This window comes from Azospirillum sp. B21, assembly GCF_008364825.1.
Lineage (GTDB): Bacteria > Pseudomonadota > Alphaproteobacteria > Azospirillales > Azospirillaceae > Azospirillum.
This window is the reverse complement of the sequence record NZ_VTTO01000001.1, coordinates 1-110,326: the sequence shown is the minus strand read 5'-3', so window position 1 is coordinate 110,326 and position 110,326 is coordinate 1. Positions and strand designations below refer to the sequence as shown.

At 67.0% G+C, this 110,326-nt stretch carries 115 protein-coding genes, 1 tRNA gene and 1 riboswitch (1 of these 117 cut by a window edge); of the genes, 70 read left to right on the top strand and 46 right to left on the bottom strand.

The features are described from left to right. From FZ983_RS00565 to FZ983_RS00540, 6 genes are all read left to right on the top strand, one after another. Positions 1-1,429: the 3' portion of a glycosyltransferase gene (locus FZ983_RS00565; protein ID WP_149221711.1), read on the top strand. Its footprint begins 1,217 nt before the window's first position; 1,429 of the gene's 2,646 nt are visible here — the last part of the coding sequence; the start codon falls outside the window, past its left edge; the stop codon is at positions 1,427-1,429. Between the two features lie 197 nt (positions 1,430-1,626). After that, complete coding sequence (locus FZ983_RS00560; RefSeq protein WP_149221710.1) at positions 1,627-2,709, top strand: phosphotransferase family protein; 1,083 nt, start codon at positions 1,627-1,629, stop codon at positions 2,707-2,709. Beyond that, positions 2,709-3,101, top strand: a complete 393-nt coding sequence (locus FZ983_RS00555) for a DUF6285 domain-containing protein (RefSeq protein WP_149221709.1) — start codon at positions 2,709-2,711, stop codon at positions 3,099-3,101. The genes FZ983_RS00560 and FZ983_RS00555 overlap by 1 nt, the downstream gene beginning before the upstream one ends. 138 nt (positions 3,102-3,239) lie before the next feature. After that, positions 3,240-5,381, top strand: coding sequence for an excinuclease ABC subunit UvrB (uvrB, locus tag FZ983_RS00550; protein WP_149221708.1), 2,142 nt, complete (start codon positions 3,240-3,242; stop codon positions 5,379-5,381). 120 nt (positions 5,382-5,501) lie between these two features. Beyond that, positions 5,502-6,401: a lytic transglycosylase domain-containing protein gene (locus FZ983_RS00545; RefSeq protein ID WP_149221707.1), complete on the top strand. Its 900-nt coding sequence runs from the start codon at positions 5,502-5,504 to the stop codon at positions 6,399-6,401. Between the two features lie 33 nt (positions 6,402-6,434). After that, positions 6,435-7,298 (top strand): alpha/beta hydrolase, encoded by an 864-nt coding sequence (locus FZ983_RS00540; RefSeq protein ID WP_149221706.1) that lies wholly within the window; start codon positions 6,435-6,437, stop codon positions 7,296-7,298. A gap of 27 nt (positions 7,299-7,325) precedes the next feature. On the opposite strand, the gene FZ983_RS00535 is transcribed toward FZ983_RS00540, so the two are convergent. After that, positions 7,326-8,498 carry an alpha/beta hydrolase gene (locus FZ983_RS00535; RefSeq protein ID WP_149221705.1) on the bottom strand — a complete coding sequence of 391 codons (1,173 nt, stop codon included), beginning with the start codon at positions 8,496-8,498 and terminating at the stop codon, positions 7,326-7,328. Positions 8,499-8,686: 188 nt separating this feature from the next. On the opposite strand from FZ983_RS00535, the gene FZ983_RS00530 reads away from it, so the two are divergent. Beyond that, positions 8,687-9,175, top strand: coding sequence for a hypothetical protein (locus tag FZ983_RS00530; protein WP_149221704.1), 489 nt, complete (start codon positions 8,687-8,689; stop codon positions 9,173-9,175). A gap of 11 nt (positions 9,176-9,186) precedes the next feature. On the opposite strand, the gene FZ983_RS00525 is transcribed toward FZ983_RS00530, so the two are convergent. Beyond that, a complete protein-coding gene (locus FZ983_RS00525; protein ID WP_149221703.1) occupies positions 9,187-9,813 on the bottom strand; it encodes a GNAT family N-acetyltransferase in 627 nt (208 codons plus the stop codon). A gap of 395 nt (positions 9,814-10,208) precedes the next feature. Between FZ983_RS00525 and FZ983_RS33925 the strand changes: the two genes are divergently transcribed. Next, entirely contained in the window at positions 10,209-10,379 is a 171-nt protein-coding gene (locus FZ983_RS33925) for a hypothetical protein (RefSeq protein WP_188092216.1), read from the top strand. A 113-nt stretch (positions 10,380-10,492) separates the two neighbouring features. Here the strand turns inward: FZ983_RS33925 and FZ983_RS00520 are convergent, their stop codons facing one another. The 4 genes from FZ983_RS00520 to FZ983_RS00505 form a co-directional block, all read right to left on the bottom strand. Beyond that, a complete protein-coding gene (locus tag FZ983_RS00520) occupies positions 10,493-11,839 on the bottom strand; it encodes a globin-coupled sensor protein (protein WP_149221702.1) in 1,347 nt (448 codons plus the stop codon). Between the two features lie 364 nt (positions 11,840-12,203). After that, positions 12,204-13,094: an RNA polymerase sigma factor RpoH gene (rpoH, locus tag FZ983_RS00515; RefSeq protein ID WP_149221701.1), complete on the bottom strand. Its 891-nt coding sequence runs from the start codon at positions 13,092-13,094 to the stop codon at positions 12,204-12,206. A gap of 740 nt (positions 13,095-13,834) precedes the next feature. Beyond that, a complete protein-coding gene (locus FZ983_RS00510) occupies positions 13,835-14,245 on the bottom strand; it encodes a MucR family transcriptional regulator (RefSeq protein WP_149221700.1) in 411 nt (136 codons plus the stop codon). 35 nt (positions 14,246-14,280) lie between these two features. After that, positions 14,281-14,556, bottom strand: coding sequence for an HU family DNA-binding protein (locus FZ983_RS00505; RefSeq protein WP_012974184.1), 276 nt, complete (start codon positions 14,554-14,556; stop codon positions 14,281-14,283). Between the two features lie 468 nt (positions 14,557-15,024). Between FZ983_RS00505 and FZ983_RS00500 the strand changes: the two genes are divergently transcribed. Continuing rightward, positions 15,025-16,017, top strand: coding sequence for a TerC family protein (locus tag FZ983_RS00500; RefSeq protein WP_149222422.1), 993 nt, complete (start codon positions 15,025-15,027; stop codon positions 16,015-16,017). A 51-nt stretch (positions 16,018-16,068) separates the two neighbouring features. Here FZ983_RS00500 and FZ983_RS00495 read toward each other — a convergent pair whose 3' ends face one another. From FZ983_RS00495 to FZ983_RS00465, 7 genes are all read right to left on the bottom strand, one after another. Continuing rightward, complete coding sequence (locus FZ983_RS00495) at positions 16,069-16,539, bottom strand: hypothetical protein (protein WP_149221699.1); 471 nt, start codon at positions 16,537-16,539, stop codon at positions 16,069-16,071. Beyond that, a complete protein-coding gene (locus FZ983_RS00490) occupies positions 16,529-18,481 on the bottom strand; it encodes an acetoacetate--CoA ligase (RefSeq protein WP_149221698.1) in 1,953 nt (650 codons plus the stop codon). Before FZ983_RS00490 ends, FZ983_RS00495 begins: the two co-directional genes overlap by 11 nt. A gap of 250 nt (positions 18,482-18,731) precedes the next feature. Then, positions 18,732-20,741, bottom strand: coding sequence for a HAMP domain-containing methyl-accepting chemotaxis protein (locus FZ983_RS00485; RefSeq protein WP_282186985.1), 2,010 nt, complete (start codon positions 20,739-20,741; stop codon positions 18,732-18,734). Between the two features lie 527 nt (positions 20,742-21,268). Further along, positions 21,269-21,904: a glycerol-3-phosphate 1-O-acyltransferase PlsY gene (plsY, locus tag FZ983_RS00480; protein ID WP_211102861.1), complete on the bottom strand. Its 636-nt coding sequence runs from the start codon at positions 21,902-21,904 to the stop codon at positions 21,269-21,271. Then, the gene (gene pyrC / locus FZ983_RS00475) at positions 21,873-23,180 is read right to left on the bottom strand and encodes a dihydroorotase (RefSeq protein WP_149221696.1); all 1,308 of its coding nucleotides are present in this window, start codon (positions 23,178-23,180) and stop codon (positions 21,873-21,875) included. Before pyrC ends, plsY begins: the two co-directional genes overlap by 32 nt. Beyond that, positions 23,177-24,154: an aspartate carbamoyltransferase catalytic subunit gene (locus tag FZ983_RS00470; RefSeq protein WP_149221695.1), complete on the bottom strand. Its 978-nt coding sequence runs from the start codon at positions 24,152-24,154 to the stop codon at positions 23,177-23,179. The genes pyrC and FZ983_RS00470 overlap by 4 nt, the downstream gene beginning before the upstream one ends. A gap of 81 nt (positions 24,155-24,235) precedes the next feature. Beyond that, positions 24,236-25,123 carry a transcriptional regulator GcvA gene (locus FZ983_RS00465; RefSeq protein ID WP_149221694.1) on the bottom strand — a complete coding sequence of 296 codons (888 nt, stop codon included), beginning with the start codon at positions 25,121-25,123 and terminating at the stop codon, positions 24,236-24,238. Between the two features lie 171 nt (positions 25,124-25,294). Here FZ983_RS00465 and FZ983_RS00460 point away from each other — a divergent pair, with 171 nt between their 5' ends. The 6 genes from FZ983_RS00460 (at position 25,295) to FZ983_RS00435 (ending at position 29,752) form a co-directional block, all read left to right on the top strand. Then, positions 25,295-25,534 carry a DUF1127 domain-containing protein gene (locus tag FZ983_RS00460; protein ID WP_149221693.1) on the top strand — a complete coding sequence of 80 codons (240 nt, stop codon included), beginning with the start codon at positions 25,295-25,297 and terminating at the stop codon, positions 25,532-25,534. A 4-nt stretch (positions 25,535-25,538) separates the two neighbouring features. After that, positions 25,539-26,009, top strand: a complete 471-nt coding sequence (locus tag FZ983_RS00455; RefSeq protein ID WP_149221692.1) for a GFA family protein — start codon at positions 25,539-25,541, stop codon at positions 26,007-26,009. Continuing rightward, positions 26,006-26,452 carry a GFA family protein gene (locus FZ983_RS00450; RefSeq protein ID WP_149221691.1) on the top strand — a complete coding sequence of 149 codons (447 nt, stop codon included), beginning with the start codon at positions 26,006-26,008 and terminating at the stop codon, positions 26,450-26,452. Before FZ983_RS00455 ends, FZ983_RS00450 begins: the two co-directional genes overlap by 4 nt. A 175-nt stretch (positions 26,453-26,627) precedes the next feature. After that, on the top strand, positions 26,628-26,975 hold the full coding sequence (locus FZ983_RS00445) for a cupredoxin domain-containing protein (RefSeq protein WP_149221690.1): 348 nt from the start codon (positions 26,628-26,630) through the stop codon (positions 26,973-26,975). Positions 26,976-27,011: 36 nt separating this feature from the next. Next, complete coding sequence (locus tag FZ983_RS00440) at positions 27,012-27,842, top strand: FTR1 family protein (RefSeq protein WP_149221689.1); 831 nt, start codon at positions 27,012-27,014, stop codon at positions 27,840-27,842. 101 nt (positions 27,843-27,943) lie between these two features. Then, a complete protein-coding gene (locus FZ983_RS00435; RefSeq protein ID WP_149221688.1) occupies positions 27,944-29,752 on the top strand; it encodes a monovalent cation:proton antiporter-2 (CPA2) family protein in 1,809 nt (602 codons plus the stop codon). On the opposite strand, the gene FZ983_RS00430 is transcribed toward FZ983_RS00435, so the two are convergent. The 3 genes from FZ983_RS00430 to FZ983_RS00420 all read right to left on the bottom strand — a co-directional run bounded on the left by FZ983_RS00430 (position 29,749) and on the right by FZ983_RS00420 (position 32,585). Further along, complete coding sequence (locus tag FZ983_RS00430) at positions 29,749-30,546, bottom strand: ABC transporter ATP-binding protein (RefSeq protein WP_149221687.1); 798 nt, start codon at positions 30,544-30,546, stop codon at positions 29,749-29,751. The two genes, FZ983_RS00435 and FZ983_RS00430, sit on opposite strands and share 4 nt — an antisense overlap. Beyond that, the gene (locus FZ983_RS00425; protein WP_149221686.1) at positions 30,543-31,451 is read right to left on the bottom strand and encodes an ABC transporter permease; all 909 of its coding nucleotides are present in this window, start codon (positions 31,449-31,451) and stop codon (positions 30,543-30,545) included. Before FZ983_RS00425 ends, FZ983_RS00430 begins: the two co-directional genes overlap by 4 nt. 153 nt (positions 31,452-31,604) lie before the next feature. Then, on the bottom strand, positions 31,605-32,585 hold the full coding sequence (locus FZ983_RS00420) for an ABC transporter substrate-binding protein (protein WP_149221685.1): 981 nt from the start codon (positions 32,583-32,585) through the stop codon (positions 31,605-31,607). A gap of 345 nt (positions 32,586-32,930) precedes the next feature. Here FZ983_RS00420 and FZ983_RS00415 point away from each other — a divergent pair, with 345 nt between their 5' ends. Continuing rightward, on the top strand, positions 32,931-33,311 hold the full coding sequence (locus tag FZ983_RS00415; protein ID WP_149221684.1) for a DUF983 domain-containing protein: 381 nt from the start codon (positions 32,931-32,933) through the stop codon (positions 33,309-33,311). A 130-nt stretch (positions 33,312-33,441) separates the two neighbouring features. On the opposite strand, the gene FZ983_RS33920 is transcribed toward FZ983_RS00415, so the two are convergent. From FZ983_RS33920 to FZ983_RS00405, 3 genes are all read right to left on the bottom strand, one after another. Then, positions 33,442-33,615 (bottom strand): hypothetical protein, encoded by a 174-nt coding sequence (locus FZ983_RS33920; RefSeq protein ID WP_188092214.1) that lies wholly within the window; start codon positions 33,613-33,615, stop codon positions 33,442-33,444. A gap of 216 nt (positions 33,616-33,831) precedes the next feature. Next, on the bottom strand, positions 33,832-34,251 hold the full coding sequence (locus FZ983_RS00410; protein WP_149221683.1) for a hypothetical protein: 420 nt from the start codon (positions 34,249-34,251) through the stop codon (positions 33,832-33,834). Positions 34,252-34,290: 39 nt separating this feature from the next. Then, positions 34,291-35,106 carry a hypothetical protein gene (locus FZ983_RS00405; RefSeq protein WP_149221682.1) on the bottom strand — a complete coding sequence of 272 codons (816 nt, stop codon included), beginning with the start codon at positions 35,104-35,106 and terminating at the stop codon, positions 34,291-34,293. A gap of 55 nt (positions 35,107-35,161) precedes the next feature. Here FZ983_RS00405 and FZ983_RS00400 point away from each other — a divergent pair, with 55 nt between their 5' ends. The 10 genes from FZ983_RS00400 to moaE all read left to right on the top strand — a co-directional run bounded on the left by FZ983_RS00400 (position 35,162) and on the right by moaE (position 42,920). Then, positions 35,162-35,932, top strand: coding sequence for an SDR family oxidoreductase (locus FZ983_RS00400; protein WP_149221681.1), 771 nt, complete (start codon positions 35,162-35,164; stop codon positions 35,930-35,932). A 473-nt stretch (positions 35,933-36,405) separates the two neighbouring features. Next, a complete protein-coding gene (gene uvrC / locus FZ983_RS00395; protein WP_149222421.1) occupies positions 36,406-38,316 on the top strand; it encodes an excinuclease ABC subunit UvrC in 1,911 nt (636 codons plus the stop codon). A 78-nt stretch (positions 38,317-38,394) separates the two neighbouring features. Then, a complete protein-coding gene (pgsA, locus tag FZ983_RS00390) occupies positions 38,395-38,997 on the top strand; it encodes a CDP-diacylglycerol--glycerol-3-phosphate 3-phosphatidyltransferase (RefSeq protein ID WP_014247629.1) in 603 nt (200 codons plus the stop codon). A gap of 11 nt (positions 38,998-39,008) precedes the next feature. After that, positions 39,009-39,509, top strand: a complete 501-nt coding sequence (gene mobB, locus FZ983_RS00385) for a molybdopterin-guanine dinucleotide biosynthesis protein B (protein WP_149221680.1) — start codon at positions 39,009-39,011, stop codon at positions 39,507-39,509. Between the two features lie 179 nt (positions 39,510-39,688). Continuing rightward, on the top strand, positions 39,689-39,859 hold the full coding sequence (locus tag FZ983_RS33915) for a hypothetical protein (RefSeq protein ID WP_188092213.1): 171 nt from the start codon (positions 39,689-39,691) through the stop codon (positions 39,857-39,859). A gap of 5 nt (positions 39,860-39,864) precedes the next feature. Further along, positions 39,865-40,194, top strand: coding sequence for a hypothetical protein (locus FZ983_RS00380; protein ID WP_149221679.1), 330 nt, complete (start codon positions 39,865-39,867; stop codon positions 40,192-40,194). A 53-nt stretch (positions 40,195-40,247) separates the two neighbouring features. Then, positions 40,248-40,877, top strand: a complete 630-nt coding sequence (locus FZ983_RS00375) for an HAD hydrolase-like protein (RefSeq protein WP_149221678.1) — start codon at positions 40,248-40,250, stop codon at positions 40,875-40,877. Positions 40,878-40,947: 70 nt separating this feature from the next. Next, positions 40,948-42,201: a gephyrin-like molybdotransferase Glp gene (gene glp / locus FZ983_RS00370; protein WP_149221677.1), complete on the top strand. Its 1,254-nt coding sequence runs from the start codon at positions 40,948-40,950 to the stop codon at positions 42,199-42,201. Between the two features lie 10 nt (positions 42,202-42,211). Further along, positions 42,212-42,463, top strand: a complete 252-nt coding sequence (gene moaD / locus FZ983_RS00365; RefSeq protein ID WP_149221676.1) for a molybdopterin converting factor subunit 1 — start codon at positions 42,212-42,214, stop codon at positions 42,461-42,463. A 4-nt stretch (positions 42,464-42,467) separates the two neighbouring features. Then, positions 42,468-42,920, top strand: a complete 453-nt coding sequence (gene moaE, locus FZ983_RS00360; RefSeq protein ID WP_149221675.1) for a molybdopterin synthase catalytic subunit MoaE — start codon at positions 42,468-42,470, stop codon at positions 42,918-42,920. 22 nt (positions 42,921-42,942) lie between these two features. On the opposite strand, the gene FZ983_RS00355 is transcribed toward moaE, so the two are convergent. Then, positions 42,943-43,533 carry a YqgE/AlgH family protein gene (locus tag FZ983_RS00355; protein WP_149221674.1) on the bottom strand — a complete coding sequence of 197 codons (591 nt, stop codon included), beginning with the start codon at positions 43,531-43,533 and terminating at the stop codon, positions 42,943-42,945. A gap of 194 nt (positions 43,534-43,727) precedes the next feature. On the opposite strand from FZ983_RS00355, the gene FZ983_RS00350 reads away from it, so the two are divergent. From FZ983_RS00350 to FZ983_RS00340, 3 genes are all read left to right on the top strand, one after another. Continuing rightward, the gene (locus FZ983_RS00350; protein WP_149221673.1) at positions 43,728-45,803 is read left to right on the top strand and encodes a protein-disulfide reductase DsbD domain-containing protein; all 2,076 of its coding nucleotides are present in this window, start codon (positions 43,728-43,730) and stop codon (positions 45,801-45,803) included. Positions 45,804-45,893: 90 nt separating this feature from the next. Continuing rightward, the gene (locus FZ983_RS00345; protein WP_149222420.1) at positions 45,894-46,247 is read left to right on the top strand and encodes a zinc ribbon domain-containing protein YjdM; all 354 of its coding nucleotides are present in this window, start codon (positions 45,894-45,896) and stop codon (positions 46,245-46,247) included. A gap of 137 nt (positions 46,248-46,384) precedes the next feature. Next, positions 46,385-46,867, top strand: a complete 483-nt coding sequence (locus tag FZ983_RS00340; RefSeq protein ID WP_149221672.1) for a peroxiredoxin — start codon at positions 46,385-46,387, stop codon at positions 46,865-46,867. 60 nt (positions 46,868-46,927) lie between these two features. On the opposite strand, the gene FZ983_RS00335 is transcribed toward FZ983_RS00340, so the two are convergent. The 5 genes from FZ983_RS00335 to cysQ all read right to left on the bottom strand — a co-directional run bounded on the left by FZ983_RS00335 (position 46,928) and on the right by cysQ (position 50,323). After that, a complete protein-coding gene (locus tag FZ983_RS00335; RefSeq protein ID WP_149221671.1) occupies positions 46,928-47,164 on the bottom strand; it encodes a hypothetical protein in 237 nt (78 codons plus the stop codon). 82 nt (positions 47,165-47,246) lie between these two features. Continuing rightward, positions 47,247-47,723 (bottom strand): ribonuclease HI, encoded by a 477-nt coding sequence (gene rnhA, locus FZ983_RS00330; protein ID WP_149221670.1) that lies wholly within the window; start codon positions 47,721-47,723, stop codon positions 47,247-47,249. Beyond that, complete coding sequence (locus FZ983_RS00325; RefSeq protein ID WP_149221669.1) at positions 47,720-48,703, bottom strand: homoserine kinase; 984 nt, start codon at positions 48,701-48,703, stop codon at positions 47,720-47,722. Before FZ983_RS00325 ends, rnhA begins: the two co-directional genes overlap by 4 nt. A gap of 13 nt (positions 48,704-48,716) precedes the next feature. Further along, on the bottom strand, positions 48,717-49,550 hold the full coding sequence (locus FZ983_RS00320; protein WP_149221668.1) for a ferritin-like domain-containing protein: 834 nt from the start codon (positions 49,548-49,550) through the stop codon (positions 48,717-48,719). After that, positions 49,547-50,323: a 3'(2'),5'-bisphosphate nucleotidase CysQ gene (gene cysQ, locus FZ983_RS00315; protein ID WP_149221667.1), complete on the bottom strand. Its 777-nt coding sequence runs from the start codon at positions 50,321-50,323 to the stop codon at positions 49,547-49,549. The genes FZ983_RS00320 and cysQ overlap by 4 nt, the downstream gene beginning before the upstream one ends. Before the next feature lie 90 nt (positions 50,324-50,413). Here cysQ and FZ983_RS00310 point away from each other — a divergent pair, with 90 nt between their 5' ends. Next, positions 50,414-50,968 (top strand): GNAT family N-acetyltransferase, encoded by a 555-nt coding sequence (locus FZ983_RS00310; RefSeq protein WP_149221666.1) that lies wholly within the window; start codon positions 50,414-50,416, stop codon positions 50,966-50,968. Here FZ983_RS00310 and FZ983_RS00305 read toward each other — a convergent pair. Both FZ983_RS00305 and FZ983_RS00300 read right to left on the bottom strand, forming a co-directional pair. After that, positions 50,965-51,663, bottom strand: a complete 699-nt coding sequence (locus tag FZ983_RS00305; RefSeq protein ID WP_211102860.1) for an EAL domain-containing protein — start codon at positions 51,661-51,663, stop codon at positions 50,965-50,967. The two genes, FZ983_RS00310 and FZ983_RS00305, sit on opposite strands and share 4 nt — an antisense overlap. A 199-nt stretch (positions 51,664-51,862) precedes the next feature. Further along, positions 51,863-54,196 carry a xanthine dehydrogenase family protein molybdopterin-binding subunit gene (locus FZ983_RS00300; protein ID WP_149221664.1) on the bottom strand — a complete coding sequence of 778 codons (2,334 nt, stop codon included), beginning with the start codon at positions 54,194-54,196 and terminating at the stop codon, positions 51,863-51,865. Between the two features lie 160 nt (positions 54,197-54,356). Between FZ983_RS00300 and FZ983_RS00295 the strand changes: the two genes are divergently transcribed. From FZ983_RS00295 to FZ983_RS00285, 3 genes are all read left to right on the top strand, one after another. After that, entirely contained in the window at positions 54,357-55,115 is a 759-nt protein-coding gene (locus tag FZ983_RS00295; protein WP_149221663.1) for an SOS response-associated peptidase, read from the top strand. Positions 55,116-55,119: 4 nt separating this feature from the next. Further along, a complete protein-coding gene (locus tag FZ983_RS00290; RefSeq protein ID WP_247883507.1) occupies positions 55,120-55,665 on the top strand; it encodes a thermonuclease family protein in 546 nt (181 codons plus the stop codon). Positions 55,666-55,908: 243 nt separating this feature from the next. Beyond that, positions 55,909-56,712, top strand: coding sequence for a response regulator (locus FZ983_RS00285; protein ID WP_149221661.1), 804 nt, complete (start codon positions 55,909-55,911; stop codon positions 56,710-56,712). A 105-nt stretch (positions 56,713-56,817) separates the two neighbouring features. On the opposite strand, the gene FZ983_RS00280 is transcribed toward FZ983_RS00285, so the two are convergent. Beyond that, complete coding sequence (locus FZ983_RS00280) at positions 56,818-57,075, bottom strand: GlsB/YeaQ/YmgE family stress response membrane protein (RefSeq protein WP_063634475.1); 258 nt, start codon at positions 57,073-57,075, stop codon at positions 56,818-56,820. Between the two features lie 246 nt (positions 57,076-57,321). Between FZ983_RS00280 and FZ983_RS00275 the strand changes: the two genes are divergently transcribed. Then, positions 57,322-58,143 (top strand): DUF4142 domain-containing protein, encoded by an 822-nt coding sequence (locus tag FZ983_RS00275; protein ID WP_149221660.1) that lies wholly within the window; start codon positions 57,322-57,324, stop codon positions 58,141-58,143. 90 nt (positions 58,144-58,233) lie between these two features. Here the strand turns inward: FZ983_RS00275 and rpe are convergent, their stop codons facing one another. Continuing rightward, the gene (gene rpe, locus FZ983_RS00270) at positions 58,234-58,887 is read right to left on the bottom strand and encodes a ribulose-phosphate 3-epimerase (RefSeq protein ID WP_149221659.1); all 654 of its coding nucleotides are present in this window, start codon (positions 58,885-58,887) and stop codon (positions 58,234-58,236) included. A gap of 228 nt (positions 58,888-59,115) precedes the next feature. Here rpe and modA point away from each other — a divergent pair, with 228 nt between their 5' ends. Genes modA through modC form a run of 3 tightly spaced genes read left to right on the top strand, consistent with a single transcriptional unit; the run spans position 59,116 to position 61,752 of the window. After that, entirely contained in the window at positions 59,116-59,925 is an 810-nt protein-coding gene (gene modA / locus FZ983_RS00265) for a molybdate ABC transporter substrate-binding protein (protein ID WP_149221658.1), read from the top strand. A gap of 10 nt (positions 59,926-59,935) precedes the next feature. Next, positions 59,936-60,631, top strand: coding sequence for a molybdate ABC transporter permease subunit (modB, locus tag FZ983_RS00260; protein WP_149221657.1), 696 nt, complete (start codon positions 59,936-59,938; stop codon positions 60,629-60,631). 2 nt (positions 60,632-60,633) lie between these two features. Continuing rightward, positions 60,634-61,752: a molybdenum ABC transporter ATP-binding protein gene (modC, locus tag FZ983_RS00255; RefSeq protein WP_149221656.1), complete on the top strand. Its 1,119-nt coding sequence runs from the start codon at positions 60,634-60,636 to the stop codon at positions 61,750-61,752. A 67-nt stretch (positions 61,753-61,819) separates the two neighbouring features. On the opposite strand, the gene FZ983_RS00250 is transcribed toward modC, so the two are convergent. Next, positions 61,820-62,131 (bottom strand): hypothetical protein, encoded by a 312-nt coding sequence (locus tag FZ983_RS00250; protein ID WP_149221655.1) that lies wholly within the window; start codon positions 62,129-62,131, stop codon positions 61,820-61,822. Between the two features lie 375 nt (positions 62,132-62,506). On the opposite strand from FZ983_RS00250, the gene FZ983_RS00245 reads away from it, so the two are divergent. The 9 genes from FZ983_RS00245 (at position 62,507) to FZ983_RS00205 (ending at position 70,743) form a co-directional block, all read left to right on the top strand. After that, entirely contained in the window at positions 62,507-62,878 is a 372-nt protein-coding gene (locus FZ983_RS00245) for a septum formation initiator family protein (protein ID WP_188092212.1), read from the top strand. A gap of 192 nt (positions 62,879-63,070) precedes the next feature. Then, complete coding sequence (gene pdhA / locus FZ983_RS00240) at positions 63,071-64,090, top strand: pyruvate dehydrogenase (acetyl-transferring) E1 component subunit alpha (RefSeq protein ID WP_149221654.1); 1,020 nt, start codon at positions 63,071-63,073, stop codon at positions 64,088-64,090. 120 nt (positions 64,091-64,210) lie between these two features. After that, positions 64,211-65,620 (top strand): pyruvate dehydrogenase complex E1 component subunit beta, encoded by a 1,410-nt coding sequence (locus FZ983_RS00235; RefSeq protein WP_149221653.1) that lies wholly within the window; start codon positions 64,211-64,213, stop codon positions 65,618-65,620. 16 nt (positions 65,621-65,636) lie between these two features. Beyond that, positions 65,637-66,968: a pyruvate dehydrogenase complex dihydrolipoamide acetyltransferase gene (locus tag FZ983_RS00230; RefSeq protein WP_149221652.1), complete on the top strand. Its 1,332-nt coding sequence runs from the start codon at positions 65,637-65,639 to the stop codon at positions 66,966-66,968. A 19-nt stretch (positions 66,969-66,987) separates the two neighbouring features. Then, the gene (locus tag FZ983_RS00225; protein ID WP_014247661.1) at positions 66,988-67,290 is read left to right on the top strand and encodes a chorismate mutase; all 303 of its coding nucleotides are present in this window, start codon (positions 66,988-66,990) and stop codon (positions 67,288-67,290) included. 15 nt (positions 67,291-67,305) lie between these two features. Then, positions 67,306-68,703 carry a dihydrolipoyl dehydrogenase gene (gene lpdA, locus FZ983_RS00220; RefSeq protein WP_149221651.1) on the top strand — a complete coding sequence of 466 codons (1,398 nt, stop codon included), beginning with the start codon at positions 67,306-67,308 and terminating at the stop codon, positions 68,701-68,703. Positions 68,704-68,746: 43 nt separating this feature from the next. Continuing rightward, on the top strand, positions 68,747-69,232 hold the full coding sequence (locus tag FZ983_RS00215; RefSeq protein WP_149221650.1) for a DUF29 domain-containing protein: 486 nt from the start codon (positions 68,747-68,749) through the stop codon (positions 69,230-69,232). A gap of 62 nt (positions 69,233-69,294) precedes the next feature. Further along, the gene (gene lipA / locus FZ983_RS00210) at positions 69,295-70,251 is read left to right on the top strand and encodes a lipoyl synthase (protein ID WP_149221649.1); all 957 of its coding nucleotides are present in this window, start codon (positions 69,295-69,297) and stop codon (positions 70,249-70,251) included. 36 nt (positions 70,252-70,287) lie between these two features. Further along, positions 70,288-70,743, top strand: a complete 456-nt coding sequence (locus FZ983_RS00205; protein WP_149221648.1) for a type II toxin-antitoxin system RatA family toxin — start codon at positions 70,288-70,290, stop codon at positions 70,741-70,743. A gap of 30 nt (positions 70,744-70,773) precedes the next feature. On the opposite strand, the gene FZ983_RS00200 is transcribed toward FZ983_RS00205, so the two are convergent. The 3 genes from FZ983_RS00200 to FZ983_RS00190 are packed head-to-tail and all read right to left on the bottom strand — an operon-like array spanning position 70,774 to position 72,713. Continuing rightward, entirely contained in the window at positions 70,774-70,962 is a 189-nt protein-coding gene (locus FZ983_RS00200) for a 4-oxalocrotonate tautomerase (protein WP_014247666.1), read from the bottom strand. Between the two features lie 42 nt (positions 70,963-71,004). Further along, on the bottom strand, positions 71,005-71,508 hold the full coding sequence (locus FZ983_RS00195) for a CinA family protein (protein WP_149221647.1): 504 nt from the start codon (positions 71,506-71,508) through the stop codon (positions 71,005-71,007). 35 nt (positions 71,509-71,543) lie between these two features. Continuing rightward, positions 71,544-72,713 carry a bifunctional 2-C-methyl-D-erythritol 4-phosphate cytidylyltransferase/2-C-methyl-D-erythritol 2,4-cyclodiphosphate synthase gene (locus FZ983_RS00190; RefSeq protein WP_149221646.1) on the bottom strand — a complete coding sequence of 390 codons (1,170 nt, stop codon included), beginning with the start codon at positions 72,711-72,713 and terminating at the stop codon, positions 71,544-71,546. A gap of 179 nt (positions 72,714-72,892) precedes the next feature. Between FZ983_RS00190 and ccsA the strand changes: the two genes are divergently transcribed. The 14 genes from ccsA to FZ983_RS00120 all read left to right on the top strand — a co-directional run bounded on the left by ccsA (position 72,893) and on the right by FZ983_RS00120 (position 86,602). Then, positions 72,893-73,720: a cytochrome c biogenesis protein CcsA gene (gene ccsA, locus FZ983_RS00185; RefSeq protein WP_149221645.1), complete on the top strand. Its 828-nt coding sequence runs from the start codon at positions 72,893-72,895 to the stop codon at positions 73,718-73,720. A 113-nt stretch (positions 73,721-73,833) separates the two neighbouring features. Continuing rightward, a complete protein-coding gene (gene dusB / locus FZ983_RS00180) occupies positions 73,834-74,820 on the top strand; it encodes a tRNA dihydrouridine synthase DusB (protein ID WP_149221644.1) in 987 nt (328 codons plus the stop codon). Continuing rightward, on the top strand, positions 74,820-76,046 hold the full coding sequence (locus tag FZ983_RS00175) for an ATP-binding protein (protein ID WP_211102859.1): 1,227 nt from the start codon (positions 74,820-74,822) through the stop codon (positions 76,044-76,046). Before dusB ends, FZ983_RS00175 begins: the two co-directional genes overlap by 1 nt. Continuing rightward, the gene (ntrC, locus tag FZ983_RS00170; protein WP_149221643.1) at positions 76,046-77,491 is read left to right on the top strand and encodes a nitrogen regulation protein NR(I); all 1,446 of its coding nucleotides are present in this window, start codon (positions 76,046-76,048) and stop codon (positions 77,489-77,491) included. Before FZ983_RS00175 ends, ntrC begins: the two co-directional genes overlap by 1 nt. A 204-nt stretch (positions 77,492-77,695) precedes the next feature. Continuing rightward, positions 77,696-80,014: a PAS domain-containing sensor histidine kinase gene (locus FZ983_RS00165; protein ID WP_149221642.1), complete on the top strand. Its 2,319-nt coding sequence runs from the start codon at positions 77,696-77,698 to the stop codon at positions 80,012-80,014. Beyond that, on the top strand, positions 80,004-81,404 hold the full coding sequence (locus FZ983_RS00160) for a sigma-54 dependent transcriptional regulator (protein ID WP_149221641.1): 1,401 nt from the start codon (positions 80,004-80,006) through the stop codon (positions 81,402-81,404). Before FZ983_RS00165 ends, FZ983_RS00160 begins: the two co-directional genes overlap by 11 nt. A gap of 64 nt (positions 81,405-81,468) precedes the next feature. Then, positions 81,469-81,738 (top strand): type II toxin-antitoxin system Phd/YefM family antitoxin, encoded by a 270-nt coding sequence (locus tag FZ983_RS00155; RefSeq protein WP_149221640.1) that lies wholly within the window; start codon positions 81,469-81,471, stop codon positions 81,736-81,738. Positions 81,739-81,745: 7 nt separating this feature from the next. Beyond that, positions 81,746-82,153 (top strand): type II toxin-antitoxin system VapC family toxin, encoded by a 408-nt coding sequence (locus FZ983_RS00150; RefSeq protein ID WP_149221639.1) that lies wholly within the window; start codon positions 81,746-81,748, stop codon positions 82,151-82,153. 38 nt (positions 82,154-82,191) lie between these two features. Continuing rightward, positions 82,192-82,920: an HAD family hydrolase gene (locus tag FZ983_RS00145; RefSeq protein ID WP_149221638.1), complete on the top strand. Its 729-nt coding sequence runs from the start codon at positions 82,192-82,194 to the stop codon at positions 82,918-82,920. A gap of 63 nt (positions 82,921-82,983) precedes the next feature. Further along, positions 82,984-83,232, top strand: coding sequence for an RNA chaperone Hfq (gene hfq / locus FZ983_RS00140; protein ID WP_012974114.1), 249 nt, complete (start codon positions 82,984-82,986; stop codon positions 83,230-83,232). 52 nt (positions 83,233-83,284) lie between these two features. Further along, positions 83,285-84,553, top strand: coding sequence for a GTPase HflX (gene hflX / locus FZ983_RS00135; RefSeq protein WP_149222417.1), 1,269 nt, complete (start codon positions 83,285-83,287; stop codon positions 84,551-84,553). Between the two features lie 197 nt (positions 84,554-84,750). Further along, the gene (locus tag FZ983_RS00130) at positions 84,751-85,056 is read left to right on the top strand and encodes a hypothetical protein (protein WP_149221637.1); all 306 of its coding nucleotides are present in this window, start codon (positions 84,751-84,753) and stop codon (positions 85,054-85,056) included. A gap of 84 nt (positions 85,057-85,140) precedes the next feature. Then, the gene (locus FZ983_RS00125) at positions 85,141-85,752 is read left to right on the top strand and encodes a hypothetical protein (RefSeq protein WP_149221636.1); all 612 of its coding nucleotides are present in this window, start codon (positions 85,141-85,143) and stop codon (positions 85,750-85,752) included. 37 nt (positions 85,753-85,789) lie between these two features. Further along, positions 85,790-86,602, top strand: a complete 813-nt coding sequence (locus FZ983_RS00120; RefSeq protein ID WP_149221635.1) for an inositol monophosphatase family protein — start codon at positions 85,790-85,792, stop codon at positions 86,600-86,602. A gap of 163 nt (positions 86,603-86,765) precedes the next feature. Here FZ983_RS00120 and FZ983_RS00115 read toward each other — a convergent pair whose 3' ends face one another. The 4 genes from FZ983_RS00115 to FZ983_RS00100 all read right to left on the bottom strand — a co-directional run bounded on the left by FZ983_RS00115 (position 86,766) and on the right by FZ983_RS00100 (position 90,164). After that, positions 86,766-87,593 (bottom strand): universal stress protein, encoded by an 828-nt coding sequence (locus FZ983_RS00115; protein ID WP_149221634.1) that lies wholly within the window; start codon positions 87,591-87,593, stop codon positions 86,766-86,768. A 108-nt stretch (positions 87,594-87,701) separates the two neighbouring features. After that, on the bottom strand, positions 87,702-88,643 hold the full coding sequence (locus FZ983_RS00110; RefSeq protein WP_149221633.1) for an ABC transporter substrate-binding protein: 942 nt from the start codon (positions 88,641-88,643) through the stop codon (positions 87,702-87,704). A 16-nt stretch (positions 88,644-88,659) separates the two neighbouring features. Then, complete coding sequence (locus tag FZ983_RS00105) at positions 88,660-89,427, bottom strand: ABC transporter permease (RefSeq protein ID WP_149221632.1); 768 nt, start codon at positions 89,425-89,427, stop codon at positions 88,660-88,662. Further along, positions 89,424-90,164, bottom strand: coding sequence for an ABC transporter ATP-binding protein (locus FZ983_RS00100; protein WP_247883506.1), 741 nt, complete (start codon positions 90,162-90,164; stop codon positions 89,424-89,426). The genes FZ983_RS00105 and FZ983_RS00100 overlap by 4 nt, the downstream gene beginning before the upstream one ends. 50 nt (positions 90,165-90,214) lie before the next feature. Then, positions 90,215-90,321: riboswitch (TPP riboswitch) on the bottom strand. 80 nt (positions 90,322-90,401) lie between these two features. Between FZ983_RS00100 and FZ983_RS00095 the strand changes: the two genes are divergently transcribed. From FZ983_RS00095 to FZ983_RS00085, 3 genes are all read left to right on the top strand, one after another. Beyond that, positions 90,402-91,574: an acetoin utilization protein AcuC gene (locus FZ983_RS00095; protein ID WP_149221630.1), complete on the top strand. Its 1,173-nt coding sequence runs from the start codon at positions 90,402-90,404 to the stop codon at positions 91,572-91,574. A gap of 149 nt (positions 91,575-91,723) precedes the next feature. Then, on the top strand, positions 91,724-92,338 hold the full coding sequence (locus FZ983_RS00090) for a hypothetical protein (RefSeq protein ID WP_149221629.1): 615 nt from the start codon (positions 91,724-91,726) through the stop codon (positions 92,336-92,338). Continuing rightward, positions 92,335-92,892: a hypothetical protein gene (locus FZ983_RS00085; RefSeq protein ID WP_149221628.1), complete on the top strand. Its 558-nt coding sequence runs from the start codon at positions 92,335-92,337 to the stop codon at positions 92,890-92,892. The genes FZ983_RS00090 and FZ983_RS00085 overlap by 4 nt, the downstream gene beginning before the upstream one ends. Positions 92,893-92,964: 72 nt before the next feature. Here the strand turns inward: FZ983_RS00085 and FZ983_RS00080 are convergent, their stop codons facing one another. After that, a complete protein-coding gene (locus tag FZ983_RS00080) occupies positions 92,965-94,587 on the bottom strand; it encodes a hypothetical protein (RefSeq protein ID WP_149221627.1) in 1,623 nt (540 codons plus the stop codon). Positions 94,588-94,918: 331 nt separating this feature from the next. Here FZ983_RS00080 and FZ983_RS00075 point away from each other — a divergent pair, with 331 nt between their 5' ends. The 3 genes from FZ983_RS00075 to FZ983_RS00065 all read left to right on the top strand — a co-directional run bounded on the left by FZ983_RS00075 (position 94,919) and on the right by FZ983_RS00065 (position 97,155). After that, a complete protein-coding gene (locus FZ983_RS00075) occupies positions 94,919-95,719 on the top strand; it encodes a hypothetical protein (RefSeq protein WP_247883505.1) in 801 nt (266 codons plus the stop codon). 205 nt (positions 95,720-95,924) lie between these two features. Continuing rightward, positions 95,925-96,353: a response regulator gene (locus FZ983_RS00070; protein WP_149221626.1), complete on the top strand. Its 429-nt coding sequence runs from the start codon at positions 95,925-95,927 to the stop codon at positions 96,351-96,353. 304 nt (positions 96,354-96,657) lie between these two features. Further along, positions 96,658-97,155 carry a single-stranded DNA-binding protein gene (locus FZ983_RS00065; RefSeq protein ID WP_149221625.1) on the top strand — a complete coding sequence of 166 codons (498 nt, stop codon included), beginning with the start codon at positions 96,658-96,660 and terminating at the stop codon, positions 97,153-97,155. An 87-nt stretch (positions 97,156-97,242) separates the two neighbouring features. Here the strand turns inward: FZ983_RS00065 and FZ983_RS00060 are convergent, their stop codons facing one another. After that, positions 97,243-98,145 carry a LysR substrate-binding domain-containing protein gene (locus tag FZ983_RS00060; protein ID WP_149221624.1) on the bottom strand — a complete coding sequence of 301 codons (903 nt, stop codon included), beginning with the start codon at positions 98,143-98,145 and terminating at the stop codon, positions 97,243-97,245. Between the two features lie 129 nt (positions 98,146-98,274). Here FZ983_RS00060 and FZ983_RS00055 point away from each other — a divergent pair, with 129 nt between their 5' ends. After that, entirely contained in the window at positions 98,275-99,450 is a 1,176-nt protein-coding gene (locus FZ983_RS00055; protein WP_149221623.1) for an MFS transporter, read from the top strand. Between the two features lie 79 nt (positions 99,451-99,529). Here FZ983_RS00055 and FZ983_RS00050 read toward each other — a convergent pair whose 3' ends face one another. The 7 genes from FZ983_RS00050 to FZ983_RS00020 all read right to left on the bottom strand — a co-directional run bounded on the left by FZ983_RS00050 (position 99,530) and on the right by FZ983_RS00020 (position 107,363). Further along, positions 99,530-99,697: a hypothetical protein gene (locus FZ983_RS00050; RefSeq protein ID WP_188092211.1), complete on the bottom strand. Its 168-nt coding sequence runs from the start codon at positions 99,695-99,697 to the stop codon at positions 99,530-99,532. Positions 99,698-99,812: 115 nt separating this feature from the next. Next, positions 99,813-100,217, bottom strand: coding sequence for a hypothetical protein (locus tag FZ983_RS00045; protein ID WP_149221622.1), 405 nt, complete (start codon positions 100,215-100,217; stop codon positions 99,813-99,815). A gap of 133 nt (positions 100,218-100,350) precedes the next feature. Continuing rightward, positions 100,351-100,425: transfer RNA gene (locus tag FZ983_RS00040), tRNA-Gln, on the bottom strand. Positions 100,426-100,542: 117 nt separating this feature from the next. Next, positions 100,543-102,648: a hypothetical protein gene (locus FZ983_RS00035; protein ID WP_149221621.1), complete on the bottom strand. Its 2,106-nt coding sequence runs from the start codon at positions 102,646-102,648 to the stop codon at positions 100,543-100,545. Continuing rightward, a complete protein-coding gene (locus tag FZ983_RS00030; protein ID WP_149221620.1) occupies positions 102,648-105,371 on the bottom strand; it encodes a DUF4159 domain-containing protein in 2,724 nt (907 codons plus the stop codon). The genes FZ983_RS00035 and FZ983_RS00030 overlap by 1 nt, the downstream gene beginning before the upstream one ends. Positions 105,372-105,466: 95 nt before the next feature. Next, positions 105,467-106,378, bottom strand: coding sequence for a DUF58 domain-containing protein (locus tag FZ983_RS00025; RefSeq protein ID WP_149221619.1), 912 nt, complete (start codon positions 106,376-106,378; stop codon positions 105,467-105,469). 19 nt (positions 106,379-106,397) lie between these two features. Beyond that, complete coding sequence (locus FZ983_RS00020; RefSeq protein WP_149222415.1) at positions 106,398-107,363, bottom strand: MoxR family ATPase; 966 nt, start codon at positions 107,361-107,363, stop codon at positions 106,398-106,400. A 367-nt stretch (positions 107,364-107,730) separates the two neighbouring features. On the opposite strand from FZ983_RS00020, the gene FZ983_RS00015 reads away from it, so the two are divergent. The 3 genes from FZ983_RS00015 to FZ983_RS00005 are packed head-to-tail and all read left to right on the top strand — an operon-like array spanning position 107,731 to position 110,230. Then, on the top strand, positions 107,731-108,249 hold the full coding sequence (locus FZ983_RS00015; protein ID WP_247883504.1) for a DUF1285 domain-containing protein: 519 nt from the start codon (positions 107,731-107,733) through the stop codon (positions 108,247-108,249). A 32-nt stretch (positions 108,250-108,281) separates the two neighbouring features. Beyond that, positions 108,282-108,935 (top strand): CoA pyrophosphatase, encoded by a 654-nt coding sequence (locus FZ983_RS00010; RefSeq protein ID WP_149221617.1) that lies wholly within the window; start codon positions 108,282-108,284, stop codon positions 108,933-108,935. A gap of 44 nt (positions 108,936-108,979) precedes the next feature. Continuing rightward, positions 108,980-110,230, top strand: coding sequence for a CCA tRNA nucleotidyltransferase (locus FZ983_RS00005; RefSeq protein WP_149221616.1), 1,251 nt, complete (start codon positions 108,980-108,982; stop codon positions 110,228-110,230). Positions 110,231-110,326: the final 96 nt, after the last annotated feature.

Here is a 110,326-nt window from a genome sequence, read left to right as displayed (position 1 = left end):
GCTGACCGGCCGCGCCCCGGCCCTGCTGCCGCACACGGTTCCCGCCGTCGAGCACAAGCCGATGGTCTCCATCCACGTCGCCGCCTGCCGCGAGCAGCCGGACGTGCTGAACGCCACGCTGGCCTCGCTGTCGCGGCTGGACTATCCGAACTATGAGGTCGTCGTCCTCATCAACAACACCGAGGAGGAGCATCTCGTCCGCCCGGTGGAGGAGATGTGCCGGGCGCTCGGTCCGAAGTTCAAGTTCCACTGGTACAAGAAGATCTCCGGCTTCAAGGCCGGCGCCCTGAACGCCGCGCTGCGCCACACCGATAAGGATGCCGAGATCGTCGCCGTGCTGGATGCCGACTACACCGTGTCGCCCGACTGGCTGTCCAAGCTGGCCCCGACCTTCGCCGATCCGTCGGTCGGCATCGTTCAGGCCCCGCAGGAGCACCGCGACGGCCACGAGACTGCTCTGAAGGCCGCCATGACCGCCGAGTACCGCCCCTTCTTCGACGTCGGCATGCAGGAGGGCGTGTCGTCCCAGGCCTTCATCTGCCACGGCACGATGATCATGCTGCGCCGGTCGGCGATGGATCAGGTCGGCGGCTGGTCGGAAGCCGGCATCTGCGAGGACACCGAGCTGGGCCTGCGCATCCTGTCGGCCGGCTACCGCGCCGCCTACACCGACGAACGGCTGGGCGCCGGTCTGGCCCCGGACAACTTCATGCAGTTCCGCAAGCAGCGTGACCGCTGGGTGTTCGGCTCCACGCAGATCGTCCGGGCCCACTGGAAGAAGTTCCTGCCGGGTTCGGCCGAGCTGAGCGCGCGGCAGAAGCTGGGCTACGTCACCAACTGGATCCGCTGGTGGTCCGACGCCGTCGGTCTGTTCGCCGCCGCAGCCGCCGTGGTCTGGACCTTCGCCTCGCTGGTTCTGCCGCTGCACCTGCCGCCGGTGGCCGCCACCGCCGCCGTGCTGGGTGCCCTGGTCCTGCGTGCCGGCTCCAGCCTGCTGGCCTCGCGCTACGCCTCCGGCAACAGCTGGAAGGAGAGCCTGGGCGCCTGCGCCGTCGGCATGGCGCTGTCCACCACCGTCGCCCTGGCCGTCGTCCGTGGCCTGTTCCGCAAGCACGACGCCTTCCGGGTGACCGCCAAGGGAGGCAAGCGCACCGCCGGCCGCTTCTGCGCCAAGCCGGAAGCTTGGCTGTCCGCCGCCCTGGTTGCCGCGTCCGCCACCGCCGCGCTGGCCAACCCGCTGGGCACCCTGTCGCTGGAACTGTGGTCGATGCTGCTCGCCGCCATGGCGGTGCCGAACCTGATGGCCGTCGCCTTCGGCATCGGTGACATGTTGCCGGTCCGCGAGACCAAGCCGGCGCCGGTCCCCGCCACCCAGCAGGCAAAGCCGGCCGGCCAGGAGCAGGGGGCGAACCAGCCGATCGCGGCGTAATCTCTCTCCTCCTTATGCAACAACGGCCCCTTTCCCGTCCGCCCGGCGGGAGAGGGGCCGACTTTTTTGGGGGTGGAAGCGCTTTTCTCACCAAGGTGAAACTTGTCGGCAACACCGCTTCGTGCCTACCATCGGCCGCTGAATTCGACAAAGACGCGCGAGCGAGCGCGCCAAGCACTCTTCGCAGGGAGAACGCCATGCACGTCGTGAAAGCGTCCGACCAGTCCGCGGCCTCGCTTTTGTCCGATGACAACCGTGCCCGTCTGGAAAGCTGGCTGGCTGCGCAGGCCGGCGCATCCCGCGTCGCGGTGACGGAAGATGGACGGCTCGGTGGCGGTGCGATTTCCCTGAACCTCGCCGTGACGCTGGACGTCGACGGCGGGCCGCTGGCCGGGCGCCATGCCTGCGTGCTGCGGGCCGAAGGCGGCGGGCGCATCTCCGCCAGCATCGGCAAGCTGCGGGAGTATGTGGTGCTGCGCGCCGCCTTCGCGGCGGGAGTGCTGGCGCCGGAACCGCTGTTCGCCTGCGACGATCCCGCCATCTTGGGCCACGATTTCTACATCATGCGCCGGGCCGAAGGGCTGGGCGCCGGCCATGCGGTGACGCGGTCGGAGGCGGCGCAGCCTGAATTGGCGCGTGAGCTTGGCCGGCAGCTTGGACTTCTGCACCGGATCACGCCGGAAACCGAAGGGCTGGAGCGGTTGGGCGAGGCGCCGGACTGCCCGGCGCAGGAAACACTTGCCCAGTACCGCCGATGGTTCGGCGACCTGGGGCGCCGCGATCCGGTGATCGCCTGGGGGCTGCGCTGGATGGAGGTCAACGCGCCGCTGCCGGGGGCCGTGGTGCTGTGCCATCGCGATTTCCGCACCGGAAACTATCTGGTCAAGGATGGCGCATTGACCGCGATCCTGGATTGGGAGTTCGCCGGATTCAGCGACCCGATGGAGGATCTGGGCTGGTTCTGCGCCCGGTCCTGGCGCTTCCGCCGGCCGGACCGTGAGGCGGGCGGCATCGCCGACCGGGCGGATTTCTATGCCGGCTATGAGGAAACCTCCGGCCGCCGTGTCGATCCGGCGCGCGTCGCTTATTGGGAGACGGCGGCCTACCTTCGCTGGGCCGCCATCGCGGTGGAGCAGGGGCTTCGCCACAGTTCCGGCGACGAACCCTCGCTGGAATTGGCGTTGACCGGACGGATGCTGCCGGAAATCGAGATGGACATGCTGCGCCATCTCCGCTCCATCGGCGGCATGGCCTCCGGCGCTGTGGAGAAGGTGGCCTGATGCGCGCCAATCCCGACGCCCGCGGCCTGCTTCAGATCGCCGCCTCCACCTTTCGGGCGGACGTGCTTCCCCATGTCGCCCCCGAAGCTCGCTTTGCCGCGCTGATGGTCGCCAACGCGCTGGAGATCGCCGAACGGGAGTTGAAGGGGCTGGATACCGCGGGCCATTCGATGTTAGGGGCGCTCGCCTTGCTCTATGGCGAGGACGCCGACGACGCTCTGTCCGGCGAGGACCTGCGCAAGCGGGTGGAGGCGCTGCAGCATCGCCTGTGCATCGAGATCGCCGCCGGCGACTTCGATCATGACGGCCAGGAGGTGCTGATGGACTCGCTGGAAGCCATCGTCCAAGCGCGGCTCGGAATTTCCAACCCGAAGGCGCTGGGACAACAGTAAGGCGGGGCCTGAGCGGCACTGCGTTCCGCTCTGCGCGGGGCGCAGTGCCGCTCAGCCTGCGCTCGACAGACGGGGGCGTTGCGGCCATATAATCGGTTCCCGTTCCGTACCCCCCTCCCTGATCCGGATCGCCGCCCCATGGCAAGTCCCGTCCTGTCCGCCATTCCCGCCAAGCCACTGGCGAAGCTGGAAGCCGGAAAGCAGTTCGTCATCGTATCGGACTACACGCCTGCGGGCGACCAGCCGAACGCCATCGAGGAGTTGACCGGCGGCCTGCGCCAAGGCGAGAAGGATCAGGTTCTTCTCGGCGTCACCGGGTCGGGCAAGACCTTCACCATCGCGCATGTCATCCAGACTGTGCAGCGCCCGACGTTAATTCTGGCGCCCAACAAGACGCTGGCAGCGCAGCTGTATGGCGAGATGAAGTCCTTCTTCCCGAACAATGCGGTGGAATACTTCGTCTCCTACTACGACTATTACCAGCCGGAAGCCTACGTTCCCCGCACCGACACCTATATCGAGAAGGAATCCTCGATCAACGAGCAGATCGACCGCATGCGCCACTCGGCGACGCGGGCCCTGCTGGAACGGGACGACGTCATCATCGTCGCGTCGGTGTCCTGCATCTACGGTATCGGCTCGGTCGAAACCTATTCTGAGATGACGGTCGACCTGCGCAAGGGCGAGGTGATCGCCCAGCCGGAGCTGCTGCGTAAGCTGACCGAGCTGCAATACAAGCGCAACGACGCCGCCTTCGGCCGCGGTCTGTTCCGTGTGCGCGGCGACACGGTTGAACTGTTCCCCGCCCATATGGAAGACCGGGCGTGGCGCATCTCGCTGTTCGGCGACGAAATCGAGGGCATCCACGAGATCGACCCGCTGACCGGCGAGAAGCTGGCGGCGCTGGAGGCCGTGCGTGTCTACCCGAACAGCCACTATGTGACGCCGAAGCCGACGCTGAATCAGGCGATCAACCAGATCAAGAAGGATCTGAAGGACCGGCTGGAGGAGTTCGCCGCCGAAGGCAAGCTGCTGGAAGCGCAGCGGCTGGAACAGCGCACGACCTTCGACATCGAGATGATGGCGGCCACCGGATCCTGCGCCGGCATCGAGAATTACTCCCGCTATCTGACCGGCCGCGCGCCGGGCGAGCCGCCGCCGACGCTGTTCGAATACCTGCCGGGCGACGCCCTGCTGATCGTCGACGAAAGCCACGTCATGGTGCCGCAGATCGGCGGCATGTACCGCGGCGACCTGGTGCGCAAGTCGACGCTGTCCGATTACGGTTTCCGCCTGCCCAGCGCCAAGGACAACCGGCCGCTGAAGTTCGAGGAATGGGAGGGAATGCGGCCGCAGACGGTCTTCGTCTCCGCCACCCCCGGCCCGTGGGAGTTGGAGCGCACCGGCGGTGTCTTCACCGAACAGCTGGTCCGCCCGACCGGCCTGATCGACCCGCCGGTGATCGTCCGCCCGACCGAGACCCAGGTCGACGACTTGATCGGCGAGTGTAAGGAGGTGGTCGCCAAGGGCTATCGCGTGCTGGTCACCACCCTGACCAAGAAGATGGCGGAGGCGCTGACCGAATACATGCACGAGGCGGGCCTGCGCGTCCGCTACATCCACTCCGACGTGGAAACGCTGGAGCGCATCGAGATCATCCGCGATTTGCGGCTCGGCGCCTACGACGTGCTGGTCGGCATCAACCTGCTGCGCGAGGGGTTGGACATTCCGGAATGCGCACTGGTGGCGATCCTGGACGCCGACAAGGAGGGCTATCTGCGCTCCAAGACGTCGCTGATCCAGACCATCGGCCGCGCGGCCCGCAACGTCGATGGGCGGGCGATCCTCTACGCGGACAAGATCACCGACAGCATGAAATACGCCATCGACGAGACGGCTCGCCGCCGCGAAAAGCAGATGGCCTACAACCTTGAACACGGCATCACGCCGGAATCGGTCAAGAAGGCCATCGGCGACATCCTGGAAAGCGTGTTCGAGCGCGGCGACCATGTGACGGTGAAGACCGGCCTGAACTCCAACGAGCTGGTCGGGCACAACCTCAAGAGCGTCATCGCCGATCTGGAAAAGCGCATGCGGGCCGCCGCCGCCGACCTGGAGTTCGAGGAGGCCGCCCGCCTGCGCGACGAACTGCGCCGGCTGGAGGCGATGGATCTTGGCCTGGAAACTCCCGGCAGCATCGGCATCAGCAGCGCCCGCCAGGGCCGCGGGATTCCCGAAGGCGCACCGAAGAAGCAGGGGCGGCGCCGTCGCGGGCCGTGACCGAACACTCCCTCTCCCGGGGCGGGAGAGGGCTTTTTATTGCCGCCCTTGTCCCAAACAGGTTGCATCACCATACTCCCGCTTCCCGTATGATGACGCGGGTTCGCAGGAGGATTGGGTTTGCCGTTTCGTCGTGTCGTGATGGTGCCGCTGATGGCACTGGCGCTGTCGGGCGCCGGGTTGGCATCGGTACCCATGGCCGCTGCGGCGGATGCCAAATCCTCGGGCAAGCCGGCGTCGGTCGCCGAACTGCCTCCGCCGTCGCCCAAGACTAAATCCGGCGATTGCGAACTGGCGGAGCAGGGCGACGCCGATGCCGCCTTCCGGCTGGCCCGCCGTTATCTGTTCGGCAAGGGCGTGCGCAAGGACCGGCGGCTCGGCACCGCTTGGCTGCGCGCGGCAGCCTCGCGCGGGCATCCGGAAGCGCGCCAGCTGGTCAACTATGTTCCCGGCCGCATGGGACGCATCCGCCCCTGGTGCCGCCCGGGTGCCGGCCCCGTGCGCGAGGTCGGACCGCCCCCGGCCGAGGTCGTGTCGCTGGTCAACTCCATCGCACCGAAATACGGCGTCGACCCGGCGCTGGTGTTGGCGGTCGTCCAGGCGGAGAGCGCCTTCCGGACCGACGCGGTATCGCCGAAGGACGCCGCCGGACTGATGCAGCTGATCCCGGACACCGCCGACCGGTTCGGCGTCGGCAACGTCTTCGATCCCAAGGAGAACATCACCGGCGGCGTGAAGTATCTGCGCTGGCTGCTGGCCTATTTCCAGGGCGACGTGACGCTGGCGCTGGCCGGCTACAATGCCGGCGAAGGTGCGGTGGACCGCTACAAGGGCGTCCCGCCCTATGAGGAAACCCGCAATTACGTCCGCATCATCCGACGGAACTACGACGCGGTCCGCCATCCCTTCGACAATTCGGTGGCGGCGCCGTCGTCCGCACTCCCCGCCATCCGCGATGCGGCCGTGCGTGATGTCGAGGCGGAGTTGCCACGCAGCGTCAAATCGCCGAAAAAGGGATAAGCCCCCCTCACCGCTGAACAGGAGTGCCCGCCCGTGCCGATGTCCGAACGCAGTGTCCTCGGCCTCAGCGCCGCCGGCTTCCACAAGGTCGCCTATACGCAGTGGGGGCGTGACGATGCCGCGCGGACCGCGATCTGCGTCCATGGGCTGACGCGCAATGGCCGCGATTTCGACAGGCTGGCACTGGCATTGGCGGACAGGTGGCGGGTCGCCTGCCCGGATGTGGTCGGACGCGGGCGCAGCGACTGGCTGCCGGTGCCGGCGCTCTACGGCTATCCGCAATATTGCTCCGACATGGTGGCGCTCATCGCCCGCATGGGGGCGGAGACGGTCGACTGGGTCGGCACCTCGATGGGCGGGCTGATCGGCATGACGCTGGCGGCCCAGGCCAACAGCCCGATCCGCCGCATGGTCATCAACGATGTCGGCCCCTTCATCGCCCAAGCCGGCCTGCAGCGGATCGCCGACTATGTCGGCAAGGACCCGGTGTTCGAGGATCTGCAGGCACTCGAATCCTACCTGCGCTTCGTCCTGATGGGGTTCGGCACGATCGGCGACGAATGCTGGCGCCATATGGCGGAGCACAGCGCCCGCCCCCTGCCTGACGGCAGGTTCCGCCTCGCCTACGATCCCGGTATCGGCGAAGCCTTCAAGACCGCGCCGGTCGGCGATGTCGATCTGTGGGCGCTGTGGGACCGTGTGCGCTGTCCGGTGCTGGTCCTGCGCGGTGCGGACTCCGACCTGTTGAGCGCCGAGACGGCGGAGCGGATGGCGGAGCGTGGCCCGGGGGCGGCCGGACTGGTGAGGGTGGTGGAAATACCCAACACCGGCCATGCCCCGTCCCTGATGACGGATGACCAGATCGCGATCGTCCGCAATTTCCTGGCCCAGGACTGAGCATTCAAGACAGCAAGGGCGACGGCCTCAGTTCACCCGGCGAAGCACCGTGTCCAGCCGGCCGCGGCCGTCCTTGTCCAACCAGGTGGCGGAGACCCGGCCGTCCGGCCGCAGGCGATAGCGGAGCATGTTGCGGCCCTTCTCGTCGAAGACCAGTTCGCCATTCTCGATCCGTCCCTTGCGGCGCACCCGCTCGAAAGGCTGGTCGGCCTCCATGCCTGCACCCAGCAGATAGTCGGCATAGACGGCGTCGCCTTCGGTCTTCTCGACCGACAACGCGACCTCGCGGCCATTGATATAGCTTCCGTACCACATGCCCATGAAGGGGCGCAGGGCGGCGGTGGTATCGACATCGCTCTTGGCAGAGCCGGAGGCGTTGGCGGGCAAGGCGGCCTGCAGGAGTTCGGCGCTCGGGCTGCGGCCCCAGGACTCGTCGCAGGGCGGATCGTTCGGGGCCGGCGGCGCCTCGGCGAAGCGGACGATGCAGGCGCCAAAGCGGCGGACGAACAAACCGGTGTTGGCGGCTCCATGGCCGGGCAGCAGCGACGGCTGGTCGACGATCAGGCTGCTTAGACCACGCTGCGCCAGTATGTTGCGCGCCGGCTCCGCGCGTCCGCCCGGATCGAAATCGTCGCCGTGGAAGAAGAACATCATCACCTGAGCCCGACGGACCTCTCGCAGGATCGGCCAGAGTTGGGCGGCGTTCTCGCGGTAACTGTCATAGGCTTCGGTGAAGTTGCCGAAAGCGGCCGGCGCGGTGGCGATGACGGAGTCGATGGCGTTGGTCTGGCCCGCCGCGATCAGCGAGATGAAGGCGCCGAAAGATTGCCCGGTCAGCGCGACGCGGCGATAGCCCTTGGTCTTCAGCATGTCCGAATAGCCCGCCAGCGCGCGGGCGCTGTTGGGCAGAGTGTCGCTGACGCGCATGCGGTCGAGCCGGAAGACGTCCCACCCGGCATCGCGCAGCGTCTTCATATAGAGCGGGGTAGGGGCCTCGGAGTCCTCCGAATCCACCGAACGACCATGGCTCCACACCACCGCGCCGCGTGCTCTGGCCGGCCCGGACAGTGACGCCTCGCCATAGGCGGGCTTCAGAACGATCTGGGCCGCCGCCGGGCGGACCTCCGTCACGCCCCCCGCAATGCCCAATCCGACCATCGCGATCAGTCCGAGAACAGCCCCCCGAAACGTCCGCATCATCCCCACCGATCCCTCTTACTGCGAGTCGGTCTAGGATTGGCTCCGGTGGTTAACGCGTCCTTTCCGGCATTCCGTATGCCCACCGGTAGCCACATTTTGTCACAGCCCAGTTCTGCAACTAAGAATGACTCGCAGTTTGCCGCGTGTGGCGCTAGGATGCGCACGCAACCGAACGAAGGAGCATCGGCATGTGCGGGACGGTGGAAGAAGGGCGGCCGTCGCCCTGGACGGTGACGGACCTGACGACGGCCGAACGGGCGCTGTTGACCGGCGTACGGCAGTGGTTCCGTGCCGGAACCGCAGGTGCGATGGCGTCGATGCGCATCGGTCTGAATGTCGCCGGCGTGCCGAACACTGCGCTGCTGCCGCTGTTCGCGCTGCTCGGCACCTTCGCCGTGTCGGGGGCCCGCAAGCCCGAGATCCGCTGCCCGGCCTGCAGCCGCATCAGTGCGGACGAGGCGGCCTTGCTCGACTCCCTGGCCGCGGTGCAGAACGGCGACGCGGAGGTCGCGGCGCAGTATCTCGACCGGTGGCTTCCACTGGTCGCGCTGTGCATGGCAACCGACGCCATGCGCGAGTTGGGCGCCATCCTGGACGGCGCCCGCATCTATCTGCCGCGACGGCGGTCGGCCCGATTGGTGCCGCTTTCGCCCGTCGCGGCGCTGGCGGCGGAATAACGCCGGGTTTGCTAGTCGGTGGCCAGGCGCAGGCCGCGGCCACCTTGCGGCTTGGCGGCTTCCGCCATCCGTTTCTGCAAAAGCCACTGGTCGATGGCAACGCGGACCAACCGGCCTTCCGGCGTGTGGTAGAGGAACTGTCCGCGTTCCCTGCCGCAATGTTCATATCCCAGCCGCTCGTAGAAGGGCAGCACCCCCGCATTGTCGCGGTCGACGCCCAGTTCCGCGAAGGGCACGCCGCGCTGGACCACCAGCCGTTCGGCCGCCCGCACCAGCCGGACGCCGAGCCCTAGCCGCCGGAAAGGCTGGAACACACGCAACGCCCATAGCGTGGCCCGGCCGCTCGGCCGCTTGCGCAGGAAATCGATGCAGATCTGCCCTACTGGAAACCCGTTGACGTCCGCCAGCAGCATCGCGCCGTCACCCCGCTCCTGAAGGCGGAATGCCCCGGCGATGATCTCGCGGTGGGGCGAGTGCAGGCCATACCATTCCAGGGTCGGCAGGTCGTCCTGCCTTGCCGGCCGGATGGTCACGGGTAGGGCAAGCGTCGCATGGCCGTCCTGCTCTCCCGCTTCCGTCCCGAACTGCCCGTTGGCGCCTGTGCCGCTCGTTTCGGTGCGGCGGTGTGCTGTTGCCATGTGCCGATGCCTCGCAGGTGCTTTCCCGCCTTCGGGCGCCGCTTGGATCGCGGCTCTCGGTGACAACCTACACGGCGTGCCGTCGTTCCGACGCTGTTCGGTCGGGATAAGGCTTTTGGCCATGCCGGTGACGCGGCTCCCGAAGGGCAACAGACGAAAATAAACATAAAATTTATCACAAAAAGCAATGCAGATGTAATGCGAGGCTTTGGAATGGAGTGGTACTTTCAGGCGAAGGATGGCCTATGAAGCCGGAGCTAGGTTGAGTGACTGAAGTCTTATTGACGCAACACGATACGCTTTGATAACTGTTGAAGACCACAGGGATCTCCGTTCAAAAAATGAACTGGGTGGATTTTCTCTAAAATTACGGTGATTGGGCGGGAGATAAGATCATGATGAGAATTGTGAATCTTGGACGGACCGGCATTTTCGTCGCGATGCGCGGCGGGGTTCTCACCAGCCTCGGTGGGCGCAGCCACTGGCGCAGTGCCGAAGAGGTTCGGCACGCCGCCCAGGCGGAAAACATCGCGGTAAGCGATTTCGTGGTCCGTACGCTGCCCTGATCAGTGGTTTCACAGCATCGCCGCCTTGCGCGACGGCGAGCAGATATGGGAAAGGGCGCGTTCGGCGGAACGCGCCCTTCTTCTTTTGGTCACCCAGGCGGTTTTGGTATCAGTCAGCCCGCGCGGACGCGGGCGAGGAAGCGATCGACCTCCGTCCGCAAGGTGGTGGACTGACGCGACAATTCGTTTGTCGCCTCCAAAACCTGCCTGGCTTCTTCGCCGGCATTGTTGGCGGAGGCATTGACGGCGACGATCGTCTCGCTGACCTCGCGGGTGCCGATGGAAGCCTGCTGGACGTTGCGGGCGATTTCCGTCGTGGCCGCGCCCTGTTCCTCCATTGCGGTGGCGATGGAGGTGGAGATTTCGTTGATGCGCGCGATGGTGCCGGAGATGGACCTGATGGCGCCAACCGCCTCCTGCGTGGCGCCCTGGACGGCGCCGATCTGGGAATTGATCTCTTCGGTCGCCTTGGCGGTCTGGTTGGCGAGGCTCTTGACCTCGCTCGCCACCACGGCGAAGCCTTTGCCTGCCTCGCCGGCGCGCGCCGCCTCGATCGTGGCGTTCAGAGCGAGCAGGTTCGTCTGGCTGGCGATGTCGTGAATCAGCTTCACCACCTGACCGATGCGGCTGGCCGCGTCGGCAAGCCCCTGCACCGTGGCGTTGGTCCGCTCGGCCTCGGTCATCGCAGCGTTGGCGATGGCGGCGGACTGCGTCACCTGATGGCTGATCTCGCCGATTGAGGCGGTCAATTCCTCGGCCGCGGCCGCAACGGTCTGGATGTTGACGGACGCCTCTTCCGCGGCGGCGGCCACCTGGGTCGATTGCTCGCTGGTGGTTTCAGCGGTGCGGCTCATCGTCTGGGCGGTGCCCTGAAGCTGCTGGGCTGCACTCGCCACCGCCTGGACGACGCCCTTCACCTCCCGTTCGAAGCTGTCGGCGGTGCTGCCCAGCTCCCGCGCGATGATTGCAGCGGTGTTCAGGTCGATATAGACCGAGGTGGCGAGGTCCATGTCCAGGAACACCGCCTTGTTGATGGCCTGGAGCAGCTGCGACAGCTTCTCCGGCTTCTTGCGGTGGATCTGAGCAGCCAGTTCGATCAGCTTGTTCAGCGTGAAGCAATAGGCGCCGGTATACCAGCGCGGCTCCAGCCCGATGCGCTGATGCGTCTGGCCGATCTTCAGGACCTGATTGACGTAGGCCTCGTCGAAGGTGCCGGTGAAGACATTGCGCAGCCAGTGCTGCTTCTGCAGGTCCCGCGCGCGGCCGGTGACCGCCGGGTTCACCAGCATGGGGGCGACCTGCGGGACCGTGTGGAGATAGCCGTAGAACTCCTCCAGAATCTGGTCGATCCGTTGCGCCAGATAGGGCTGGAATTCGCGAAGCGTTGCCTTCGTCGCCTCGTCGATGCGCAGGAAGGTGATGCGGTCAATGATCGACTGAGTCTGGGCAGCGTGCGACATGGAGCCCCTCTCCCATTTGAAATATGACGAGCGTACTAAGAATTGCCAAAATTGCAAACTTTCCCGCGAGCGGCACATCATGCGCAGGCACTCGCATCTTTGAACCGGTCACTTTGTCGCAGAACCTCTACCGCGGGTAATCAAGCGTCGTGACGGCCCCCACGGGGGTCGGCTTATTGCTCGATATCGGAAAGAAAAAAGCCGGCGGAGCCCGAGGGCGCCGCCGGCTTGCAGGTTTACAGGTCTGGAGGCAACAGGCGGGCCGCAGCCCGCGGGAGCGATGCGGCGGAATCCGTCCGGATGGCCGGTGCCGCATGAGGCCCGTCCGGAGCGGAGCCCGCGCCGGACGGGAAACGCGGTGGGATCAGGCCACCATCGGGGTGGCCGGCCGGCGCAGGGCCTGGGCGGCACTGAGCACGGCCTTCTGAAGCTTCTCGAAAGCCCGCACTTCGATTTGGCGAACGCGTTCACGCGACACCGAAAATTGCTGGCTCAGCGCTTCGAGGGTCGACGGATCGTCCTTCAGGCGGCGCTCGAAGAGGATGCGGCGTTCACGTGCGTCCAGCCGGTCCAGGGCCTGACCGACAAGCCGGCGGCGCAGCGCCAGTTCGTCGGCTTCCGCCAGCATGGTGTCCTGCGTGGGGCGGTCGTCCGCCAGCAGTTCAAGCCAATTGGTCTCGCCATCGGTCGACAGGGTGGCGTCGAGCGAGCTGTCGTTCGCGGCAAGGCGGCGGTTCATCTCCACCACCTCGGTTTCCGGCACGTCCAGTTCGGCGGCGATGGTCGCCACCGTCTCCGGCGACAGGTCGCCCTGCTCCAGTTCGGCCATCTGGCTCTTCAGCCGGCGGAGGTTGAAGAACAGCTTCTTCTGTGCAGCGGTGGTGCCCATCTTCACCAGCGACCAGCTGTGCAGGATGTATTCCTGGATAGCGGCACGGATCCACCAGGTGGCATAGGTGGCGAAGCGGAAGCCGCGCTGCGGATCGAACTTCTGGGCGGCCTGCATCAGGCCGACATTTCCCTCGGCCACCAGATCGACCAGCGGCAGGCCGTAGCCACCGAAGCCGCGGGCGATCTTGATCACCAAGCGGAGATGGCTGCCCACGAGCTGCTCCAGCGCCTGGGGACTGCCGCGTTCACGCCAAGCGATGGCGAGGTCGCGCTCCACGTCCGGCGCCAGGATGGGGAAGCGCTTGGATTCCTCGATGTAGCGGGTCAGGCTGGCGCTTTCACCGGTCAGCAGTTTCTTCAGCACGCGAATGCCTCCTCTCCAACGCTTCACGGGGCAGCCCCCAGTCGGGGCCGGCCCCTGTCGGGACCCATGGCAGGGATCGCCTTCGAGGCGATGAACCAACGGCGGACTGTGGCGCGAACGTAGGAATAACGTCCGTCGATCCGACCTTAGCTGTTGTGGGGTTTGTATTTTGCCCGGCGTCTCAAGGAACTGCGTCCTTTTGACAATGTTAATGTGGCCGCGGATTTGCGGCGGATCAAGCCAGGAAAGGGCATGTTCCGGGTGTTTTTCGGCGTATACCCAGGCTCTTCTTCCACCCGCACCGGCAGTCTGGGAGAGGAGCCAATCCTATGACCCCTGACGTTCAGCCGGGTGACGTTCGGGCGGTAGCTCCTCTTCCGATCGTCCGGCAAATGTCCGGGCGGACTGCCGTCGATATGCCGCACCCGCGAAATGGATCGGCTGCAGGTCAGCCGGCGGTGCGCGAGGCAACTATGCCTCTGCGGTGAGGATGGTGATAGGACCGCCCGTGGTCCCTCAATCATACCGGAACCCTAGATGGGAAGGCCGATCCGCTTCGCCACCCGAACATTGGTCATAGGCCGTCGGAACCGACTGGAGGTAAGCCGGGGGAGGGCGTGCCGACGGTTGAAAGCTTGCGGTTCACTTGCACCCCCGCCATTGGTCCTGGAGGGTACATACGAAAAAAGGCGCGCCCGGTTGAGCGCGCCTTTTTCAAAGCTCATGCGGATGAAGACCGCTTACTCGGCCGCCGCACGCTTGCGGCCGAGGCCGAGCTTGGTCGCCATTTCCGAACGGGCCTTGGCATAGTTCGGCGCGACCATGGGATATTCGGCCGGCAGTCCCCACTTGGCGCGGTACTCGTCCGGCGTCATGTCATAGACGGTCTTCAGATGCCGCTTCAGCATCTTCAGCTTCTTCCCGTCTTCCAGGCAGACGATGTATTCCGGCGTGACCGATTTCTTGATCGCGACCGCCGGGACCAACTCGGCCTTCGCCTGGGTCGGCTTGTCCTCGCCCAGATTGCGGAAAGCCACTTGGACGCTGTTGATCAGCGTGGGCAGGTCGTGGACCGGCACCGAGTTGTTGCCGACATAGGCGGCAACGACCTTGGCGGTCAGCGATTGCAGTTCGGTTTGATCGATGGTCATGGCTGCGCTCCCCCTGGGACGCGGTTGCGTGCGTATCAGCCGTTCACCAGATCGCGCAGCTGCTTGGCCGGCTTGAACTTCGGAGCCTTGGAAGCGGCGATCGCTACGACTTCGCCGGTACGGGGGTTGCGGCCTTCACGGGCGGCGCGCTCGGCCACCTCGAAAATGCCGAAACCGGCCAGACGCACATCCTCGCCGCGGCCCAGCGCGCCGGAGATGCCCTCGAACACCGCCTGAACGACCTTGGCCGCGTCGGCCTTCTTGATGCCGGCGTTGGTGGCGACGGTTTCGATCAGCTCGGCCTGGTTCATGCAAAACTCCATTTGGTCGGTTTGGTTTCGGTTTTTCGGAGTTATTGGCAGAACGGCACCATCCGCACAAGAGCGAACACAGATTGGGCAACCATCGGTGTTTTTCTTGCGCGACATTCGTTCCCGATCTGTGGCGGCATTGCATCAAGCGCCGAGTCCCGGAGCCGCCAAAGCCTCTACAGCCGCAGTTTTCCGCGTCCGCACGCCTGTGCGACGCCCCTAGGCACACCATGGACGCCGCGACTCGCCGAAGGTCCGCATCCGTTGAAATTCAGTCACGACGAAGAATGCCCGGTCAGCTTTGCTCAATATGCAAAAACTCGGTCTTAGACCATCTTGACCGCGGCAACGGCGACACCATCTGCCAGAAAGTTCGGGTCCGGGTCCCTCTGGCGACCGAGGCGTCGGTCGTGATGTCGGAACCGCTTGATTTCACCGCTGACGCAGCGTCATCAAGTGGGTCTTGCTATGGATGGTATGCTTGCGACGGTTTTCCTTGAATTTTTGGGAAAACCAATTTGGATTTGGCTTGTTTTCATCGGCGTGGTGCTGACGCTTCTGGTTCTGGATCTGGGTGTTCTGAACCGCCGCGATCATGTCATCGGCGTAGGCGAAAGCCTGAAGCTGTCGGCTTTCTACATTGCGGTCGCCATGCTGTTCGGCGGCTGGGTCTGGTACTCGATGGGCTCGGAGGCAGGCCTTCAGTACTACACGGGCTTCTTCGTCGAGAAGAGCCTGTCACTGGACAACGTCTTCGTCATATCGCTGATCTTCAGCTACTTCGCAGTACCGCGCGAACTGCAACATCGTGTGCTGTTCTGGGGTATCCTGGGCGTCATCGTGTTGCGCGGCCTGATGATCGGCGCCGGCGCGGCGCTGGTTTCGGAGTTCCACTGGGTCCTCTATCTCTTCGGCGCCTTCCTGGTGCTGACCGGGATCAAGATGCTGTTCACGAAGGACGAGGAGACCAATCTCGGCGAAAATGCCGCCCTTCGCTTCCTGAAGAGCCATATCCGGGTGACCGACCGCTTCCATGGCCATCACTTCATCGTGAAGGAGCCGAGCGGTCCGGGCGGTGCGATGCGTTGGGCCGCCACCCCGCTTCTGCTGGCGCTGATCATGGTGGAACTGGCCGACCTCGTCTTCGCGGTCGACAGCGTGCCGGCGATCTTCGCCATCACCACCGATCCGTATCTGGTCTATACAAGCAACATCTTCGCCATCCTCGGCCTGCGTGCCTTGTATTTCGCTCTGGCTGCGATGGTCCATCGCTTCCGCTACCTGAAATACGCGCTGGCTCTGGTGCTGGTGTTCATCGGCGGCAAGATCTTCTACACGCAGTTTTTCGGCAAGCCCGACCCGCTGATCGCGCTGGGCGTCACTTTCGCTCTGATCGGCGGCGGTGTGCTGGTGTCGCTGTGGAAGACCAGCCGGGAGACCAAGACCGCGGCGGCCGAGTAAACTATCGGGTGGGAACGGGGGCGGCACACGGGTGCCGCCCCTTTTCTTCGTTCAGAACCCCAGCTTGATCAGGTCCGCGATGCTGTCCGCCGCATTGCGGTGGAGGATGAAGCGGCCACCGGCCGCCTCCCAAGGGTCGCGGGCCTTCTCGCGGTCATCGACGAGGACGGCGCCGGGGTTGGCATAGCGGGCCTTGTCGCGGGCCATGCAGGTGATGACCGGCACGTCGGCCCCGAGCATGCGGGCGACCCAGCGCTTTTTCTGTTCGGGTGCCCAACTGCCCAGCGGCAGGCCTGTGAGGATGGTCGGCCGGTGGGGAGCGCAGAACTGCCAGAGCTCCTGCGCGTCGTGCATGAACTCCAACGTGCCGAAAAAGTCGGAGTGGCGGGACAAAGCCCGCCACATCTCCTTCATCGGCAGCTGTTCCGGCCGCTTGCCGGTTACCGCGACGACGCCGCGGTCGAAATCGGCCAATACCCCGTCCAGGTCGAGGAACAGCTTCACCGCCACATCACGCCCCATTCAGTTCGGCCCGCTCGCGGAACTCGTCGAGGGCCTGCGGGTTTGACAAGGCTTCCGTGTTCTTGATCGGTCGGCCATGGACGGCGTCGCGCACCGCCAGCTCCGTGATCTTGCCCGACCGGGTGCGGGGAATGTCGGTGACCTGCACGATCTTCGCCGGCACATGGCGGGGGGAGCAATTGTCCTTTATCCGCTTGCGGATGGTCGCCGCCAGCGCCTCGTCCAGCTTCATGCCCTCGCGCAGGACGACGAACAGAACGACGCGCACGTCGCCGTCCCATTCCTGGCCGATGCAGACTGCTTCCATAATCTCCGGCAGCTGTTCGACCTGACGGTAGATCTCCGCCGTGCCGATGCGCACGCCGCCGGGGTTCAGCACCGCGTCCGAGCGGCCGTAGATCACCCAGCCGCCATGTTCGGTCTGCTCGATGAAGTCACCATGGACCCAGACATTGGGGAAGCGGTCGAAATAGGCGGAGCGGTACTTCGCCCCGTCCGGATCGGCCCAGAATCCGATGGGCATGCTGGGGAAGGGGCGGGTGCAGACCAGCTCGCCCTTTTCGCCGCGCACGGCAACGCCGTTGTCGTCGAACGCCTCCACCGCCATACCGAGGCCGCGCGTCTGGATCTCGCCTTTCCAGACCGGGGCGATTGGATTGCCCAGTACGAAGCAGGACATGATGTCGGTGCCGCCGCTGATCGAGGCGAGATGGATATCCTGCTTGATGGAGCGGTAGACGAACTCGAAATTCTCCGGCATCAGCGGCGAGCCGGTGGAGGCCAGAGCGCGGATGCTTGCGAGTGAGTGGGTCTTCGCAGGCTCCAGCCCGGATTTCTCCAGCGATTGGATGAATTTGGCCGAGGTGCCGAACAGCGTCACCTGCTCCGCATCCGCATAGTCGAACAGGATGTTGCCGGTGGGGGCGAAGGGCGAACCGTCATAGAGAACCAGCGTCGTGCCGCTGGCCAGACCGGTCACCAGCCAGTTCCACATCATCCAGCCGCAGGTGGTGAAGTAGAACAGCCGGTCACCGCGCTTCAGGTCGCAATGCAGCCGGTGTTCCTTCACATGCTGAAGGATGGTGCCGCCGGTCCCATGGACGATGCATTTCGGCTTTCCGGTGGTGCCGGAGGAATAGAGGATGAACAGCGGATGGTCGAAGGCGACCCGTTCGAAGGTCGGCTCGGCTGCCGGATAGGGCGCCATGAAATCCTGCAGGCCGACGGCACCCGGGATATCTGAGATGTCCGGCGACTTGTCGACATAGGGCACGATCACTGTGGCGACCACGGTCGGCAGGTCCTTCAGGACTTCGGCCACCTTGGCGCGGACATCGTGACTTTTGCCGTTGTACCAGTAGGCGTCGGGGGCGAAGACCACCTTCGGTTCGATCTGGCCGAAGCGGTCGGTGATGCCCTGTATGCCGAAGTCGGGCGAGCAGGAGGACCAGACCGCCCCCAAACTGGTGGTGGCGATCATCGCCGCCAGCGTTTCCGGCATGTTGGGCATGATGGCGGCGACCCGGTCGCCCTTGCCGACACCCTTGGCCTTCAGCGCCTGCTGCAGGCGGGAAACGGTGGCCTTCAGTTCCGCCCCGCTCCAGCGGTACTTCACCTTGTCCTCGCCCCAGAACACGACGGCATTCTCATCGAGCGCACCGGCCAGCAGATTCTCGGCATAGCTTAGGCTTGCTTCCGGGAACCAGCGGGCACCCGGCATCTTGTCGCCGTCCAGAAGATCGACGCTGCCGAGTTCACCGGTCAGCCCGGCCCACTCCCACAGGAAGCGCCAGAACCGCTCCTTCTCCGCGATCGACCAGTTGTAGAGGGCGTCGTAATCGTCCAGCCGCAGTCCGAAGCGCGCATTCGCCGCCTCGCGGAAGGCGGTCAGGTTGGCCTGCGCGATGCGCTCCTCATTCGGGCTCCACAGCGGAGTGTCCATTCTCGGTTCCCTCAGCGTCTCGTTATCCACCGGCGTCAGCGGCCGGCTCGCCTGCCGGGTTGTTGGTTCGTGTCCCGGATTGCCGTGCAGCATAACGCATGGCCGCACCAGTTGTCTTTCCCCCGGTGGGCGAAATGGGGCAGGGGCCGGCAGGCGGCAAGCGGAACGAAATCAACAGGCTACAAACGAAAGCGGCGGGGAGTTTCCTCCCCGCCGTCGGCGTCGCCCGATGTCGAACACACGTGCGCGATCACGCCGCGCGGATCGTGGCCACGAAGGTCTGAACCTCCCGGCGCAGCTTTTCCGCGTCGCGTGCAAGGTCGCCGGCCGCATGCAGGACCTGTCCGGCCGCCGTGCCGGTTTCCGACGCCGCCTGATTCACCCCCAGGATGTTGGAAGACACGTCGCCAGTGCCGCGAGCGGCCTGCGCCACGTTGTTGGCGATGTCGCCGGTCGCGGCATTCTGTTCCTCGATGGCGGCGGCGATGCCGGTGGAGATGTCGCTGATCTGGTCGATCGTGCTGGCGATGCCGGTAATGGCGGTCTGCGCGCCGGCGGTGGCGGACTGGATCTCCTTCACCTTGGCCTGGATGTCCTCGGTAGCGCGGGCAGTCTGGTTGGCGAGCTGCTTCACCTCGCTGGCGACGACGGCGAAGCCCTTGCCGGCCTCGCCGGCCCTGGCCGCTTCGATGGTTGCATTCAGCGCCAACAGGTTGGTCTGGCCGGCGATGGAATTGATGAGCACCACCACCTGCTCGATCTGCTGGGCTGCCTGCACCAGACCTTCGATGGCTTGACCGGTCCGCCGAGCATCCTCCACCGCCTGGGCGGCGACGCGGGTGGAAGCTGTGACCTGCCGGCCGATCTCGGCAATGGAGGAGGAAAGCTCCTCCGTCGCCGCGGCAACGGTCTGCACGTTGACGGAGGCCTGTTCGGCCGCTGCAGCGACGTTGGTCGCTTGGGCGCTGGTCTGGTCGGCGGTGGCGGACATGGCGCTGGCCGTGCCCTGCATCTCCGTCGCAGCGGAGGCGACCGTCTCGACGATGCCCTGCACGTTGCCTTCGAAGCTGTCGGCCAGTTGGAGCATTGCGGCGCGACGGTCGGCTGCGGCACGGATCTCCGCCTCCTTCGCCTCCTGCTCCATACGCCGGGTCTGGATCATGGTGTCCCGGAAGACCTGCACGGCCGACGCCATTGCGCCGATCTCGTCACGGCGGCCAGCGGCGGGGACGTCGACGGAGAGGTCCCCCTTCGCCAGCCGGCCCATCGCCGCCGTCATCGCCACCACCGGATTGGCGACGCTGCGGCCGATCAGCCAAGCCAGCAGGACGGCAAGCAGCGCTGCCGCAGGCGTCAGGATCACGCTCAGTGTTTCTGCTTCGTCGGCGGTCTCGATCGCGCTCTTGCGCAACACCGCCTGACCGGCCGACACCGGGTCGCGGATTTCCTGGAGCTGCTTGGCGATAGCCGTGCCGATCGGGCTGAGACGGGAGTTGATGATCTCGTCCATCGCCTTCATGTGACCTTCGATCGACTTCAGGCCGGTGGCGAGCTTTTCAAGCAAGTTGCTCGCGGTAGCGATTCGTGCCTGCTGGCCTTCGGCAAGCGGCATGTCCCCCAACTCCTTCATGGCGCTGGATGCCTCGCCAAGTCGAAGAGCGACCCTGTCGAAATCATATTCCTTGTCGCCGGCCAACAGTCGGAAGGCCAGGATGCGGGTGGTCCACACGCCCTCGCTCAGCTTGTTCAGGGTGGCGACCGTCCCGAAGTGATTGGCGTTCTCTTCGGCCGTGCGCATCTCCACCAGTTGCGCGCGCAGGGCGGAGCCGGCATCGTACACCACTTCCTTGGTCAGCCGCTCGAGTTCGCTGCGGCGAGCCTGATAGTCGCGGACTGCCTGGATGTAGGACTGCATCTTGGCGGCTTCTTCGTCGAGCGGGCGGCGAGACACATCGTCGGGCATCATCGGCTTCGTCGCCGCCAACTCCCGTTCCGCATTGGCCATCTCGGCGTAGATCGCCTGGGTATTCTCCACTTTGCCGGTCGCCATATAGCGAAGGAAGGCCATTCGGGCGCGCAACACGGCCGAATCGACCTGCTGGAGCTGCTCAACGATCAGGCCCTGGTCGGCGAAACTGTTCAGGCTGTCGTTCGAATGCTGGGCCGAACGCCAGGAGACCACCCCGAGCAGCACCAGCAGAAGGACAACCATGCCGAATCCGGCGTTCACCCGCGTCCGAATTTTCAGCGCACCCAACATCGACACCCCCCGCATGATTTCCACGCGCTCGCCCGTCGCCGCAGCGAGCCCGGGTAGCGCACGGTTTCATACGCCAGTATGTCGCAAGAAAATTAAGCGGGAACTAAATGCCAAAAGGCCGCACCCCCAATTGACTTGGTAATGTATTCTAAAAATTACTTAGGCGCTGTATTTTAATTTCCGCGCGAAACGCGGGTAATTTTCTATTCATCATCAGGATGAAGCTAGATAATTCTTTATGTAGTTTTTTGATGTTCGAAAGTACTCTTATTGAAGAAGCAAAGTCGCCCCTAAATTTGTTTCTGGACTGGTTAAAGGGCACAAACAAAAAGACGTGAGCTTTAGAGTGCTAGTATATCAAAATGTTCGCCCCGGTCACCTGTACGGCGCCAAAAACACAGTGATGGTTCAGGATGCAACGAGCCAGGGGCGGGTAGGACGACAAAGCCGTTCAGCGCCGGCGGTCCTTCCAGTGGCTGAGGGGAAAATGGGCTTCCCTCAAACTGACGGAGAGGGAAGCCGTCCGTTCACGCCGCCTTCTTTTTGCCGGCGCCGATCTTCGGTTCCTCGCCCTTCAGCAGGCGGCGAATGTTCGCCTCGTGGCGGATGAAGACCAGGATGGCGATGAACAGGCAGAGGCCGGCGACCAGCGGCCCGCCGAAGTACCATCCGGTCAACGGGCTGATGCCCAGCGCCGTCAGAGCCGAGAGCGACGAGATTCGGAACAGGGCCGCCATCACCAGCCAAGTCAGGCAGGCGAGCAGACCGACCGGCCAGGAAATCGCCAGCAGAACGCCGATCGCCGTCGCCACGCCCTTGCCACCCTTGAAGCCCAGCCAAACCGGAAAGCTGTGGCCCAGCATGGCGCCGCCGGCGGCCAGCACCGCCGCTTCGGGACCGGCCCACCACAGGGCCAGCAGGGCCGCGATGGCGCCCTTGCCGCTGTCCAGCAGCAGGGTCGCCAGGGCCAGCGGCTTGTTGCCGGTGCGTAGCACATTGGTGGCGCCGATGTTGCCGGAACCGATCTGGCGGATGTCGCCCAGCCCGGCCAGCCGGGTCAGAACCAGCCCGAAAGGGATCGAACCCAGCAGGTAGCCCAGCAGGGCGGCAAGCACGAGAGTCAGCACCGGATCAGTCCTCCGCCTGCCAGACGGTGCGACCATCCACGATGGTGCGCAGCGGCCGGCCCTGGACCGGGCGGTTCTCGAAGGGCGAGTTCTTCGACTTCGACTTGAAGCGGCCGACGTCGATCTGCCAGGGAACATTGAGGTCGAAGGCGACCAGATCGGCCGGTCCGCCCTTCACGATGCGGCCGACGGCCAGATCGAGGATCGCCGCCGGGTTGGACGTGACGCAGGCCAGCGCCTTCAGCAGCGGCATTTTGCCCTTGTGCACCAGTTCCAGCGTCAGCGGGAACAGCGTCTCCAGCCCGATCACGCCGGGCGCGGCCTGGGCGAAGGGCAGGCGCTTCTGGTCCTGGTCCTGCGGCACATGGTCGGACGCGATGGCGTCGATGGTGCCGTCGGACAGACCCTCGACGATGGCCCGGCGGTCCATCTCGCCGCGCAGCGGCGGCGACACCTTGGCATAGGTGCGGTAATCGCCGACATCGGTCTCGGTCAGGGCGAAGTAATGCGGGGCGGTGTCGCAGGTCACCTTCAGCCCGCGTGCCTTGGCGCGGCGGATCAGGTCGACCGACTCCGACGTGGTGATGTGGGCGAAATGGAGGCGCCCGCCGGTCAGCTCGGCCAGCCGCAGGTCGCGCTCGATCATGATGATCTCGGCCTCGCGCGGGATGCCGACAAGGCCGAGGCGCGTGGCGATCTCGCCGGAGTTCATCATGCCGCCGGACGCCAGCGACGGCTCTTCCGGGTGCTGGACGATCAGCTTGCCGAAGGTCTTGGCGTAGCTGAGTGCCCGGCGCATCGTCTTGGCGCTGACGATGGCCTTGGTGCCGTCGGTGAAGGCGACCGCGCCGGCATGGCTCAGCAGCCCCATCTCCGTGATCTCCTTGCCTTCGGTGCCGCGCGTGGCGGAGCCGTAGGCGAAGACCTTGACCAGCTTCACCTCGCGGGCGCGCCGCGCGATAAACTCCAGCCCGGCGACCTCGTCCAGCACCGGGTCGGTGTTGGGCAGCAGCGCCATGGCGGTGATGCCGCCGGCCGCCGCGGCGCGGGACGCGCTCTTGATCGTATCCTTCTCTTCCTCGCCCGGTTCGCCGATCAGCACGCGCATGTCGACGAGGCCCGGAGCGAGGCACTGGCCGGCGAGATCGACGACCTCGGCACCCTCGGGCGTGGCATCGCTGAACAGGCCGGGTCCGAAATCGGCGATTGTTTCGCCGTCGATCAGCAGGTCGGCGCGCTGGTCCAGCCCGGTCGCCGGATCCAGCAGGCGGGCGTTGCGGTAGACGACACGGGCATTCATTGGCGCACTCATCGGGCGGCTCCCGCAAGGTCGGACTGGCGGCGTTCGCGGGTCAGCAGGTCGAGCACGGCCATGCGCACGGCCACGCCCAGTTCCACCTGATCGAGGATCATCGAGCGCTTGAGATCGTCGGCGACCTCCGAATCGATCTCCACGCCGCGGTTCATCGGACCCGGATGCATGATGACCGCGTCGGGCTTCGCCACCTCCAGCTTTTCGTAATCGAGGCCGTAGAAGTAGAAATACTCGCGGGTGGATGGGACATACTGGCCGCTCATCCGTTCGGTCTGCAGGCGCAGCATCATCACCACGTCGGCGTCGCGCAGGCCGGTCTTCATCGAATGATGAACCTCGACGCCCAGCCGCTCGATCTGCGAGGGCAGCAGAGTCGGCGGCGCCACGCAGCGCACCCGCGCGCCCATGGCGTTCAGCAGGTGGATGTTGGAGCGCGCGACGCGGCTGTGCAGGATGTCGCCGCAGATCGCCACGATCAGCCCGTCCAGCCGGCCGAGGCGGCGGCGGATGGCCAGCGCGTCCAGCAGGGCCTGGGTCGGGTGTTCGTGGTGTCCGTCGCCGGCATTGATGACGGAGCAGTTGACCTTGTCGGCCAGCAGCTTCACCGCGCCCGAATCGGCGTGGCGAACCACCAGCGCGTCCAGGTGCATGGCGTTCAGCGTCATCGCCGTGTCGATCAGGGTCTCGCCCTTCTTCACCGAGCTGCTGTCGGTCGACATGTTGATGACGTCGGCCCCCAGCCGCTTTCCGGCCAGCTCGAAGCTGGTGCGGGTGCGGGTGGAGTTCTCGAAGAACAGGTTCACCTGCGTGCGGCCGTCCAACAGGCTGGACTTCTTCACGGGGCGGCGGTTCTGCTCGACATAGCCGTCGGCGAGGTCGAGAATCTGGGTGATCTCGCCGGCCCGCAGCCCCTCGATACCGAGGAGATGGCGGTGCGGGAAGACCGTGTCGGGGGACGGGTTCGCGCTCATGGGCGCGGACTATAGGAGCGGTCCGGCACGCCCGCAAGCCGTTCAAGACGACGGCTCGAAGCAGGACTTTTGCTGCGACTTTCAGCCGGTCCCGGCCTCTTCGAACAGCCAGTCGCGGAAGGCCTTCACCTTGGGTCGGGAAAAGTAATGCGGCGGCGCCACCACGTAATAGGCGAGGCTTCCCGGCAGCCGCACCTCGAACAGGCGGACCAGCCGTCCGGCGGCGACATCGTCCGCCACCAGCACCCCGCGGGCCAGCGCGATACCATGTCCGTTGATCGCCGCCTGCAGCGTGAAGGACGAATCGTCGAATCGCAGGCCGCGCTCGGTGTCCACGCCATCGATTCCCGCCGCCCGGCACCACACCGCCCATGAGATGTTGTAGTCGTCGTGCAGAAGCGTGTGGTGCCGCAGATCCTCCGGATTCACCAGCGGGCGGTCGCCGGCAAGCAGCGACGGGTGGCCGACCGGGAAGATGTCCTCCGTCAGCAGGCGCTCCACCCGCAGGTCGGGCCACAGGCCGTTGCCGAAACGGATCGCCAGATCGACGTCGTGGCGGGCGAAATCCACCACCTGCGCGGTGCTGTGCACCCGCACATCCATTTCCGGATGGCGCTTTTGGAAGCGCATCAGCCGCGGCACCAGCCATTTCGACGCGAAGCTCGGCATGGTGGAGATGGTCAGCGTTCCGCTGCTGTCGGCGCGGATCAGCCGGTCGGTCGCCTGGGACAGGGTGTCCATCGCCTCGCGCACCGGCGGCAGGTAGCTCTGCCCGGCCTCGGTCAAGGCCAGCGCCCGGTTCATTCGGCGAAACAGCGGTAATCCGAGCCATTCCTCCAGCGCCTTGATCTGGTGGCTGACGGCGGCCTGCGTCACATGCAGCTCGTCCGCGGCTTTTGTGAAGGAAAGATGGCGCGCGGCGGCTTCGAAGGCGCGCAGCGCATTCAGCGGGGGCAGGCGGCGGGACATGCGGGAAGGGACCGGTGAGTGGCTTCGGATTAGATCAGCTAATCGATTCTATGAGAAACCGTCGTTTGTCGGCAAGCGGCCTCTGCCCCATCCTCAACTCCACAAGCAAGACACACGAACCGGAGCGGCGAGGCGGATGCCCCGCTCCCTTTCCCCGGAGGAGACCGGATCATGGCAAAGGTTACGCAGTCCTTCCTCTCCAGCACCGATCTGCCCTACCGCGCTCCGGCCCAGGAGAGCAAGGGTGCCGGTCAATGGATGATCAGTCTGTTCGACCGCTTCGCGACCTGGAGCGAGCGGCGGCGCCAGCGGCGGGCGCTGGAGGCTCTGCCCGACCATCTGCTGTCGGACATCGGCATCTCCCGTGCTGATGCGGAGCAGGAAGCTCACAAGCCCTTCTGGCAGGGCTGACCCCATGGCCGGCACGTCGACCGTCGCGACGGAGCAAGGCAGGGAGGAGGATCGGGTCTGGACCGGCGGATGCTTGTGCGGCGGCGTGCGCTATGCCATCGATGTCCGGCCGGAACCGATCTCCTTCTGCCATTGTGCCCAGTGCCGCCGCCAGCACAGCCATGTGGGGGCCTATACCGGTGCGCCGCGTGCGGCGTTGCGCCTGCTCAACGACGCGACGCTGACGTGGTACGCCTCTTCAAGTCGGGCACACCGCGGCTTTTGCGCGTGTTGCGGTGCCGGGCTGTTCTGGGAGGCAATGGGCCAGGGTCCGGCGGACGGTGAACCGCGCATCACGGTGACTGCCGGAAGCCTGGACGATGCGACCGGCCTGCGGGTGGAGCGGCACATCTTTGTCGACCACAAGGGAGCCTATTACGACATCGGTGACGACGGCGTCGAACGGCGGACCAGCACGGGAGAGATCGTGGCATGAGCGGCAGCGGGAACGAACGGGAAGGCGTCGTCGGCGAGCCGGGACCGGCGCTGTCCGGAGCCTGCCTGTGCGGCGGCGTGCGTTTCCTGCTGGCCGAGCGGCCGGACGGGGTGGTCAACTGCCATTGCGGGCAGTGCCGACGCTTCCACGGCCATATCGGCGCCTACATAACCGTTCCGCGCGACACCGTCGTCTTCGACGCGGCGGAAACATTGACGTGGTACCGTTCGTCGGACTTCGCGGAGCGCGGCTTCTGCGGCCGTTGCGGTTCCTCCCTATTCTGGAAGGGCGACGGCAGGTTGGAGATCGAGATCGCCGCCGGCAGCCTGGACCAGCCGACCGGATTGAAGACGCTCCGCCACGGCTATGTCGAGGGCAAGGCCGATTACTATGAGATCACCGACGGGCTAGAGCGGTTTCCCGGCTCGTCCGAGGTCGAATAACGACGTCGTCACGGGTGATCCGGTGAAGGGCATGGGCGGCCGCATCTACGGTGGATGCGCGTTTCCGTCGCAGGTGCGTTGCAGCATCCGCGGGAGCCTTTTGTTTGACCCTCGGTAGAAGCGGTGAGAATGATTTTCACAAGCAACGCCCTTCCAGTGCCGAGGTACCCCGCGAATGCGTCGTCTCACGCTGCTTTCCGCCGCCTGCGCCATCGTCCTGACCGTCACCGCGCTTGTTCCGGCAGGTGCGGCCCGTGCCGACGACATGGTCACCATCGTCATCAAGGACCACAAATTCGAACCGGCGGAGGTGAAGATCCCCGCCAACAAGCGCGTGACCCTGCTGGTCGACAACCAGGACGCCACGTCCGAGGAGTTCGAAAGCAACGAGATGAAGGTCGAGAAGATCGTCGGCGGGCGCAAGCAGATCAAGGTGATGGTCGGCCCTCTGAAGCCTGGGCGCTATCCCTTCTTCGGCGAGTTCCACGAAGCGACGGCGCAGGGCGCCGTGATCGCCGAGTGACGCGGTCCTGACCGCCCCGAAGCCCAGGAGACGACCATGCTCGCCAGTCTGATCATTGTATTCCGCGAGGTCCTGGAAGCGGGCCTCATTGTCGGCATCGTGCTGGCGGCGACCCAGGGGGTTGTCGGGCGTGCGCGCTGGATCGCGCTCGGCATCGTCAGCGGCATCGTCGGCTCCTGCATCGTCGCCGCCTTCGCCGATGCCATCAGCGCGCTGTTCGCCGACACCGGGCAGGAATTGTTCAATGCCGGCGTTCTCCTGATCGCGGTGGTGATGTTGGCCTGGCACAATGCCTGGATGGCGCAGCATGGCCGCGAACTGGCACGCGACATGAAGGCTGTCGGCCATGCGGTGCGGAGCGGCGAGAAGTCGCTGGCGGCGCTGGCGATCGTCATCGGCGTCGCGGTTCTGCGCGAAGGGTCGGAGGTCGTGCTGTTCCTGACCGGCATCCTGGCGTCGGAGGAGGGCGGCATCGCCACCGTCGCCGCCGGGGGGCTGGGCGGCATGGCGCTGGGCGCCCTGGTGTCCGTGCTCCTCTATGCCGGACTGGTGCAGATCCCGACGCGCCACCTTTTCTCCACAACCACATGGCTCCTGACCCTGCTGGCAGCCGGCATGGCCGCCACCGCGGTCAATTTCCTAGCACAGGCCGGTATCCTGATGGCGGGCGGCACCATCCTGTGGGACAGTTCCGGCATCCTGCGCGACAACAGCCTGATTGGGCAGGCCCTGCATGTACTGGTCGGCTATACCGACCGTCCGACCGAGGCGCAGATGATCGCCTATGTCGCGGTGGTTGCGGCAATCCTGCTGCTGACCCGCTGGGCGGCCCGCGGTTCCTCCCGTGTGGCCAGCCCCGTCCGGTGATTCAATAGACACAAGGTATAGCCGGGCTGCCGGTTAAGCGTCTGGTGCCGGCCGCGGCAATCGCGCCATAGTCCCTCGGTGACAGACGAACGGCGGGGGACATGGCGGAGCTGGTGACTTTGGTCGTGCTGCTGGCGGCGATGGTGGTCGCGGTGCCGGTGGCAAAAAGGTTCGGGTTCGGGGCACCGCTCGGCTATCTCGCCGCCGGTCTCGCGGTGGGGCCGGCGGGGCTGGGGCTGGTCACCAATGTGTCGGCGATCGCCCATGCCTCGGAACTTGGCGTCGTGATGCTGCTGTTCCTGATCGGGCTGGAGCTGAGGCCGGCCCGCCTGTGGGTGATGCGCAAATCGGTGCTGGGGCTGGGCGGGGCGCAGGTTGCGGTCACTGGCGCGGTCATCGCGGGATTGTGCGTCCTGGTCCTGGGCCTTGCCTGGCCGACGGCGGTCGTGCTCGGCTTTGGCTTCGCCCTGTCCTCCACCGCCATGGCCCTGCCGATGATGGCGGAGCGCGGCCTGCTGGCCAACCAGTCGGGGCGCAATGCCTTTTCCGTCCTGCTGTTCCAGGATCTCGCCATCATTCCGGCGGTGGCGCTGTTGCCCCTGCTGGGCAACGGAACCGTGCCGCAGGCCGACGGCGCATGGCTGGCGGTCGGCAAGGCGGCGGTCGCCATCGTCGTCGTGCTGATCGGCGGGCGCTATCTGCTGCGCCCGATCTTCCGCGCGGTCGACCGGGCCGGCGCGCCAGAGATCTTCACCGCCGCCGCCCTGCTGATCGTGATCGGCACCGCCGTGCTGATCCAGGAAGCCGGGCTGTCGATGTCGCTTGGCGCCTTCATGGCCGGCGTGTTGCTGTCCGATTCCGAATACCGGCACGAGGTGCAGGCCGATATCGAGCCGTTCGAAGGGCTGTTGCTCGGCCTGTTCTTCGTTTCCGTAGGCATGGGCGCCGACATCCCGGCCTTGCTCCAGCATCCGATCCGCTTCCTCGGCCTTGCCTTGGCGTTGCTGATGGTGAAGGCGCTGGTGATGCTGGTGCTGGCCCGCATCGCCGGGGTGCCCTGGGCCGGCGCGATGCGGATGGCGACGGTGCTGAGCCAGGGTGGCGAATTCGGCTTCGTGCTGTTCGGGCTGGCGGTCGCCGGTGGGACGATGGCAGGGGAACAGGCGTCGGCCGCCATGCTGGTGGTCACCCTGTCCATGCTGGCCACCCCCTTCCTGTTCGCGGCGGAGGAGCGCTGGCTCGCCCCGCGGCTGATGACGGCGAAGCCCAAGCGGCCCTTCGACTCGCCGCCTGACGACAACCCGCGGGTCATCATCTGCGGCTTCGGCCGCGTGGGGCAGGTGGTCGGCCGCGTTCTGCGGATGCGCGGCATTCCCTTCACCGCGCTTGAGCAGAGCGCCGCCCAGGTCGATTTCGTCCGCAAGTTCGGCAGCCAGGCCTATTACGGCGATCCTGCCCGAGTGGAGCTTCTGCGCGCAGCCGGAGCGGACAAGGCCAGGATCCTGGTGGTGGCGCTGGACGACATGGAGCAGTCGCTGCGCGTGGTGGAGATGGCGAAGCGCCATTTCCCCAACCTGACCGTCTTCGCCCGCGCCCGCAACCGTCGCCATGTCCACCATCTGATGGACCGCGGCGTCACCCACATCGTGCGAGAGACCTTCGATTCCAGCCTGCGCCTAACCGGCGACGTGCTGCGCCAGATGGGGCTGGTGGAAGGGGAAGTGTCGCGGACGCTCGAGACCTTCCGCGCCCATGACGAACGCACCCTGGTCCGCCAACACGCCGTCCACAATGACGAGACCAAGCTGATCCAAAGTTCCCGCGACGCCGCGGCGGAGCTTCAGTCGCTGTTCGAGGCCGACCGGGAGGACGATGTGGATGGCGAAGCCACGTCGAAGGCCAATGCCTAGCCGATCAGCAGGCTGTCGTCGCTGATCTCCACCCCGCCGCGCTGCTTGGCGAACAGCGCCAGCAGGTGCGGGACGTCCAGGCCGGCGCGCTCGTCGCCGGCCACGTCGAGCACGACGCGGCCCTCGTGCAGCATCAGCGTGCGGTCGCCATAGTCCAGCGCCTGCCGCATGGAGTGGGTGACCATCAGTGTCGTCAGCCGATTGTCGCGGACGATGCGCCGGGTCAGGTCCAGCACGAAGTCGGCGGTGGCGGGATCGAGTGCGGCGGTGTGCTCGTCCAGCAGCAGGATCTTGGAGCCCGCCAGCGTCGCCATCAGCAGGCTGACAGCCTGACGCTGGCCGCCGGACAGCAGCCCCATGCGGTCGTGCAGCCGGTTTTCCAACCCGAGGCCGAGTTCGGCGATGCGGTCGCGGAAGCCCCGCCGCCGGTCGCTGCCCAGCGCGAGGCCCAGGCCGCGGCGGCGCCCGCGGGCGGCCGCGAGCGCCATATTCTCCTCGATGGTCAGGGCGGCGCAGCTGCCTGCCATCGGGTCCTGAAAGACGCGGGCGACCAGACCGGCCCGGCGCGGCGTGTCCCAGCGGGTGACGTCGGTGCCGTCGATGGAGATGCGCCCCTGCTCCGCCAGCACGTCGCCGGCCAGCGAGCCGAGGAAGGTCGACTTGCCGGCCCCGTTGGAACCAATGACGGTGACGAACTCGCCCTCCGGGATGGTCAGGTCGATGCCGCGCAGCGCATGCTTCTCCAGCGGCGTGCCGCGGCCGAAGGTGACGTGGATGTCCTCGACGACGATCATTTGGCGGCACTCGGGTTGCGGGGAGCGCTGCGGGACGCCTTGGCCTTCAGGCGCGGCAGGATCAGGGCGACGGCGACCAGCACCGCGGTCACCAGATTGAGGTCGGAGGCCTGAAGGCCGATGCTGTCGGCCGACAGCGCCACCTGCACCGCCAAGCGGTAGAGGATCGAACCGGCGACGCAGCCGATCAGCGCCAGCGCCAGGGCGCGGGCGGGCAGCACCGTCTCGCCGACGATCACCGCGGCCAGACCGACCACGATGGTGCCGATGCCGGTGGTCACGTCGGCGAAGCCGTTGGTCTGCGCAAAGAGCGCGCCGGCCAGCCCGGTCAGCCCGTTCGACAGCGCGATGCCGGCATAGACATGGCCGTCGGTGTCGACGCCCTGGGCCCGCGCCATCCGGGCATTGACGCCGGTCGCCCGCATCGCCAGCCCGAACTCGCTCGCCAGGAAGCGCGCCAGCAGCAGGACCACCACCGCGACGATGACGCCGACCACCAGCGGACGGACGATATGGTCCGGAATCCCCAGCCCGTAGAAGGGGGTCAGCACCGTGTCCTGCATCAGCAGCGCCACGTTCGGCCGCCCCATCACCCGCAGATTGACGGAGAACAGCGCGATCATCGTCAGGATGCTGGCGAGCAGGTGCAGGATCTTGAAGCGCACGTTCAGCGTCGCCGTCACCAGCCCGGCCACCGCCCCGGCCAGCGCCGCGGAAAGGCTGGCGAGCCAGGGATTGACGCCGGCGATCAGCAGCACCGCGCAGACGGCCGCGCCCAGCGGGAAGCTTCCGTCGACCGTCAGGTCGGGGAAGTCCAGGATGCGGAAGGACAGATAGACGCCGATGGCGACCAGCGCATAGACGAGGCCGATCTCGATGGCGCCGAAGAGGGCGATTTCGGTCATTGCGGTGCTTTTGAAAGGGCAGACACTTGCCCCCACCCTAACCCTCCCCCGCTGGGCGGGGGAGGGGACAAGTTCTTGTGCGGGAGAGCGGCGGAGTTCCCTCCCTTGCGAAGCGGGGGAGGGTTAGGGTGGGGGCGTTCGGAGCCGGCGGCCTTACTGCCCGACCACCTTCGTCGCGCGCTTCACCACAGTCTCGGGCAGGGTGACGCCCATGGCGGCGGCGGACTTCGGGTTGACGAACAGGTCGGTGCCCTTGGCCAGTTCCACCGGCAGGTCGCCGGGCTTCTCGCCCTTCAGGACGCGGGCGACGATGGCGCCGGTCTGCTTGCCGACCTGGAAGTAATCGAAGCCGATGGAGGCCACCGTGCCGCGGGCCACGCTGTCGGTGTCGGCGGAGAAGATCGGCAGCTTGGCCTGCTGTCCCACCGCGATCACGCTTTCCAATGCCGAGACCACCGTGTTGTCCAGCGGGATGTAAACGGCATCGGCCTTGCCGACGAGGCTGCGCACCGCCGGCTGGGCATCCGACGACTTCGGGACGGAGGCCTCGACCACCGTCAGGCCGGCCTTCGTCGCCTCGTCCTTCAGCGCCTTGATCAGCACGACCGAGTTCGGCTCACCGGGGTTGTAGAGCACGCCGATCCGCTTGGCCTGCGGCACGATCTCGCGGATCAGGGCGACATGCTCGGCCACCGGGGCCATGTCGGACAGGCCGGTGATGTTGGCGCCGGGCTTGTCCATCGACTTCACCATCTGGGCCGACAGCGGATCGGTCACCGCGGTGAAGACCACCGGGATGTCGCGGGTCGCCGCCGCCACAGCCTGGGCCGAGGGGGTGGAGATCGGCACGATCACGTCGGGCCGCGATCCGGCGAACTGGCGGGCGATCTGGGCGGCGGTGGCCGGGTTGCCCTGCGCGCTCTGGTATTCGACCTTCAGGTTCTGGCCCTGGACGAAGCCGGCGTCCTTCAGCGCCTCCACCACGCCGTCGCGCGTGGCGTCGAGCGCCGGGTGCTGGACGATGGCGGTGATGGCGACGGTCTTGCTCTGCGCCAGCGCCTCGACCGGGGTGGCGAACGGACCGACGAAGGCGGCGAGTGCCGCGGCGGCGCACAACAGACGGGTGAAGGACATGGCTGCGGTTCTCCTGGACACGGAAGGCCTTCCCCCTAGACCGCGGCGGCTCCGCCGTCAACTCGGCAGCGGGGTGCGGACAGGCTGGGATGGAACATTTGAAACGCTATGAACCATATCCCGGAGACTGTTCCACTGTTTCATCCGATGTTCGATCCATCATGTCCCTCCGCGTCCGCAAACGGCCCGTATCCTCATATCACGAGGCGGGACGTGCGATAAGGACAGGCGTGAAAAAGCCCCGATTCCGACTGGAAGCGCCTTGGCATGGCCGACCCGCCCGCAATCGGGGGTGTGGTTTGGCGGGCGAGAGGCTATATTGTCCGCAGCACGGAAGGAGTGGTCATGACCGTTGGAACCGAAGCGGCCCCGTCGAAGTTTCTCGCCTCCTTCCGCGGCCTGATCGGCTGCTGCCCCAACTGCGGGCAAGGCCGGCTGCTGCGGAACTTCCTGAAGCCGGTCGACCGCTGCGCCGCCTGCGGCGAGGCCTATGGGCATTTGCGCGCCGACGACGCGCCGCCCTGGATGACGATCCTGATCGTCGGGCACATCGTCATCCCGGCCCTGCTGTCGGTCGAACAGAGCTACGAACCGCCGACCTGGGTGCATCTGGCGGTGTGGCCATTGCTGACGCTCGTGTTGACGCTAATTCTGCTGCCGCGTTGCAAGGGTCTGGTGCTGGGACTGCTGTGGAGCACCGGCGCACCGGGGTCGGAACAGGCCTGAGTGCCGACCGCTCCATGGCTTGAAATCGTACGGCCTGAAATGAAGAACGGCACCGCGCGGCGTCGCGCAGTGCCGTTCTCTTCATGTATGGCTGGACCTTCATGAACCCGCCGCCGGGCGGGTGTATCGGTCAGCGCGCGCTCGGGCTCAGCGCCGCCGGACCGTGATGGTCACGGTCGCCGGACAGGGTGGCGCGCAGCTTGCCGAACAGTTCGCGCAGGTAGTCGGCGCGCATCTGGCGGGCCGCCAGCATGATTTCTTCGTGGCTGCGGGGATCGCGGACTTCGTTGAAAAGAGTGTTCATGGCTCTGGGAATCTCCACGTGAGGTGAGAGACGTCCACTCCCTTGGAATTTGTTTGCCTTGTGAGGCTTAAGATAGGGCAGAGCCGTTGCCCTAAGAAGTGCGGTCCACGCAATGCCGCCTGACGATTTCCGTATCAGCTTCCCCAATTAACGGAGGTGCGAACTATTGTCGCAGGCCATGGTCGGTCAACCCTCGACAACAGTTCGCCTTTCCGATTATTTGCCGTCCCTGGCTCCATCCACGGCGACATTGCGATCGGAGACGATCCGATCATCGGGCGCGCCTTCCCTTTGTCCCGCCGTTTGCCCCATCGGACGATCGGGCTGGCGCGGCGGCAGCGGGCCGGTGCCGAGGCCGCTTGCCTCCTCGCTGCCGGGGATGCCGAAATCCTCGTCGGGCTGGTCGATGGGACCGCCGGCGCCGGGGCCGATGATGCGCTGGAACCCCTCGATCTCTTCATCGACGTCCAGGTGATCGCGCGTTTCGGCGATGTCGAGCGGGATGGGACGTTCGTCGATGCCGCCGCTGTCGCTGGGACCTGTGGCGTTGCCGATGTTCCTGTCGTCACGCGGCCTGTCGTCACCGCGCCGGTCGTCGGCTTTACGGGTATCGGTGTTGCGGTCGTTGGGGGCCATGGGCGCTCTCCCGTCTGCTGTGTGAGGTCTCGGTCTTCCTCAACAGGGCGGAAGCGCGCTCGTCACCGCATGCAGGTCGAACCAGCCGCCGACGCTGTGGCGCAGGTCATGCCGACGGTACTGTTCCGGCGCCGGGGCGATGTCCCACAGCCAGGACATGTCGGGCGCGGGCAGGGGAAGGCCCCAGGTCGACTCCTCCACCTCCGTCACGGTGCCGCGGTGCAGCCAGGAACTGTCGATGTCCGTGAACAGCGCCGCCCGCTCGGCAATATCGGACAACCAGCAGAGATGGCCCTGGACCATGCGCTGGGCGAAGGCCAGCCTTTCCGCATCCGATGTGTGTGGGGCGCGGCGCTCCACCGCCTCCAGCGGCAGAAGCGGCAGCTGGGACAGGAGGTTGCAGGACAGCGCGAAGCGGAAGGGCTCGCCGTCGATCGGCGGCGGCTCGAAGCCGGTGGGCAGGGGGGCGCCGCTGTCGAGTGCCGCGGCGAGCGGGGCGAGGGCGCCGCTGACATCCAGTTCAAGCAAACGCACGTTCGGCAGACCGGCGGCGCGGCGACGGACCGTGCGGCTGTGCACCATGTCCGCCAGCACCACCTGGTCGAATCGCGCGGTCAATGATTCCAGGGGCACTTCGATCAGCAGCCCGGATCCGGCGACCAGTGCCCGGCCGCCCGGCTCCACCCGCTGGATCGCCTGTTCGACGAAGCGGTGGCAGGCGGCCACATGCGGCGCCCAGGCCCGCCGCTGCCGCCGATAACGGGCGCCGAGCGCCACCATTTCCGCCAGATAGCCGAAGCGGCGGGCCAGCGGTTGGCAGGGTGTGGTCAGATATTCGATCGCTTCGCGCAGCATGGCCGGTCGCTTCTCCCCCCTTGACCCGCGGCGGTCGCAAGGTACCTATGGCGGCATGGTCGAGATCAAGAGGAAAGCGGCCCTGGTCACCGGGGCCGGCAAGCGCATCGGGCGAGCCATCGCGCTCGATCTGGCGGGGCAGGGGTGGGACGTCGCCGTCCATTACCGAAGCTCCCGCGAGGAGGCCGATGCCGTCGTCGCGGAGATCGGGCGGGCAGGCGGCAGGGCCATGGCCTTCGCCGCCGATCTGGACCGTGAGGCGGAGGTGAAGGCGCTGGTGCCTGCGGTGGCCGAGCAACTCGGCCCGCTGACCCTGCTGGTCAACAACGCCTCCCGGTTCGAGCGCGACGAGGTCGCCGACGTCACCCGCGAATCGTGGGATGCGCATATGGAGGCGAACCTGCGGGCGCCCTTCGTGCTGTCGCAGGATTTCGCCTCATGGTTGCCGGAGGGCGACGGCGGTCTGATCGTCAACATCATCGACCAGCGTGTGTGGAACCCGACTCCGCATTTCGTTTCCTACACCCTGTCCAAGATGGGGTTGTGGGCGCTGACCCGCACGATGGCGATGGCACTCGCCCCGCGCATCCGTGTGAACGGTATCGGCCCCGGCCCTATCCTGCGCAACGACCGCCAGACCGAGGAGGAGTTCTCCGCCCAGTGGGACTCGACGCCGCTCAGGCGCGGGAGCACCCCGGAGGAGATCTGCGCCGCCATCCGCTTCCTGATCGCCGCCCCGGCGGTGACCGGCCAGATGATCGCGTTGGACGGTGGGGAACATCTGGGATGGGCGCAGCCGACGCATGGCTTCGTCCCCAACGAATAGAAGCCTGTTACAAGGCGGAAACCGTATTGAGCCAAGGCGGGCAGGGCCGGATCATGGCCCCGGCGTCCCCGCCGCCGGGAAAATGACCGCGCGTTTTACACAGGTGCCCCACCCCGCGCAAGAGGCGCCGGCGACCCCGCGACATTTTTGCGGTCGCGCGTCAATTCCCTCCCTTGACTCGGACCTGGCCTAAGGAAATCAATGGGTTGACGAAAATGCCTAAAAAATAGGCGGATGCATGGGAGCCCTTGCGGCGCCTAGCTCCGGGCGAGCTACTCCCTCCGTTATCGACAAACTTATCCACAGGTTTCGTGGATATTCTTTCGGAGGGGTGAGTCGCTCCATTTGTTCCCTCCCTGTGCCCAACGGTTGACCCGCGCCGGCCGCTCGACGACATTCTGGTCATGTCCGAAACGCATTCCTCCGACCCCCAGGCTCCTGTCGCCGCAGAGCCGGCAGACGCCGCCGACGCCATGTCCTCTGCCGATGCGGCGGCCGGCGAAAGCGCGGCCGCACGGCCGAAGCGGCGCCCGGCCGACATCGACCGGGGCGTCGAGATCATTCGTGAGCATCTGAAGACGCTGCCGCAGACGCCGGGCGTCTATCGCATGCTGGCGGGCGATGGGGCAGTCCTGTATGTGGGCAAGGCGCGCAACCTGAAGCGCCGGGTGACCAACTACACCCAGGTGGGAAAGCTGCCGATCAGGCTCCAGCGCATGGTCGCGGAGACCGAGACGATGGAGTTCGTCAACACCCACACCGAGGTGGAGGCGCTGCTTCTCGAATCGAACCTGATCAAGAAGCTGATGCCGCGGTACAACGTGCTGTTGCGGGACGACAAGACGTTTCCGCACATCATGATCACCAAGGACCACGATTATCCGCAGCTGACCAAGCATCGTGGCGCCCGCGGGCGCGACGCCGATTATTTCGGTCCCTTCGCGTCTGCGGGGGCGGTGAACCGGACGATCACGGCTCTGCAGCGCGCCTTCCTGCTGCGCAACTGCGCCGATACCGTGTTCGCCAGCCGCACGCGGCCCTGCCTGCAATACCAGATCAAGCGCTGCACGGCGCCCTGCGTGGAGCGTGTCAGCCCGGCGGAGTATCGGGCGCAGGTCGATCAGGCCCGCGCCTTCCTGTCCGGCAAGAGCCGCGACATCCAGACGGAATTCGCCGACCGGATGATGGCCGCCTCCGACGCCATGGATTTCGAGACGGCGGCGCGCTACCGCGATCGTATCCGCGCGCTGACTGCGATCCAGGCCCACCAGGACATCAATGTCGAGGGGGTGGTGGAAGATGCGGACGTCATCGCGGCCTATGCCGAAGGCGGCGTGACCTGCATCCAGGTCTTCTTCTTCCGCGGCGGGCGCAACTACGGCAATCGCGCCTATTTCCCCAGCCACGACAAGGCGGCGGAGACGGATGAGGTGCTGGCCGCCTTCATCGCGCAGTTCTATGAGAACAAGGCCGCGCCGCCGCTGGTGCTGGTCAGCCACGCCCTGCCGGAACTGGAACTGCTGAGCGAGGCGCTGGCCGTCCGCGCCGGGCACAAGGTGGAACTGGCGGAGCCCAAGCGTGGCGAGAAGCGCCGGATCGTCGAACATGCCCTGACCAACGCGCGCGAGGCGCATGGGCGGCGTCTGGCCGAAAGCTCCAGCCAGGCGCGCCTGCTGGACGGGGTGGCTGCAGCCTTCGGCATGGATGCGCCGCCGGAACGGGTCGAGGTCTACGACAACTCCCACATCCAGGGGGCCCATGCGATCGGCGCGATGATCGTCGCCGGGCCGGACGGCTTCATCAAGAACGCCTACCGCAAGTTCAACATCCGGAGCGAGGGTGCGGCCGGCGACGACTTTGCCATGATGCGCGAGGTGCTGACCCGCCGATTCGGCCGGGCGGTGAAGGAGGATCCGGAGCGCAGCCTGGGAAGCTGGCCCGATCTGGTGCTGATCGATGGCGGGCTGGGCCAGTTGAACGTGGCGCTGGAGGTGTTCGCGGAGCTGGGAATCGACGACGTGACTCTGGTCGGCATCGCCAAGGGGCCGGACCGCGACGCGGGCCGAGAGCATTTCTTCATGGAGAATCGCCCGCCCTTCCAGATGGAACCGCGCGACCCGGTGCTGTATTTCCTGCAGCGGCTGCGCGACGAGGCGCACCGCTTCGCCATCGGCACCCACCGGGCCAAGCGGACCAAGGCCATCGGAAAGTCGCCCATCGACGAAATCTCGGGCATCGGCCCCGCCCGGAAGAAGGCGCTGCTGCACCATTTCGGCAGCGGAGCGGCGGTCGCGCGGGCCGGGCTGGCCGATCTTGAAGAGGTGGAAGGGATCAATCGTGCCGTTGCGAAAAAGATATACGATCACTTCCATCCCGATGGTTAGAATGCGGGCACCTTCAAACGGGCGGCTTCCTCACGGGCGCCGTGCGGCGACATCCTCCAGCGGTTCGAGTTTTCCGTCATGCTGACCAGCCTGCCAAACCTGCTGACCCTGTCGCGCATCGCGGTGATCCCGGTGGTGGTCGGGCTGTTCTATGTGCCGGAGGCCTGGGCCGCCTATACCGCCTGCTCGCTCTATGCCGCCGCCTGCATCACCGACTGGTTCGACGGCTATCTCGCGCGCGCCTGGGCGCAGGAAAGCGTGATCGGCAAGTTCCTGGACCCCATCGCCGACAAGCTGCTGGTCGCGGCGACGCTGATCATGCTGGCGGGGTTCCATCGGCTGACCGGCCTGTCGATACTGCCGGCGGTGGTGATCCTGCTGCGCGAGGTATTGGTGTCGGGCCTGCGCGAGTATCTGGCCGGCCTGCATGTCGGCGTTCCGGTGACCTGGCTGGCCAAATGGAAGACGACGATCCAGATGATCGCGCTGGGCTTCCTGATCGTCGGCGATTATGGTCCGGCGGAACTGCCGGTGACCATCATCGGCACGGTGGGTCTGTGGATCGCCGCGGCCCTGACCTTCTACACCGGGTGGGATTACATGCGTGCCGGACTGACCCACATGATGGCCGAGCAACCGGCGAAGCCCGGTTCCGCCCGTTCCGCCCGCAGCGCCGGTTGAGAGTTTCCAAGATGAAGATTTTCGGGCTGACCGGCTGGAGCGGCAGCGGCAAGACCTCGCTGATGGTGCGTCTGATCCCGGCACTGACCGGGCGGGGCCTGCGCGTCTCGACGGTCAAGCATGCGCATAAGGGCTTCGACATCGACCATCCCGGCAAGGACAGCCACAACCATCGCGTCGCCGGCGCGACCGAGGTGCTGGTCAGCTCCCCCCGCCGCTGGGCGCTGATGCACGAACTGCGCGATGGCGAGCCGGAACTGACGCTGGACCAGTTGATCGGCAAGGTGGCGCCGGTGGACCTTCTGCTGATCGAGGGCTTCAAGCGCGACCGGCACGAGAAGATCGAGGTCTGGCGCGCCGATGTCGACAAGCCGCTGATCGCGCCGGACGATCCCACAATCATCGCGGTGGCCAGCGATAGCCCCGTGCCGAACTGTCCGGTGCCGGTCCTCGACCTGAACGACGCGGAAGCGGTTGCGGCGCTGATCGTGAAGCGTTGCGGTTTGGGGTGATCGCCGGTCGCGTTGCAACCTTCGTTGATTTTTTGCAAGTGACTTTCTAGCGTTTGGACGTTAGAGTTATCCCTGACTCTGACAGTGCTATACGCAAAGTCTGAATCTGCTATCGTTGACTCCACAGGATAAAGGTCGCCACATATATGTTAGAGACCGATTTATTAGTGAGGCCCGCGATGACGGCACCGAAACCGCAACAGCCCCTTTCAACGGGAACGAAGCCCCCAACGGCGCCAGTCAAGATCGCGTTGAATGCAAAGAGCCAAAAGAAAATTTCCGATCTCATTTCAGATTTGAAGATTGAAGGTGACAAGCCGGGAGGCTGGTTGCCCTACAAAAAGGGTTGATTTAAGTGTCGGATGAGCCGTTATCCCTGACGCCAAAGCCAAAAGTTTTGATTGAGTTGCACCGTCAATTTGATCAGCGCCTGAGCACGATATCGGCAGCTGAACAGGACGATGTTCGCGACATAGTCGACAGCCTTCATGGAATACCGGATCAGGGCAGCGACTATGCAATCAATGGAACCAACGCTGGTGATCTTTGGGTCCGCAGAAAGGCGAACTCTTACGTGATGTATACGTACACTCGCAACGATCCAGAATCCAAGTTTCTGGTCAAGTGCTGGGTCTGTGGTAAGTTCGTCATCAAAAACGGCAAAGAAACTTACGACATCGCCTAGGCATACCTCGTGGCGATCAGGCTTCGGCCCACTAGCGTAAGCGAAATTTCGTCTTGTCCTACCAACTCGCAATCTTCGATTTCGACGGCACGCTGGCCGACTCGTTTCCCTGGTTCATCGGCGTTCTGAACGGTGTGGCCGACCGCTACGGCTTCAACCGGGTGCGGCCGGACGAGGTCGAGCAACTGCGCGGATACGACGCGCGGCAGATCATGCGGCACCTGCGCGTCCCGTCCTGGAAGCTGCCCTTCATCGCCAACCACATGCGCCGCCTGATGGCGCGCGACATAGACGGCATCCGTCTATTCGACGGGGTGCCGGGCATGCTGCGCGCGCTGAACGACCGGGGCGTGACCGTCGCCATCGTCAGTTCCAACTCGGCTGCGAACATCCGCGCGATCCTGGGGCCGGAGGCGGCGGGGCATGTCGCCCATTACGGCTGTGGCGCCTCGCTGTTCGGCAAGGCGGCGAAGTTCCGCAGGATGCTGCAGGTGACCGGCGTTCCGGCCGACCGGGCTGTCGGCATCGGTGACGAGGTGCGGGACATCGACGCCGCGCGCAAGCTCGGCATGGGATGTGCCGCGGTGAGCTGGGGCTATGCCCGCGGCGATGCTTTGGCGGCGCGGCGGCCGGATCGGCTGCTGACACGGGTGGAGGAGATTGCCGGGCTTTTCGGCGGCTAAGTGCCACGTCCCGGAAAGCATGCCTTTTCCCTCTTCGCAGCCGGCGCCGCGACGGACTAGAGTGGCGGCCATGGTGCAACTCGACAATGATTGCTTCGCCTTCGGCGGGCCGATGATGGCGGTGGAGCCGGCGCTGGCGCTGCTGGCCGGACGGGTCGGACCGGTGACGGCGACCGAGACGGCTCCGCTGACCGACGCGCTGGGACGGGTGCTGGCCGCCGACCTGGTCGCGCCCTTCAACGTGCCGCCGCACGACAATGCCGCAGTGGACGGCTACGCCGTGTTCTTCGATGACCTCGCCGCCGACGGTCCTACGGTCCTCCCGGTCAGGGCAAGGGTTGCCGCCGGGCAATGGCTCGGCCGGCCGGCGGCGCGGGGGGAGGCGGTGCGCATCTTCACCGGCGCGCCGATGCCGGCGGGGATGGACACCGTCTTCATGCAGGAGGATTGCCGCAGCGACGGCGCCTCCGTCACGCTTCCGGCCGGGAACCGCCGAGGCGTGAACCGGCGGCTGGCCGGCGAGGATGTGCGCGAGGGCTCGGTCGTGCTGGCCGCCGGGCGCCGTCTGCGGCCGGAGGACATCGCGCTCGCCGCGTCGCTCGGCCATGCGACGCTTGAGGTGCGCTGCAGATTGCGGGTGGCGGTCTTTTCCACCGGCGACGAGCTGCGGCAGCCGGGGCAGGCGCTGGAGCCGGGGGCCGTCTATGACGCCAACCGCTATGCCCTGATCGCGCTGCTGACCCGGCTGGGCTGCGCAGTCACCGACCTTGGCATCCTGCCGGACCGGTTCGAGACGATTCGCGACGCCCTGGCGGAGGCTGCGGCCGGCCATGACGCGCTGATCACCTCCGGCGGCATGTCCACCGGCGAGGAGGATCACGTCAAGCCGGCAGTGGAGGCGAACGGGCGGCTTGATTTCTGGCGGCTGGCGATCAAGCCGGGGAGGCCGGTCGCCCTCGGCCGTGTCCGTGATGCGGTCTTCGTCGGGCTGCCCGGCAATCCGGTCGCGGTTGTGGTCACCTTCCTGCGCATCGCCCGGCCGATCCTGCTGCGACTGATGGGGGCGTTGGACGAGGCTCCGCGTCCGATCCCGGTGCGCGCCGCCTTCGCCCACAAGAAGAAGCCGGGCCGGCGCGAGTTCCTGCGCGGGTCGCTGATGCGGGAGCCGGATGGCGCGCTCGCCGCCATGAAATACCCGCGCGACGGGGCGGGCGTCCTGTCGTCGCTGGTCGAGTCAGAAGGTCTGATCGAACTGCCGGAGGATCTTGCCCGGGTCGAACCCGGCATGATCGTCGACTTCGTGCCTTTCAAAGAATTCCTCTAGGGGACGCGTGATGAAGATTCTCTATTTCGCCTGGCTGCGCAGCAAGATCGGCGTGCCGACGGAGACGGTGGACCTGCCGGCGGAGGTCGCCACCGCCGGTGATCTCGTCGAGTGGCTGAAGACCCGCAGCCCCCGCCATGCCGAGGCGCTGGCCAACAGCAAGGTGGTCAAGGTGGCGGTGAACCAGGAGCATGTGCCCTACGACCACCCCATCGCGGCGACCGACGAGGTGGCCCTGTTCCCGCCGGTGACGGGGGGCTGACGCCATGGCGATCCGCGTCCAGGCCGAGGATTTCGATGTCGGCGCCGAATATGCCGCCTTCACCGCCGGTCGCACCAGCGTTGGCGGGGTGGCCATGTTCGTCGGGCTGGTGCGCGACATCGCCGGCGGCGAGGCCGTCAGCGCCATGACGCTGGAACACTATCCCGGCATGACCGAAAGACAGCTGGAAGCGATCGAGGAGGAGGCGCGCAGGCGTTGGCCGCTGGACGATGTGCTGGTGATTCACCGTCATGGCCGGCTGGAGCCGGGCGACCGCATCGTGATGGTCGCCACCGCGTCGGCCCATCGCGATGCCGCCTTCGAGTCCTGTCGCTTCCTGATGGACTGGCTGAAGACCAAGGCCCCCTTCTGGAAGCTGGAGGCCACGCCGGACGGCGAGCGCTGGGTCGAGGCGAAGGACAGCGACGATGCCGCGGCGGCGCGCTGGGCGGAGTGAAGAGTGGAAGGAACCGGGCCGGTCAGGCGTGACCGGCTTCGCCCGACAGCATGGAGACGCTGACGCCCAGCTTGCCGATGGCGCGTTCCCATTTGGCGTCGAGGTCGGTGTCGAACAGGAGCTGTTCGTCGCAGGGCACGTTCAGCCAGCCGTTCGCCTGGAATTCGGCGTCGAGTTGGCCCGGACCCCAGCCGGCATAGCCCAGCAGCAGGATGTTGCGGCGCGGGCCGCGGTCTTCGGAGATGGCGCGCAGGATGTCGATGGTGGCGGTCAGCGCGACATCGTCGTTCACCACCAACGTGCCGTCACGGACATAGTCGGTGGAGTGCAGAACGAATCCTCGGCCCGATTCCACCGGCCCGCCGTAGTGGACAGGCAGGTTGTTCATCGGCTGCGGGATGTTCATGTCGAGCTGTTCCAGAAGGTCTTCGAACGTGATCGACCCGAACAGCCGGTTCACCACCAGCCCCATCGCACCATCTTCATTGTGGGCGCAGACATAGATGACCGAACGCTGAAAACGTGGGTCTTCCATTCCGGGCATGGCGATCAGCAGCTGGCCGGTCAGCGATTCCGTGGTCTTGGAGTCCGGAGACTTGGTCAGGCGCGGCATGGTCGATTATCCTTGTCGTCGGTCCGGTGCGGTAAACCGCTTCCGTCCGTACGGTCGGTTGTGGTTGGCGCTCTGGCGACGCTTTCACCGGAGTGTGACAGCACCGGTCGAGCTTTGTCACCTGTATATGAGCTATCATATAGGGCGTCGGGGGCACGGTTGCGCCCCTTCCCGGGAAGAGAACAGTGCGCACGATGAAAAGACATGCCTCCCTCCTAGTGCTGCTGCTGGCCATTCTGGCGGGCGGCGCCTTTCCCGCCGCGGCGCAGAACGGCGTCGGGTCCTGGGTCAAGGCCGGGCAGGTCGAGGCGCGTCTGGTTTCCGCCGTGCGCGGCACCGGTGACCTGACAGCGCTGCCGCTGGGGCTGGAATTGCGGCTGGAGCCGGGATGGAAGACCTATTGGCGCTCCCCCGGCGATGCCGGATTCGCCCCGCGGCTCGACTGGAGCGGCTCCGGCAATCTGACCGATGCGACGCTGTCCTATCCGGCCCCGCACCGCTTCTCCGTTCTGGGGTTCGAGACCGCCGGCTATGACACCGCGGTCCTGTTCCCGATCCAGGGCAAGCCTGCCGAGCCCGGCAAGCCCGTCGATCTGACGCTGACGGCGGAACTGCTGGTCTGTTCCGACATCTGCGTGCCGCAGACGCTGAACCTCGCCCTTGCGCTGCCGGCCGGACCGGCGGAGCCGAGCGATGCCGCGAACAACGTGGCGCGCGCGCAGGCACTGGTGCCGCGGGGGCCGAACGGACTGCTGAGAATCGACGCGGTGCGCGCCACCGGCACCATGTTGGAGGTGGAGGCGACCGCGGCCGACGGCTTCGTCACCCCGGACCTGTTCGTGGAGACCGAACCACCGCTGACCTTCTCCGCACCCAAGACCGTCTTTTCGGACAATGACCGCCATGTCCGCCTGACGCTGACCGTGACCGAACCGCAGCCGGGCCTGGATCTCGCCGGGCGCGCGATGACCCTGACGCTGGTCGATGGCGACAAGGCGGTGGAGGCGCCGGCGACGGCATCCGCCGGTGGAGCCCTGTCGGCTCCTGCTGGTGCCGGATTGGCGGCGATGCTGGGCGTGGCGCTGCTCGGCGGGTTGATCCTGAACCTGATGCCCTGCGTGCTGCCGGTGCTGTCGCTGAAGCTTATGTCGGTGGTCAAGCATGGCGGGCGGGCCCCGGCCGCGGTGCGCGCCGGCTTCCTGGCGAGTGCCGCCGGCATCCTGACCTCCTTCCTGCTGATGGCTTCGGTACTGGTCGGTGTGAAGGCGGCGGGCGGGGCGGTCGGCTGGGGCATCCAGTTCCAGCAGCCGCTGTTCCTGGTCTTCATGGTCGTGCTGGTCACCTTGTTCTCGGCCAACCTCTGGGGGTTGTTCGAGGTGCCGCTGCCGCGCGTGCTGGCCGACCGGCTGGGCGGGGAGGGGCTGGCCGGCCCCTTCGCCACCGGAATGTTCGCCACCCTGCTGGCAACCCCCTGCTCGGCGCCGTTCCTGGGTACGGCGGTCGGCTTCGCGCTGTCCAAAGGGCCGGTGGAGGTCTATGCGATCTTCGTGGCGCTGGGCGTTGGGCTGGCGCTGCCCTATCTGGCGGTGGCGGCATGGCCGCGGGTGGCCGGCTGCCTGCCACGCCCTGGGCGCTGGATGGCGACGCTGAAGATCGTGCTGGGCTTCGCGCTGATGCTGACGGCGGTCTGGCTGCTGTCGGTGCTGACTGCGCAGATCGGCGAAGTCGCTGCCGCCACGGTCGGGCTGCTGATGGCGGGGCTGGTGCTGGCGCTTTGGATCGGGCGTAGCGCCCGCGGTGCGGCGCGGATCGCCGGACCGGCGCTCGCCGGAGTGCTGGCAATCGCCGCCTTCTCCATGCCGGCTGCGGTCGGACCCTCCGCCGGTGCGGCGCCGGTGGTCAGCGAGGCCAAGACGCGCTGGGTGCCCTTTGCGGAATCCGCGATCCGCGACCATGTGGCAGCCGGCCGCATCGTCTTCGTCGACGTCACCGCGGATTGGTGCATCACCTGCCAAGCCAACAAGAAGCTGGTGCTGAACCGCGACGAGGTCGCCAAGCGGATGGAGGACCCGTCGCTGGTGGCGATGCGCGCCGACTGGACCCGCCCGGACGCTGCGATCGCCAAGTTCCTGGCCGACCACGGCCGGTACGGCATCCCCTTCAACATCGTCTACGGCCCCGGCGCGCCGGACGGCATCGCCCTTCCGGAACTGCTGAGCGACGGCGCGGTGCTGGAGGCGCTGAACAGGGCGGCCGGAAAGGGAGCCTGATCGGGCATCGGGAAAAGGCCTATGGCCGTTGCGGCTATTCTGCGGTAACAGGGCGCCTCCGGGAGGCTCTCCCGCGCCATGAGGACGATGATGGACGATCAGATCAACTGCCCGCAGTGCGGCTCCGAAAACGCCTACAATGACGGAAGCCTGTGGAACTGCCCCGACTGCGGGCACGAGTGGAACCCCGACACGGCCACGGCCGCTGCGGACGTTGAGGCCGGGCAGGGCATCCGGGATGCCAACGGCAACCCATTGAGCGACGGCGACAGCGTGACCGTCATCAAGGATTTGAAGGTGAAGGGTTCGTCGCTGGTGGTGAAGGGCGGGACCAAGGTGAAGAACATCCGTCTGGTCGACGGTGCGGACGGGCACAACATCGCCTGCAAGATCGACGGCATCGGCGCCATGAACCTGAAGTCGGAGTTCGTGAAGAAGGCCTGATGCCGCCCGTGTGGGACGCCAACCCTACCTTGCGGCCATCGGCCGCGGGGGATAGAAGGGATGCGGGGCCGGGCTCCGCGAAGAGGGTCCGGCCCGACCAATAGGGACAAACCCAAAAACGGGAAGGGTTAGAGACGATGAGCATCCAGGTTGGCGATACCATTCCGTCCGTCACGCTGAAGTGGCTGACCGACAACGGCATGCAGGAAGTGACCACCGACGAGCTGTTCAAGGGCAAGAAGGTCGTCCTGTTCTCCGTCCCCGGCGCCTTCACCCCGACCTGCTCCGCCAAGCATCTGCCGGGCTTCGTCCAGCAGGCCGACGCGCTGAAGGCCAAGGGCGTCGACAGCATCATCTGCCTCGCGGTCAACGACCCGTTCGTGATGCGCGCCTGGGGTGACAAGGGCGGCGTCGGCGACAAGGTGAAGATGCTGCCGGACGGCAACGCCACCTTCACCACGGCGCTCGGCCTGACCATGGACGGTTCGGGCTATGGCCTGGGCACCCGCGGGCAGCGCTTCGCCCTGGTGGCGGAAGACGGCAAAGTCACCCACGTCGCCGTCGAGGCCCCCGGCAAGTTCGAGGTGTCTTCGGCCGAGGCGGTGCTGGAGAAGGTTTGAGTCTACGAGACGCCGTGCGGGACTCGATCTCCTGCGCGGCGTTTCCTTTTGATTGGCCGATCAGATCGCCAGCTTCGCCTCGATGGTCGCCATCCGCCCGTCCAGTGTCGCCAGGACGCTGTCGAACTGGCTCATGACTTCGGTCTGCGCCAGCATCATGCTGCGGGTCGCCGCATTCTGCTTCAGCCACGAGACATCACTGCGCAAGGTGGTGAGGTCGTCCTGGATACGCCGCTGACCGGCGATCATCTCGTTGACGCGCTCCATCAACAGGCTGAGGTCGGCGTTGTCGGCCATGCTGCGGCATCCCAGGCATCAGGTCTTACCGTCACAACCATAGCGCACATTGATGTGCGCTCGCCAGCGCCCGGATCTTCGTTCAGCCCCGCGCCCGCACGTCGGCCACGCCGCGCCGGGCCAGTTCGTCGGCGCGTTCATTTTCCGGGTGGCCGGCATGGCCGCGGACCCAGTGGAATTCGATCTGGTGCTGCCTCTTCGCCTCTTCCAGGCGCTGCCACAGATCGACGTTCTTCACCGGCTTGCGGTCGGCGGTCATCCAACCTTTGGCTTTCCAGCCATGGATCCACTTGGTGATGCCGTTCTTCACATATTCGCTGTCGGTGAAGAGGCGGACGGTCACCGGCTTCTTCAGGGCCTCCAGCGCCATGATGGCGGCCATCAGCTCCATGCGGTTGTTGGTGGTCGCCGGCTCGCCGCCATACAGCTCCTTCTCCACCTCGCCATAGCGCAGGATGGCGCCCCAGCCGCCGGGACCGGGATTGCCGCTGCAAGCACCGTCAGTGAAGATGTCGACGGTCTTGCCGCCGGATTCAGTCGGGGTGGAGCCGTCGGTCATCGCCCGCCTGCATCGGAGTCGTCGAGGAAATAGTCGCCCAGGCCGCGGACCGACTGGTGGAAGCGCAGCTTGCGCAGATATTCCAGCGGATCCTTCGGCCGCACGAAGGCGCCGGGCGGATGGTTCAGCCAGTCATAGAGACGGGTCAGCAGGAAACGCACCGCGCTGCCGCGGCACAGCCAGGGCAGGGCGTCCAGCTCTTCGCGGGACAGAGGGCGGACCTTGCGGTAGTTGAACAGCAGCAGCCTGGCCTTGGTGGCGTTGAAGGACCCATCGACCTCGAAGCACCAGGCGTTGATGCAGATCGCCACGTCGTAGACGAAGAAGTCGTTGCAGGCGAAATAGAAGTCGATCAGGCCGGACAGGCTGTCGCCGCGGAAGAAGACATTGTCCGGGAACAGATCGGCATGGATGACGCCGGCCGGCAGGCCGACAGGCCAATTTGCCTCCAGCGCCGCCAGTTCCGCCTCCAGCGTCGCGCGCAGGCCGGGCGCCACCTCGTCGGCACGCTCTGCCGATTTGGCGAACAGGTCCTTCCAGCCGGGCAGGGCCAAAGCGTTCGGCCGCTCCATGCGGAAGTCGCCGACCGCCAGATGCAGGCGGGCCAGAGCCTCGCCCAGCTGGGCGCAATGCTGCGGCATGATCCGGCGCGGCCACATGCCGGCCAGGAAGGTGACGATCACCGCCGGCCGGCCGCACAGCTCGCGCAACGCCACGCCGTCGCGCGCCGCCACCGGCAGGGGACAGGCGATGCCCTTGTCCGCCAGATGCTCCATCAGGCCGAGGAAGAAGGGCAAATCCTCCTTCCTCGTGCGCTTCTCGTAGAGCGTCAGGATGTAAGGGCCGCGTTCGGTCACCAGCAGGAAGTTGGAATTCTCCACCCCCTCCGCGATGCCTTTGCACGACAGCACCGCGCCCAGATCGTACTGGGCGGCGAAGGTGCTGAGATCCTCGTCGGTGACTTCGGTGTATACGGCCATGATGTGCAGCGCCTTACCGGGTTTCCGGCTTGCGGTCAATTTCGGGCGTGATCGGCTCGTAATATTCCGGGCCGAAGCCGGCGAGTTGGCGGCTGCCGACGTTGAAGGGGCGCTTCAGCCCGCCGCGGAAATGGCGTCCGACCAGTTCCTGCCACAGGGCGACCGGCTCCGCCCCGCGTTCGGCGCAGAGGTGGACGAACCAGCGGTGGCCGGCGGCGACATGGCTGATTTCCTCGTCATGGATGGTCTGCAGCAGGTCGGCGCTCTCCGCGTCGCCGAAATCGCGCAGGCGGCGCACCGTCTCCGGCGTGACGTCCAGCCCGCGCGCCTCCAGCACCATCGGCACCACCGCCAGCCGGGCGGCGAGGTCGTGCGCGGTCTCCGTCGCCGCCTGCCACAGACCGTCATGGGCCGGCAGGTCGCCATAGGAGGAACCCAGCGCGTTCAGCCGAGTCTCCAGCATCCGGAAATGCCGCGCCTCGTCGTCGGCCACCTGCACCCAGTCGTCGGTGAAGCCCTTCGGCAGGCCGAGAGGAGCGAATCGGGCGACGATGTCCCAGGCAAGATCGATGGCGTTCAGTTCGATATGGGCCAGCGCGTGCAGCAGGGCGATGCGGTTTTGCGCGCTGCCGCCGCGCCCGCGCTTGGGCATGTCGCGCGGCAGCTTCAACTCCGGCCGCTCGGGGCGGGCAGGGCGGTCGGGCGGCGGAACGGGCACGTCGGGCGACAGCAGGCCGTCGCGCCATGCCGCGGCGTGGTCACGGGTAAGGCGCACTTTCTCCAGCGGCGCCGCGGTGGTCAGAACCGCGGTCGCCGCATCGCCCAGGCACGAGACAGAGGAGGTCATTTCCAGCCGTAGGCGACGAAGTTCGGGTTCAGGATGTCGTCCTTGCCATAGACGAGCGGCGAGCCGTCCGGCTGCTCCACCCGGCCGCCGGCGCCGATCAGCACGGCATGGCCGGCGGCGGTGTCCCACTCGCTGGTCGGTCCGAAGCGCGGATAGAGGTCGGCCTTACCGCTGGCCACCGTGCAGAACTTCAGCGAGCTGCCGCAGGACACCCGGTCCTTGACGGTGAACTGGCCGAGGAACTCGTCCAGGACCGACCCGCTGCCGTGCGACCGGCTGGCGACGACGGTCAGCCCGTCGGGCGGCGGGTTGCGGACGGAGATGGCATGGTCGTGCCGCCCCTCCGCGCAATGGACCGCGGTACCGGGACCGGCCGCGGTGTACATGTCGCCGGTGGCCGGGGCATAGACGACGCCGAGCACCGGCACGCCATTTTCGATCAGCGCGATGTTCACCGTGAACTCGCCGTTGCGCGAGATGAACTCCTTGGTGCCGTCGAGCGGATCGACCAGCCAGAAGCGTCCGCCGGAGATGTCGGGCCGGTGGCCGGCCGCCACCGCCTCCTCCGCGACCACCGGGACGCCGGGCAGAAGGTGGTGCAGGGCCGGGATGATCACCGCCTCCGCCGCCTGATCGGCCTGCGTGACAGGGCTGCCGTCAACCTTGGTGGCGACGTCGATGCCGTCGTTGTAAAAGCGCAGGATGACCTGACCGGCCTCATGGGCGATGGTGCGGACCGTCGGCAGCAGGCTCGCCACAGCGGCATCGGGCATGGGGTGAACTCCCTTTGGTATGAACGGTCAGCATACCGTGCCCGACAGCGGGCCGGAAGCTTTTGAACGGGTGTGGAACGGAGAAGGAGGATGACGGTGGAAGAGCGGTCGGAGGGTGGGCGGGTGGCCGGTGCAGGCGCATCGGCTCTATGGCGTGCTATGACCGCTGCCGATCTGGACCGGTTGCTCGCCATTGCGGATATCGTGCATCCGACCTACCCGGAAGACCGCAGCGTGTTCGAAGAGAGGCTCGCACTTTACCCCGCCGGCTGCCGAGTGGCGGAGTGTCGCGGCGAAGTCATCGGCTATGGCGTCATGCATCCGGGCAGGCTGGGCGTCCCGCCGCCGCTCGACACGCCGCTGGGAAAACTGCCGCCGGATGCGGACTGCCTCTACCTGCACGACATCGCGTTGCTGCCTGAGGCGCGCGGCACGGGGCTGGGGGCGGCGGTGCTGGACTATGCGCATGGGCTGGCGGCCCGCGAGGGGTGGCGGTGGCTGGCGCTGACCTCGACACCGGGAGCGCGGAGCTATTGGGACCGGGTCGGCTTCACGCCGTACCGGGACGGCGGACCGGCATTGAAGGCCAAGCTTGAGAGTTACGGCGGCGGGATGAGCTACATGACGGCGCCGGTGCGGCCTTAAGCCGCCAGCATCGCCAGTTCCGGATCGGTCACCACCGCCTCGAAGGCCGGCTTGGCGAACAGGTAGCCCTGCATCAGGGTGACGCCGAGATCGCGCAGGGTCTTGGCCTCGTCCGCCGTCTCGATACCCTCGGCGATGGGGGTGATGGCGAGATCCTCGCACACCGCCAGGATTGCCTTGACGATGCTGCGCCGCGCCCGTTCGGTGTCGATGTTGCGGGTCAGCTCCATGTCCAGCTTGATGATGTCCGGCTGGAATTCCGCCAGCAGGTTCAAGCCGGAATAGCCGGAGCCGAAATCGTCGATGGCGGTCAGGAATCCCTGGCGCTTGTATTCGTTGAAGATGCTCTTCAAGTGGTCGTGGTCCACCACCCGCTCGTTCTCCGTCACTTCGAAGATGATGCGGTCGGTTGGGAAGCCGGTGCGCCGGGCGGCGGCAAGCGTCGCGCGGATGCAGGCCTCCGCCTTGTAGACGGCGTTGGGCAGGAAGTTGATGGATAGGCGGGCGCCGTTCATCGGCAGGGATGAGGCCAGTTCGATCGCCTTGATGCGGCAGGACTGGTCGAAGGCGTAGCGGGTGGCGTCGGTCACCTGCCCCAGAATCCAGCCGGCACCTTGGCCGGCGGTGCCGCGGACCAGCGCCTCATGCGCCCAGACGGAGCTGCCAACGACATCGACGATGGGCTGGAACGCCATCGTGAAGTCCAGATCGAGCCTGTCCGCGCACTGTCCACCGCACCCGCCGTCACCAAACGCCATCGCCTTACCCCCGTCAGACCAGAGAACCCACCTTTAGGTAAGCAACAATGCCACGGTTTTCATCGGACAGAGGTGTGGCAAGTGCCGCACCTTCCGACTAGGACTTTCCCTTACGCCCCCGGTGAGAATTGCCGGCCTATTCCGCCGCCATGCGGGTTTCGGCACCGCGGATCGCCGCCCACACCGCTTCCGGCGTCGCCGGCATGTCGATGTGGGTGATGCCGAGGTCGGACAGCGCATCGACCACCGCATTGATGATCGCCGGCGGCGCGCCGATGGCCCCGGCCTCGCCGGCCCCCTTCATGCCCAGCATGTTGGTGGTGCTGGGAACGCTGTTCAGCTTCACCTCGATCGGCGGCATGTCGACCGCGCGCGGCATCTGGTAGTCCATGAAGGACCCGGAGAGCAGCTGTCCGCTGTCGGGATCGAACACCACCCGCTCCTGCAGCGCCTGCCCCAGCCCCTGGGCAACGCCGCCATGGATCTGGCCGATCACCAGCATCGGGTTGATCACCGTGCCGAAATCGTCGACGACGCTGTAGCGCACCACCTCGATCACGCCGGTGGCGGGGTCGATCTCCACCTCCGCGACGTGGCAGCCGTTGGGGAAGGTGCTGGCCGGCGGGGTCCAGCGCGCCATCTCGGAGAAGGCGATGCCGGTGCCACCCTCGGCAGCCTTGGCGGCCACCTCCCTCAGCGACACTGCGCGGTCGGTGCCGACGACGGTGAAGTGGCCGTCGGCGAACTCGACATCGATCTCGGCGGTCTCCAGCAGGTCGGCGGCGACCGTCGTGGCGGCCTTCACCACCTTGGCCGCCCCCTCCGCCAGCGCCGAACCGCCCACCGGCACGGAGCGGGAGCCGCCGGTGCCGGCCCCCCAGCTGACGCGGTCGGTGTCGCCCTGCACCACCTCGACATCCTCCGGCGGAACGCCCAGCCGGTCGGCGAGGATCTGCTTGTAGGCGGTCTCGTGGCCCTGGCCGTTGGTTTGGGTGCCGATCATCAGCACGACCTTGCCGTCGCCGTTGACCTGGACGGTCGCCTGCTCCGGCCCGCCGCCCGAGCAGGCCTCGATATAGGTGGCCAAGCCGGCGCCGCGCAGCTTGCCGCGGGCTTTGGCCTCCGCCTTGCGGGCGGGCAGGCCGGCCACGTCGGCAAGGATCAGGCCATCCTCAAGATTCTGAGCGAAATCGCCGGTGTCATAGACCTGCCCCATCGGCGTGGCATAGGGCATGGCGGTCGGCGGGATGAAGTTGCGCCGCCGGATCTCCGCCGGGCCGAGGCCGGTGACCCGCCCGGCATGGTCGATCAGCCGTTCCAGCAGATAGGCGGCTTCCGGCCGGCCGGCGCCGCGATAGGCGTCCACCGGCTGGGTGTTGGTGAACACGCCCTTCACCCGCACATAGACCGCCGGCGTGCGGTAGGAGCCGACCAGCATCGCCGATCCGGCATCGGTCGGGATGAAGGGGCCGTAATTCGACAGGTAGGCGCCGAGATTGGCGACGGTGTCCACCCGCAGGCCCAGGAAGCGGCCATCGGCATCGAGCGCCAGACGCGCCTTGCTGACATGGTCGCGGCCATGGTCGTCGCTGATGAAGCCCTCGATCCGGTCGGCGGCCCATTTTACCGCGCGGTTCAGCCGGCGGGCGGCAAACAGGCAGGCGACATATTCCGGGTAGTTGAACAGCTTCATGCCGAAGCCGCCGCCGACATCGGTGGTCAGCACGCGGATGCGGGAGTCCGGCTCGTTCAGGATCTTGGCGAACTGCTTCTGCAGGCCGTGGACGCCCTGGCTGGTGACGTAGATCAGCAGACGGCCGGGCGCGCCGTCGGCGCCGGACTCCACACCGGCGACGCAGGCGCGGCCTTCCATCGGGTTGGCGACGACGCGATTGTTGACCAGCTCCAGGTCCACCACGCGGTGGGCGCCGGCGAGCGCCGCCTCCACCGCCGCCTCGTCGCCGGTGTCCCAGTCGAAGCAGAGGTTGTTCGGCGCCCCGTCCCACACCAGTGGACGGCCGGGCTCCAACGCCTCCAGCGTTCCGGTGACGGAGTCGCGGTCCTCGTAATCGACCATCACCAGTTCGGCCGCCTCGCGCGCGGCTTCCAGCGTCTCGGCCACGACCATGGCGACCGGATCGCCGACATGGCGGGCGAAGCCGCGGGCCAGCGCCGGACGCGGGGTGCGGACATAGTTCGACCCGTCGCGCTGCTTCAGCACCGCCTGACAGGGGATCATGCCGACATTCTCGGCGTCGAGATCGGCGACGGTGTAGACCGCCAGCACGCCGGGCTGCGCCAGCGCGTCCGACGCATCGACCGAGCCGATCGCCGCAAAGGCGTGGGGGGAGCGGACAAAGGCCGCATAGGCCTGGCCGGGAAGAGACACGTCGTCGGTGTAGCGGCCGCCGCCGGTCAGCAGCCGGGCGTCTTCGGTGCGCGGAACCGCCTGTCCGATGCCGAACTTCATGGGTGAACTCCCGCCTTCCGGTTCGATGCGATTGTTGTGCTCCGCGAAGATAGGCCGGCTGAAGCGTCAGGGAAACCCCCGGCGGCGGCAAGCGGTGCGCGCCATTGCGGACTGGCGCCGGCAATCTGCAGGGACCATATTCGGTGGCATGTGTGGACGCATGCTACTCACCACCCCGGTCAGCGAGGTCCAGCGCCTGTTCGGCGTGCCCGAACGGCCGAACCTGATGCCGCGCTGGAACATCGCCCCGACGCAGGACATCCCCGTGATCCGGCGCGAGGAGGACGGCCGTCATCTGTCGATGGTCCGCTGGGGACTGGTGCCGCCCTGGGCGGACGATCCGTCCATCGGTGGGCGGATGATCAATGCGCGCGGCGAATCGGTGGCGGAAAAGCCGGCCTTCCGCGATGCCTTCCGCAAGCGCCGCTGCCTGATCCCGCTCGACGGTTTCTATGAATGGACCAGCGTGGGGGAGGGGGCGAAGCCGCGCAAGCAGGGCCACGTCATCCGCCGCCGCGACCGCGGCCTGTTCGCGCTGGCCGGGCTGTGGGAGCGCTGGCGCGGACCGAAGGGCGCCCCACCGCTGGACCCGCCGTTGGAAACCGCGACGGTGGTGACGACGGCGACCAACCCCGGCCTGTCCTTCCTGCATGACCGCATGCCGGTGGTGCTGGATCCCGCCGACTGGGACGCATGGCTCGACCCGGCGACCCCGCTGCCGATGGTGGAGGGACTGATCCGCTCTGCACCGGACGACTGGCTGGACGTGGTCCCGGTGGGGCCGCGGGTGAACAGCGTGCGCAACGACGACTGTTCCTGCCTGGATCCGCCGGAAGAGGCGGCGGCCGTGATGGAAAAGCCGGTCGATGGGAAGCCGGCCAAGGGTAAGCCCGACGACAAACAGCCCAGCCTGTTCTGAGCCGATGAGGGTGGGGAGACTCGCGCTGGTCGTGCTCTGCGGTCTGGTCCTCGGCGGTCCCGCCGCGGCGCAGACCAATCAGGCTGCCAAGGGGCGCGGCCCCATTGCCAACACGCCGGACCAGACCCTGACGGGCTCCGCCATGGCGGTGGAAGGGGATTTGCTGACCGTCAACGGCGTGGCGGTGCGGCTGATGGGCATCGACGCCCCGGATCCGGGACAGAAGTGCAAGAACCGCTACGGTCATGAGCTCGACTGCTTCAAGGTGGCCACCGCCGTGCTCGCCAACATGGTGAAGGGCGAGGAGGTGACCTGCACCGTCACCGAACAGGACCGTACCGGCGAGAAGAAGGGCGAATGCCGGGTGCGCGGGGTCGATCTGGGGGCGGCGATGGTGTCGCGCGGCTGGGCCTTTCAGTATGCCAGCCTGTCGCCCGCCTACCAGAAGGGCGAAGCCTATGCCCAGAGCAAGCGGATGGGGCTGTGGGCCGGGCAGGTGGAGAAGCCGTGGCAATGGCGCTCGCGCCAGCTGCGCGAGAAGGCAAAGTGAGCGAACCGCCTTGTGGGCAGCCGGAGTTTGTCGTTCGGCCCGTGCCCTTTGGCAGTGACCAACGGCCTGTGGCCGTTCGTTGGTGTGCCGCACCCCCATTTCCCATTCGACCGCTCCGAATGGCATGGTAGGATTCCGCCAAGATGAATAACGACCTCCACAGGCCGGCAGGTTTGCCCGGCGAACGATCGGAGAGGCTGAATCCCAGAGCGGTAACTCCCGGCAGGGAGCGGAGTCACGGGCATGCTCGTTTACGAATGTGAACTGTTCGAGGTGGTGCCGATCCTGCGCCGCTATGCGCGGGCCCTGACGGGTGCCACCGATCGTGGCGACGCGCTGGTGACGCGCTGCGTCGAGGCTGCGGTGATGGCACCGTCCCGGTTCGGCCTGGACCGCGGCGGCGATGGCTCTCGCCTGTCGATGTATGCGCTGCTGAACCTGCTGTTCGACCGTTCTCCGGAGGAGTTCGGCCCGCCCGGCCGGCCGCTGCCGTCGCCCCATCCCATCGAGCGTGCGCTGGCCGAACTGCCGGAGGCCGACCGTCGCCTGTATCTGCTGACCGCGCTGGAGGGATTGAGCATTCCACAAGCGGCGAAGGTGCTGCAGCTGCCGGCGGGAGAGTCCATCGACCGGCTGAAAGCCGCCCGCGCCCGCGTGCGCGCCGCCATGGTCCAGCGGGTCATGGTGGTAGAGGACAATGCCCTGCTGGCGATGGAGCTGGGGGAACTGGTGGCCGACATGGGTCATGTGGTTTGCGGCACCGCCGTCAACGAGACCGAGGCGCTGGCCCTGCTGAAGGCGGAGAAGCCGACGCTGGCCCTGCTGGACGTCCGGCTGGCCGATGGCGGCAGCGGGATCGAGATCGCCCGCCGGCTGAAGCGCGTGCGTGACCTGCGCACGATCTTCGTCACCGCATTCGACGACGACATCCGCGCGCTGGATGCCCGCCATCTGGGGCAGATCGTGCGCAAACCCTTCACCAACGCGGGCATCCAGGCGGCCATTTCGCGGGCCATCTTCATGCCGCAGCCGGTGGCGCTGGCCTGACGGTCTTCGACCGATCATGCCCATGAAAAAAGGGACCGTCGGCGAACCCGTGGTCCCTTTTTCCGTAAGGCGGCTTTCAGGCAAGCCGCCTTCAAACAGCGCCCGTCATACCGTGTGGCGGCGGCCGGCGATCATGCGGTAGATGGCCAGGATGATGATCGCGCCGACGATGGCGCCGATGAATCCCGCCCCTTCACCCGGCCGGTACCAACCGATGGCGGCACCCAAATACGTGGCGACGAAGGCACCGGCGATGCCCAGCAGCGTGGTGATGATGAAGCCGCCCGGATCGCGACCCGGCATCAGGAACTTGGCGACGATGCCGGCGATGAAGCCGATGATGATCGTCCAGAGAATGCCCATGGTTGTTTTCCCTTCCGTTACGGGACCGTCTTCCCATGCCCAATAACGGGCAAAGCGGCGAATGGTTCTCCTTCCCGGCGGATCTTTTGGCCCGATGCTCTTTTGGGCAGCCGGAACTTTTCGCATAGGCACCATGTTCTCCGCAGCACATGACCGCCGTCGCGCTTCGGTGCTGACGCGGTGGACCGGAACGCCTCCAGGCCTTGCCGGCCGGACCGTTCCGCAAGGAAAGCTGGGAGAATTTTCATGACCAGGACGTTCGTTTTCACCGCCATGGGCGCGGTTCTGCTGTCGACCACCGCGATGGCCCAGGTGGGCGGCGCGACCTCGCCGCAGGCCGGATCGAGCTACACCATGGGCACACCGTCGGGCGGCATCCCGCCGCTGGATGCGCCGGCCCGCGGGCTGCCGGTCACCGACACGCCGCAGGGCGGGAAGGTGGTGGTGCTGGGTGAAGGCATCGGCGCCCGCCGGCTTGCCGAGGAGCGCCGCATGGAACAGCAGATGGCGACCGGCATCGCCGGGTCCACCGCCGGCACGGGTGCGGCGATGACCGGCAGCAGCATCGCCGGCGGCAGCACGGCCGACCAGGACCGCGCCGCCCGGATGGCGCCGGTGGCCAGCGCGGCCGATTTCGTGAACCGCGCCTCGCAGAGCGACCTCTTCGAGATCGCGTCGAGCCGCATGGCCGTCGACCGCGCCACCACCGAGCCGGTGCGCCAGTTCGCCCGCCATATGATCATGGATCATACCACCACCAGCGAACTGGTGAAGACCCAGGCCCGCGCCAGCGGTCTGGAGCCGCCGGCCCAGCCGGATCTCGACCAGCAGCAGAAGCTGAGCCAGCTGCAGGGCCTTCGCGGTGTCGCCTTCGACCGCATGTATGTGAACCAGCAGGTGCTGGCGCACCGCGAGGCGGTGGACCTCTACGGCGCCGTCGCCCGGAGCACCGATCCGGACCTGCAGCCCTACCGCAGCCTGGCACAGCAGACTCTGCCGAAGCTGCAGCAGCACCTGAACCAGATCGAAGGAATCGCGGCCAGCGCCCCGCTCGCCAGCGTCCGCTGATCCGGCTGGTCTGAGAGGCCGATGTAGGAAACGGCCCCGCGCCGCTCCCCATGGGGGCGGCGCGGGGCCGTGCCTGTTCTCAGTTGCGGCTCAACGCAGGGCGCTGATGTTGGCGGCGTACTGCTCCGGACCGCCGGTGAAGGTGGCGGTGCCGGCGACCAGGACATCGGCGCCGGCCTCGATCGCCAAACGGGCGGTTTCCGGGTTGATGCCGCCATCGACCTCCAGGTCGATCTGCTTGCCCAGCGCATCGATGCGGGCGCGCAGGTCGCGGATCTTCGGCAGCTGGCTCTTGATGAAGCTTTGGCCGCCGAAGCCGGGGTTGACCGTCATCACCAGCACGAGGTCGATGTCCTCCAGCACATGCTGGATGGCGTCCACCGGCGTCGCCGGGTTCAGCGACACGCCGGCCTTCTTGCCCAGCGACTTGATCAGCTGGATCGTCCGGTGCAGGTGCGGCCCGGCTTCCGGATGGACGGTGATGATGTCGGCTCCGGCCTTGGCGAAGTCCGGAACGAAGAGGTCCACCGGCGAGATCATCAGATGCACGTCGAAAACCTTGGCGGAATGCGGCCGCAGCGCCTTCACCACGCCCGGCCCGATGGTGAGGTTCGGGACGAAATGCCCGTCCATCACGTCGATGTGGATGTAGTCGGCGCCGGCGGCGTCGACCGCGCGGACCTCCTCGCCCAGCCGGGCGAAATCGGCGGAGAGAATCGAGGGGGAAATCTTCACGGCGCGCATGGGAAGTTCCTGAAGCAGAGGGAGGGCTGGGACCGGGTCCGATTCGCCGCACTTCCTATCACGGGGCGGCGCGGCAAGTCATGACATGATGTGAATTCCGCAAGGCCCCGGGGAAGGCCCCGGCCAGGACAGAGCAGCGCGAGCCCGGCCGTTTGCCCTTTACCGCAACTGCGAAGCGCTGTATCCATCTGGATATAGGTTCAGCGTCAAACATGGCAGGGGGTGGCGATGGTTTGTGTGCGTTTGATCCTGGGGCGGAGCGGGTTCAGGCTTGCGATGTCGGCGGTGGTGCTGGGCTTCGGCCTGACCCTTGCGGCCCCGACAGCAATGGCGCAGGACGTGCTCGTTCTGGCCGCCGCCTCCACCAAGAATGCCGTGGACAAGCTCGCCTCCCAGTTCAAGGCGAAGTCAGGACTGTCGGTGACCTCGTCCTTCGCCGCGTCCTCCGCCCTCGCCAAGCAAATCGAGAATGATGCGCCGGCTGACATCTTCATCTCGGCCGATCTCGACTGGATGGATTATTTGCAGAAGCGCAATCTGATCAAGACCGACAGTCGGACGAACCTGCTGGGGAACGAACTGGTGGTGGTCGCGCCGAAGGGAGCGGCGCTGAAGCCGGACCTGTCGAAGGGCGGCAAGCTGGCGGAGCAGCTGGGCGACGGCAGGCTCGCCACCGGCGACCCATCGAACGTTCCGGTCGGGAAGTACGCCAAGGCGGCATTGGAGTCTCTCGGCCAGTGGAAAGCGGTCGAGCCGAGGCTGGCGCGGGCCGACAGCGTGCGGGCGGCGCTGGTGCTGGTCAGCCGGGGCGAGGTGCCGATGGGCATCGTTTATCGTACCGATGCCGCCATCGATCCGGGGGTGGAGGTCGCGGCCGTGTTCCCGCCGGACAGCTATCCGCCCATCATCTATCCGGCAGCGTTGGTGGCGGCATCCAAAAGCGCCGGGGCCGCCGCTTTCCTCGACTACATGAAGTCGCCGGAGGGCATAGCGGTGTGGAAGGAATTCGGCTTCGTTCCGGCCCCCAAAGCACCGTAAGCTTTGCGGCATGGATATCCTGACGCCGATGGAGACCACCGCGTTGCTGCTGAGCCTGCGTGTCGCGGGCGTCGCCATCGCGCTGGGGTTGCCGGTTGCCGTGCTCGCCGCCTGGGTGCTCGGGCGCTATAACTTTCCGGGCAAGACGCTGGTCGATGGGCTGGTCCATCTTCCGCTGGTCCTGCCGCCGGTGGTCACCGGCTATATCCTGCTGGTGACCATGGGGACCAAGGGGGTGGTCGGCGGCTGGCTGTACCAGACCTTCGGCATCAAGCTGATCTTCACGGCGGAAGGCGCGTCCCTGGCGGTGGCCGTGACGTCCTTCCCGCTGATGGTGCGCGCCATCCGCCTATCGGTGGAGGCGATCGATGGCGGGCTGGAAGCGGCGGCGCGCACGCTGGGCGCCGGTCCCGTCGACCGCTTCTTCACCATCCTGCTGCCGCTGATGGCGCCGGGGCTGCTGTCCGGCGCCATCGTCGCCTTCGCCGCGGCGATGGGCGAGTTCGGCGCGGTCATCACCTTCGTCTCCAACATCCCCGGACAGACGCAGACCCTGCCGCTGGCGATCTATGCCGCCACCCAGGAGCCGGGCGGCGACGCTGTGGCGGCGCGGCTGGCGTCGATTTCCTTTGGCGTCGCCCTGATCGCGCTGATGCTGTCGGAGTTTCTGGCGCACTGGGTCCGCCGGCTGATCGGGCAGACTTGACCATGATCGATCTTTCGATCCGCCAGAGGCTGGGCGCTTTCACGCTCGACATCGCCTTCACCGCCGAGGAGCGCGGGGTGACGGCCCTGTTCGGCCGCTCCGGTTCCGGCAAGACCTCCGTCATCAACGCCATCGCCGGGCTGACGCGACCCGATTCTGGCCACATCCACATCGGCGACTCCATGTTCTTCGACAGCGCGCGGCGCATCGACGTGCCGGTGGAAAAGCGGCGCATCGGCTATGTCTTCCAGGATGCGCGCCTGTTCCCGCACATGACCGTGCGCAGCAATCTGGAATTCGGCCTGCGCCGGGTGCCGGCTGCGGATCGCCGCATCGCCTTTGGCCCGGTCGTGGAACTGTTGGGGCTAGGCCATCTGCTGGACCGCCGTCCGCGCGGGCTGTCGGGTGGGGAGAAGCAGCGGGTCGCCTTTGGCCGCGCCTTGCTGGCACAGCCGCGCCTGCTGCTGATGGACGAGCCGATGGCCTCGCTCGACGCCGCCCGCAAGGCGGAGATCATGCCCTACATCGAGCGGCTGCGCGACGAAATGAACATCCCCATCGTCATGGTCAGCCATGCGCTGGACGAGGTGGTGCGGCTCGCCACAACGATGGTGCTGATCGGGGAGGGCAGGGTGCGGGCAGTGGGGCCGGTGGGCACGGTGATGGGCCGGCTCGACCTGTCGGCGGTGACCGGGGCGCAGGATGCCGGTGCCGTGTTGGACCTGACGGTGGAACGCCATGTCCCGGAGGATGGGCTAACCGTGCTGGCCTTCGACGGCGGCCATCTGACCGTCCCGCGGGTGGAGCGTGCGCCGGGCGCCTCGGTGCGCCTGCACATCCATGCCCGTGACGTCATCGTAGCTCTGCAGCAGCCGGTCGGCGTGAGCGTGCGCAACGCGCTGGCGGCGACGGTGGTGGAGGTCGCCGAGTCGGGACCATCCTCCGCCGACGTGCGGCTGGCGGTGGGCGGCTCCTTCCTGATCGCGCGCATCACCCGCGCGGCAGTTCGCGAGTTGGACCTGACGCCCGGCCGCCCCGTGGTGGCGCTGGTGAAGGGCATCGCCTTCGAACCGGGCAGCACCGGCTTGGCCACCGAAGGGCGGCGGGTGGTCGATGTGTGACTAAGTCCGGCCGCTGACAAAGCCCCTCTCCCCTTGCGGGAGAGGGGCTTTTGACGACCGCTGGACTTTACTGACCGCCGGACGGGGTGGCCGAACCGCCGGTGCTGGCGCCGCCGCCGGCTGAGCCGCCGGCCGTGGAGCCGCCCGGCACCGTGGTGGTTGCGCCGCTGGTCTCGTTCATCGAATTGCCGGAGGTTCCGCCTTGAACCGGAACACCGGTCGAGGGCGGCGGGACCGTGGTGGAGTCGCTGCTGGACCCGCTGCTGGTGGTCGGGCTGGTCTGGTTCGCCGCGTTGGAGTTCTGGGCGTTTTGGTCGTCGCAGGCCGCCAGCCCCAGAAGCAGGGCGGGAAGGGCCGCGATCAGAAACTTGCTGCGCATGGAGTGCATCTCCTCAGCCATTGGGCGGCGCCGCTCTGGAAGCCGGCAACCGGGAGCGCTTTCACGAATCCCGATAAGGCTCCGGCAACGCCGTGTGTGGGTCGAAACACGCCACCGCCGGTTTCATTCCATTCCCCCTTAGCACTATGCCGAGTGGGTGCCGTCCGGCGGCGGGGCAGGGCGCGCCCGAGGGACGCCGGATTTGTCCTGCCGGCCGGTGAGGAGAACTTTCACGGAACGTTCTGACAACTTGTGGCGCAGGCGTGGCAGGTACCCATTACTGGGTTGCGCAAAGAACACGACACTTTTGCGACTTGGCTGTTCCATCTTTTTCGTTTGACCGGTGGAAAGACGCTGTGATTCCATCCAACCACCATGACGATGATCGCCGACTTCACCGACACGCTCGCCCGCGCTGCCAAGAGCGCGATCCGCCAAGCCATCATGCCGGCGCTGTGCGCCTGCGTGGTCGCCTACTTCGCCTACTACGCGATCCATGGCGATCGCGGGCTGGTGGCGATGAAGCAGATCCAGGGGGAGATCGCCCAGGCCGAAGAGGTCCTGAACCAGCTCCGCACCGAGCGGGAGGAGATGGAGCGGCGCGCCCAGCTTCTGCGTGGCGACGGGCTCGACCGTGACATGCTGGAGGAGCGGGCGCGTCTGATGCTGAACTTCTCCAATCCGCGAGACGTCATCGTCAAGCTGCCCAAGCTGGCCGACCCGGAAGGGGCGCCGGTGCATAAATAAGGGGATATCAGCCGATTAACCGGAATCCGGTTAATCGAAAATAGCGCTGCAAAAACAGGGATTTGCGCGGGCCCAAAAGCTCGTGTAGTGTGCGCGCCATATTCGCTTCCGGTGCGGGCTCTCGCATGCCCGCAACGCGTGGCGGCAAGGGTTGTTTAAGGCCCAATGCCGCTTGAACCCTGGGGAGGAATCATGGCCGCGTCCCGACGCCGTCCGACCAAGGCGCAGACCGACACCGCGCCCGCTCAAGCCGTCTCTTCCGAAGAGCTTCTTCATTACTACCGCGAGATGCTGCTGATCCGCCGCTTCGAAGAGAAGGCGGGCCAGCTGTACGGCATGGGCCTGATCGGCGGCTTCTGCCATCTGTACATCGGCCAGGAAGCCGTCGTGGTCGGCGTGCAGGCCGCCCTGAAGCAGGGCGACACCGTCATCACCAGCTACCGTGACCACGGCCACATGCTGGCCTGCGGCATGGAGGCCAAGGGCGTGATGGCCGAGCTGACCGGCCGCATCGGGGGCTACTCCAAGGGCAAGGGCGGCTCGATGCACATGTTCAGCCGCGAGAAGAACTTCTACGGCGGCCACGGCATCGTCGGCGGCCAGGTTCCGCTCGGCACCGGCCTCGCCTTCGCCCACAAGTACCTCAATGACGGCGGCGTCTCCGCGGTCTATTGCGGCGACGGCGCCATCAACCAGGGCCAGGTGTACGAGAGCTTCAACATGGCGGCGCTGTGGAAGCTGCCGGTGCTGTTCGTCATCGAGAACAACAAGTACGCCATGGGCACCTCGCAGGAGCGCGCCTCGGCCGGCGAACTGCATCAGCGCGGCGCCGCCTACGGCATCCCCGGCTATCAGGTCAACGGGATGGACGTGCTCGAGGTGAAGGCCGCGGCCGACCAGTGGGTGAACTACATCCGCGAAGGCAACGGCCCGGTCATCCTGGAGATGAAGACCTACCGCTACCGCGGCCACTCCATGTCCGATCCGGCCAAGTACCGGACGAAGGAGGAGGTCGAGAAGATGCGGTCGGAATCCGATCCCATCGACCAGCTGAAGGCCAAGCTGCTGGGCGGCGGCCATGCCGACGAGGACAAGCTGAAGGAGATCGATCGCGAAGTGAAGGCGATCGTCACCGAATCGGCAGAGTTCGCGCAGCAGAGCCCCGAGCCCGATCCGTCGGAACTGTGGACCGACATCCTGGTCGAGACCTGATCGTCGAATCCACCGTCTGGTCCTGACGTCAACGATAAGCAGGAGCGGCGCCGACAGGAACGGGTTGCCCCCAGATTGGGAGCGGCAACCGGGTTCCCCCGCGCCGCCGGAGGTTGAGGAATGCCGATCGAAGTGCTGATGCCGGCCCTGTCGCCCACCATGACCGAGGGCAAGCTGGCCAAGTGGCTGAAGAAGGAAGGCGACGCGGTGAAGTCCGGCGACGTGCTCGCCGAGATCGAGACCGACAAGGCCACGATGGAAGTCGAAGCGGTCGATGAAGGCCGCGTCGGCCGCATCCTGGTGCCGGAAGGCACCGACAATGTCGCGGTGAACACCCCCATCGCCATGCTGCTGGAAGAGGGCGAGGACGAGAGCGCGCTGTCCAAGGGTGGCAACGCCCCGGCCACGCCCGGCCCGACCAACGCCGTCCCGGCTTCGGAAGAGACCAAGGCCGCTCCGTCGGCGGTGCAGGCCGCTGCTCCGGCTCCAACCGTGCCGGCCGCCCCGGTTTCGGCTCCGGACTCGGACGAGGACAAGTTCTTCGCCAAGACGGTGAAGAAGACGGTTCGCGAGGCGCTGCGCGACGCGATGGCCGAGGAAATGCGCCGTGACGAGAAGGTCTTCGTCATGGGCGAGGAGGTCGCGCAGTACCAGGGCGCCTACAAGGTGACCCAGGGCCTGCTGCAGGAATTCGGCGAGCGTCGCGTCATCGACACGCCCATCACCGAGATCGGCTTCGCCGGCCTGGGCGTCGGCGCCTCCTTCAAGGGGCTGAAGCCGATCGTCGAGTTCATGACCTTCAACTTCGCCATGCAGGCGATTGACCACATCATCAACTCCGCCGCCAAGACGCTCTACATGTCCGGCGGCCAGATGGGCAGCCCGATCGTCTTCCGCGGTCCGAACGGTGCCGCCGCCCGCGTCGCCGCCCAGCATTCGCAGTGCTACGCCTCGTGGTACGCCCACTGCCCGGGCCTGAAGGTCGTCTCGCCCTGGTCGGCGGCCGACGCCAAGGGCCTGCTGAAGGCGGCGATCCGCGATCCGAACCCGGTGGTCTTCCTGGAGAACGAGATTCTCTACGGCCAGAGCTTCGAGGTTCCGGAGGACGAGGAATTCGTCCTGCCGATCGGCAAGGCCAAGATCGAACGCGCCGGTAAGGACGTGACGATCACCGCCTTCTCGATCATGGTCGGCCACGCCATGGCCGCCGCCGAGGAACTGGCGAAGGAAGGCATTGATGCGGAGGTCATCAACCTGCGCACGATCCGTCCGCTGGACACCGCCACCATTGTCAACAGCGTCAAGAAGACCAACCGTCTCGTCTCCGTCGAGGAAGGCTGGCCCTTCGCCGGCATCGGTTCGGAAATGTGCGCGCTGATGATGGAGCAGGCGTTCGACTATCTCGATGCGCCGGTGGCCCGCGTGGCCGGCCTGGACGTGCCGATGCCCTACGCCGCCAACCTGGAAAAGCTGGCGCTGCCGCAGGTCGCCGACATCGTCAAGGCCGCCAAGCAAGCCTGCTATCGCTGAGAGGAGGGCTGATAGGATGACCGTTCAGATTCTGATGCCCGCCCTCTCTCCCACGATGACCGAGGGCAACCTCGCCAAGTGGCTGAAGAAGGAAGGCGACACGGTGAAGTCCGGCGACGTGCTCGCCGAGATCGAAACCGACAAGGCCACCATGGAAGTCGAAGCGGTCGATGAAGGCCGCATCGGCAAGATCCTGATCCCGGCCGGCAGCCAGGGCGTGGCGGTGAACACCCCCATCGCCATCCTGCTGGAAGAGGGCGAGGACGAGAGCGCCCTGGCTTCGGCCGGCTCCGCTCCGGCCCCGGCGCCTGCTGCTGCTCCAACTCCGGCTCCCGCTCCGGCGGCTGCCCCGGCCGCTGCGGCTCCGACCCCCGCCGCCGCTCCGGCCCCGGCGGCTTCCGGCGAGCGCGTGTTTGCCAGCCCGCTGGCCCGCCGCATCGCCGAGCAGGCCGGCGTCGACCTGAAGAGCGTCAAGGGCACCGGCCCGCACGGCCGCATCGTCAAGGCCGACGTGGAGGCCGCCAAGGCCGCCGGTCCCGCCAAGGCCGCTGCCGCTCCCGCGGCTGCTCCCGCTCCGGCCGCCGCCGCCCCGGCTCCCGCGGCGGCTCCGGCTCCGGCGAAGGCCGAGGGTGTGGACGCCAAAGCGCTCGCCGACAAGCTGGGCATGGCCTATACCGCCGTGCCGAACAGCGGCATGCGCAAAACCATCGCCAAGCGTCTGGGCGAGGTGAAGCGCACGGTTCCCGACTACTTCCTGACGGTGGATGTCGAGATCGATGCGCTGATGAAGGTCCGCGCCGAGCTGAACGGGCGTTCCGACGCCTATAAGCTGTCGGTGAACGACTTCATCATCCGCGCCGTGGCGCTGGCGCTGAAGAAGGTTCCGGCGCTGAACGCCGCCTGGACCGACGAGGCGATGCTGCAGTTCCAGCATGCCGACATCTCGGTCGCCGTCGCCACCCCGACCGGGCTGATCACCCCGATCGTCAAGAAGGCGGAGACCAAGGGTCTGGCCGATATCTCCAACGAGATGAAGGCGCTGGCCAAGAAGGCGCGCGACAACGCGCTGAAGCCGGAAGAGTATCAGGGCGGCACGATCTCCATCTCCAACCTCGGCATGATGGGGATCAAGCAGTTCCAGGCGATCATCAACCCGCCGCAGGCCTGCATCCTGGCGGTCGGCGCCAGCGAGCAGCGCCCGGTGGTGAAGGACGGCGCTCTGGCCATCGCCACGGTGATGAGCCTGACCGGCACCTTCGATCACCGCGTGGCCGATGGCGCCGTCGGTGCGGAATTCCTTGGAGCGGTGAAGAAGCTGCTCGAGGATCCGCTCTCGATGCTGCTCTGACGGTTTGAGGACCGGATCCATGTCGAAAAGCCTTGCCCCGCTTCGCGCCGAAATCGACGCCATCGACGACGAGATTGTCGCGCTGCTGGGCAAGCGCCTGTCCGTCGTCCACCGCGTCGCAGCGGTGAAGATGGCGGAGGGTCTGCCGGCCGTCCTGCCTGACCGTGTCGAAGCGGTGAAAAGGCGGGCGGCCGAGGCGGGCTTGGCCTATGGCTTGGATCCGGACTTCATGGCCACCCTGTACCAGACGATCATCGACGAGGCGTGCCGGGTCGAGGAAGGCATCTTTGCCGCCGGCCGCGAGGATGCGCCTCGCTCCTGAATGGGGAGAACACCCTTGGCCGACATGAATTACGACGTCATCGTCATCGGCGGCGGGCCGGGCGGTTACGTGGCGGCGATCCGCGCCGCGCAGCTGGGCCTGCACACCGCGGTCATCGAGCGTGAAAACCTGGGCGGCATCTGCCTGAACTGGGGCTGCATCCCGACCAAGGCGCTGCTGCGCTCGGCCGAGGTCCTGCATCTGGCCAAGCATGCCGCCGATTACGGCCTGGTCATCCAGAACCCGTCCTTCGACCTGGACAAGGTCGTCGCCCGCTCGCGCAAGGTCGCGGGCCAGCTGAACGGCGGCGTCAAGCACCTGCTGAAGAAGAACAAGGTCGCGGTGATCGAAGGCTCCGCCAAGCTGGCCGGCAAGGGCACGGTGGCGGTGACCAAGGGCGACGCCCCGGTCGGTACCTTCGGCGCCAAGCACATCATCATCGCCACCGGTGCGCGTGCCCGCACGCTGCCGGGCCTGGAGGATGACGGCAAGCTGGTCTGGACCTATCGCAAGGCGATGACGCCGGATGCCATGCCGAAGTCGCTGCTGGTCATCGGGTCGGGTGCCATCGGCATCGAATTCGCAAGCTTCTACAACGCCTTGGGCGCGAAAGTTACAGTGGTCGAGGTGATGGACCGCATCCTTCCGGTGGAGGATGAGGAAATCTCCGCAATGGCCCGTAAAGCTTTCGAAAAGCAGGGCATGCGCATCATCACCGGCGCCAAGGCCGGCAATCTGCGCAAGGCCGCCGACAGCGTGACCGTGGCCGTCGAGGCCGGCGGCAAGACCGAGGACATCACGGTCGACCGCGTCATCGTCGCCGTCGGCATCAGCCCGAACACCGAGGGGCTGGGGCTGGAGAACACCAAGGTCAAGACCGACCGCGGCCACATCCAGACCAACCCGATGTGCGAGACCGACGAGCCGGGCGTCTACGCCATCGGCGACGTGACCGGCGCCCCCTGGCTCGCCCACAAGGCCAGCCACGAGGGCGTGATCGTGGCCGAGCACATCGCCGGCAAGCACCCGCATGCGCTGAACGTCCGCAACATCCCGGGCTGCACCTATTCGCACCCGCAGATCGCGTCGGTCGGCCTGACGGAGAAGAAGGCCAAGGAAGCCGGCTACGAGATCAAGGTCGGCCGCTTCCCCTTCGTCGGCAACGGCAAGGCCATCGCGCTCGGCGAGCCGGAAGGCCTGATCAAGACCATCTTCGACGCCAAGACCGGCGAGATGCTGGGCGCCCACATGATCGGCGCGGAAGTGACCGAGCTGATCCAGGGCTATGGCATCGCCAAGTCGTCGGAGCTGACCGAGGCCGAGCTGATGCACACGGTGTTCCCGCACCCGACCCTGTCGGAAATGATGCATGAGTCGGTCCTTGATGCCTATGGCCGGGCGATCCACTTTTAAATAAGATTTTCCGAGGTGGCGTTTTTCCCAACCGGACGGAGCCATGGACCGCAGCAGCGCCGCGTATGACGAGGATTTCTACGCCTGGACGCAAGCCCAGGCGCAGGAGCTTCGCCGTGCCGGCGCCGAGCGGAACAACGCCCCGGTCGACTGGGAGAACGTCGCCGAGGAGATCGAGAGCATGGGCCGCAGCCAGAAGTCCGAGATCGACAGCCGCCTTGGCGTTCTGCTGGTCCATCTGCTGAAGTGGATGTTCTGCCCGGACCTTCGGGAACGCTGCGAGCGTGGCTGGCGTCTGACCGTCCGGGAACAGCGCAAGAAGCTGATCCGCGAGATCAAGGACAGCCCAAGCCTCCGGCCCTACATCGCCGATGTCTTCGCCGAGGTTTACTCGGATGCCCGCCTGCGGGCCGCCGTTGAGGCCGATGTCCCCGACGGGCATTTCCCGGTCGAGCCGCCTTTCACGCTTGACCAGGCGCTCGATCCGGCCTATCCGGCCGAGCTGTTTCCGCCGGAATGGCGGGTTTGACACCCTCATCGCACCTATTGTCGGGGCCGGGGCATCGCGTCGGCCATCGGGAGCTTTAGACCATGACCCTCGTCGACCAGACCGAGAAGCAGCGCCACCCCGAAAAGGCCCATAAGCCCGACAACCCGATCCAGCGCAAACCGGCCTGGATCCGGGTCAAGGCGCCGATGAGCCAGGAATACAACGAGACCCGGCAGCTGATGCGCGGGCTGAAGCTGAACACCGTGTGCGAAGAGGCCGCCTGCCCGAATATCGGGGAGTGCTGGAAGCACAAGCACGCGACCTTCATGATCCTGGGCTCCATCTGCACGCGCGGCTGCGCCTTCTGCAATGTCGAGACCGGGCGACCCGACCTTCTGGACCCGCATGAGCCGGACAATGTGGCCGAGGCGGTCGGCAAGCTGAAGCTCAGCCATGTCGTCATCACCTCGGTCGACCGCGACGATCTGGCCGATGGCGGTGCCGAGCATTTCGCCCGCACCATCCGCGCCGTCCGCGCCGCGTCGCCGACGACGACCATCGAGATCCTGACCCCCGACTTCCAGAAGAAGAAGGGTGCGGTCGAGGTGGTGGTGGAGGCCAAGCCCGACGTCTTCAACCACAATCTGGAGACGGTTCCGCGCCTGTACCCCAACATCCGCCCGGGTGCCCGCTATTTTGCCTCGCTACAGCTGCTGGCGCGGGTGAAGGAGCTCGACCCGACGATCTTCACCAAGTCCGGCCTGATGGTCGGGCTGGGCGAGACGAAGGAGGAGATCGGGCAGGTGATGGACGATCTGCGCTCCGCCGATGTGGACTTTCTGACGATTGGGCAGTATCTCCAGCCCACGCCCAAGCATGCGGCGGTGGATCGCTTCGTGACTCCCGAGGAGTTCGACGGTTATTCCACTGTTGGCCGCGGCAAGGGCTTCCTGCTGGTGGCCTCGTCGCCGCTGACGCGCTCGTCCTATCATGCGGGCGCCGATTTCGAGAAGCTGCGCGAAGCCCGGCTGCGCAAGTTGGGGGTCGCGGCCGCCTGATGCAGGCGGCTCAATAAGAAAGGATATGGTACGGGCATGCCCACGCACGCGGAAAAGAAGGTTCTTCCCTACACCCCCCGGCAGATGTACGACCTTGTCGCCGACGTGGAGAAGTATCCGGAGTTTCTGCCCTGGTGCCTGGCGGCCCGCATCCGCAAGCGCGAAGGCAACGTCATGTTCGCGGACCTGATCATCGGGTTCAAGATGGTCCGCGAACGCTTCACCTCGCGGGTGGAACTGAGCGAATCCATTTGCCGCATCGACGTGCAATACACCGACGGGCCGTTCCAGTACCTGAACAACCACTGGATCTTCAACGACCATCCCGGCGGCTGCTGCGTCGACTTCTTCGTCGATTTCGAATTTCGTTCGAAGATGCTGCAGAAGATCATGGGCCTGCTGTTCAACGAAGCCGTGCGCCGCATGGTGCAGGCCTTCGAGACGCGCGCAGCCCAGCTGTATGGGCCGGGCAGGGCGACGCAACCGGCGTGACGCCCTGCGGGCCTGACGGAGGCAGGCGGGTCAGGTCTTGTCCGACCACAGTTCCCCGCCGCTGGCCCAATCGCTTTTCTTCACGTCCTGGAAGATGATGTCCACCGCCGAGGGCGAGCAGCCGAGCACCTTCACGGTCGCTTCGGTCAACGCCTTGGCGTATTCGCGCTTCTGCTCGACCGTGCGGCCTTCGAAAAGCTGGATGTTGATGGTCGGCATCGGGCCTTTTCCTCTTTGTGTAAAGTGCTTACAGGCGTTTTTTCAGCGTATGCTTCCGGTCGGGCGGGCCAGCCGCAGCCGTTCCAGCGCCGCCTGGACGGTCGCCATCCGGACGGCGTCGCGGTCGCCGGGGAAGGTGTATTCCTTGGCCTTGGCCGCACCGCCGCGTACCGCGGTAGCGATATAGACGCGGCCGACCGGCTTGGTTTCGGTGGCGCCGCCCGGGCCGGCGATCCCCGTCACCGCCACGGTCACGTCCGCCCGCGATTTCGCCAGCGCGCCCACCGCCATCGCGATCGCCACTTCGGGGCTGACGGCGCCATGGGCGTGCAGCAGGCTGGCGGGAACGTTGAGAAGCTCGGTCTTGGCGATGTTGGTGTAGGTGACGAAGCCGCGGTCGACCACCTTGGACGAGCCGGCGATGTCGGTCAGCGCGCCGGCGATCAGACCGCCGGTGCAGGATTCGGCGGTCGCGATCATGTAGCCGGCAAGGCCGTATTCGGCCAGCGTCTGGGCGGCAAGGTCGCGGATGGTCTCGGGAAACATGCGGCCTCTCCCGGCTCGTGGTGTCGGGTCGGATCTTAGCCGGGAAGGCGGACGGTCGCCACCGCTTGCGCGGCGATGCCCTCGCGGCGGCCGGTGAAGCCCAACTGTTCGGTGGTGGTCGCCTTGACGCTGACCCGCCCGACCTCGATGCCCAGAATTTCGGCAATCCGTTCCGCCATCGCTGCCCGGTGGGGACCAACCTTCGGCCGTTCGCAGATGATGGTCACGTCGGCATGGGCGATGACGCCGCCGCGCTCCGCCACCAAGTCGGCGGCGTGGCGCAGGAACTTGGCGCTGTCGGCCCCGCGCCAACGCGGATCGGTGGGGGGGAAGTGGCTGCCGATGTCGCCGGCGGCCAGCGCACCGAGAATCGCGTCGGTCAGGGCATGCAGTCCGACATCGGCATCGGAGTGCCCCTCCAGCCCATGGCTGTGCGGAACCCGCAGACCGCAGAGCGTCACGAAGTCGCCGTCGGTGAAGCGGTGGACGTCGAAACCGCTGCCGGTCCTCACGTCCCACAGGTTGCTCATGATCGCGCGGGTGGCGCGGGTCAGGTCGTCGGGAGTGGTCACCTTGAAATTGTCCTCCTTGGACGGCACCAGGGCGACGGCCAGCCCGGCGCGCTCCGCCACCGCGGCATCGTCGGTCAGCGACAGGCCGGCGGCGGCGCGGTGAGCCTGCAGGATGGCGGGGAAGCGGAAGCCCTGCGGGGTCTGTGCCCGCCACAGCCCCTCGCGGTCCACCGTCGCGCCGATGGTGCCGTCGTTTGCGCGCTTCAGCGTGTCGGCCACGGGCACCGCGGCAATGGCGCCGGGCTGGTCGTCGAGGGCGGCGATCACCGCGCCGATGGTGGCTTCGTCGATCAGGGGGCGCGCGGCATCGTGGATCAGCACGAGGTCGGGAGCGCCGGCGGCCAGCGCCTCCAGCCCGTTGCGCACCGACTCCTGACGGCTCGGCCCGCCGGCCACCGGGTCGGGCAGACCGAGCCCCGCGACCGCGGCGTCATAGGCGTCGCGCCAAGCCGGGTCGATGACGACGCGGACGCCGCCGACCTGCGGATGGCGCAGGAATGCCTCCACCGTCCGGCGCAGCACCGGCTTGCCCGCGAGGTCGAGATATTGCTTCGGCCGTTCGGCTCCGAACCGCTGGCCGGATCCGCCGGCGACGATCAGGGCGATGCAGGTGGGCGCGATGCGGGTGGGCATGAGGCAAACCGTAAGATATGATAGCCACTTGACGGAAACGTCGCGGAGCCTAGCCTGTCGCCGTGGTTCCGCCAAGTGCCGAGCCTGCCTGTTTCATCGCCGGACGGTTCCCGGCGGGTCGATGGCCACATGACGGCGGCGGCATGTCGGGGCGGAAAGACGGGAGTGCGTTCGGGTCCATGTCGCAGAACATTCTCTTGAGCCTGACGGCGCTGGTGACCCTGGTGCCGGCCGCCTTCTATCCCTACCGGCGCATCGCGGGGCAGGGGGTGGAGGGGCGCGGCTGGTCCTTCTGGGGCGCTCTTCTGCTCGCCGCCGCAGGACCGGGCATGTGGGCGATCCTGCAAGTCGCGGGACAGTGGCAGACCGGCTTTTCCACCGCGCTGTGGGTGACCACCGCCGCCTGCATGGCGCTGTTCATCGGGCTCAGCCTGTTCCATGGCACGGCCTGGAGGCTGTCGCCTCTGCTTTTGCCCTATCTGCTGATCGTCTGCCTGTTTGCCACGCTGACCGAGGATGCGCCGGCTCCGGTCATGCGCGGCAATGCTCCCGGCGTTTGGATCGATCTTCACATCGGGGTGTCGGTCTTCACCTATGCCCTTCTGACGCTCAGCGCCGTGGCGTCGCTGGCCGCGGTGCTGCAGACGCGGGCATTGAAAACCAAGCGGCCGACCCCGCTCAGCCGTTTCCTGCCGCCGGTGGCCGAGAGCGAGCGGCTTCAGCTGCGCCTGCTGATCGCGTCGGAGGTGGTGCTGGGCGCCGGCCTCGCCACCGGCATGGCAGTGCTCTATTTCGAGCAGGGGCTGCTGTTCCGCACCGATCACAAGAGCCTGCTGTCGCTGGCGACCTTCGTGGTGATCGGCATTCTGCTGCTGGCGGAATACCGCACCGGCGTGCGCGGACGGACGGCGGCGCGGACGATGCTGATCGTTTATCTGCTGGCGACGCTCGCCTATCCAGGCGTGAAGTTCGTGTCCAACGTGCTGATCGGGCAATGGACTTGGTAGACGGCGCTTGACCCCTGCCATGGGCTTCGCCCTTGCACCGCGCCGGGCCTGCGTGATAACTTGCTTAAAATGTTGGCACTTTGTTGTTTTGCCCATCAATCGGGCAGGTGAGAATGACCATAAAAATCGGACCCATCACGCTCGCCGGACCGGTGATCCTGGCGCCCATGTCAGGTGTCTCCGACCTGCCGTTCCGCCGGCTGGTGAAGCGCGCAGGCTGTGGCCTTGTGGTGTCGGAGATGATCGCCAGCCAGGCGATGATCCGCGAGAACCGCCAGACCCTGCGCATGGTGGAGACCGAGCCCGAAGAATTCCCGATGGCCGTCCAGCTCGCCGGCTGCGAACCCGAGGTGATGGCAGAAGCCGCGAAGCTGAACGAGGATCGCGGCGCCGCAGTGGTCGACATCAATTTCGGCTGCCCGGTGAAGAAGGTGGTCAACGGCCATGCCGGTTCCTCCCTGATGCGGGACGAAGCTTTGGCCGGCCGCATCCTGGAAGCGGTGGTGAAAGCCGTCAGCATCCCGGTGACGCTGAAGATGCGGCTGGGCTGGGACGAGACCAACCGCAACGCCCCGAACCTCGCCCGCATCGCCGAGCTGTGCGGCATCAGGATGGTGACGGTCCATGGCCGCACCCGCATGCAGTTCTACACCGGCACCGCCGACTGGACCTATGTCCGCCATGTGAAGGACGCGGTGTCGATCCCCATCGTGGTCAACGGCGACATCACCAGCTTCGAGGCGGTGGACCAGGCATTGGCGGAATCCGGCGCCGACGGCGTGATGATCGGCCGCGGAAGCTACGGCCGCCCCTGGTTCCCGTCCCAGGTCATGCACTACCTGCGCACAGGCGAAAGGCTGCCCGATCCGCCGCTGCATGAGCAGATGGAAACGCTGCTGGAGCATTTCGACAGCATGCTGAGCCATTACGGCACGGACGGCGGCATCAAGGTCGCCCGCAAGCATGTGTCCTGGTATTCGACCGGCCTGCGCGACTCCAACGAGTTTCGGCAGGAGGTCAACCGGCTGGGCGATCCCGACGCGGTGCGTGACCGTATCCGTGCCTTTTACGAACCGGCAATCGAAAGGATGGCCGCCTGATGGATCCCGTACCCATGACCAGCCGCGGGACCGCCCCGGGCCAGCGTGGCCGCAACCGGTCGGGTGCCTCGCGGGCGCCGCGGCTGGACTCCCTGGTGGTGCTGAACAGCCTGCCCGATCCGGTGCTGGTGGTGGACGGCAACGGAGAGATCCGCTTCGTCAACCTGGAAGGGCAGGAGTTCTTCGACCTGTCCGCCAATGCGATGGAAGGCATGCCGCTGCCCGATCTGCTGCCGCCGGACAGTCCGGTGATGGGGCTGATCGAGCAGGTTCGACGCGGCAGCCGCCGGGTGTCGCAGGACGGCGTCGTCATCGACACGCCCCGCATCGGCCCGCACCATGTGACGGTGCAGGTGGCGGCCATGGGCGATCCGCCCGACCATGTGGTGCTGACCATCCATGAACGGTCGCTGGCCCGCAAGATCGACCACTCCCTGACCCATCGCCACGCCGCGCGCTCCGTCACCGCGATGGCGGCGATGCTGGCCCATGAGGTGAAGAACCCGCTGTCAGGCATCCGGGGCGCCGCCCAGCTGCTGGAGGAGAATGCCGGCGACCAGGACCGCGTGCTGACCCGCCTGATCTGCGACGAGGCCGACCGCATCGTGGCGCTGGTCAACCGGATGGAGGTGTTCTCCGACGAACGGCCGCTGGAGCGGGCCGCGGTGAACATCCACACCGTGCTGGAGCATGTGCGCAAGGTCGCCCAGAGCGGGTTTGCCCGAAAAATACGCTTTGTCGAGCGTTACGACCCGTCACTGCCTCCCGTTTACGGCAATCGCGACCAACTTGTGCAGGTTTTCCTGAATCTGATTAAAAATGCGGCAGAGGCTGCACCGGAATCAGGCGGCGAGATCACGCTGACCACCTCCTACCAGCATGGTGTGCGCATGGCCCTGCCAGGCGGCGACACGCGCAGGCATCTGCCGCTGCTGGTGACGGTTCAGGATAATGGCGACGGCATTCCGGAAGACCTGCAGTCGAACCTGTTCGATCCCTTCGTGACCAGCAAGGTGAACGGGACTGGCCTTGGTCTTGCATTGGTGGCGAAACTCATAGGCGACCATGGCGGAACCATCGAGTTCGACAGCCAGCCTCGCCGGACAGTCTTCAAGGTGTCGCTGCCGATGTACGATGATTCGAAATACGAAGACTCGAAACTTCCCGGGAATTCGAAGATTTCTGACGCTGGCTCGCAGTCCAAGGGCGGCCGGGGGAGTCGTTGATGAGCGCGGCGACCATTCTCATCGCGGATGACGACCGCGCCATCCGCACCGTCCTGACGCAAGCCCTCGCCCGCCTGGGCCACGAGGTGCGCACCACCGGCAACGCCGCGACGCTGTGGCGCTGGGTGGCGGACGGGCAGGGGGATCTGGTCATCACCGACGTGGTGATGCCGGACGAAAACGGCCTGGACCTGATCCCGCGCATCAAGAAGCTGCGGCCGGAACTGCGCGTCGTCGTGATGAGTGCGCAGAACACGCTGATCACCGCCGTGAAGGCGGCGGAACGCGGAGCCTTCGAATATCTGCCCAAGCCCTTCGACCTGAAGGAACTGGTGTCGGTCGTCGAGCGCGCGCTGAACGCCAACAACGCGCCCGCTCCCATGCCCGGCGGCGACCAGGAGAGCGAGGAACAGCTTCCCCTGATCGGCCGTTCGCCGGCGATGCAGGAAATCTACCGGGTGCTTGCGCGCCTGATGGGCACCGATCTGACGGTGATGATCACCGGCGAGTCCGGCACCGGCAAGGAGCTGGTGGCCCGCGCGCTGCACGATTACGGCAAGCGGCGCAACGGCGCCTTCGTCGCCATCAACATGGCGGCCATCCCGCGCGAACTGATCGAATCCGAACTGTTCGGCCACGAGAAGGGAGCCTTCACCGGCGCCACCAACCGGTCGACCGGCCGGTTCGAGCAGGCGCAGGGCGGCACCCTGTTCCTGGACGAGATCGGCGACATGCCGCTGGAGGCGCAGACCCGCCTGCTGCGCGTTCTGCAGGAGGGCGAATACACCACGGTCGGCGGGCGCACCGCGATCAAGACCGACGTGCGCATCATCGCGGCGACCCACCGCGACCTGCGCACGCTGATCCGCCAGGGCCTGTTCCGCGAGGATCTGTTCTACCGCCTGTGCGTGGTGCCCATCCGCCTGCCGCCGCTGCGCGAGCGTACCGAAGACATTCCGCTGCTGGTCCGCCATTTCCTGAATCTCGGCATCGCCCAAGGGCTCCCGGCCAAGAGCATCGATCAGGCGGCGATGGACCGGCTGAAGCGTTACCGCTGGCCGGGCAACGTGCGCGAACTGGAAAACCTCGTCCGCCGGCTGGCCGCCCTCTATTCGCAGGAGGTCATCGGCCTGGACGTGGTGGAGGCGGAGCTTGCCGACGCCACCCCTGCCTCCCAGCCGGTGGAGGAGCCGCAAAGCGAAGGGCTTTCTTCCGCGGTCGAACGCCATCTGAAGGACTATTTCGCCGCGCACAAGGACGGCATGCCGTCCAACGGCCTCTACGACCGCGTCCTGCGCGAGATCGAACGGCCGCTGATCTCGCTGAGCCTGTCGGCGACCCGCGGCAACCAGATCAAGGCCGCCCAATTGCTGGGGCTGAACCGCAACACCCTGCGCAAGAAGATCCGCGACTTGGACATTCAGGTGATGCGCGGGATCAAGTAGCGGTTCCGCCACGCCGCCGCAACCCGTCCGTGCCAAAATTGTGACACGCCCCAGGCACGGACGGATGCGCCCCCAAGGCACATATCCGTCCCCGCAGCCCATATCGGCCGGCATATCGGCGCCCTGTCCGAAAGACAGAGCCATTGCATCTTGGCAGGGCCGCAACAGAAGTGTATCTTTCCGGCAACAGATTAGCGCCGGACCATGCCCCTGACAACCGACACCCCTGCGGCCGGCCAGATGCCGGTTTGGCAGAGATTCCTTCAATGGTCCCGGCGGGTCGGCCTGGGCAAGCGGCTGGCCTTTGCGCTGTCGCTGGCGGCGCTTGCCGCCGGCTTCGCCACCTACGCGGCGATGACCGAAAGTGCGCCCTTCGGGCAGGCCAATCCGCGCACGGTCACGCTTCTGCTGACGCTCGACCTTGCGATCCTGCTGACCCTGGGCGTGCTGATCGCTCGGCGCATCGTGGCGATCATGATCGGCCGGCGGCGCGGGCTGGCCGGCTCGCGGCTGCACACCCGGCTGGTCCTGGTGTTCAGCGTTCTGGCGGTGGCGCCGGCCATCATCATGACCGTCTTCTCGACCCTGTTCTTCTATGCCGGGGTGCAGAGCTGGTTCAGCGACCGCGTCCGCACGGCGGTGAACGAGTCCCTGGTGGTCGCCAGCGCCTACCTGCACGAGCATCAACAGAACATCCGCGCCGACGCGCTGGCCATGGCCAACGACCTGTCGCAGGAGGCCCGTTTCTCCAGCGATCCGCAGCGGTTCGAGCAGGTGGTGGCCACCCAGGCGATGCTGCGCGCCCTGTCGGAGGCCATCGTCTTCAACGGCACCACCGGCGCCATCGTCGCCCGCGTCGGCTACACCTTCACCCTTGAGTTCGAGCCGATCCCGGAAGAGAAGCTGCAGCAGGCCCGCAATGGCGAGGTCGCGCTGATCGTCAAGGAATCCGACGACCGCGTGCGCGCGCTGGTCAGCCTGGACCGGATGTCCGACACCTTCCTCTATGTCGGCCGCATGGTGGAGCCGCGTGTCCTGCAGCACATGGCGGCGGCCGAGGGGGCGGTGAAGGAATACAGCGCGCTGGAAAGCCAGCGCGGCAGTCTGCAGATCACCTTCACGCTGATCTTCCTCATGGTGGCGATGCTGCTGCTGCTGGCTGCGGTGTGGGCCGGGCTGAACTTCGCCACCCGGCTTGTCCGCCCCATCAGCGCGCTGATCGGCGCCGCCGAACGGGTGCGTGCCGGCGACCTGACTGTCCGCGTGTCGGAACCGCCGGGGGAGGACGAATTCGTCCTGCTGTCCCGCGCCTTCAACCGCATGACGACCGAGATCGAGGGGCAGCGGCGAGAGCTTCTGTCGACCAACCGCCTGCTGGACGAACGCCGCCGCTTCACCGAGACGGTGCTGTCGGGCGTGTCGGCCGGCGTGCTGGGCCTGGATGCCGACGGCGTCATCAACCTGCCGAACCTGTCCGCCGCGCGCCTGCTGGGCGAGGACGATCCGGAGCGGCTGGTCGGCCTCTCGCTGGTCGAACTGCTGCCGGACATGGGCGAACTGCTGGAGAACGCGCCGAAGAAGCCCGGCCGCGTCGTGCAGGACCAGATCCATGTCCGCCGGCCGGGCAAGCCGATGCTGACCCTGCTGGTCCGCATCGCCGCCGAGGTGCGGGACGGCAACGTGCGCGGCTATGTCGTCACCTTCGACGACATCACCGAACTGGTGTCGGCACAGCGCAAGGCGGCCTGGGCCGACGTGGCGCGCCGGATCGCGCATGAGATCAAGAACCCGCTGACGCCGATCCAGCTGTCTGCCGAACGGCTGCGCCGCAAGTACCTGAAGGAGATCTCCAGCGATACGGAGGTCTTCACCATGTGCACCGACACCATCGTGCGGCAGGTGGACGACATCCGCCGCATGGTGGACGAGTTCTCCGCCTTCGCGCGCATGCCGCAGCCGGTGATGAAGCCGGTCAACATCAACGATCTGGTCCGGCAGGCGGTCTTCCTGCAATCCAGCGCGCATACCGGCAAGATCCGGTTCGAGACGCGGCTGCCGGCGGGACCGCTGACGGTGGCCTGCGACAGCCGGCAGATCTCGCAGGCGCTGACCAACCTGCTGCAGAACGCCGCGGATGCCATCGAAGGGCGCGCCCAACCCGCCGACGGCTCGGAACTGCCGCCCGGCGAGGTATCGATCGCGGTGGAGGATGACGGTGAGAAGGTCGTCGTGACCGTCGAGGACAATGGCAAGGGCCTGCCCGGCGGCGAGCAGCGCGACCGGCTGACCGAACCCTATGTGACGACGCGGGCCAAGGGCACCGGGCTGGGGCTTGCGATCGTCAAGAAGATCATGGAGGACCATGGCGGCGTGCTGACCCTGGAGGACCGCGAAGGCGGGACCGGGGCGCGCGTGACCCTGGTCGTTCCGCACCCGGTTACGGCCGCGAACGACGCGGGCGGCCGTGACGACAGGCCGGCGGAGACCGGCGGAGAGATGAGGCACGAAGCCCATGGCGCATGACATTCTGATCGTCGACGACGAAGCCGATATCCGGATGCTGATTGCCGGCATCCTGAACGACGAAGGCATCAAGACCCGCGAGGCCGCCGACGCCGATCAGGCCTTCGCCCAGGTGGCGGCGCGCCGGCCGAGCCTCGTCGTGCTCGACATCTGGCTGCAGGGCAGCAGGCTGGACGGCCTGCAGATCCTGGAACAGCTGATGCGCGACCATGCGAACCTGCCGGTCATCATGATCTCCGGCCACGGCAACATCGAAACCGCGGTGCAGGCGATCAAGGTCGGCGCCTACGACTTCATCGAGAAGCCGTTCAAGGCCGACCGCCTTCTGCTGATGGTGGACCGCGCCATCGAGGCGGCGCGGCTGAAGCGCGAGAACCAGGAACTGAAGCTGCGCGCCGGCGGCGACGCGGAACTGATCGGCCGGTCTTCGGCGGTCAATCAGGTGCGCCAATCGATCGACAAGGTGGCGCCCACCGGCAGCCGCGTGCTGATCTCCGGCCCGCCCGGTGCCGGCAAGGAGGTGGTCGCCCGCCTGATCCACGCCCGCTCCCGCCGGGCCGGCGGTCCCTTCGTCGGGCTGAACTGCGCCACCATGCGGCCGGAACGGCTGGAGATGGAGCTGTTCGGCACGGAGGCCGGCGTCGACGGCCCCGGCCGCAAGATCGGCACCTTCGAGCAGGCCCATGGCGGCACGCTGCTGCTGGACGAGGTCGCCGACATGCCGCTGGAAACCCAGGGCAAGATCGTGCGCGCCCTGCAGGAGCAGGTGTTCGAGCGCGTCGGCGGCGGCCAGCGGGTCGAGGTGGACGTGCGCGTCATCGCCACCTCCAACCGCGACCTGCAGGCGGAGATCGAGCAGGGTCGCTTCCGCCAGGACCTGTTCTACCGCCTGTCGGTGGTGCCGATCCGCGTGCCGTCGCTGGCAGAGCGGCGGGAGGACATCCCGGTGCTGGCCCGGCATTTCATGCAGCGCTCCGCCGAGGCGTCCGGCCTGCCGATCCGCGAATTCGGCGAGGACGCAATGGCCGCGCTCCAGGCCTATGACTGGCCGGGCAACGTGCGGCAGCTGCGCAATGTGGTGGATTGGCTGCTGATCATGGCACATGGCGACCCGAAGGAGCCGATCCGCGCCGACACCCTGCCGCCGGAGATCGGCGCCATCACGCCGACCGTCCTGAAATGGGACAAGGGCGGCGAGATCATGGGCCTGCCCCTGCGCGAAGCCCGCGAGGTGTTCGAGCGCGAGTATCTGCTGGCCCAGGTCACCCGCTTCGGCGGCAACATCTCCCGCACCGCGTCCTTCGTCGGCATGGAACGCTCCGCCCTTCACCGCAAGCTGAAGTCGCTGGGCGTCCATGGCAGCGAGAAGGGCAAGATGTTCATCGAGTGAGTGGCCGCTTGTACGGGACCGCCAAAATGGTCATATTGAATTGACCATTTTGGCGGAGGCTGCCATGGGATTGCCGGTGGTGACGGTCAGCGTGACCGAGTTCAAGGCGAAATGCCTTTCGCTGTTCGACGATCTGGAAGACCGCCGCGTTGCCAAGATCGTGGTGACCCGGCATGGACGTCCGGTTGCGGAACTGAACCCGCCGGATCGCGAGTTGCCGCCGCTGTTCGGCGCCCATTCCGGCTCCGTGGAGGTGGTGGGCGGCTACGACCTGACCCGGCCGACATTCGACGACGACGCCTTCGACGCCGAAAGCGGGATCCTGCACCGGTGACCGCCGAATGATCCTTCTCGACACCCACGCGATCCTATGGCTCGACGCCGGGATCGAGCTTTCTGCCGATGCACGAGAGCGCATAGAGCAGGAAAGGTCGGCCGGCGGGATCCTGGTCTCGACCGTCTCGGCCTGGGAAATCGGCACGTTGGTGCGCAAGGGCCGGATTCGTCTGGATCTGGAGGCATCGGCCTGGATGCAGCGGTTCTTGGCATCTGCCGGGCTGCGCTGCCTGCCGCTCTCACTCGACGCGGCATTGGGAGCCTCGAACCTGCCGGAGCCGCTTCATAATGATCCGGCCGACCGGATGCTGATCGCCACCGCCCGCGAACTCGGCGTTCCTCTCATGACCCGGGACAGGCTGATCCATGAATATGCAGCCACATCTGGGGCCATCCGGGTACACGCCTGCTGATCCAGGTCCGCCTCCACTGACTTTGACCGGAGCCCTCCTTGTCCGCTTCCATCACCCTGCCGCGCGCCGTCATTTATGACTGGGACAACACCCTGGTCAGCAATTGGGACACGGTGCGCGAGGCGTTGAACCATGCGCTGGTATCCTTCGGCCTTGCCCCCTGGAGTGCGGAGGAGGCGCGCGAGCGGATCAAGGCGTCGTTGCGCGACAGCTTCCCCCGCATCTTCGGCGAGCGCTGGACCGAGGCGCGCGACCTCTTCTATGGCTATTTCGCCGCCCATCATCTGGACGGGCTGAAGCCGCTGCCCGGCGCAGAGACCCTGCTGCGCCATTTCCACGAGCGCGGCGTCTATCAGGCCGTCGTCTCCAACAAGAACGGCAAGTTCCTGCGGGCGGAGGCCGAGGCGCTGGGCTGGACCCGCTATTTCGGCAAGCTGGTCGGCGCCCAGGACGCGGAGTTCGACAAGCCGCACCTCGCCCCGGTGCGGATGGCGCTGGAGCCGGCGGGCATCGAACCGGGAGCCGACGTCTGGCTTCTCGGCGATGCCGACATCGACATGGAATGCGCCCATGGCGCCGGTCTCGTTCCGGTGCTAATAGGGCTTGGCGAGGGGAGCGGCTTCGACCGTTTTCCTCCCGCCCATCGCCACACCGACTGTACGGCGCTGCAGAGCGTCCTGTGTGGCTTGGTGGATGGCAATGGTGATACCATATCCCTCCAAACGGCTGTCGAGACGGTACCTGCGCGCACCAAACCTACACCGTGAAACGGGGAGCGGACCGCCTTTAGACGAGGGGTCCCAAGAACATTGAAGAAGGGGGCATGAAAAATGTCTGAAAAAAGCCAGAACGTGCAGGATGTGTTTCTGAACCACGTCCGCAAGAACAAGACTCCCGTAACCGTCTTTCTCGTGAACGGCGTGAAACTCCAGGGCATCATTACTTGGTTCGACAACTTCTCGGTACTGCTGCGGCGCGACGCGCACTCCCAGCTCGTTTACAAGCACGCAATCTCGACGGTCATGCCGGCCCATCCCATTCAACTTTTCGAGCCGCCCAAGGAAGGTGAAAGCGTCTGATCCCTTGACCAATGGTAACGGCGCGGCCCCGGAAGGCGCCGCGCGGGCCATCGTGGTCCACCCCGTCCTCCGCAACGAGGCGGACGGGGACTTGCGCCCTCCCGAATCACGGCTTGAGGAGGCGATCGGTCTTGCCCAAGCGATTCAGCTGGATGTGATCCATGCCGAATGCGCCAAGGTGAACCGGCCGCAGCCATCGACCCTGCTCGGCTCCGGCACGGTGGAGCATCTGGCTCAGGTCGTGGAGGAGACCGAGGCGACGCTGGTCATCCTCGACCATGCCCTGTCGCCGGTTCAGCAGCGCAACCTCGAACGGGCGTTGAAGGCCAAGGTCATCGACCGCACCGGCCTGATCCTGGAGATCTTCGGTGCCCGTGCCCGCACGCGGGAAGGCATGCTGCAGGTCGAACTGGCGTCGCTGACCTACCAGAAATCGCGGCTCGTCCGCTCCTGGACCCACTTGGAGCGGCAGCGCGGCGGCTTCGGCTTCCTCGGCGGTCCCGGCGAATCCCAGCTCGAACTTGACCGCCGCCTGATCGGCGACCGGATCATCAAGATCAAGAAGGAACTGGAGGAGGTGCGGCGTACCCGCGGCCTGCACCGCAAGGCGCGCGCCAAGGTGCCCTACCCGGTGGTGGCGCTGGTCGGCTACACCAACGCCGGCAAATCGACGCTGTTCAACCGGCTGGCGAATGCCGACGTCTTTGCCCAGAATCTGCTGTTCGCCACGCTCGACCCGACCATGCGGCAGGTGACCCTGCCATCGGGCCGCAAGGTGATCCTGTCGGACACCGTCGGTTTCATCTCCGACCTGCCGCACGGCCTCGTCGCCGCCTTCCGCGCCACGCTGGAAGAGGTGGACGCCGCCGACATCATCCTGCATGTCCGCGACATCGCCCACATCGACAGCGACGCCCAGAAGGCCGACGTCCATGAGGTGCTGTCCGACATGGATATCGATCCGGAAACGGACGACCGGGTGATCGAGGTCCTGAACAAGATCGACGCGCTGGACGGCGAAAGCCGCGCGGCGATCCTGGCCCAGACCAGCCGCAACCCGCGTGCGGTTGCGGTATCGGCCCTGTCCGGCGAGGGAATCGACGATCTCGACCGCCTGCTGGACCAGCGGATGAACGTCAACCGGCAGGTGGTCGACCTGTCGGTGGAGTTGGGCGACGGTGCGGCGCTCGCCTGGCTTTATGCCAAGGGCGAGGTGCTGGAACGCCGGGACGACGAGGAGCGGGCGCATCTGCACGTCTCCCTCGATCCGGCCGACCTCGCACGGTTCGAGAAGCGGTTCCAGCCGCAATCCCAGGCCTGACGGTGCGGCAGGACCTATGCGGCCGGGGCAACTCTAAGCGGTGCCTATTCGCTTTGGCCAAACGGAAAGGGTGCAACGATCGGCTATGACCTGTTGCACCCTACTCCGGTCTTACGACGAATGCGGCGTGGTCATTTCCCCGTTGGGGTCCGATTATGGGAACGGAGCAACACGCTCGCCCAGGAGGAGGACTGCCAATGCGGTTGCAAACCGACCCGTCGTGTTTTTCGATCACGGCTTTCCTCGCCGATCAGGTCGCTCTCGTGGCGCGTGAAGAGAAATTGCCGCCGGGTGCGGCGCTGCTGCGACTGCAGGAGTTGTCGCGCACCCCGGAAGGACGTGCCAAGCTGATCCGCCTGATCGACGCTGCCGCGCAGCGGGAGCCGAATGCCGACGAAGCCGCCAAGATCGCCGCGATCTGCCGCGAACTTTCGGCCTGGGGCTATGGCGAGGGGCGGCGGTCCGCCGGCTTCGCGGAAGGAAACCACCGCGCCGCCGCATGATGGTGATTTGACACACGCTTGATGGATGACTGCGCGGGCGATGGCGGGCCATAATGGGCCGTTCGCCATCGTCGCGGTCTTGTCGTGCTCCGTTCCCCCTCCCGTTCCGTCCTGACCGGTGCCGGTCGCCTGCTGCCGGCCCTGCCGGTGCTTCTGGCGCTCGCCCTGCCGTCTGCGGCGCCGTATGCGGCGGAACCTCTGCGGCCCGGAACGCCCCTTCCCCCCGGCTATGTCGAAGAACCGGACGTCCCGCCGGAAGACCCGCTTCCGCCCCCGCCGCAACCACTTCCCCTCGCCCCCGACGAACCGCTGGTCATCGCACCGGATGCCGTCGAATTGCTGAAGGAGTGCAAGCAGCCGGCCTTCACCGACTGTTTCCGCCTCTGGCAGCCGCCCCCGCCGCCGCCGGAGCCCGAGAAGGAAACCGCCGGCCCCCCGCCAGCTCCACCGCCGCCGCCCCGGATCGACCCCAATGCACCGCGACAACCGGCGCAGGGCGGTCCGGTGCCGCCGCCGCCGCCCGATCAGGCCAAGGAGGCCGCGGCTGCAGCAGCCGACCGCGCCACGCTCGACGCGCTGTCGAAGGCGCTGAAGGACAGCGGACTGGACGGCAAGGTGCTGTTGACCAACCCCGGCGGCGGCGATCCGACATTGAAGCTGGACAGCCATCCGGCCAAGCCGGCGGCGAAGCCGTGACGGTCCAACACCTCGAATGCAGTGAGAGCGTCCAACCATGACGGATTTCCCGCTTCCCGACATCGGCCGCGTGTCCGACCTGATCCGCTCCGTCGCCCGGACGGAAATCATGCCTTACTTCCAGAAGCTCGACGCATCCGGCATTCGGCAGAAGACCGGGCCGACCGACCTCGTCACCCTGGCGGACGAAGCGGCGGAACGCGCGCTGACCCCGGCGTTGTCGGCCCTGCTTCTGGGCAGCCGCGTGATCGGCGAGGAGGCGGCGTCGGAGGACGAACGCGTGCTCGACCGCATCCATGGCGACGATCCGGTCTGGATCATCGATCCGGTGGACGGCACCATCAACTTCGCCCAGGGCCGGCCCATGTTTGCGGTGATCGTGGCGCTCGCCTGCAAGGGCGAGACGGTCGCCGGTTGGATCCACGACCCGGTGGACGGGCGGATGGCGACGGCGGCGAAAGGGCAGGGGGCATGGCTCGACGGCCACCAGGTCCACGTCGCGCCGGCGGTGCCGCTGCCGCAGATGGTCGGCGCGCTGTCCACCCGATTCTGCGCCGAAGAGATGAGCCGGCAGTTGGAAGAGCGGAGCGCGGGCCTCGGCGAGCGCGCCTGCCTGTCGAGTGCCGCGCAGGAGTATCTCCGCCTGCTGGAGGGGCGGGCGCATTATTCGCTCTATCACCGCCTGATGCCGTGGGATCACGCGGCCGGCGTGCTCCTGCACGCCGAGGCCGGCGGCTATTCTGCGCTGATCGACGGCACGCCTTATCGGCCGGGGCTGCTGCGGGGCAGCATCCTGCTGGCGCCCGACCGCGACAGTTGGCGGGCATTGCATGGGCAGCTGTTTGGGTGAGTGCTGAGCGGGGCGAGCGTTTTGCCCCCACCCTATCCCTCCCCCGCGTTCCGCGGGAGAGGGGATTGGATGCTCGTCAGCGTGATGTTGCCAAAGCGGGCAGCGGAGTTCCCTTTCCCGCAAAGCGGGGGAGGGATAGGGAGGGGGCCTTTCGAACTCCCTCTCAGTGCGTCATCAGCACCGGCAGCGTCAGTTCCTCCAGCACCGTGCGGGTGGCGCCGCCCAGGACCAGTTCGCGCAGGCGGGAGTGGCCGTAGGCACCCATCACCAGCAGGTCGGCGCCCTGATCGGTGCAGCAGGACAGGATTATGTCGCCGACCTCCCCGCCGGACGCGATGACCGATTGCGGGCGGGCGGCGATGCCGTGACGGTGCAGCCAGTCGACCAGCGCGGCCGCCTCGTCGCCGTGTTGGCCTGGCGGCTCCACCGTCAGGACCGTGACGCTCTCCGCCGTCTCCAGAAAGGGCATGGCGGCGCGGACGGCGCGGGCCGATTCGCGGCTGTTCTTCCAGGCAACCAGCACATGCCGGCCGATGGCGGCGGTCGCCGGCTGGCCCGGTGGCAGGACCAGCACCGGGGTCGCGGTTTCCAGGGGCAGGCGGTCGGGGATGTTGTGCAGGGAGACGCGCTCCCCCGCCCGGACTGCCGCCGATTGCGCCACCACGACCAGATCGGCGTAGGAGGCCCGTTCGGCCAGCAATTCGACGTGATCGCCTTCTTCGACCGTCCAGTCAAAGGATAGGCCGCCCAGCGCCTGCCGCACCTCCCGCTCGATCCGCTCGGCATTCTCGTGGGCGATGGCGGTGGCTTCCGCCATGAAGACGTATGACGCCGCCCGGCCGGTGGCGCCCGCCGGCATCGACACCGGCGTGGCGACATAGAGCGCTTGGACATGGGCGGAGAATTGCTTGGCCAGCGCTGCGGCAACGGCCATCCGGCCGGCGTGGGCGTCGTCGTTGGCCATGTGCAGCAGGATGGTCTTGATCGGCATACCCTTGCGTCTCCCGAATTATGCTGTCGCCGATCATTGGGCGGCGGAGCGGTTTTCCTCTAGGTAACGCGCCGCCGGCCCGGAAGGCAATGTCGTCAAATTCGCGGATTACTTCACCACCACCGCATACCGGTCGACCGGCGCCACCTCCTTGATCAGGCCGCGCGCCTTCAGGAACTCGGCGAAGCGGGAGTAGCGCTCGGCATCCAGGGCGGCCGGGCTGTGGGAGAAGCGCGGCAGCGTGTCGGCCCAGGCGCGGCGGTTCAACTCGTCGTTCAACTCCGGCCGGCCTTTGACGAAGGCGGCCTGCGACTCTTCCGGATGGTTCAGGATGTAGAGCGTGGCGCGCTCCACCGCCGCCAGGAAGCGCTTGACGCGCGGGTCGTTCGCCTTGGCCTTGTGGGCGACCAGGATCAGCTCGTCATAGGGCGGCACGCCTTCCTCCTCCGGGTAGAAGGCGCGGCCGGGATGCTTCTCGATCTCCAACTGGTTCAGTTCGAAGTTCCGGAAGGCGCCGACCACCGCATCGACCTGCCCCGACAGCAGCGACGGCGACAGTGAGAAGTTGACGTTCACCAGTTCAACGTCCTTCAGGCTCAGTCCGTGCTTCTCCAGCATGGCACCGAGCAGAGCATCCTCGAATCCGGCTATGGAGAAGCCGATCTTGCGGCCCTTCAGGTCCTTCAGCGTCTTCACCGGCCCGTCGCGCAGCACGACGACGGAGTTCAGCGGGGTCGACACCAGAGTGCCGACGCGGACCAGCGGCAGCCCTTCGGCCACCTGCAGGATCAGTTGCGGCTGGTAGGACACCGCGAGGTCGGTGCCGCCGGCGGCGACCAGCTTCGGCGGATCGTTGGGATCGGCCGGAGCGGTCAGCATCACCTCCAGCCCGGCATCCTTGAAGAAGCCCTTCTCCTGCGCCACCACCAGCGGGGCATGGTCCGGGTTGACGAACCAGTCCAGCATGACGGACAGCTTGTCCTGGGCCAACGCCGGAAGCGAGGTCATCAGGCCGGCCACCATCAGGCCGGCGGCGAACAGGTGCTTCATCGGGTTTCTCTCCCCCTCAAGGATTGGCGTCTTCGGCCGGTTGCGTATCGGGTTGCCAGGGCAGGGCGCGGCGGGCCACCGCATCGACGGCGGCATAGAGCGTCACCGCGAACAGGCCCAGCACCAGCACGGCGGCGAACAGAAGGTCGATCTGCATGCGGGCATTGGCGTGCAGCATCAGGTAGCCGAGACCGGAGGACGACCCGACCCACTCGCCGATCACCGCACCGATGGGCGCCACCGCAGCAGCCACCCGGACGCCGGACCAGAAGGCGGGCAGGGCGGCCGGCAGGCGGATGTTCCACAGGATCGCGGCGGGCGAGGCGCCCATGGTGCGGGCAAGGTCGAGCCAGCCGGGATCGGTGCGGCGCAGCCCGTCGAACAGCGCGGTCGTCACCGGGAAATAGATGACCAGCACGGCCATGGCGATCTTGGACGCCATGCCGTAGCCCAGCCAAAGCACCAGCAGCGGCGCCAGCGCGAAGACCGGGATCGCCTGGCTGACCAGCAGCAGCGGCATCAGCCAGCGCCGCGCGGCGCGGAACCGCGCCAGCAGCAGGGCGCTGACGCCCCCCAGGGCCACGCCGGCCACCAGACCGATCAGGATTTCGGTCAGGGTGGTCAGCCCATGGCTCCACAGCAGGGGCGCCTGTCGTTGCATGGCATCCGCCACGGCGAGCGGACCGGGCAGCAGGTAGCGCGGCAGCCCGGTGGCCCAGACCAGCGCCTGCCAGCCGGCGATCAGCACCGCGAGCGTCACCAAGCCGCGCAGCAGCGCCCTCATTCCGCCAGCCTCCGCAACAGCTCCGCCTGCAGCGCCAGCAATCCGGGATCGTCGACCCGGCGCGGCACCGGGCCGGACGGCTCCAGCGCCGGCCCCATGACGGCGGGACGGCCGGTCATCACATGCAGGTGGTCGCCGATGCGTAGCGCCTCCAGCGGGTCGTGGGTGACCATCAGCACGGTACGGCCGGCCAGTGTCTCCGCCGCCGTCTCCTGCAGCCGCAGCCGCGTGATGGCGTCGAGCGCGGAGAAGGGCTCGTCCATCAGGACCAGCGGCTTGTCCTCCATCAGCGTGCGGGCCAGCGCCACCCGCTGCCGCTGACCGCCGGACAGGGCGGCCGGGCGGTCGCGCTCCCGCCCCGCAAGACCGACACGGTCGAGCAGCGCACGGGCACGCTCCACCCGTCCAGAATCGGGGCGGCGGTGGCGCAGCCGGTCGCCCAGCAGAACATTGTCGAGGATCGTCAGCCAGGGCAGCAGCAAATCCTGCTGCGCCATGTAGGCGATGCGCCCGGCCAGGGGTTGCCCGTCGCCGGTGGTGACGCAGGTCGGCGGCTCCGGTTCGGCCAGCCCTGCGAGGATGCGTAGCAGCGTGGTTTTGCCGACGCCGCTCGGCCCCAGCAGGCAGGTGGTCCGTCCCGCCGGCAGATCCAGCGTCAGGTCGGAGAACAGCAGCGTGCCGCCATAGGTCAGCCGTGCCCGCGAAACGGTGACCGAAAGCGGCGGAGTCGCCGGCATCGGGGCCGTCATCGCGGCGAGCATGGCGGGAGGGCGGAGAAGGTACGTGTGCGATCTGCCATCACTGATCCCTACGCCGGCATGAACCGGATCAGGTTCCAGGGGTCGTCCCGCAACGGGACCTCTCAGCCGCCCATCGGCTCCCCCCAGTGAAGGCGGCGACTATAGGCGCGGACGATCCGTGACCGCAAGCATTGCCGGAAGCCCTTCCGGAGCATGGAAGCGGTGGGGTGCCGCTTGACCGGCGCGCGTCACCGCCTAGTTTCTGGCGGGACCGATGGAGATCATCCCCTGACCACGCCTCTCCGCACCCCGCTGTTCATCGGCGGCGAGATCTATCGCGGCTCGACCTATGGCCCGAAGCATCCGCTGGCGATCCCGCGCGTATCGACCGTCATCGACCTCAGCCGCGCCATGGGGTGGCTGCCGGAGGAGGTCTATCTCGACACCCATGTGGCGAGCGAACGCGAATTGGCCCGCTTCCACACCGTCGATTACATCGCCGCGCTGAAGCGGGCGGAGGTGGAGCAGCGGGTGGACGAGGCGACTGCGACCCGCCACAATCTCGGCAAGCTGGAGAACCCCGTCTTCGCCGAGATGTACCGGCGGCCGGCCCACAGCAGCGGGTCGGCCCTGCAGGCGGCGCGGATCCTGGGCGACCGTGCGGCCGGGCTGGTCTACGCACCGGCTGCCGGCACCCACCACGCGCGCCGCGACCGGGCCAGCGGCTTCTGCTATTTCAACGCGCCGGTGCTGGGCATCCTGGAACTGCTCGACCATGGGCTGGAGCGGGTTCTCTATGTCGATCTCGACGCCCACCATGGCGACGGAGTGGAGGAGGCGTTCGCCGAGGACGACCGGGTGCTGACCGTCTCCATCCACGAGGACGGGCGCTGGCCCTATACGGGCAAGGCGGAGGATCGGGCCGGCGGCATGGCCCGCAACCTGCCGGTCCCGCCGGGCTTCAACGACAGCGAGATGGAGCATGTCATGGAGGCCGCGGTGCTGCCGCTGGCCCGTGCCTTCCGTCCGCAGGCGATGGTGATCCAGACCGGCGCCGACGCCCTGGCCGAAGATCCCCTGAGCCGGCTGGAGCTGTCCAACCAAGCGCTGTGGGAGGCGGTGGCGGCCCTGCTGCCGCTGGCGCCGCGGGTGCTGGTGGTCGGCGGTGGCGGTTATAACCCCTGGTCGGTCGGGCGCTGCTGGGCCGGCATATGGGCGGTGATGAACGGGATCGACCCTGCCGTGCCGCCGACGGCGGAGGCGGAAGCGGTGCTGCGCGCCCTCACTTGGCATCGCGCCGCCGGCCGCAACCCGCCGGAGCACTGGTTTACCACTCTGGCGGACGAACGCCGGCCGGGGCCGGTGCGCGACGCGGTGAAGCGGGTGGCGGAAATGGCGGCATCCTGACTCATTTCCGACGAATTTCGAACGAAGCCGAGACGATTCGTTGACGGGGTTGGATTGTTCGTTGATCTTCTAAGTTCCGTACCGGAGCCGATCGCGCCGATTCCGGCAGGTCGCATGGTGCGGATTTCGCGAGGAGAACGGGCGGGCGGATGTCGAACACGACGCTGTTCCTGATCGCCATCGTCATCATCATGCTGGCCGCTATCCCGGTCGCCATGATGTTGAAGGATTTCCTGCCGAACATCCTGGAAAAGAGCAGCGGCCTGGAGCAGATCGAGAACCGCGTCTATGTGCTGCATGCCGAGGCGCACGAGCTTCAGAACCGCGTCAATCAACTGGTCCAGCGCCGCAACAGCCAGTCTTCCGAACGCCACCGGCTTGAAACGGACATCCGCAAGGCGGAAAAGCAGATCAGGGATCTGGCGGAACAGCCGCCGCTGTTCGTGCATGAGGTCGGCGATCCGCAGGCCGGGCTGATGAAGTTCGTCGCGACCGTCACGCAGGAAAAGGCATCGGCCGCAGCCAGAGCCGCCGGTGACCGGGGGCCGGTCAACCCCATCTGGCGCTGCGCCAACGTAGCGGAGGTGTGGGCGTCCAGCTTCGACGAGGCCAAGCAGATGGTCGACGTCGCCTTTCCCTTCAAACTGGGCTTCCAGAAGTCGTTTATGCGCGGCGACGCGCGGACTGGCGGGGTGAAGGGTGCTGCTAAAGGCGGCGTGCCCCAGCCCCCAGCGACGGCGCGCGCCAAGGCTTCCGCTACATGATGATCAACTTCATCATCATCCTGGGCATCATCGCCATCGGCGCATGGCTTGGCAACGTGCTGCTGTCGGTCGAACAGCGGGTGTCGCAGGCCCGGCAGCGCGTCCGCGGCGTCCGCGGCACGCTGGACAAGCTGGACGCGACGATCCACCGCCTGCACCGGGAGGAGGAGAACCTCCATGGCGAGATCGAGGAGCTGGTCCGCGACATGGTGGAACTGCGCAAGAAGCAGGTCGAGGTGCATCAGCGCCTGACCGAGGCACAGAACCGCCGCCGTCCGCAAATCCTGATCCTGACCGACCGCCGCAATCCCGGCGACAAGGAATGGCTGGTCACCGTGGTGAACCAGCAGATCGGCGAGATCGACGCCGCTCACCCGCTGGCCGTCGAATGGGCGCGCGGGCGGGATTACCTGGTCTGGGCGGAATCGGAACGCGAGGCTGCCGAACGCGCCAGTCGCCGGTTCAGCGCAAGACCCGGCTATCAGGTGAAGTCGGTGGCGGCGGTGAAGGAAGACCTCTACAGCGCAAGCGCCGCCCGCAACGCGGCAGCCTGACCGACAAAGAGAAAGCCCTTCTTCCGCGGGGGAAGAAGGGCTTCGAAGAGCGGGCCGGTTGGCCCGTAAGGTTCAGCGCGCCTTGGCGGTCGCCGGGGTCTGGCGGAAGGCGTCGTGAAGATAGGGCGACAACGCCTGACGCATGTTGCGCAGCCATTCGTGGATGATGATCAGCGAGCGGGAGGCGACGGGCGGGGTCATGCCCAGCTTTACCAGATCCTCGCGGGTCATCGTGGCCACCTGATCGATCCGGTGGCCGGTCAGGCGGGCCCAGGCGGGGGCGGTGCAGGGCGACATGGAGATGACCTGCAGCCCCTCGCGCTCCACCATCTCCGCCTTGCGGCGGGCGTACTGGCTGTCCTCCAACTGCGAGAAGGGACCGGAGAAGCCGTTCTCCACCAGGACACGCTTGGCCTTCGGCGCGATGGTCGCCACCCGCTCCAGCGTGGTCATGCCGGTGGAGAGCGAGGCGAGGTCGACGGTCACCGGCACCATGAAGGTCAGCCGCTCGCCGTCGCCAACGTAATAGTCGAAGCCCGACACCTCGGCCCAGTTGAAGAACCACTGCGAGATGTTGCCGCCGAAATCATACAGGCGGCCGCCGCGCTGCAGCTCCGGCCCGATCAGGTCCCAGAACTCGTAAAAGCCGTCGCCCGACCCCATCATGTTCATGAAGTCCTGGGTGATGCGGCGGTGTTCGACCACGTCCGGGCCGAACAGGCGGGCGAGTCGCTCGTTCACCTCGTACTCGACGACCTTCAGCTGCAGGCCTTCCAGCATGGCGGTCGCCATCAGGTGATGGGACAGCAGCGTCTTGCCGACGCCGCCGCGGTCATTGAGGACGAAGATCGTGCCCAGCATGCGATCGCCTTTCCAGTGTACGTTTGTTGAGTCGTCTTGGAGCATCGGGGGGGACATCAAGGAGCCGGTGTTCTGCGCGGCCGCCGTGGACGTCGGGTGGGGAGCCGGCTGCGGCGCCGGCTCGGGTGTCGGTTCCGGCATCGGTTCCGGTACAGGTTCGGGGGCCGGACTCTCTTCCGCTTCGTCTTCCGCTTCGCTTTCTACAGCGGCTTCCGGTTCCGGGGTACCGGCCTCCGCGCCCATTCCAGTGTCCGCCGCCGGTTGATCTTCGGCCTCCTTCGCCGCCGGCGCCAGCAGGCTCGGGGCAGGGGGGAAGGGTTCGGAAACGGGTTCGAGGACGGAGTTAGCCGATTCCATCTCAGCTTCAGGCGCCTTCGCCGGCGGCGGGACAGGAGCAGCGTCAATGGACACTGCGGCGGCCTCGTCGGCATGATCTGAGTCGGCGATCTCCGCGATCTCGGCGGACTCAGCGATCTCTGGGGGCTCTTCGTCCTCACCCTCCAGCCCGGCCGACAGGGCGGCCTCATGAACGGCGGCCAGCGTTTCCGCCGGCATGGCCGCGGCGGCACCGCCATGATCTTCGGCCGCCTCGCCGCGTCCCTCGTTCCCGACGAGGAAGAAGGCGGAGCGCAGGGTTACCGGCGAGATCGGTTGGCTGTCGCGGGCGGTGATGCCCAGCTTCGCCAGCAGATCGGAGATTTCGGCCCAGGACAGACCGCGTTCGCGCATCAGCCCGATATCGGCATAGCTTTCGCGCACCGCCTGCATGGCGCTGCGGTTGCCAGCCGGGCGATCGGCAAGGAGCCGTTCAAGTTCCGAGCGGTCGATCGACACCGTATGGGATTCCGGCAAGATGAAATGGCGGCGGGGAGGCGCCCGGACGTTGGATCACAAGGAATCCTTTCCCCTGGGGCCGAAAAAATAGTACAAGCGGCCATCACGCGCAAACGGTTTCCAAACGACATCAACGGCGCTAAACATCGCTCTCCGATCAGGCGCGCCGACCGTGACGTGCGGCAACTTCGCCGACGCTCCGGCAAGCCGGACCATGACGTTGGCTTTTGGAACCGCTGTCCGGTTGCGCGGTTTGCAATACGGGCGTCCGGCTGTTTTCGTCGCGACGTGTGTTTTCACTGGGCTGGGCTTGGAACCGGGGTTGGGCAGGATGCCTCACGATTTTGGTTCATCACGGGACCGGCGATCCGCATCCGCACTGGGGGCGGGAATCGGCTTCCACGAGTTGCGGCAGGCCTGCGAGATCTCTGCGTTGCGCGAAGATCTGGAGCGGCTGGCCCACGAAGCCGGAACGTTGCGTGACGGTGTGGAACAGGCGGTGGAGGATGTCCGCGACCGATTCGCCGCCCTGAGTGCGGAGGAAATGGCCGATCCCATGGTCCTGGCCCCACTGCTGCAACTTGCGGTAACCACCTTGCTGGAGATCCGCGAGCAAGCCCGGCAGCTCAACACCCGCACCGGCCCGCTTGCCGACGACGAGCGTCCCTCCTGGCTGGGGGCCGCGGAGGCGCCACGCTTGCGCCCGGCCGCGCCGCCGCCCGCCTGGGGCGAGGCGTGGGGTGAGGAAACGCCGCTGCCCCGGTCCCAACCCGTGGCCCCGGTTCCGCCATCCGACCAGCCGGCCGCCTCACCGGCCGACCCGCCGGCCCGGCCGGCGCAAAAGGCATTGATGGCACCGACCGCGCCGGATCCAGTGGCCGAGCCGTTCCATTCGGCAGCGGGCCTATCCACACCGCCCCCCGCCGCCCCGATCTCGCCCTTCTCGCCTACCCAGCCGCCGGCAGCCTCGTCCGCAGCACCCTCCCTGCCTGCCGATACCCAGGCCGCCTGGCTATCCGGCGAGCCCGCTCCGCCGTCGCCGCCGTCAAGGGCGGCGACGGCGCGCAGCAATGGAACCGGCAGACCACGCTCGCCCGGCGGCATCGACTGGCTCGGCCCGGCAGGACGCTGAGCTTCTGTCCGGCATTACTGCCGCCATCCGAGACTCTCCGACTCGAGGTGAGGTGTTTCTGCACCAATGGGAGAAAAAGGTCAGATCCTGAACGATTGATCTTGCAAATTCGAGGTGGTGTAGTACAAACAGCGTAGCGTCAAATGCAATTTTGCCAAAATTTGTCGCTTATCGCGCAACGCCACGTGTCCCGGAGGTCGGTCGCATGCTCAGGATCGACGCCATCGCCAAACCGCAGTCAACCTACCGCACCCGCGTCCCCGGCCAACCCTTGCGTGTGATGGTGGTGGAGCACGACGAGACAGCCGCCGATGCCCTGGCGGTGGTGGTCGGCGACCTTGGCCATACCGTCTGCGGTGTCGCCCGGACCGAGGCGGAAGCAGCAGATTTCGCTCTGCGCGAACGGCCGGATCTGGCGCTGCTTGACGTCCGGCTCGGCGGCGGTGACGGCATTGCGGCGGCCCGGCGGTTGAACCTGGACCATGGCCTGCGCTGCATCTTTCTGTCCGGCAACAGCGACCACGGCACCATGGCCCGCATCACCGAGACCTATCCGCTCGGCGTCGTCCACAGGCCCTTCTCCCATGCCCAGTTGAAAGTGGCTCTGGATCTGGCCGCACGGCGTTTGCGCTGACCAGAAACCGGCGCTACTTCGAAGGAAACGGTTTTCCGACGCCTGTTGCTCTGCTATATTTGTTCATGGAGTGTTCTGGTCCGGAACGGCAGGGCGAGTGCGCCGGGCCGGGTATAGCCATTGCATTTCCGACGGCGGTTGACCGGCCTCTGTCCCTCGTGCTTCGTTGCGCGGGACCGGGGGGATGGTCGCCATTGAACAGCCGGCCCTGCGAATGGGAACCCTCGGCATCTGGGTGCCTCCGCCGGGCATCCTGACGGGTCGGCATGGATGCTGGGACACTCGCGCTTAGGAGCAACGAGCGATGAATGTTTGGACGTTTACGGGACGCCTGGGCGCGGACGGCGAATTGCGCACGACCCAGAGCGGCGAGAAGGTGCTGGGTTTCCGCGTCGCCAACGACGTCGGTTTCGGCGATCGCAAGACGACCCAATGGGTCGATTGCTCCATCTGGGGACGCCGCGCCGAGTCGCTCGCTCCGCACCTGACCAAGGGCAAGAGCGTCGTCGTGTCGGGCGAGGTGACCCTGCGCGAATACGAGAAGCGCGACGGCACCCGCGGCGCTGGCCTGTCGGTCCGCGTGGCCGAGATCGACTTCACCGGCGGCGCCCGTGAAGAGGGCGGCGGCAGCTTCGGCGGCGGTGGCGGCGGTGGCTACGAATCGCGTGGCGGTGGCAGCGGCGGCGGCTATGGTGGCGGCAGCGGCGGCGGCAACTACGGCGGCGGTTCGTCGGGTGGCCGCAGCGGCGGCGGCGGCGCTCCGCCCCGTCACGAGGACCTCGACGACGAAATCCCGTTCTGAGGCTGAACGCCCCAACGGTACACCTCATCGGCCGGATGCCCGTCATCCGGCCGTTGTCGTTTTTGGGAAACGGGAACTGTTCCGAGATCACTCCGCCAAGCGCGACCGCAGGCGCGGTGCCATGTGGTCCAGGAAGGTGCGGACACGGCGCGGGGCGCGGTCGCGGCCGGTGTACACGGCGTGAATTTCCTCCATGTCCACCAGCACATCGTCCAGCACCGCCACCAACCGCCCGTCGCGCAGATCGTCGCGCACGTGATAGTCGGCCAGCCGAGCCAGCCCCAGGCCCAGCAGCGCCATGTGCCGCACCGTCTCGCCATTGTTCGCCAGGATGCGTGTCGGCACCTCCCGGTCGACCAGCCGTCCGCCGGACTTCAGAGGCCAGACCGCGGCAGCACGACGGAAGTTGAAGCCCAGACAGTCGTGCGCCTCCAGGTCGGCCGCGGTCTGCGGAACGCCCCGGCGCTCCAGATAGGCGGGAGAGGCGACGATCTGCCGGCGCACCACACCAAGCCGCTGGGCCAGCAGCGCCGAATCGCTCAAGGGTCCGGCGCGGAAGGCAACGTCCACCCGGGCGGCATAGAGGTCCACCACTTCGTCCGTCATCGTCACATCCATCGTGATGCCGGGATTATCGCGTAGAAAGTCCGGCAGCAGCGGCAGCAGGCAATGCTGACCGAAGGGGACGGAGGCGTTGACGCGGATCAGTCCGGTCGGCGCACGCGCGCCACCGGCGATCTCGGCGTCAAGCGCGTCCATCTCCCCCAGCAGTGACTCGGCCCGCTCGCGGTAAAGCTCACCTTCCGCGGTCAGGCGCAGCTTCCGGGTCGACCGCTCCACCAGCCGCACGCCCAGCCGTTCCTCCAGCCGCGTCATCAGCTTGGCGGTGGAGGAGGGCGTCATGCCGACGTCGCGGCCTGCGGCGCTGAAACTGCCATGGGCGGCCACCCGCAGAAACACACGCATTTCCCAGGCACGAGGATCGCTCACGGGGCCACCTTTCATCAACTTTGTCATTGAGTGACAAAATTATGGGAATGCGGCGGGCATTCCCGTTTCGAACCTTATGGCGCACATGGTCTCCCCAGAACAGACCTTCCGGAAATGGAGACCTTTGAAATGCCTCTCGCACTGCTGGCGCTGGCGATCAGCGCCTATGCGATCGGGACGACCGAGTTCGTCGTCGTCGGCCTTCTGCCCACGGTGGCGAGCGACTTGAACGTCAGCCTGCCGCTGGCGGGGATGGTGGTCAGCGTCTATGCACTGGGCGTCACCTTCGGCGCGCCGGTCCTGACCGCCCTGACCGGCAGACTCCGGCGCAAGCCGCTGCTGGTCGGGCTTATGGGCGTCTTCGTCGCCGGCAACCTGCTGGCCGGCTTCAGCCCGAATTACGAGACCCTGCTGGTGGCGCGGGTGCTGAGCGCCTTCGCCCATGGCGTTTTCTTCTCAGTCGGGTCGACCATCGCGGCCGATCTGGTGCCGGAGGACAAGCGCGCCTCCGCCATCGCCATGATGTTCTCCGGCCTGACCATCGCCATCGTCACCGGCGTGCCGCTGGGCACCTGGATCGGGCAGACCTTCGGCTGGCGCGCCACCTTCCTGGCGGTTTCGGCCCTTGGCGTGATAGGCGGGCTGGGGGTGGCGGCGCTGGTGCCCGCCCGTCTCAGCCAGCCGCCGGCCGCCGGTCTGGGCGTGCAGGTCGGGGTGCTGGCGAAGCCGCGGCTTCTGCTGGCTTTCGCCATCACCGCGCTGGGCTATGGCGGCACCTTTGTCGCCTTCACCTTCCTGGCTCCGATTCTGGAGACGATCACCGGATTCTCCAGCGCCACCGTCAGTCTCGTGCTGGTTCTATACGGTGCGGCCATCGCCGTCGGAAACGTCGTCGGCGGCAGGCTCGCAAACCGACGGCCGGTGCGGGCGCTGGCCTGGCTGTTCGCCCTGCAGGCGCTGGTGCTGATCGTCTTCACCTTTACCGCCGACGCCAAGATCCCGGCGCTGATCACGTTGGCCGGCATGGGGGCGCTGGCCTTCGCCAACGTCCCCGGGCTTCAGCTCTATGTCGTGCAGTTGGCGCAGCGCCATGCGCCGGGCGCGGTGGACGTGGCGTCGGCCATGAACATCGCCGCCTTTAACCTCGGCATCGCCGCCGGTGCCTTCTTCGGCGGGCAGGTGGTTTCGTCGCCGCTCGGCCTTGGTGCCACACCCTGGGTCGGCGGCCTGTTCGTGCTGGGCGGACTGGTCCTGACGCTGGCGAGCGGCGCGCTTGACCGGCGGGAAGGGGCCGTTCCTGCTTAACCACCCTTCCCATTTGGCACTGGATGCCCGCAGCTTTGCCCGGATCGGGCCATTCCTGGCACGATCCGGGCATATCTCGTTAAACCGGCTCGGTCTCCAAGGTCAAAGCGTCGAGCAGGATGCTGCCGTCGTCGGTGATGTCGAAGTGGCTGCGGACCTCGGCCGAGGCACTGCGCCGGAGGGATCGGATGGCCTCGGCGCGGAGGTCGGTCGTACGCGTGCGGGCGGCGCAGATCGCAAACTCCATGCGTAGACGCAGCCCAGATCAATGACCTCGCCCAAGGGGGTGGGAACGAGCTTGATTCATCCGCATTCCGCCGGTGATGATGCGGAGCGGGGTCCGACCCTCACCGAAGACAAGGTCAATCTTTCGAACTGCCGCCCGTCGCCATTGTCCTTGCCTTTGCCGTTGTAAGCGCATCCCGATAGCGACGCAGGCGGCCATAGGTCGGCCAAGCGCGAGCCACAAACGGATCGGCCCAAATCACCGCCACCATGGTGCCCAAGCCGGCGAAGCTGCCGATGAAAGCGCCATAAATTCCACCCGACAGCGCACCAAGCACCCAAGGTTGCGCATAGCGCGCTCCTTCGATCCCCTGCATGACGATGGTTCCGCTCGCAACGAGCAGGGCCAAAGCAATGCCGACTCTCCCAGGGGCGTACCAGATGCGGAGATCCTCCGCCGTCAGGCCATAATCCTCTGGTATGGGACGGGCCGCCTCCTGTCGTGCATTATCGACGGCAAGCTTCAGATGCGGCTGGTTCATGTAGGCTCTCCCGGTCGACATCGCAGGATACCCATTCCCAAAGAATGGCGCCATCGATGCGGCTCCTCCGACCGAAAACGCGAAACCCCGCCAAGGGGCGGGGTGAACCGACGATCTCGATCTCAGGGAAAGTTGGCTGGGGCGCCAGGATTCGAACCTGGGAATGGCGGTACCAAAAACCGCTGCCTTACCACTTGGCGACGCCCCAACCGGCGCGGCGATCAACTCTTATCGCCGGAAGGAGCGGCACCATAATCGGAAGCCCGGCCGAACGCAACAGGCTGTTTTCGGAAAATTTTCGCCGCCAAATCAGCCTCGCAAAAGGTCAGCGTCCCTCCCGGCGCCACGCCATCAACAGGCCGCCAAGCACCAGGGCCAACACTGCACCGACCGGCAGCAGCGGCACCTCCGTCACACCGGTCACCGTATAGTCGCCGTTGGCGCGCAGGCCGATCCAACCGGAACCGCTCTGGCTGCGGTCGGCCTGGGTCCGGCGCACCTCGATGCCGGGATTGGGGCCGCTGTCGGTGTCGGTGACCCAGTGGATGCCGCCGCCGGTCGCCTCGGCAACCGGCTGAATCCGGTCGCCGGTGGAGCGGACGTCTGCCAGTTCGGGCGTGTTGACCGCTCCCACCACCGCCAGCGTCGTCCGCTCCCCGTCTGAGATGCGGTAGATCCCGGGCGCACTGGCCGTCACCGTGGCGATGGCGCGGCCGGTCTTGTTGTCGGCCAATTGCAGCGTGCTGGCTTGGTCGGACGGGTCAGTGAGCGTGACCGAGCGCGGATCCGGGGTGAGGGAGCGGCGTTCCACCGTGATGCGGTTGCCGTCAACGCGGGCGCGCAGATCGTTCTCCTCCAGTTCCGGTTCCTTCATCAGCCAATGGGCGAGGCGGCGCAGAAGCTCCGCCTGCGGGCCACCGCCTTCGAAACCGCGGCTCCACAGCCAGATTTGGTCGGAGGCGAGCTGCGCCACCCGGCCCTTGCCGACGCGGTCCAGCAGCAGAAGCGGGCGATTGTCGGCCCCCTGCATCACCACGGTCCCGCCATTGGGGGCGACATCGACCTGATGGAACCAGCGGCCCCAGGTCGGCGGCGCATCGATTCGGTCGCCGGGCAGCCCGGCGGTCACCGGATGGCGGCGGCCGATTTCGGTCACGGTCGGCAGGAAGGGACGGTCCACCGTCTGCCCGCTGGGGGCGGCCGGTAGGATGGAGCCAAGCGGCGTGCGGTAGAGCGACAGCGGCGACGCATAGCCCTGGCCCGACGCCTCCAGCAGGGCGCCGCCCTTACGCACATAGTCGGCGATGTTCTCAAGATACATCTGGGGCAGCACGCCGCGGCGGCGATAGCGGTCGAAGATGATCAGGTCGAACTCGTCGAGCTTCACCTCGAACAGCTCGCGGATCGGGAAGGCAATCAGCGACAGCTCGCGGATCGGCGTTCCGTCCTGCTTTTCGGGTGGGCGCAGGATGGTGAAATGGACCAGATCGACCGCCGGGTCGGCCTTCAGCAGGTTGCGCCACGTGCGCTCGCCGGCATGGGGCTCGCCGGAGACCAGCAGGACGCGCAGCCGGTCGCGGACGCCGTTCACCACCACTGCGGCGCGGTTGTTGGCGAGCGTCAGCTCCTGCTTCGCCGCCTCCACCTCCAGTTCCAGAACATTCTGCCCGCCATGGGTGACCGGCAGGTCGATCCGTACGTCCTGTCCCACCGGAACGCGGATGGTGCCGGGCGCGCCGCCGTCCTGGCGCAGGGTCACCGCGGCGTCGGGAGACTGGCGTCCAGGCATGTCGTCGACGCGGATCGTCAATTCCACCGACTTGCCGACAAGGCCGTAGTTGGGCGCCTGGACTATGGCGATGCGGCGGTCGCCCTCGTTGCGGTCGCCGGTCAGCAGGGTGTGGACGGGGCCGATGTCGGCCAGCTTGCCCGGCACCTGGGGGACATCATGCACCTGACCGTCGGTGATGAAGACGGCGCCGGCCATGCGGCGGCGCGGAACGTCGGCCATCGCGCGGTTCAGCGCGTCGAACAGATGCGTCTCGTTGATCGTGCCGCCGGCCTCGCCCCCTTCACCAGTGCGCGCCACGCGGACCTCGAGGTCGTCGAAGCGCTTCAGCCGATCGGTCAGCTGTTCCACCGCCCGGTCGGTGCGGGCGCGGCGGTCGCCGATGGCCTGGCTGGGCGAATCATCGACCACGACCACGGCGACATCCTTGATCGGATCGCGCTTCTCCTGCACCAGCGACGGGTTGATCAGGGCCAGCGCCAGCACGATCACGGCCAGCAGGCGGAGCAGCGTGCCGCGCGCCCGGCGCAAGGCGGCGACCAGCACCACCAGCAGGGCGAAGCCGATCAGGGCGCCCAGCACCGGCCAGGGCAGCAGCGGCGCCAGAGCCACCGAAAGTCCGGAGAGCAGATCGACGGGCATTACTGGCCGAACCTTTCCAGGATGGCGGGCACATGGACCTGATCGGCCTTGTAGTTGCCGGTCAGGGCGTACATCACGACATTCACGCCGAAGCGATAGGCCATCTCGCGCTGGCGCTCGCCGCCGGGGATGACCGCGTACATCGGCTGGCCGTTGCGGCCGACCGCCCAGGCGGCGGCCCAGTCGTTGCCGCCGATCACGACGGAGGAGACTCCGTCATTCGCCGGCCCCTCCCGCGCCTCGATCCACAGCTGGCCGCCTGCCTGCCGTCCGGGGAAGTCGGTCAGCAGGTAGAAGGACTTGCGCAGAACATGGTCCTGTGGCACCGGGGCCAGCGGCGGGATGTCCAGCCCCTGGACCAGACGCTGCAGAATGCCTGAACCGCCGCCCGGCGCCTGGTCGCGGGTGTCGAAGAGGATGGTGCCGCCGCTGCGCATGTACTCGTTCACCCGCTGGCGCGCCTGATCCGACAGCGGCCTCTGCCGGTCGGAGACGGGCCAGTAGAGCAGGGGATAGAAGGCCAGCTCGTCCCGCTCCGGATCGACGCCGACCGCTCCCGCCGCCTCCACCGCCGTGCGCAGGCCGAGCACGCTGACCAGCCCCTCCAGTCCGGCGCGGGAGGTGTCGTCGACCCCGCTGTCGCCGGTCTGGACGTAGGCGAGGTAGGTCTCCGCCGTCACCTTGACCGCGTTTTCCTGGTCCTGCGCCCGGACCGGATGAGGTGCGGTGGCGAGCGCCACCGCCAGCAGCAGCCCGGCCGCCGCCCCGCCGGCTCCACGGCGCAGGCGGGGCGTGCGCAGCAGGCCGCGGAGCGCCAGCGCGATCAGCAAATCAATGGACAGCAGGGCGAGCGCCGCCGCCAGCAGCGACGGCTTCAAGGGAACCTCGCCCCGGCCGCCATAGCCGTCGCGGCCGACGCCGGCCGGCATGGGCGGCAGCGGGTCGATGGTGGTGACGGCGGAGGACAGGTTCAGGGCGCGGCGGGCATCGTCGGTCCCGTAGAAGCCCGGCGGATGGCGCGGCCCGATCACGTCGGCGCCGGCATTGCCGGGGATCGGGAAGGCGGTGGGCGGCGGCGGAACAAGCCGACCGGTGCCGTCCAGAACCTCCACCGGGTCGAGTGAGGTGGTCGCCGCCGTTCCCGTCACGCCGCCGCTGAGCGCCACCAGACGGCGCAGCATGTCGACATACAGGCCGGACAGCGCCAGGTTCGACCAGTCCGGATTGGCCGTGGTATGGACCAGCACGATCCAGCCGTCGCCGCGCTTCTGCGAGGTCACCAGCGGCGTGCCGTCAGCCAGACGCGCCCAGGTTCGGTCGGCCAGATCCAGCGCCGGTTCGGCCAAAACCTGCCGGTTGACCTGGACGTCGGCGGGGATCGCCAGCCCTTCGAAGGGCGACTTGGCCGGGAAGGGCTGCAGCCGCGCCGGCTCAGACCAGGACAGGGCGCCGCCCAGCGCACGGTCGCCGATGCGCAGCCGGACCGGCACCAGGGTATCGGCATGCTGGGCCAGACGCGGCCCGGCGAAGCGCAGCAGCACGCCGCCCTTCTTCACCCAATCCTCGATGTCCTGCACCTCGCTGCCGGTCAGGGCGCCGATGTCGGACAGGATCAGCACGGCAAGATCGCGCTTCAGCAGGTCCAGCGTGTCGCCGCGCCGCACCTCGTTGTAGGGCGACAGGGCACGTTCAAGGTAATAGAGGTCCGACAGCAGCGGCTGGCTTTCCCCCTCCGACCGGCCGGAGACTAGCCCGACCGGGCGGCGGCGCCAACGCTCGTCCAGCAGCACGGTGGCGCCGGCGGTGGTGTCGCCCTCCACCCGCAGGGCGGCGGCGTCGTTGCGCAGCTCGGTGGGCACGTCGAGGCGCACTTCGCGAATCTTCTGGCCGGGCTCGAAAGCCACGGTCTGGCGGGTCAGCAGACGGCCGTCGGCGGCGGTGAGGCGGACGGTCACCGGCTCCGGCCGGGACGGGTCGGCGCGGACGATGCGGGCGGTCAGCACCGTGCCCTCGCTCGACGGCGGAAGCAGCAGATGAGGCGGGCGCTCGGCCGAATCGTCGAGCACGTCGGCGGAACCCAACCGCTGCAGCCCGGCGGCCAGCGCCGCGGCACGGCCGTCGCCGACACCGTCGCTGAGCCAAACCGCATGGATGGAACCGCTGCCGTTTGTCTGGGCCGCGACCGCCTTCAACGCCTCCAGCGCCGCGGCGCGGTCGGTGGGCCAGGGCAGGGGAGCCATCGCCTGGGCCAGACGCCGGGCCTCGGTGGCGGGCAGGACGGCGCTGGCATGGATCGGCTGGCCGTCCGCCGGCGGGGCGGTCGGCAGCAGGATGACCGGGCGTTGCTGGCGCTCGGCCTGGGCGATCAACTCGTCCATCGTGCGCTTGCGCGTCGGCCAGTCGCGCCCGGCGGCCCAGCCATTGTCGACGACCAGCAGAAGCGGCCCGCCGCCCGGCAGCGCTGCCCGCGGGTTCAGCAGTGGCCCGGCCAGCGCCAGGATGATCAGCGCCGCCACGATCAGCCGCAGAAGCAGGAGCCACCATGGCGTCCGGGCCGGCGTCTCCTCCTGCGCGGTCAGGTCGCGCAGCAGGCGGATGGCCGGAAACTGAACGGCGCGCGGCGCCGGAGGCGTGACGCGCAACAGCCACCACAGGACCGGCAAGGCGGCCAGTGCGGTCAAGACCCAGGGGGCGGCGAAGGCGATCGGTCCGAGACCCAGCATTGGCGCGTCTTCAAGAGGGGGAGGGGCGGAAGTCGGTCATCCGCGCCTGCGCGGAGATGACGACCGTTCATGAGTATGGGACGCCGTCCGCCGCTTCACACCGCCTCCATCGCCATCGCACCCCATAGGGTGAGCAGCGCCGATTGCGGGGAACGGTCGGTGCGGTGGACGGCGAAGCTCCATCCTGCGGTGCGGGCAAGCGCGGCCAAGCCGTCCTGCTGTGCCTTCAGCCGCTCGCGGTAGGCCTCGCGAACCGCCTCCACACGTGGAACCAGCAGGTTCTGTTCGCCCTCCAAGCCATGGAAATCGACGCGGCCGTCATAGGGCAGCGTCTCTTCCGCCGGATCGAGGATCTGGACCAGATGTCCGCGCAGGCCGCGCCCGGTCAGCCCGGCGACGGCGGCATGGATTTCCGGCAAAGGGGACAGCAGGTCGCCGAACAGCACCGTCTGGGCATGGCGGGGCAGGGGCTCCACCCGCGGCAGGGGATCCGGCGACGCGGCGGCGCGCGGGTCGGTCATCAGCCGGGCGATGCGGTCGATGGCGGTCTTGCCGTGGTCGGGACGCACGCCGCTGTTCAGCAGCGCCACACGCTCGCCGCCGCGCGCCAACAGGACGGCGGTGGCGAGCGTCAGCAGGTCGGCCCGCTCGCGCTTGGTCGGCAGGCCGGTGGCGGATCGGAAATCCATGGAGGGCGAGCGGTCGCGCCACAGCCAGACGCTCTGCGCCGCTTCCCATTCATTCTCGCGCACATAGACCGGCTGGGTCTTGGCTGACTGGCGCCAGTCGATCATCGACGGCGCGTCGCCGGGCTGGTAGCGGCGGAACTGCCAGAAGGTCTCGCCCAGCCCGACGCGGCGCCGGCCGTGCACGCCCTGGGCGACGGTGGCGGCCACCCGCTCCGCCGCGACCAGGAGCGGGGGTAGGGCGGAGGCAAGCTCCTCCGCGCGATGCCGGGCGAGCAGCGTCGTCGCCGCCTGGGTCTTCTGCTGAGGGCTTCGCGGCATCGCGGCTCCGCTCCAGGGGTTACGTCAGAGGCGCGCAGAGGCGGTCGATGACGTCGTCCAGCGTCACCCCGTCGGCCCGCGCGGCGAAATTCAGCGCCATGCGGTGCTTCAGGATCGGCTTGGCCAATGCCACCACGTCGTCCAGCGAGGGCGACAGCCGGCCGTCCAGCACCGCGCGGGCGCGGGCGGCGAGCATCAACGACTGGCTGGCACGCGGGCCGGGACCCCAGGCGACATGCTGGCGCACCTCCATCAGCTCCGACATTTCCGGCCGGCCGCGTCGCACGAGGTCGAGGATGCCGTCGACCACCCCTTCACCCACCGGAACGCGGCGGACGAGGCGCTGCGCCGCCTGCAGGTCGGCCGCGGACAGCACCGTCACCGCGCGCTCGTCGGCGGAACCGGTGGTGGCGATCATCATCCGGCGCTCGGCCTCTCGGTCCGGATATTCGACGTCGATCTGCATCAGGAAGCGGTCGAGCTGGGCTTCCGGCAGCGGGTAGGTGCCCTCCTGCTCCAGCGGGTTCTGGGTCGCCAGGACGTGGAAGGGCTGGGGCAGGGGATGGTACTGGCCGGCGACCGACACGCGATGCTCCTGCATCGCCTGCAGCAGCGCCGACTGGGTGCGCGGGCTGGCGCGGTTGATCTCGTCCGCCATCAGAAGCTGGCTGAACACCGGGCCGGGCAGGAAGCGGAAGGACCGGCGGCCGTTCTCGCCCTCCTCCAGCACTTCGGAGCCCAGGATGTCGGCGGGCATCAGGTCGGGCGTGCACTGGATGCGCTTTTCGGCGAGACCCAGCACGATGCCAAGCGTTTCCACCAGCCGCGTCTTGGCGAGGCCGGGAACGCCGATCAGCAGCACATGGCCGCCCGCAAGCAGCGTGACCAGCGTTCGGTCGATCACCTCCTGCTGGCCGAAGATCACGCGGCCGATGCGGTCGCGGACGGACGCCAGACGGTCGCCAAGCGCCTCGATCTCCTCCATCAGCCGTTGCGGGTCCTCCGGCACGGGTGGCTGCCCCCTCAGGATGTCCTGTGCGCTCAAGGTCTGCTGCTCCCCCGATGATGGGCTGGCCCAGGAATGGGACGGTTCGGCGTGGCAGTCGCGGTCGTCCGCGACGGGAAACACGGGATCCGCATGGTTGGCCCTGTTCCTGCGCGTTGTCGACACCCATTTTCCGGATCCCGCTGCCGGAGCGGGTAGGGCCGGCGGACCATTGGAGTGGACCTAGCGGTCGAGTGTGGCGAAAATACGCATGTTCGGGGACAAAACGGTTCCCAATTCCATGAAGGTCGGTAACGCAATGGCGAAAGACAAGCGCGCAGATGGGCCAACCGTATCGGAAACACCGGTGGATGTTCCGGCCGCGCTGGGACGCACTCCGACGTTGGAGCAGTACGACATCCGCATTGCGCGCGACGGCACCTGGTTCCACAATGGCGATCCGATCCGCCGGATCGAGTTGGCGAAGCTGTTCTCAACCGTCCTGCAGCGCGACGACGAGGGCGATTACTGGCTGATCACGCCGGTCGAACGCGGCCGGATCGTGGTGGAGGACGCACCCTTCGTCGCGGTGGAGATGACGGTGGCGGGCAGTGGGGCCGATCAGGTCCTCTCCTTCCGCACCAACCTCGACCATCAGGTCGAAGCCGGCCCCGACCATCCGATCCGTGTGGCCGTAAACCCTGAAACCGGGGAGCCGGCACCCTACATCCAGATAAGAAGCCGGCTGGAGGCGCTTATCCTGCGGCCCGTGTTTTACGACATGGTGGAGCGCAGCGAGACGCGCCGCACCGAAACCGGCGAGTCCGAGGTGGGTCTATGGAGCAACAAGGTCTTCTTCGCGCTGGGCAGGCTGCCTGGCGACTGAGCCTGGAGGAAGTTCGCCGGCGCTTTCCGGCGATGAGCGACGACGCGGCGGTGGAGAACGCGGTCCGGTCTAACCGGATGGCGCCGAAACACGCTGCCAAAATCCGCGGAGACCACGATCTGAATCCGGATCTGGGGCCGCCGACGACCTTGCGCGAGGCGGCGGTGCTGGTTCCCCTGGTCGACCGGCCGGAGGAACTGACGGTCATCTTCACCCAGCGCACCGCGACGCTGAGCGCGCATGCCGGGCAGATCAGCTTCCCCGGCGGCCGGATGGAGCCGGAGGATGACGGTCCCGAGGATACCGCGCTGCGCGAAACGGCGGAGGAGATCGGGCTGGAGCGTGGCCGGATCGAAATCGTCGGCCGGCTGGACACCTACGTCACCCGCACCGGATTCCGGGTGACGCCGGTGGTGGGGGTGGTGACACCGCCCTTCATCCTGACGCCCGACCCGACCGAGGTGGCGGAGGTGTTCGAGGTGCCGCTGTCCTTCATTCTCGACCCGTCCAACCCGCAGCGCCACAGCCGCGAATTCCTGGGCAAGCCGCGCTGGTTCTACGCCTTCCCCTATCCGCAGCGCTACATCTGGGGCGCGACCGCCGGCATGCTGGTGAACCTGCGCGACGTGCTGGGTGCTGCGGCCCGTGAGGCCGGGGAGGGCGGGACATCCCCCGGCCCGCTCTGACGGCGGTGGAAGACGCGTCGGGAATCGGTTAGCGTCGCCGCGCCATGACCGTCGCCGCACGCCTGTCCCCCCAGCCCTGGATGACCGCGCCCGAAAGCCGGGCGGTGTTCGCCGCCCTCGATGCCGGCGGCGCGGACGCGCGCTTCGTCGGCGGTTGCGTGCGGGACGCGTGGCTCGGCCGGCCGGTGAAGGACATCGACATCGCCACCCATGCTCCGCCGGAGCGGGTGATGGAACTGCTGGAGGCCGCAGGCATCCGCGTGATCCCAACCGGCATCGACCATGGCACCGTCACCGCGCTGTGCGACGGAAAGCCCTACGAGATCACCACGCTGCGGCGCGATGTCGAGACGGATGGCCGCCATGCCCGTGTCGAGTTCACCGATGATTGGGTGGAGGACGCCGCCCGCCGCGACTTGACGATGAATGCGCTGAGCTGCACGCCGGACGGCGCGATGTTCGACCCGTTCGGCGGTCTGGCCGACCTTGCCGCCGGCCGCGTCCGCTTCGTCGGCGAGGCACGGCGGCGGATCGAGGAGGATGTGCTGCGCCTGCTGCGCTTCTTCCGCTTCCACGCCCATTACGGCCGCGGCGAACCCGATTCCGAGGCGCTGGCCGCCTGCCGCGAGTTGGCGCCGCGCTTGCCGACCCTGTCCGGCGAACGGGTGCGGGGAGAACTGTTCCGCTTGCTGACCGCGCCCTGCGCGGCGGCGGTCTGGCGGCTGATGATGGGGCAGGGGATCATGGCCCACCTGCTGCCGGAGGCGATGGACACCGACCGGCTGGACCGGCTGATCGCCGTCGAACGCGACCTCGGCATCACGCTCGACCCGACCCGGCGGCTGGCGGCCGTTCTGGACAGCGACCGCCCCGGAGCATTGCGCGCGGCGGAAGCGCTCCGGCTGTCCAACCACGAGCGCGACCGGCTGCTGGCGCTCGTCGAGCCGCCGGTCGCGCTGGCGCCGTCCGACGACCGCAAGGCATTGCGCCAAGGACTGTACCGCATTGGCGACGGCGAGCTGTTCAGCGACCTGCTCCTGATTGCCGCCGCAATCCATGACGGCCCGCTCGACCTTACCGCATTGCGCGCCGCGATGTCCGTGGCCGGCGACCTGCCGATGCTGCGCCTGCCGATCGCCGGCCGCGACCTGCTGGATCTCGGCATCCCGCGCGGCCCGGCCGTCGGCCAAGTTCTGAAACGTATCGAAGGCTGGTGGATTGCCGAGGATTTTCGGCCTGATCGGGAGGCGTGCCTGGAGATGGCACGCGGCCTGACCGGTGAGCAGCCATCCTGACCCCAGCCAGAAGGGACATATGTTGCGCCCGGGTAGAAGTGTCAGTGGCTGGAGCAAAGTAGGAGTGTCAGCGGGAGCGGCTTCGGCTTGGCGGTG

Coding starts and splice junctions, on each gene's coding strand:
- FZ983_RS00445 (WP_149221690.1), top strand. CDS start 26,628: ATGCGTCGTCTCACGCTGCTTTCCGCCGCCTGCGCCATCGTCCTGACC.
- FZ983_RS00520 (WP_149221702.1), bottom strand. CDS start 11,839: ATGTCGCACGCTGCCCAGACTCAGTCGATCATTGACCGCATCACCTTC.
- FZ983_RS33925 (WP_188092216.1), top strand. CDS start 10,209: ATGATGAGAATTGTGAATCTTGGACGGACCGGCATTTTCGTCGCGATG.
- FZ983_RS00415 (WP_149221684.1), top strand. CDS start 32,931: ATGACCGTTGGAACCGAAGCGGCCCCGTCGAAGTTTCTCGCCTCCTTC.
- FZ983_RS00355 (WP_149221674.1), bottom strand. CDS start 43,533: ATGCCGCGCCTGACCAAGTCTCCGGACTCCAAGACCACGGAATCGCTG.
- FZ983_RS00345 (WP_149222420.1), top strand. CDS start 45,894: ATGGACGATCAGATCAACTGCCCGCAGTGCGGCTCCGAAAACGCCTAC.
- FZ983_RS00045 (WP_149221622.1), bottom strand. CDS start 100,217: ATGAACCAGCCGCATCTGAAGCTTGCCGTCGATAATGCACGACAGGAG.
- FZ983_RS00055 (WP_149221623.1), top strand. CDS start 98,275: ATGCCTCTCGCACTGCTGGCGCTGGCGATCAGCGCCTATGCGATCGGG.
- FZ983_RS00105 (WP_149221632.1), bottom strand. CDS start 89,427: ATGAGGGCGCTGCTGCGCGGCTTGGTGACGCTCGCGGTGCTGATCGCC.
- FZ983_RS00025 (WP_149221619.1), bottom strand. CDS start 106,378: ATGCCGCGAAGCCCTCAGCAGAAGACCCAGGCGGCGACGACGCTGCTC.
- FZ983_RS00310 (WP_149221666.1), top strand. CDS start 50,414: ATGACGGTGGAAGAGCGGTCGGAGGGTGGGCGGGTGGCCGGTGCAGGC.
- FZ983_RS00305 (WP_211102860.1), bottom strand. CDS start 51,663: ATGGCGTTCCAGCCCATCGTCGATGTCGTTGGCAGCTCCGTCTGGGCG.
- FZ983_RS00075 (WP_247883505.1), top strand. CDS start 94,919: ATGCCTCACGATTTTGGTTCATCACGGGACCGGCGATCCGCATCCGCA.
- FZ983_RS00070 (WP_149221626.1), top strand. CDS start 95,925: ATGCTCAGGATCGACGCCATCGCCAAACCGCAGTCAACCTACCGCACC.
- FZ983_RS00440 (WP_149221689.1), top strand. CDS start 27,012: ATGCTCGCCAGTCTGATCATTGTATTCCGCGAGGTCCTGGAAGCGGGC.
- FZ983_RS00250 (WP_149221655.1), bottom strand. CDS start 62,131: ATGCGCAGCAAGTTTCTGATCGCGGCCCTTCCCGCCCTGCTTCTGGGG.
- FZ983_RS00035 (WP_149221621.1), bottom strand. CDS start 102,648: ATGCCCGTCGATCTGCTCTCCGGACTTTCGGTGGCTCTGGCGCCGCTG.
- moaE (WP_149221675.1), top strand. CDS start 42,468: ATGGCGATCCGCGTCCAGGCCGAGGATTTCGATGTCGGCGCCGAATAT.
- lipA (WP_149221649.1), top strand. CDS start 69,295: ATGACCCTCGTCGACCAGACCGAGAAGCAGCGCCACCCCGAAAAGGCC.
- FZ983_RS00285 (WP_149221661.1), top strand. CDS start 55,909: ATGCTCGTTTACGAATGTGAACTGTTCGAGGTGGTGCCGATCCTGCGC.
- modA (WP_149221658.1), top strand. CDS start 59,116: ATGGTTTGTGTGCGTTTGATCCTGGGGCGGAGCGGGTTCAGGCTTGCG.
- hfq (WP_012974114.1), top strand. CDS start 82,984: ATGTCTGAAAAAAGCCAGAACGTGCAGGATGTGTTTCTGAACCACGTC.
- FZ983_RS00460 (WP_149221693.1), top strand. CDS start 25,295: ATGGCAAAGGTTACGCAGTCCTTCCTCTCCAGCACCGATCTGCCCTAC.
- FZ983_RS00090 (WP_149221629.1), top strand. CDS start 91,724: ATGTCGAACACGACGCTGTTCCTGATCGCCATCGTCATCATCATGCTG.
- uvrB (WP_149221708.1), top strand. CDS start 3,240: ATGGCAAGTCCCGTCCTGTCCGCCATTCCCGCCAAGCCACTGGCGAAG.
- FZ983_RS00205 (WP_149221648.1), top strand. CDS start 70,288: ATGCCCACGCACGCGGAAAAGAAGGTTCTTCCCTACACCCCCCGGCAG.
- cysQ (WP_149221667.1), bottom strand. CDS start 50,323: ATGCCCGATGCCGCTGTGGCGAGCCTGCTGCCGACGGTCCGCACCATC.
- glp (WP_149221677.1), top strand. CDS start 40,948: ATGGTGCAACTCGACAATGATTGCTTCGCCTTCGGCGGGCCGATGATG.
- pgsA (WP_014247629.1), top strand. CDS start 38,395: ATGCTGACCAGCCTGCCAAACCTGCTGACCCTGTCGCGCATCGCGGTG.
- FZ983_RS00085 (WP_149221628.1), top strand. CDS start 92,335: ATGATGATCAACTTCATCATCATCCTGGGCATCATCGCCATCGGCGCA.
- FZ983_RS00175 (WP_211102859.1), top strand. CDS start 74,820: ATGGATCCCGTACCCATGACCAGCCGCGGGACCGCCCCGGGCCAGCGT.
- FZ983_RS00195 (WP_149221647.1), bottom strand. CDS start 71,508: ATGTTTCCCGAGACCATCCGCGACCTTGCCGCCCAGACGCTGGCCGAA.
- FZ983_RS33920 (WP_188092214.1), bottom strand. CDS start 33,615: ATGAACACTCTTTTCAACGAAGTCCGCGATCCCCGCAGCCACGAAGAA.
- FZ983_RS00420 (WP_149221685.1), bottom strand. CDS start 32,585: ATGTCCTTCACCCGTCTGTTGTGCGCCGCCGCGGCACTCGCCGCCTTC.
- FZ983_RS00340 (WP_149221672.1), top strand. CDS start 46,385: ATGAGCATCCAGGTTGGCGATACCATTCCGTCCGTCACGCTGAAGTGG.
- FZ983_RS00245 (WP_188092212.1), top strand. CDS start 62,507: ATGACGATGATCGCCGACTTCACCGACACGCTCGCCCGCGCTGCCAAG.
- FZ983_RS00290 (WP_247883507.1), top strand. CDS start 55,120: ATGAGGGTGGGGAGACTCGCGCTGGTCGTGCTCTGCGGTCTGGTCCTC.
- FZ983_RS00165 (WP_149221642.1), top strand. CDS start 77,696: ATGCCCCTGACAACCGACACCCCTGCGGCCGGCCAGATGCCGGTTTGG.
- FZ983_RS00320 (WP_149221668.1), bottom strand. CDS start 49,550: ATGACCTCCTCTGTCTCGTGCCTGGGCGATGCGGCGACCGCGGTTCTG.
- FZ983_RS00065 (WP_149221625.1), top strand. CDS start 96,658: ATGAATGTTTGGACGTTTACGGGACGCCTGGGCGCGGACGGCGAATTG.
- FZ983_RS00300 (WP_149221664.1), bottom strand. CDS start 54,196: ATGAAGTTCGGCATCGGACAGGCGGTTCCGCGCACCGAAGACGCCCGG.
- FZ983_RS00535 (WP_149221705.1), bottom strand. CDS start 8,498: ATGATGCGGACGTTTCGGGGGGCTGTTCTCGGACTGATCGCGATGGTC.
- dusB (WP_149221644.1), top strand. CDS start 73,834: ATGACCATAAAAATCGGACCCATCACGCTCGCCGGACCGGTGATCCTG.
- FZ983_RS33915 (WP_188092213.1), top strand. CDS start 39,689: ATGACGGCACCGAAACCGCAACAGCCCCTTTCAACGGGAACGAAGCCC.
- FZ983_RS00350 (WP_149221673.1), top strand. CDS start 43,728: ATGAAAAGACATGCCTCCCTCCTAGTGCTGCTGCTGGCCATTCTGGCG.
- plsY (WP_211102861.1), bottom strand. CDS start 21,904: ATGGTCGCACCGTCTGGCAGGCGGAGGACTGATCCGGTGCTGACTCTC.
- FZ983_RS00555 (WP_149221709.1), top strand. CDS start 2,709: ATGCGCGCCAATCCCGACGCCCGCGGCCTGCTTCAGATCGCCGCCTCC.
- pdhA (WP_149221654.1), top strand. CDS start 63,071: ATGGCCGCGTCCCGACGCCGTCCGACCAAGGCGCAGACCGACACCGCG.
- ccsA (WP_149221645.1), top strand. CDS start 72,893: ATGTCGCAGAACATTCTCTTGAGCCTGACGGCGCTGGTGACCCTGGTG.
- FZ983_RS00335 (WP_149221671.1), bottom strand. CDS start 47,164: ATGGCCGACAACGCCGACCTCAGCCTGTTGATGGAGCGCGTCAACGAG.
- FZ983_RS00560 (WP_149221710.1), top strand. CDS start 1,627: ATGCACGTCGTGAAAGCGTCCGACCAGTCCGCGGCCTCGCTTTTGTCC.
- FZ983_RS00110 (WP_149221633.1), bottom strand. CDS start 88,643: ATGAAGCACCTGTTCGCCGCCGGCCTGATGGTGGCCGGCCTGATGACC.
- FZ983_RS00050 (WP_188092211.1), bottom strand. CDS start 99,697: ATGGAGTTTGCGATCTGCGCCGCCCGCACGCGTACGACCGACCTCCGC.
- FZ983_RS00280 (WP_063634475.1), bottom strand. CDS start 57,075: ATGGGCATTCTCTGGACGATCATCATCGGCTTCATCGCCGGCATCGTC.
- FZ983_RS00100 (WP_247883506.1), bottom strand. CDS start 90,164: ATGCCGGCGACTCCGCCGCTTTCGGTCACCGTTTCGCGGGCACGGCTG.
- FZ983_RS00465 (WP_149221694.1), bottom strand. CDS start 25,123: ATGTCCCGCCGCCTGCCCCCGCTGAATGCGCTGCGCGCCTTCGAAGCC.
- FZ983_RS00005 (WP_149221616.1), top strand. CDS start 108,980: ATGACCGTCGCCGCACGCCTGTCCCCCCAGCCCTGGATGACCGCGCCC.
- FZ983_RS00275 (WP_149221660.1), top strand. CDS start 57,322: ATGACCAGGACGTTCGTTTTCACCGCCATGGGCGCGGTTCTGCTGTCG.
- mobB (WP_149221680.1), top strand. CDS start 39,009: ATGAAGATTTTCGGGCTGACCGGCTGGAGCGGCAGCGGCAAGACCTCG.
- modC (WP_149221656.1), top strand. CDS start 60,634: ATGATCGATCTTTCGATCCGCCAGAGGCTGGGCGCTTTCACGCTCGAC.
- FZ983_RS00230 (WP_149221652.1), top strand. CDS start 65,637: ATGACCGTTCAGATTCTGATGCCCGCCCTCTCTCCCACGATGACCGAG.
- FZ983_RS00010 (WP_149221617.1), top strand. CDS start 108,282: ATGAGCGACGACGCGGCGGTGGAGAACGCGGTCCGGTCTAACCGGATG.
- FZ983_RS00215 (WP_149221650.1), top strand. CDS start 68,747: ATGGACCGCAGCAGCGCCGCGTATGACGAGGATTTCTACGCCTGGACG.
- pyrC (WP_149221696.1), bottom strand. CDS start 23,180: ATGAGTGCGCCAATGAATGCCCGTGTCGTCTACCGCAACGCCCGCCTG.
- FZ983_RS00500 (WP_149222422.1), top strand. CDS start 15,025: ATGGATGGTATGCTTGCGACGGTTTTCCTTGAATTTTTGGGAAAACCA.
- FZ983_RS00200 (WP_014247666.1), bottom strand. CDS start 70,962: ATGCCGACCATCAACATCCAGCTTTTCGAAGGCCGCACGGTCGAGCAG.
- FZ983_RS00150 (WP_149221639.1), top strand. CDS start 81,746: ATGATCCTTCTCGACACCCACGCGATCCTATGGCTCGACGCCGGGATC.
- FZ983_RS00030 (WP_149221620.1), bottom strand. CDS start 105,371: ATGCTGGGTCTCGGACCGATCGCCTTCGCCGCCCCCTGGGTCTTGACC.
- FZ983_RS00505 (WP_012974184.1), bottom strand. CDS start 14,556: ATGAACCAGGCCGAGCTGATCGAAACCGTCGCCACCAACGCCGGCATC.
- FZ983_RS00485 (WP_282186985.1), bottom strand. CDS start 20,741: ATGTTGGGTGCGCTGAAAATTCGGACGCGGGTGAACGCCGGATTCGGC.
- FZ983_RS00225 (WP_014247661.1), top strand. CDS start 66,988: ATGTCGAAAAGCCTTGCCCCGCTTCGCGCCGAAATCGACGCCATCGAC.
- FZ983_RS00525 (WP_149221703.1), bottom strand. CDS start 9,813: ATGGCAACAGCACACCGCCGCACCGAAACGAGCGGCACAGGCGCCAAC.
- FZ983_RS00235 (WP_149221653.1), top strand. CDS start 64,211: ATGCCGATCGAAGTGCTGATGCCGGCCCTGTCGCCCACCATGACCGAG.
- FZ983_RS00430 (WP_149221687.1), bottom strand. CDS start 30,546: ATGATCGTCGTCGAGGACATCCACGTCACCTTCGGCCGCGGCACGCCG.
- FZ983_RS00020 (WP_149222415.1), bottom strand. CDS start 107,363: ATGGAGGAGATCGAGGCGCTTGGCGACCGTCTGGCGTCCGTCCGCGAC.
- FZ983_RS00510 (WP_149221700.1), bottom strand. CDS start 14,245: ATGACCATCGATCAAACCGAACTGCAATCGCTGACCGCCAAGGTCGTT.
- FZ983_RS00470 (WP_149221695.1), bottom strand. CDS start 24,154: ATGAGCGCGAACCCGTCCCCCGACACGGTCTTCCCGCACCGCCATCTC.
- FZ983_RS00130 (WP_149221637.1), top strand. CDS start 84,751: ATGCGGTTGCAAACCGACCCGTCGTGTTTTTCGATCACGGCTTTCCTC.
- FZ983_RS00425 (WP_149221686.1), bottom strand. CDS start 31,451: ATGACCGAAATCGCCCTCTTCGGCGCCATCGAGATCGGCCTCGTCTAT.
- FZ983_RS00120 (WP_149221635.1), top strand. CDS start 85,790: ATGACGGATTTCCCGCTTCCCGACATCGGCCGCGTGTCCGACCTGATC.
- FZ983_RS00160 (WP_149221641.1), top strand. CDS start 80,004: ATGGCGCATGACATTCTGATCGTCGACGACGAAGCCGATATCCGGATG.
- rpe (WP_149221659.1), bottom strand. CDS start 58,887: ATGCGCGCCGTGAAGATTTCCCCCTCGATTCTCTCCGCCGATTTCGCC.
- uvrC (WP_149222421.1), top strand. CDS start 36,406: ATGTCCTCTGCCGATGCGGCGGCCGGCGAAAGCGCGGCCGCACGGCCG.
- FZ983_RS00155 (WP_149221640.1), top strand. CDS start 81,469: ATGGGATTGCCGGTGGTGACGGTCAGCGTGACCGAGTTCAAGGCGAAA.
- rnhA (WP_149221670.1), bottom strand. CDS start 47,723: ATGACCGACGGCTCCACCCCGACTGAATCCGGCGGCAAGACCGTCGAC.
- FZ983_RS00495 (WP_149221699.1), bottom strand. CDS start 16,539: ATGGGGCGTGATGTGGCGGTGAAGCTGTTCCTCGACCTGGACGGGGTA.
- FZ983_RS00450 (WP_149221691.1), top strand. CDS start 26,006: ATGAGCGGCAGCGGGAACGAACGGGAAGGCGTCGTCGGCGAGCCGGGA.
- FZ983_RS00435 (WP_149221688.1), top strand. CDS start 27,944: ATGGCGGAGCTGGTGACTTTGGTCGTGCTGCTGGCGGCGATGGTGGTC.
- FZ983_RS00530 (WP_149221704.1), top strand. CDS start 8,687: ATGTGCGGGACGGTGGAAGAAGGGCGGCCGTCGCCCTGGACGGTGACG.
- FZ983_RS00325 (WP_149221669.1), bottom strand. CDS start 48,703: ATGGCCGTATACACCGAAGTCACCGACGAGGATCTCAGCACCTTCGCC.
- moaD (WP_149221676.1), top strand. CDS start 42,212: ATGAAGATTCTCTATTTCGCCTGGCTGCGCAGCAAGATCGGCGTGCCG.
- FZ983_RS00115 (WP_149221634.1), bottom strand. CDS start 87,593: ATGCCGATCAAGACCATCCTGCTGCACATGGCCAACGACGACGCCCAC.
- FZ983_RS00400 (WP_149221681.1), top strand. CDS start 35,162: ATGGTCGAGATCAAGAGGAAAGCGGCCCTGGTCACCGGGGCCGGCAAG.
- ntrC (WP_149221643.1), top strand. CDS start 76,046: ATGAGCGCGGCGACCATTCTCATCGCGGATGACGACCGCGCCATCCGC.
- FZ983_RS00190 (WP_149221646.1), bottom strand. CDS start 72,713: ATGCCCACCCGCATCGCGCCCACCTGCATCGCCCTGATCGTCGCCGGC.
- FZ983_RS00455 (WP_149221692.1), top strand. CDS start 25,539: ATGGCCGGCACGTCGACCGTCGCGACGGAGCAAGGCAGGGAGGAGGAT.
- FZ983_RS00405 (WP_149221682.1), bottom strand. CDS start 35,106: ATGCTGCGCGAAGCGATCGAATATCTGACCACACCCTGCCAACCGCTG.
- FZ983_RS00490 (WP_149221698.1), bottom strand. CDS start 18,481: ATGGACACTCCGCTGTGGAGCCCGAATGAGGAGCGCATCGCGCAGGCC.
- FZ983_RS00410 (WP_149221683.1), bottom strand. CDS start 34,251: ATGGCCCCCAACGACCGCAACACCGATACCCGTAAAGCCGACGACCGG.
- modB (WP_149221657.1), top strand. CDS start 59,936: ATGGATATCCTGACGCCGATGGAGACCACCGCGTTGCTGCTGAGCCTG.
- FZ983_RS00295 (WP_149221663.1), top strand. CDS start 54,357: ATGCTACTCACCACCCCGGTCAGCGAGGTCCAGCGCCTGTTCGGCGTG.